Genomic DNA, 97,117 nt, shown 5'->3' with positions numbered 1-97,117 from the left:
CTGCTGCAGGCCATCAATCAACGCCTTGACTTCGGCGTTGCTGGGTGCCTCGGCACGAACGGACATGATGCCGCGGGGAACGGGACGTGCGGTGTGTTGCTTTGCCATGGTGTGGCCCTTTCAGAAATGACAAAGCCGCCTCAAGGGCGGCCGATTGGGTTGGTGGTTGCTGCGGTCTACACGCGCATCGTGTCCAGCAGCGATTGCAGCGAGGCTGCGACTTCAGGGCCAGCGCGCGGCGTGGCCCCAGGATCGGCAGCGCCCGGCGTGCCGTTGGAAAACAGGGCTTTGAACGCATCTCTGCGCGCATTGCGCGAGTAGCCGGCCTTGGCCATTGAGGCCTCGATCAGCGCCAGCGGCTTGCGCGCGCCAGATGCTTGGGCCGTGCGGGTTATCTCCGAGCTGGGCAGCAGGCCAGTGGCGAAGCCGTCATCGACTGCTTGTTGCGCACCGATCCAGGTTTCGCGATCCATCAGCATCGCGGCCTCAGCCTCGGTGATCCCGGAGCGGTGGGCATACAGCGCAGCCATCGCGGCATCGAACGGCGCCAGCACGGCGGCTGTGTCGGTCATGTCGTGGCGGTTTCCGACGGCCACGGCCCAGGCGTTGTGGATCATCAGGAACGAGCCATCACCCATCAGGATCTCGTCGCCGGCCATGGCAATCACCGAAGCCACCGAGGCGGCCACGCCCAGCACGCGGATGGTCACCTTGGCCTTGTGCTCGCGCAGCAGGTTGTAGATGGCCATGCCCTCGAAGAAGTCGCCACCCGGGGAGTTGAGGTTGACCGTCACGTCGCGCGCACCGATGTTGCGCAGTGCGGCGCCGATGCGCTTGGCCGTGACGCCCGTGCCCTCCCAGTTCTCCCCGATGGAGTCGTAGATGGAGATGCTCGTTTCCGCGTCGCTGGCCGAGGCTCGCACCTCGGGCTCCCATCGGTCCACCGCATCAGGGCGCAGGTCGAATCCAGCCTTGGACAGCCGGTGATCCGCGCGGATCTCAGGTAGTTGTTTGAGGCTCATTGCTTGCTTTCTTCCCCGAGGGATCGCCCAGGGTGTTGAACTTCGGGTTCGGGTCTGCCGGGTACTCAGCCAGGTCGCGGACCTCGTTGGCCGTGTGCCATGGCTGGTGGCCACCGGCGCCCAGCGCCTTGGCGAAGTAGTCCGCCTGGTCCTTGAGCGTGCCGCGCAGCAGCGCGCGCTCGTTGAACTTGAAGTAGTAGTGGCCCCGCTCTGCATCCGTCAGCAGCGAGCGCTCCAGGGCCTGCTCCCATGCCGTGAAGCGCGGCGTCATCGTGAATTGCACGAAGAAGATGGCCAGTTGCTCAATGCCGGAGCCCCAACTTGTGTCATCCATCATCAGCAGCGGGCGGGGCACGCCGTACAGGCGGGCGACCTCCTCGATCTGGTGGTTGCGGCTTTCCAGCTGCTGGCCGTCCTTGGCCGTCGAGGTGAAGGGATTGGCCTTGGCCCCCTCCTCCGCGATCATCCATTTGTTGACGTTCTCGGAGCCGCTCAGTCCCTGGTCCAGCGAGGCCCGCATGCGGTTGTACGCCTGGTCTGAGAGAGCATTCGGCGTCTCTATCGCGCCCCCAGCCATCACGCCAGTCTTGAAGATGTTGCCGGCCGCGCGCTGCGCCTGCTCGGCCAGCTCGAAGACCTCGTTGGACAGCTGCCGCTTGGACAGTCCCAGCACGCCGTCGAACGAGATCTCGCGCACATGCAGGATCTCCTCCTGATCCAGAGTGATCTGCCCGCCGTTCTCGGTCATGCAGCGGTATTGCATGCGCCATCCGCTGCCCAGCTTGGCGTCCACCTTGCCCTTTTCGAAGGGGATCAGGTGGATCGGGCGCCCGGCGGCGCGGATGATGCGCGCGTATGCGTTGCCCTCGGTCTCCAGCAGCAGCTGCATCTGGCTCTTGAACTCCATCGGTGTTTGCCAGGGGTTCGGCTTGTAGCGCAGCAGCTTGTGCGCTGGGTGCTCCCTGGCGACCTCCTTGTCGTCTCCGGCCCGGTAAAGGCTGGTGGGCAGCATGCCCAGGCCATTGCCGATCAGCGAGAGACAGCGCAGCGCCGAGGTGTTGCGCAGCATCCGGTTCGATGCGCCCATCTGGCCGTTGCGGATGAACTCCAGCAGCGCCGGGTCGTCCAGCCCCTGGAAGGTAATTCCTTCCGAACTGGCTCGCGGGCGCGACTGAGCCTCCGGCCCATCCCGCCGGAACAGCTTGTCGAATATCTTCATGTGGTCGTGCCCTATAGAAAGCGCATGCCGCGCGTCTCGTAGACGGATGGCCCCTTGGCCTGCGGATTGGTGGCCATGAGCGTGACGGCGTTCAAGGAGGCCATCAGCGGATCAATCTTCCCTGTGCCGCTGGCCTGCTTCGTGATCAGCGAGGCATTGCCTGAGGGCACCACCTTCGCATTGCCCACACACCAGGCCATGAGAGGCTGTGCCGCGTGAGTAAGACTCCCATCCTCCAGGCCCCGCTCCGCGACAGCCATGGCGCCGGTGAGCTTCCAACCCTGCGAGATGCCGATGATCATTTCCTCCGGTATCCCGGCATCAATGAGCGCCTGGTACACAACCTTGTGCGTTCGCTCAGGGTCCAGACCGATGCGCGCCAGTAGGCCGGCGTCGTAGATCTCCTTGCAGACCGCCGCGAGCTCCTCCAGATCCTGCCCCGGGCGCTCCACCACGACTAGGTCGCCGTCGCGCTCGAAGTCTCGGTATCTCGGCTCCTCCGACTTACGCCGTTCGATGCCGATGGGATGGATCCATGCCTTGTTCCAGAGCGCGCAGCGAGTCACGCCTCGGTGACGCCCCTCAACAGCTAAGCCCAGCAAGTCATCCAGCCCGCCACCGTCAATCCCGACCACAACGACCTCGCACTCGCGCAGGATGTATTCGAGCGAAATGCGGCGGTTCCCACGAAGCTCCCAGAACTCTGCACCGGCCCAGCTGTTGGAACGTTGCTTCAGGCCGACCTCAACGTTGCCGTACTTGGCCAGCATGCCTTTGAGCGACTCCTTGCCCTCCTGCTGCGCCTTGCGAAACTCGCGCTCCAAGAACGGCCGGTCCACCGAGTACCCCAGATTGGGGTTCACCATGGCCAGGTTCTCCAGGAGCATGCAGCCCTCGTTCTTCACCAGCTCTGGCGGGTGCTCGAACAGTATGGGCAGGAACTCGGGATCAATGATGGTGCCGTCGCGCACACCCCTCGCGTACTCCAGCTTCTCCTTGAACACGCCCGCGGGCTCCTCGTCGCTCTGGGTGGTGATGTACAGGATGAAACCTTCGGGGCGTGCAGCCAACCCGCCGCCAGCTTCCCGCAGCATGTCCTTTGCCTTGGCGATCTTGCCGAACAGCCAAAGCTCCTCCACCAGCAGCACTGCAGACTTCTTGCCGGAAACGGTATTCGTGTCCGCCGCGATTACCTTCAGTTTCGCGCCCATGCTGCGATGGGTCAGGATCCGCTGGCTGTCCTGCACATGGATCAATTCCGCCAACTCGCTGTAGGGCTCCTCATCCTCGTCCTCGCTCTCTTCGAGGTACTGCACCATGTCTTTGGCCGGAGTGAAGCTGTTGTCAGCCACTTCCTTTGTTGGAGCCAGGATGGTGAACTCGGCCGACCGGCGCCAATTGCGCACCAAGCAGGTAAGCATGATGGATGCCGCCAAGCCGGACTTGAAGTTCTTCTTCGGCAGCATCACGAACCATTCCTTGATGAGCCGGCGGCCGCTTTGGGCGTCGTAGGCACCGAAGATGGAGCCAGCCAGATCAAAGATCCACTGCCCGCAGGCGTCAGCCATGCGTGGGCTTCCCGGGGCGTCCACGATGCGCAGATCCCGCATCACGGCCAGGCCCGCCTCGGCCTCCTCAGGAAAGATCGGCGGCGGGATGATCGAGCGTCCCTCCCGGATCCGCTCAGCCCAGTCAACGCATGCGGTAGACCATTCAGGCATTCGGCCCCTCCTACTGCAGGTTCGGCGGTGCGGCCGATGCGTACTTCCCACTCTTCGCTCGGGTGGCGGCAGCGCCAGCGCGTGCGGCCTTCTTGCCCCCGTTCTCGCCGCGGCGGACCTCTGCGGACAGCAGCGCTTTCGCAGCGTCAATCCGCAGCTTGGCTTCGGTGCCGCTGTCGTTCATCACCGCCTTGAGGAACTTGGCGGGCTCGTCGTAGGTGACGCTCAGGTTCAGGTATGCGGGCTCTTTCGGTGGACGGCCGGCGCCCGGACGCGCGCCGCCGCTGCGCCCTTTGACTCCGGACATAGCAACTCCATTTGAATTATTTGAATAGGGGGAAATTTCTCGCGCGTGCGGAACAGGGCGGTCTAGGCCGGCGAGGGCTCCAGACTTTGCCCCACCCCCTCCCCTGGCCGCCCCGGCAATGCCTCTGGATCGCGTCAGGCGGGCTCTGGCGCCGCTTCGAGCACCGCGCCCATACCCCGAGCCTCCTCGGCCGTCAGCGGCGTGTACTTCCACTGGCCGTTGTGCTCGACCTCTCCGACGCCGATCCAGCCGGTGCGCGGCGCCTTCAGGCACAGGAAGTCTGCATATCGGTCGTTGGCGTAGGTCACCAGCTGCACGTCCGTGCCGTCCCGGGTGGCGTAGTCACCAGCTTGGAACTGATGCTCGGCAGGTAGCTCTCTGGCGATCAGATCGAATTTCCCCGCCAGCTCTTCGAAGAACTTCAGATGCGCCGACGCGACAGCCTGCACCAAAGCGTCCAGCCTCCTCCTTGTGACCCAGCCGATGCGAAGCCTCGTCAACCGTTGGGCGCGCTTCTTCAGTGCTCTGACTTTCATTGCGTCTGCTCCTCGCGTTGCTTGTCCCTGCTGTGGTGCGTGGCACAAAGGCTTTGCCAGTTGCCTCGGTCCCAGAACAGCGCTTGATCGCCGCGGTGCGGGATCTTGTGGTCGACCACCGTGGCTGCGGTCACCACGCCCTCGGCCTGGCACATCACGCAAAGCGGATGCGAGCGCAAGAAGCCCGCGCGTGCCTGCTGCCACTTGTAGCCGTAGCCGCGCTGCGCTGCCGTCTGATCGCTGGTGCGCCAGCTGCCGGCCTGCATTGTCTGCACGCGGCGGGTGTCCAGTACGGGCAGCGTGCTCTTGAGCGTCTTGAGCATCTACCCTCCTTGACAGGCGCCGCCACGCAGACCTTACACCCCACGCAATGCATGCTGTGCCGGATGGGCCTGGTCGCGGCTGATATACGCCCCCTCAGGAACGAAAAACCCGGCAATGCCGGGTTGGTGAATGAGGCGCCGTGCGGCTCAGGAACTATTCAACCGAATTAGTTTCCCCAGCCTCGCGGATTAGCACACTCGTTGGGTCCAGGGCTCAGCTGCGCGGGGCCAAACAGCACAACTCGAGGCGATCCACTGATTTCGAGCAGCGATCCATTGCGACGCTCAAAGTACACACGAACGTTGTGGTAGCCCTCGGAGAAATCCTGTCCAGGAGTTGTATCCAGCTCTCCAGCAAAACCACGGTTGGAATTACCACCGCAGGCAGCACCCACGCCGGGCTCACGGGTGTGGTTGGCAGTCAGCTTGCGAATCAGTCGCCCATCGCTGTGGTACACCAGAACGCTACCGGTGTAGCTCGGATCGGCTTGGTCACACGCCCAGCCAGACACGACGCAAATATGCGCCTGTTCCAAATTGCCTGCGGCAAATGCGTTGGACGCCGCCCCCAATGCCGCCAAAACACCCACAGCAGCAAACAAAGACTTCTTCATGCAAAGCTCCCTATTCTCAATAAATGGTTATGGTGCTAACGATTATCATTAGCACGTACCAAGTCTAATTAGAGTATTTAATACTTCCTGACTATTTGTTGAATATTAGCAAGACAACTAATTAATTCATTTCCCCATCGGACTCACGGCGCAATGCCGCTGGGGATACGCCGTTCGCTTCGCAGCCAGCACCGCGGCAGCTCGCGGCAGAGAACCCCGCGCGCTCGGATCGCGGCGCGCGCCCTGACTGGCTCAAGGCGGAAACAGAAAAGCCCGTTGGCAGCGCCAGCGGGCTTGAGATAGTCCTAGCGCTCGGCTGTTAGGCAAGCGGAGCGGTCAAAACGTCGTAGGTGATCTCAACGCTGCCGCCTGTACCCGAACCGACAGCCCACAGGCCCAGACCAGGTGGCACATACAGCGAATACTGCAGCGCGATGGAAGGAATCGGGTTGCCGATCAGGATCACTCGTTTTGTGGCGTCCGCGAAGCCCGAGGGCGCCGAGCGATCTGCGTAGAGCTGCACACCCATGACGCCCGCAACGGCGCTCATGTAGCAGGTGCGGATCACGATGCCGTGGAGGTTCGAAGACGGGGAAACGATCTGCACGGGCGTAGTGCTGAACGCAAGGTTGGCGAACATCGCGCCGATAGGCGTGGGATTTGCGAGAGTGGTCATGGAGACTGCCTTTCAGTTGTTTTCACAGGCGCTCGATGGCACTCAGGTTTGGGGTTCTCGACCCTCAAGGAATTCAGCGTCCCGCAGCGCGGGCACTTGATGTTCAGGTGCTGGAACACTCCAACAGCCAGCTTGCGATTGCAACTGGCGCATCTCATTTCTTGCATCGTTGAAGTCTGCTTGTTACCTTGACTTCATTGTGCTGCTGGCAGCGTCGGCAATCCAGACGATTGCTGCGTAAGGGAGGCCCACACATCACGCCAGCAAAGGTACTAACCTTCGCCTCTGCGCATGACCTACGGCAAAGAGCCCGCGAGAGGCGCTGGACCAGCCGTTCCATGGACAGGGGACGTGCCGGGAGACCGGCGGCGCGGCTATCACCGCATCACATCGACTGGAACCCACCGCTCTTGGCCCAGATGAAAATAATCTTCCAGATCACCCAGACGAGCGCCAGGGTGCCCATGAGCACGCAGCCAGTCTTGGTAGCGCCGAACCTGGGCAGCCTCGTTTGTCGGGCAAGCCGCCTCAAGACAAAAAAGCACCCGACAAACCAGTAAATGAACGGAGACAAGACAAGCGTCGGGACCTTCCCCTCGAACTGCGTAGCGATCAGCCACATCCAGATGCAGAGCGCATTTATGGCGAGCGAAAAGGAGCCGATGCGCAGAATGATCTGGTCTGCGTTCATCTCCCCAATCCACTTTGTCCCAATATGAATCGCCATCAATGGGATCCATATCGCTACGGCTACCAGCAAATGCAGGAGCACGAAGCCTAGGGCTGCGATCAGGTACATGCCGGGATCCCTTCAGACGCGCTGGTATTTGAGATTCGGCATCTTAGGGAGCGACCGCGATTGGCACAACAAAGCCACAGACCGGCATCGCGAGATGGAAGCCCACAAAGAGTAAAGCCCGCTGGCGAACCGAGCGGGCTTTTGTTCAGCCTGACGATGATCACTTGCTCGCGTCTTTGATCGCTTCCTTCACGTCGCCAGCTTTCTTCTGGGCCTTGCCCTCGACCTGCTTGGCCACGCCCTTGGCTTGTTGCTCAGGGCTGTCAATCAGCTCGCCGGCCTTTTGCTGAACCTTGCCAGCAGCATCCTTGACCGCACCCTTAACTTGATCCTTGTTCATACAAACGTCCTTTGGGAGTTGAGCTTTGAAACGGTTGCTTTGCAGCACCGGAACCTAGGTTAATCAGCTCATCTCTTCCGGCATGACAGCCGGAGCAGCGTTCGGATGTGGGTTGGACAGCGCGGCCCTGTCGGAGCATTTCTCGCCAAAAAGAAAGCCCGCAGGCTTCAGAGCTGGCGGGCTTTTCATCTGAGCGCGACCTTCCATCGCTTTCATGTCTTGCCAGACTCACCGCCTGGGGACGTTGCCGATGGGAGGAAGGCGGTTTACTTGCGCCTGCGCTCTAGGCACGCAGTATACATCACCCTTTCCCGGCTGCAACCACCTTCAGCCCCTTCATGCGCTTGAGCGCGGCGATGGTGCCCGAGCGTGCGCGGTCCACATGGGTGGCGATGTGCTCGGAGATCAGCTGGCCCTCGGCTTCGTGCGGCACCTCACGGTCGCCGAAGCCCTTGCAGGTCTCGCAGATCGCTATCTCGCCCAGCTTGACGCCTCCGCAGCCTGGGCACTTGCGGTCGCACCACCACAGCAGCACGTCGGTCAGCTTGGCGCGGGCATTCTTGATGCCCTGCGCCAGCACCCAGGGCAGGAACCCGGCGTGCGCGTCCACCAGGCGGGCGTACTGCGGCAGGCTGGTCAGGATCTGCATGCGGCGCTCCATGTGCCACCGGCCTTCGGCCACGCGGGCTCCCACCATGTCGAGACGCCCCCGGCTCTTGCGGGGCAGCTGCTCGGCCACGCGCTGCAACTGCTCCTCGGTCAGCGGGCGCGGCTTCTCGCGGCGGTCCCATTCGCAGATCAGCTGCTGGACCAGCCGGCCCAGGCCTGCGCGCTGGATGCCAGCGGCGATCAGGTAGTCCGCGTCGCCGCGTTTCTCCAGGTCCACGGAAAGATCGCTGCTGGTGCTCGCGCTCGTCAGGCGCTCGATGACATTGGGCCGCTCAGCGGCGAGTGTGGTTGGTGCTTCTGTTGTCATACGGTCTTCTGGATCAATGGGATGGGGTGCCGCTGCGGCGTTCGTTGAGGACTGGCCGGAGCCGACTTGCTGCGGCGTCGCACTCCTCGCGTGTGCCGATGGTCAGAGGCACGTAGTCCATGCAATGGTCAGCTGCGCACGCCCTGCGGTTTTTGGTCAGCATGTCCATGAGGGGCTCGATATGCAGCGCGCACTGGCTCTGGCTCCACAGCAGGACATGGCCAGCCGCAAGGTTCGGGACAGCGCGATCAGGGTTGGTCAGCGAATTCATCTTTTGGCTCCTGGGTTGAGAAAGGGACGTAGTTGATGGCGCGACGCCGGCTGTTCGTGGCGAACTGCTGGGCGGCCTTGTTGAACCAGAGGTATTGGCTGTAGTGCTGCACGTCGCCGTTGCGCTGCTTCTGCAGTTCCAGCTTGGCGTCGGGCTTGTCGGGGTCGTGGCCGGCGTCGTTCTCGTCCTTGCGCGCGCTCCATACCGTGAACACGTTGTCAGCTCCGTCGGTGATCTTGGAAGACCCGGCAACATCCAGCTTTCCAGGGCCCTTGGACTCGTCAGCACCCTTGCGCGGGTGGGCGACCAGGTGGACATGCACGCCATTGCGGCGCGCGAAGTCGCAGATCTTGCGGACGGCTTCCTTTTGGGCGGTCATGCTGCCTGGGCCGTCTTCGGGCACGTCCGTCATCATCAAGCTGTCGATCACGAAGTGACGCATGCCGTAACGCTTGGAGCCGTACAGGAACACGGCCAGGAGACGGTCGATGCCTGCGCTACCCACCACGTTGAAGAACCATTGCTTGTCGTGCAGCCAGGCCCCAATGGCATCGATGTAAGCCATGCTCGGACGGTCCAGGCCCGCCGCCTGCTTGACGGTGCGCTTGAGCTGGCGTTCGGGTGTCATCTCTCCGGAGAAAACCATCACGCGGTCGCCCTGCTGCATCAGCCCCAGCAGCACCTGAGACAGCATCAGGCTCTTGCCATGGCCGTTGTAGCCAGTCCAGACGGTGACCTCGCCGGAGCGGAACTCGAACCAGTCCAGATCCTTGTCCAGGCGCAGCACCGGGTCGCCCTCGTCATCGTGGGCCGGATAGAACATGGACTTCACGCGGTTGATGAAGTCGCTGGCTTGGCGCATCTCCTCGGGGTCCAGGGTCTTGGCTTCCTTGGTGGCGTGCCAGAAGTCCTCGCCGCAAGCGCCCTTCTGCAGGAACTCGTTCGCGTCCTTCTCGGGCAGCGTGACCAGCTTGCAGCGCTCCAGCCCCAGGCGGCGAACGATCTCCTGCGCCCCGGCCTTGCCAGCCTCGTCGCTGTCGAAAAAGATCAGGATCTCGCTGAAGCAGTCCAGTCGCTCCCAGTCGTTCTCCAGCCATTGGTGATTGCCAGCGCCAGCATTGACCGACAGCGCGGGGATCCCAACCTGGTGCAGCGTCATGGCATCGATCTCGCCTTCCGTAATCGCCACGGTGCGGGCCTTGGGGTCGATCAGGTGCCAGCCGAAAAGGCAAGGCTCTGCCCCGCCCTCCTGCCGCATGTCGCGCTTCTCCGCAATGTTGCGGTACTTCACGTTGACCAACTCACCGTTGCGCAGGTACGGGAACACGGCGTAGGTCTTGCCGCCGCGGATCTGCTCGGCCACCCGGAAGGCAGCAATGGTCTCGTCGGTGATGCCACGGCCATTGAGCCACTCCTTCACGCCGGCCTTGGCGGGCTGGCACTGCGGCTTTGCCGGGCGCTTGAAGGTCTTCTTCTCGCGCTCGGGCATCACGTCGCGGATGCCCAGGTACTGCTTCGCCTCGCGGATGGCTTCGCCGATGGACTGGCTGCGGCAGGCGGCCCACAGGTCCAGCAGATCGCCTGCCTCACCCGATGCGAAGTCCTTCCACACGCCGGCCTTGGCGCCCGTCAGGCGGACGGAAAGCGACTGGCCCTCCTCGCCGTTGATGCTGCCAGCCACCCACTCGCCGGCCTTGCGCTTGCCGTTGGGCAGCAGGTACTGCGCAATCGCCGCGGCGTCAGAGGCCATGCGCTGGCTGAGTTCGGCGGCGTTCAAGCGGTCACCTCCGCGCGCTGGCCATCGCGGAATTGGTGGGCGTTGTGCTCACGACAACCCGCGTTTTCCGCCTCCCAGCGGTTCTCGAAACCGGCCTGCAGAGCCCAGCGGGGACGGCTCTCGCTGTCGCCCTGCCCCGCTTGCCCCACGCCCTCTTCGTCGTCCCAACGACCCGCGTTGAGCCACGTCGAGGGGTGCGGAATGAACTGGCCATCGTCACGCAGCCACTGCGTTGACCTTGCCTGGATCGTGATGGCCGCCAGCATCTTCGCCAACAGCGCTGCGTCTGGCCGGCGCTTGGCGAAAGCCTTGCGAGCAGCGTCCTTGCCGACCTTTCGGGGGTATGCCGACCAGAACTCGACAAAGCCGTCAGGCTCCTCGGCAGCATTGCGACGACGCTGCCGGCCCCCGGTGGGGGATTGGGGGGTATTCTCTTTCTCTTCTCTATTCTTCTCTTCTCTAGGCGTCACAGTGACGTTATCCGTTACGTCACCCGTGACGCCGCTAAAACCGTCACTTTGGCCGTCACTTTTTTGCCCTTGGCGCTCCCTGTAACGGCGCTGGCGTTCAGCACCCTGTGAGCGGGTTTTCTCCTCTGGGGAGACGTTGTATTCGTCGAAAAATCGGGGGAACTCAAGGCCCTCAGAGGTCTGCAAAACCCAGCCCGAAAGCGCGAGTGCAGCACCAAATCCAGGCAGATCAGCGATGTCATCGAGCACCATCAGCGTCACGCCGTGACACACCAAATCGTCACCGTTACGCTTTCCACGCTGTCGCATCACACCCCAAACAGACACCAGCGCTCCGACCGTGACGTTACGCATAACGTTACGGGTGACGGTCATTTCACGCTGGCAGTTGTTCGTGACGTAACGCGAAAGCTCGCTGCCAGGAGCCATCAGCGCATCAGCAATGAGCGAGACCTTGGGGTCTCGGTAGAGGTCAGTCCGCATCTTGATCCAGTCCCCGGCCATACCTACTCCTTCGCGCCCTGCGCTTCGTTCATCTCACGGGGTTTGCCTGCGGCGTTGACGGCACGCGCGGCCTGGCGCAGCTTGCGAAGCACCTCCTCGGCCTCGGCGATCTCGCGCTCGATCTGCGCCAGCTCGTTGTCTGAGATCACGCCGTCTTGCATGGCCTCGATCACCGCGCTGGTGATGTGCGAGGTCTCCAGCACCAGCTTTGACACCTTGTCCACGGGGCTCGCCACCACCACGCGGCAAGCCTCCATCAGCTCAAAGCGCCCCCCAGCCTCGCCCGCGACATAGGCCGCGTAGTCGTAGCAGTGGGGCATGGCTGCCTCGCGCAGCAGGCTGGTGATGGCCAGCGCATCGACAGCGCCGAGCTTGTGCGACGAAGCGCCAGACAGCTCCTTGCGCAGAACCTCGTCCGTCTTGCCGAGACGAACAGCCACGACAGCGCGGCCACCCGGGAAGTGATCAACGCCGCGGCGCAGCGCATCGAGAGCGCTCATATCCGGCTCCTGAAAAATTGGACGTGGACGGGGAAGAAGGGAACGCCGAACATCGCGGCAATGCAAACAAACACCACACCAAAGGGAGCCGCCATGAACCTCAAAACACAGCCCTTCCACGCCAGCACAAGGACTAGCGTCAGCACCAACGTGAACCCCGACACCAGCGCGCGGGAGCAGACGTTGACCACCAGCCAGCTGGAGTTGTCATGGATGGCGGGAGAGCTGCACATCCGCTGCCGGGCGAGCCGGGTCGTGATGTGCGTGGAGCGCGAGCTGGAGACAGCGCGCGGCGGGCGGAGGATGTCCTGACGCGGCGGCATGAGTCATGCTTCCGCAGCTTCGTCAGTGGACTGCACGAGTTCTGGCCAGATTTCCTGCCAGTCATCAGGGCGTGATCGCGAACGATGGATGCCCAGGAGCTTTTCCAGCTTCGCACAGTGCTTTTCGCCCAAAGGCTTGGAGCTGTTGAGCCACTTGTGAACAAGTACCTGCGAGTGCCCCATGAGCCGGCCCAGCGCTGCTTGAGAGCCGGCAAGGGAAATAGCTTCACGAAGGGCCGGGACAGATGGGTTTTTTTCGTGCATAACCCATTTTATAACCCAGGTTCTCAATGTCAATAACCAAGACTCTTTGACCACCCACAACGGCGGTTATAGGATCACTAGATGTCAGTGAGTACTTTTGGTGAGCGCATGAAGGCGCTAAGAGAACAGCGGGGGTGGAGCCAAGCTCAACTCGCTGAGGCCGTAGGCATTTCTCAGGTATCGATCGCGAAGATCGAAAAGGGCGGGGATACGAAGCACGGGGCCAAGATCGCTGCTGCGCTTGGCACTACAGCAGAGGAACTCGCAGGCATGAAGCCACTGCGCATACATCAGGTGATGATGCCGATGACAGGCCACTTTTCAGACCGCCCCACACCTAAGCTTGTACCCTTGATTTCGTCGGTGCAAGCAGGAAATTGGTCTGAGATAGTGGACACGTTTCGCCCAGGTGACGCGGAGGACTGGCTGCCATGCCCTGTGCGGCATGGAGAAACCACGTTTTGTCTCCGCGTTGAAGGTGAAAGCATGAGCAACCCCGGCGCACGCCCTACCTACGAGCCTGGGGACATCATCTTTGTGGATCCGGGCCGGATGGCTCAACCAGGCGACCGTGTTGTGGTCCGCCTTGAGAGCCAAGAGCAAGCCACGTTCAAGCAGTACTTAGAAGAGGATGGCCGCAAGTTCCTGCGCGCCTTGAACCCGGACTGGAAGCCCAGGCTCACACCAATCGACGGCGAGGCGACCATCTGTGGTGTAGTTATTGGGAAGTGGGTGCCCGAATAAAGGAGAATAGGGTGCACCTGGAAATTTCTTTGTCAGCAGTATTGACCCTGATGGCCTAACTCTAAAGTTTAATCTGCAAACGCGCATGTCCGATTGACAGGAAAACGAATTGCAGATTCAATCTATGGTATGCAGATCATGATGTGAGAAAGACATGCCAAGAAATCATCTATTCGCTCTTCTTGCATTACTGCCCACGGCGGGATGGTGCTCCACAAGCGATCTAGAAAGGCAGCTTGCAGAGTACATGTCTGGAACGCTGTTCGTGAAAAGTCATCGTGAAACGGCAGACGGACAGTTAAGTGCATGTGGCTTTGAGTTCGCCGCCATTGGCCGTGATTTTGCTACTAAGGCTAGCGCTCCTGTATTGGTAAATGGCTCCTACTATATTAGGACATACCAGAATACTTTTGGCTATGCGCTGAAGGTTGGCGTGAGAGATGGTATGGACGGAAGTGCCAAAGCGTGGGCTCCAGCAAACGCTTTCCTGAGAGACACCAATGGGATTGCTCCAAAAAATATCATCAGAACAGAGGCAGAAACCCCAGGCTACGCTTTGTTCATCGGAGCACTTGATGACTCACAGAGGCAGGTTTTCGAGGGAATCATGAAAAATCAAAAGACTGTGCTTGGCTTCAATAGGAAGAAAGGTCAACAAGATGTGCACATTGAGATTGACCTAACCGTAAAAGACTCTAAAGCTGGAGAGAGCCAATTGATACGAGAAAGGTCAAACGAGATGGTTGAGCAATTCGCCAAATGCATAGTTGATCTTTCCAAGTGAGCTGCTGTTGACTGGCTGCTTAAAGGGGGCCGAGCTATGGATGAGAAACCGATCGTCTGGATGACGTTGTCAGGCGTTGTAGACAACGGCACGATTACAAGATCTATTCCGGCTTTGTATCAGGCGAATAGTTCTTTTTCCCAGATCAACCTTCTGATCTCTTCGCCAGGCGGACACATTGCATCCGCCGTGACGATCGCAAACGTTATCAAGAGTCTACAAATACCTGTCAGCACCTTCAACATGGGTGCCATCGAGTCTTGCGCAACGCTCATCTACTTGGCTGGTAGCAAGCGGCACACATGCGATACGGCCTCCTTCATGTTCCATCAACCTTACTCCGCCGGACTGCAGGGTAGCGGGAGCCCTGAGGCACTCAAAGGAGCGCATGATTCTTTGGTACTCGATATCATTAGGCATCGAGACATAGTAGTTGCCGCAGGCGCCACATTTGACGAGCAGATGTGGAACATCATTGAACGGGGCAATCTGCACATGAATGCCACCGACGCAATACGTACAGGTGTCGCTCATGGTTTTGGCCTGTTCAGTCCAACTCCAGGCGCGCCGCTGCATCACGTCTAGCATCGCTGCAGCCACGCATCAAGGCAGCGCGTTGCCTCGCAGACAGCGGCAGTCTGAGTGCGCCACTTCACATTAGTCAGCGGGATTTCTTATGATGCGATGACACTATCGCCCTGACTCCAGTCCGCCAGCGCCGACGCGCCGCCAACGGCAAAGCCCTCAAAAGACTCAAGTACAGGCCAAAACATCAGCCTTCCTGCCGGTCAAGACGGCTTGGTTGGGGATACCGATCGAAGTAGTGGATCGGCTGATCAGGATGCGGCAGGGCACGCAGGCCGAGCTTGGCCGCGACGGTAGAGTGACTTGCAATCTTTCTCATTGCAAAGCTCAACGGTTACGGCCTACACTCTCCGTACTTTTTGATACAACACCACAATAGGGAAAGCTATGCGCACGAAAATTCTTTGCTCAATTCTTTTGTGCGCCTCTATGACGGGCTGTGCAACTTGGTCAACCAGTTCAGTGGACAACAGTGCAGCCGACATCACTGCAGGTCAGGGGCCGAAGAAGCAACCATCGCAGATCCAGGTCACAGAAAGCGACATCACAGACCGCAAGTACAGGATGCTTGGCGACATCTCTGTCATGGTCAACAAAACCACCGTCTTCCACCCGGACCCTACCCGCGAGATGGTGACTGAAAAGCTCAAAGAGAAGGCGTCTGAGATGGGGGCCGATGCTGTCGTTTTGGCTCGCTACGGAAAGGGCGGAATATCGCTGATGAGCTGGGGTAGCCTTGAGGGCAAGGGCCGCGCAATCAAGTTCGACGAGTGACTATGCGCTCGCCGCTCTTCCTTGCATTGTTGGCTGCCACGTTAGCTGGCTGCGCCACTTCAGCGCCAGAGATGCCTCGATATACCGCAAGGACCACTGACCCAGGGTATACGGCAGTCCCGCAGGTCGAAGTCCCTGCGCTTGGCGCCTGGAAGCTGACAACCCCGAGCACTCAAGAAGCTGCGCCAACACCCACCAAAACGATTGCGCACCTGTCAAAGGACAACTGGGATGCACTGTCTCCCGACGAGCAAGCAAAGCTCCAAGATACCCACGCTGTCCGAACTCACCAGCCTGATCGATATGGCGTGATAACTGACGTCCAGACTGTTGACCAATCCACACCAGGCACTTCTGGCGGCGCAGCTCTCGGCGGGGCTGTGGCAAGCGCCGCGTACATTGATCGATCCTTGCGCGGCAACAGCTACTCAGTTGGAGCGAACTTGGCAGTAGGAATCTTGGGGGCGATGCTTGGATCAGCGGCCGACTCGGCCCCAGTACAGCAGTACAAGACGCGCTACACCGTCAAACTCGCCGACGGCGAAGTGCAGTACTTCGACGAAGTGAAGGCTGATTCTTTTCGGCATTCGCCAGGGGTCTGCATCCACGTCCCCGAGATCACTCTTGCGACGCAGAATCTGTGCAACCAGACGGTTGATGGCGTGCGGAAGAGGTACTTCTCACAAAGGTAACCATCGCCACTGTGGATGCCAAAGCCCCGAATGCCGGGGCTTTTTGTTGGGGCTCTACGCCCGCCAAAGGGCAGCATCAATGCTCGTGTCGCCTGCCGCGATGGACGTGCGCCACAGTGTCGCCCCAACGAGTACCAAGCCAGCCACCCGCTCCTTGTAGTGGGCCTCCTGGGGATCCATGTCGCTGATGATCCTAGCCAGTACGTTGAGCGCCTCGCCTGGCTCAACGCCAGGGCCTGTCTCCGCGAGCGCAATGATTCCATCGATGGTGTCGAGATGGTGCATGGGTGTCTCCCGAGTGATCCCCCAATGTATCCATCGACCTTGGGAAGCAAAGGTCGGACGCTGCGCCGTCATTTCTAACTCCTATCGCTAGACGTTCTAGCGCCCTTCACATCGCCATGTTGCAGAGGGCTTGAGGGGTAGAGCATCTTTTTGGAACATCACATAACCAAGAGTATTGACGAATAAATAACTTAAGTTATAAGATGTATCCATCGCACACGCAAAGCGAACAGACCTCGGCAAGCGATACGAAGCCGGTAAGCCCACCAGGATGCAGAGGGCAGGTCCAGGGATGAAGTCCCGGCAGCGAGGTGTTGCGAAGGGATGCCGCAGGCATCCATTCCTCAACCTGTTGGAGTGATTGATGCAGCCCTTCTCCCGCTATCTCTTGGAAGAGATCACGCTCAACAAGACGGACGCGCTCTTGCAGGTCCGCCAAGACGCGCGCCACGGGCACAACAGCCTCACTGAAGGCTGGATCCGTCGCATCTGCCGCGCCAACGGCCTGCAGCCCCATCAAGTCCGCGCCGCCGAGCGCCAGGGCCGTGAGCTTAGAGCCAAGGGCGTGCCCTGCATGTGCTCGCATTGCGGCTTCGGCGGCAACGGCCAGATCGAAGACCGCGAGCGCATCCGCATTGACTACGCCGCCGCCCGGCGCGAGCAACTGGCAGCAGCCGGCATGCCCTACGACGAGCGCGAACAAACCATCCAGACCGAGATCGACGCGGGCGCCGCGTTCCAGGCCCTCCCCATCTCCATCAAAAGGAGCGCCTCATGAACCAGGCCGCATGCCTGTTCCGTCTTGTCGCCATGCGCTGTCGCGCTGGTGGAACCCTGCTGCAGTCAATGGCCTGGGCTGTGGGCCTGCTCTGGCGCAACCACCGCGCATCCCAGATGCCAGCACCCGTAACCTCGCAGCAAGTTCGAGGCCCTGGCGGTGTTCGAGCACCTGGAGGAACGCGACGCCACCAACCGCGCCGAAAGCCCAGACATCATTCGCAATCTGTTCGCCGGGGGTTGGGCATGATTTCCGATCTAACAGGGCCATGGCTCAGAACTGAATCAGCAAATGAGGGGTCAGGACTTGAAAGCCGTGCGCCGATCATGCTGCCGTTTCAACTCGTCCAGCCGGCCAAGCGCATTGACCATGTGAATATCCAAATCTCTTTTCCGGATTTTCAAGGAGCTAAGCACAAACCTACAACGCTGGACTCATCCAGCCCTGAGAGCAACGTTCAAAAAAGGGGCTTTGAAGCCGCGCTTGATAGCGCAACGGAACTACAAGGATTGATTTTTTTGGCTACGACATCCGCTTCGAACCCATGCAGAAAGAATACATGACTAACACAAGATGAAGGTCAACAAACCATTCATCGCATACCGGAAATAACCAAAAAGTACATCGTAGTTAGCCAATTAAAAGTCGCCTCAGCAACTTTTGAGTTACTCAAAAGTGCTTTATGAGTAGCTTTATCGTGACGCGCAATTTTTTCAAAAATTTGGCATAGTTAATCACCGCAAAGGAACCGTAACCAATGGGCAACATCATCAAAGTCAACGCTATCCCCAGCAAGATGGACACCAAGGAAATCGCCAGCATCGCGGACAAGAATCACGGCCATGTGCTCCGTGACACCCGCGTGATGCTTCTGACCTTGTTTGGGGGAGCGCACGTCGATAGCGTCATCCCGGCCAACAAGGCCAGCCAGCGCGGGCAGTTCATCCGCGACAACGTGGAAGCGTTGTTCAAAGGGGCATTTGAAGATGATCCCGTTCTGGATCATGAACAAAATCAATGCTTTACGCTGCACTACGAGAGCCGCGGCTATCTGTCTTCGGTGGAGCTGAACCGCAATCTGACCCTGACCCTCGCATCTGGCTATGACATCCACCTGCGCAACCGCATCATCTCCCGCCTGGAGGAGCTGGAACAGGCCGCCGCGCTGCCTAAGCCGGCCCCCAGCAAGCCCGCCCGCGCCTCAATGCGCTACCGCGAAGCCGCGGCGATCACTGGCGCACAGCTCAAGATCTGCAAACTGCTGGGCGTGGATGACGGCATGGCAAAGGTCATCGCAGCGAAGGAAGTGAAGGCCGTCACGGGCCTGGATTACACGAACCTACTGACCACTACGGCCGCCACGGACAACCCGCGCACGACGCCGAAGGAACTGGCAGTGCTCATCGGTGCCGGAGCGACCTCAGAACAGGTCAACAACGCGCTGGAGCAGCTGAGCTTCCAGACGAAAGAGCGCTGGACGAACGGCAAGGGCCAGCCTCGCAGCAAATGGGTGGTGACGGAACTGGGCAAAGAGTACGGCGCGCTGGTCCCCTATCAGGCTGTAGAGCATCAGCACTCTGGCTACCGCCCCGCTTGGTATGCCAGCGTGGTCGAGCTGATCCGCCCCTTGGTCGAGGTAGCGATGGCCCAGCGCACCGCGCCGAAACCGAAGCGCGACAAGAAGCCCGCTGGCGTACCCCTGCAGCCAGCTTCGCAACCCCAGGCAGCCCTGGCGTGAGCAACGCTCCAATCTCATTGAAGAGTGTTGCAAATCTGCAAATCTCAAGCTGCCAGTTAAATGAACCGGGATCACGGGCATCGTTGACACCCACAAACCAAGCCATCAACCCTATGCAGTATCAACAAGCACCTCCCGCCCAAAAAGCAAAGGGCCAGCAGCTCCAACTGCTAGCCCTCGCCCGAAACCTGCACAGCTCCAACTGCGCAGAGCTCTTGATCAAAAACCCTTAGCCAGGAATTTAGACCATGACGAATGATGCCACGCCTCGCGCGGCAGGGAAAACCCACGCCGGAATCAACCCCAAGACCGGCCGCAACCCCCGCCCCACTCCTCCGAACCGCCGCGCAGCGCCAGCCCTGCCTGAGCCTGTCGATGCGCTGGACCTGTTGGATCGCATCAAGGAGATCGCATCTCACTGGGAATGCCTCATTCTCGGTGTGTTGGAGACGAACAGCTACTGCGCCAGTATCGTCCCTGATCCACTTCCGCCCCTGCCTGATTGGGCTGTGGGCCGGCTGAAGGATCAAGGCCGGATGGCCGCCATTGAACGGGAGTTCCAGGACAAGATCCGGACGCTGGAAGACTGGCTGCAACTGGCCTCGGGAAATGGCTCAGATCATCGATTCGAGGTCTGGACGTCTCGCGGATCCCGCCTCGCGTTTCGTCACGAATCCTGGCAAGACGCTGCCAAGGTCTTGGACACATTGAAGTCGCAATTCCCAGATGCGTTCATTGCCAAGATCAATGTGATGGACGCCAAGCCTCTGGCCCGCTCCGAGCCTGAGCTGCTCGATACGATGATTGGCCGAATTCAACACATCGGCACTTGGTTTGGAGAGGGCGATAAGGCTGAAATGCTGGCAGTGCAGGATGAGACTGGCCGCCAGGTGATGACGCCCGCCGACACTCTGCACCAACACCCGGTTTATGCGAGCCTCGACAGGAAAGGCCAGGAATATGTTGAGTTCCACATGCAGCGCATTGCCAGGAAAAAAGCAAAGCCATGAGCGCCGTCGCAGTTCGCAAGGCGCCAGCTCGCCAGCAGCGCATAAGGCCCGTCATGCCGGCGACGGCTGTGGGCCAACTGGAGCACCCTGCCCAGGCTGCAGGAATGTTCGGGCGGCACATCTTGCTCACCCATCACAGCCTGTTCGGCCACGTCATCGAAGCCGGAGACGTGATCAGCGTGGATTTCGATGCGCGCCGCATTACCTGCGACTCGGACTACCTGATCGCCTTCTACTACGGCCAGGGCCATCAATGGTTCGGCGTGAGGCGATTCCATCACCGTCTGGACGGCTCCCTTGAAATCGCTGATCCCCACGGGCTTGATGCGCTGCAGTGGGGCAAATGCACGCCCGAGATACTCAACTCCATCACCGTCTTCGGCCGCGTGCTGGAGGTGTTCAAGCCAGTCAGCAAAACGAGGTGCCGCCATGGTTGAAGCGCCATGCATTGATGTCGCGAAGCCCGACATCCTCCAAGAGCATGAAGCTTTGGCTCGCCACGTGGCTCGGCGCGTGCACAACTTGATCTTGCCTCTTGCGGACCTGCTGCCACGCATCCCCGGCCATGAAGCCATCGACACGGCTGATGCTCTGCTGATGGACGTGAACAGGACCGACGGAACGTGGATGGGGGACGGCCCGAGGCCAGCCATGGGTGAGCTTCTCGCCATGGTCGCCGACAGCTTGGACACAGCAACAAAGGCGCTGAGCGCTGCAAAGACCGATGGCAGTGACCCCATCAACGCCGCGCGCTGCCTGCTTCGAGAAGCTCTGCCGCTGGCAGTCGACCTGTCTGGTGTCTTCCGATCTTCTCGACTTGTGGGAGATTCATCGGCTCTCTGGGCGCTGCAGGCGGGACAGCAGGCTGTCTATGCGCCTGCATTCGATCCGGCACCAGCCTCCGCTCAGGGGGAAACCAAAGAGCACCACGTTCTTGACGCTATCGCCTTGCAGGCCAGCATCCTGCTGGATGTAGTGGATGGTGCAGGCCGCAGCGCAGACATCAAAGAAATCAGGGAAGCGCTTGACGCAGCCCGTGTGCTGACGGCCACCATCGGCAGCCTGGCAGATGGCATGACAGGAGAGAACAAGCGCGGCGATCAATACGGCTGGCACAACGCCTGCCCAAACTAGCAATCAACATGGCAGAGCAAAATGAAAAACGCCCCCGCTTCACGCGCCAAGACGGGTCATCGCACAACGTACGCGCCCTCCTCGTGAATGCTTGGGAACCCCTTCGTCGTCAGACCACACAGCAAGGAGTTTTCTCATGAACGCTAAGCAAGCTGCAGCCATCCTCGGCATATCCTCTCGGGGGCTCTACGCTTTGGCCGCTCCTTATGGACCAATCCCCTGCTATCGCATCGGGCGCCGGATCGTGTTCAACGAAGCCGATGTTGTGGCGTTCAAGGAATCGCAAAGAGTTACCCAAGTCAAGCTCGAGTCCAGAATCCCTGGCCCGATGCCGACCATCCGGCTGAAAGTCTCGGACCCTGATCCCAGATCCAATCTGGACAAGGCACTCCTGAACATGGGCATAGTCCCCAAGTGGATGCGTGATGCCGGCATGGATGTGAAGGCCCTTAAGGCAAAGGCAGCCGCCAAAAAGAAGGCTAGCGCGGCCTCTACCCCGCGCAAGAGAAGCACAGGAGGGCCAGCTACATGACAGCTGAATCACCAGCCTTAAGTCCTTTCCTGACCGAAGACGAGATAAATGGTCTGTGCAAGCCACTGAAGCAGCGCTTCGCCCAGCGCCGCTACATCGAGCGAGTACTCGGCATCGCCGTGGCCGGTGTCCGTCCCGACGGCCTTCCGCTGGTTGGTCGCACCATCGTGGAAGAGAGGCTGAACAACAAGGCGCCCTCACCGGCTCGGCGCGGCTTCAACTGGAGTAAATGATGGGTCGCAGAAGAGAGCGAGCATCAGGCTTCGGCCTTCTGCCCCGGATGGAGGCTCGGCCGCGCAAGAACGGGCTTGTCACCTACCGATATCACCCGGTGGGTGGCAAGCCCATCAACCTGGGCACCGACCGCACCGCGGCCATACAGGCCGTGCTGGAGATGAATCACGTTCCAAACGTGCAGGGCACGATCCGCGAGCTATGGGACCTGTACCAAAAGACAGCCCGCTGGACGGCCCTGGCGGAGCGCACGAAGAAGGACTACGAGTCGTACAGCGTGAAGCTCATTGAGGTCATGGGCGAGGTGCCAGCCGCCGCGGTGCGTCCTACAGACATCGCCAGGTTCCTGCGCGTAGAGCGTGCAGACGCGCCCGTGCGGGGCAATCGAGAAATCGCCCTGCTCTCCAACCTGATGAACGTGGCCATCGAGCGTGGACTGATCGACGCCAACCCGTGCAAGCAGGTCAAGAAGAACAGCGAGCGAGCCCGGACGGAGGCGCCGGAGCCGGCCGAGCTACGCGCTTTCCTGGACTGGCTGGAGGCCGGTAGCCCTGCACGCAAAACCCTGGCCCTGATGGCCGAGTTCGCCGCCCTGGCTGGCTCGCGCCGCGTGGAGTTCCTGGCCCTGCAGGTGCCGCAGATCGACATGCAGGCCGGCGAGATCCGGCTGATGCGCGCAAAGCAACACGGCGGCACCAAGCGGGCGGAGAACATCGCCATGGGCCCGGCCATGCTGGACCTGGCCAAGAGGCTGCTGCAGCTGCCACGCCCTGAGACATCGCTGCATGTCTTCATCAATCAGCACGGCAGCCCACTCACGGAATCGGGATTCACCACGGGCTGGCAGCGGGCCATGGTCGAAGCCCTGGAGACCAAGGTGATCAGCAGGCGCTTCACCTTCCACGACCTGCGGGCGTACTACACGACCCAGCACAAGGCACGGTATGGTGCCCTGCCCGAGCTTCACGCCAGCTCAGCCACCACGGCCCGCGTCTACGACCGCTCGAAGGTCTCGAAACGGCAGTCCCTGGGCTGACCTCTATTCCCAAATTGGGAATAAAACAAAAGCCGCGCTACCTTTACGATAGCGCGGCTTCCGCGTATTTGTTGGTGGGTCCTGCGAGATTCGAACTCGCGACCAACGGATTAAAAGTCCGCTGCTCTACCGACTGAGCTAAAGACCCGAACCACGCTTTGCATGCATCAGATGCTGCTTAGCGAAGACATAGATTCTAGCACCAAAATTTACGCTTCAATTCTTGATGCGGCTCAGTTGATCGATGACCCAGCCTGCGGCGCACTGGCCGAAGGTGGCGGTGACGGCCACTACCGAGCCGTAGCCGTGGCAGTTGAGCGTGCCGTCGCCTTCGATGGCGCAAGAGGCATCGGGCGGGGCGACAGCCTCGCGGCTGAAGACGCAGGCGATGCCGATGCGCTTGCCTTCCTTGGGTGCGCCGTGCTCGCGGCGCAGGCGGTAGCGCAGTTGGGCCAGCAGCGGGTCGTGCGTGGTGGCGCTGAGGTCGTCGATATCGACCTTGTGAGCCAGGCGCTTGCCCCCCGCTGCACCCACGGAGATGAAGCATTGCTGCGTGGCGCGCGCATGGGCGGCCATGGCGGTCTTGGCCTTGACCTGGTCGCAGGCGTCGATGACGGCGTCGGCGCCCGGGGGCAGCAGGCGCAGCCAGTTGTCCGGGTCAACGAAGTCGTCGATGCAGTGCACGCGGCAGGCGGGGTTGATCTGGGCGATGCGCTCGCGCATGGCTTCGATCTTGGCCTGGCCCACGGTGGTGGTGAGTGCATGGATCTGGCGGTTGATGTTGGACTCGGCGACATGGTCCATGTCGATGAGCGTGAGCTCGCCCACACCGCTGCGCGCCAACGCCTCGGCGGTCCAGGAGCCCACGCCGCCGATGCCCACCACGACGACGTGCGCGGCGCGGATGCGCGCGGCGCCCGGCACGCCATACAGGCGCTCCAGGCCGCCGAAGCGGCGCTGCAGGTCGGCATCAGAAAAAACAGCGCCTGCTTCAGGCGCTGTCTTGTCTTCTTCCGGGAGGGATGAAGAGCCCGTGTCGTTCATCACTTGAGGCTGGCGAGACGGTTCTTGGCCGCAGCCGTGGCTTCGGCGTTGGGATAGGCCTTGATCAGGTCTTCCAGCGTCTTGCGCGCGCCCTTGGTGTCCTTCATCTCGATCTGGCAGTTGGCGATGGACAGTGCCGCCTCCGGCGCCCGGCCGTGCATGGGGGCTGCTGCCAGCAGCGCGCGGAAGTTGGTGATCGCGTCCTTGTAGTTGCGATTAGCGTACTGCGCGTTGCCCAGCCAAAAGCGTGCCGAGGGCACATAGCCGCTCTTGGGCCACTGGTTCAGGAAGGACGAGAACGCCGTGCCGGCTTCGGCAAAGCTGCCTGCGCGGAACTGCGCCAGCGCGGCTTCAAAGTCGCGTTTCTCTGCCGGGTCGGCTGCGAATTCCTGGCCGTCCACCGTCACCGTGACGGGCTCGAACTGGCGCAGGCGCTCGTCCACGCCCTTGGCGATGTCGCGCTGGCCGCGCTGCAGCTCGGCTACATCGCGCAGCAGCTGCTCGTTCTGGCCGCGCAGCTTGGCTTGCTCGGACTTGAGCTGCTCGATCTGCGACTGCAGTTCGAGCAGGCCACGGCGCGTTTGCGAGCTTTCCTCGGTCATGCGCTGCTGCGACTGCTGCATGCTGTCGACGCGCTGGCGCATTTCCAGGATGGCGCGGCGCGCCTCGTCATCGCCGAACAGTGCGGCATGGCCGCTGGCGGCGTAGCCGGCCATCAGGCCAGCAGCCAGCAGCGTGCGCAGCGCGGTGCGATGCAGGATCGGGGAGCGCTGCATGTTCATCAACGGTAGGACAGTTCAGCGCGGCGGTTTTGCGCGTAGGCGTCTTCGGAATGGCCTTCGGAGGCAGGCTTTTCCTTGCCATAGCTCACGGCTTCCATTTGCGCGTCGCTGACACCCAGCAGGCCCAGCGAGCGGCGCACAGCTTCGGCGCGCTTTTGGCCCAGGGCCAGGTTGTATTCGCGGCCGCCGCGCTCGTCGGTGTGTCCTTCGATCTGGACCTTGCGAGCGGAAGATGCCTTCAGGAAGCGTGCGTGGGCTTCGATCTGGGGCTGGGCATCGGCCTTGACGACGTAGCTGTCGAAGTCGAAGTAGACGACGCGGCTGACGCCCTGGGGACCTGCCTTGTCGGCGGCCGAGCCGGTCAGGTCCACGCCCGAGATGCCGCTTTGCGAGGTGCTGCCGGTGCCGGCACCGCTGCCCTGGCCCGTGCTGGTGGCGCCCGCGTCGGTGACCGGGGTTTCGTCAAGCTTGACGCCCGAGCTGCAACCTGCCATGAGTGCGGTGACTGCAAGTGCCAGGGAAAGTCGTTTGATGGTGATCATGAAAAATCTCCGTATGTCCGGGTGGACTTCGTGCTGAGTTGACTGGTTGACTGAAAAGAAATCGAGGAAGCCGGATATCACTGGCGCTGGAACGGACCCCAGTCGGGCTCGCGGATGTCACCGCCCTGCCCTGCCAGCCGCGCCTTGATCTTGCCGTCGAGCGTGGTGGTCATCAGGGATTCGCGGCCCTGCTGCAGGGTGGCGTAGACGATCAGGCGGCTGTTCGGGGCGAAGCTGGGGCTTTCGTCGGCCGTGGTGTCGGTGATGGCATTCACTGTGCCGGTGCCCAGGTCCATGACGTGGAGCTTGAAGCCGCCGCCCACGCGCGAGATGTAGGCAAGCCACTTTCCATCGGGGCTGACGCTGGGCGAGATGTTGTAGTTGCCGGTGAAGGTGACGCGTTCCGCACTGCCGCCCGAGGCCGGCACCTTGTAGATCTGCGGAGCACCGCCACGGTCGCTGACGAAGTAGATGGAGCGGCCATCGCTGGAGAAGTTCGGCTCGGTGTCGATGCCGCTGCTTTGCATCAGTCGGCGCGGCTCGCCGCCCTGGGCGCTGATCAGGTACAGCTGCGAGCCGCCATCGCGGCTGAGCGTGACGGCCAGGGAGTTGCCGTCAGGCGACCAGGCCGGTGCGCTGTTGGAACCCCGGAAGTTGGCAACCAGGCGGCGGCGGCCACTGGCCACATCGTGCACATAGACGACGGGCTTGCGCGACTCGAAGGACACGTAGGCCAGCTGGGTGCCGGTGGGCGACCAGGCGGGCGAGATGATGGGTTCCGGGCTGGACAGGGCCGACTGGGCGTTCTCGCCATCGGCATCGGCCACCCACAGGCGGTAGTTGCTGCCCGCCTTGGTCACGTAGGCGATGCGCGTGGAGAACACGCCCTTCTCGCCCGTGAGTTTTTCGTAGATGTAGTCGGAGATGCGGTGGGCCACCAGGCGCAGGTCGCCGGTGGTGACGGCAAAGCCCTGGCCGCCCAGGTCCTGGCCCTTGACCACGTCCCAAAGGCGAAAGCGCACGTCGTAGCGGCCATCGGCCAGGCGCGTGATGCTGCCCACGGCCAGCGAGTCAGCGCTCTTTTGGCGCCACATGGCAACGTCGGGGCGCGAGGTTTCGTCCAGCTGGACGCCGGCCGTGTCCACGGCGCGGAATTGACCGCTGCGCTCCAGGTCAGCCTGGATGATGGCCGAGATCTTCTGGGGCGCCTGCCCTTCTCCCTTGAATGCTGCAATGGCGATGGGCAACTGGGTCAGGCCCACGCCCGTCACTTCGACGCGGAACTGGGCCAGCGCGGGAATTGCGGGGGTTGAAGCGAGAGCGGCCAGCAGGGTTCGGCGCGAAGTGCGCGGCACGGCCGCCAGGGAGGAGGGAGAAAGGAGTCGGTCAATAGTCATTGGCATTCATCAATATCTACGGGAAGACCCCGGTACTTGCACAGGTGCGAATGTTACACACACTGGATGCGTCTCGATGTAAGAACGTGCACTGTAGGGTCTGTCGGCCCAGGCTTTCTCGATCCCCGCCAGCCGCATCAGTTCCCCATGAGGCAGCCCCAGGCAAGCCCGCCGTAAAATCCGCGCTTCATGCAAGCACCATCCTCACCGCCGCCGGCCCCTGCGCCGTCCGCCGCACCGGCGGCCCTTGATCTCGCCAGCACCCTGACCCTGTCGCAGCGCCTCAAGCGCCTGTCACCCTACTTTGGTGGCCAGCGCCTGGCCTGGACGCTGGCCGTGGCTGCCACGCTGGTGGGCGCGGTCACCGAGCCATTGATCCCTGCCCTGCTGCAGCCGCTGCTGGACAGCGGCTTCACCGACGGCACGCTGCCGCTGTGGTCGGTGCCGCTGGCCATCATCGGCGTGTTCCTGGTGCGGGGCCTGTCGCAGTTCGTGGGCCAGTACGCGCTGGCGCGCATTGCCAACGAGGGCATGCTGGCGCTGCGCAAGCGCCTGTTCGAGCGGCTGCTGGCGGCCGATATGGCGCTGTTCTCGCGCCAGTCGGCCTCATCGCTGTCCAATACCGTGGTCTATGAGGTGCAGACCGGCTCCACGCTGCTGGTGCAGGCCATGCTGGGCATCTCGCGCGACGGTTTCACGCTGGTGGCGCTGCTGGGCTACCTGCTGTATCTGAACTGGCAGCTGACGCTGGTGGTGGCGGCCGTGGTGCCGGGCGTGGCCTGGATCATGAAGACGCTGTCGCGCCGCCTGTACCGCATCACCAAGATCAGCCAGGAGGCCACCGATTCCCTGGCCTATGTGGTGGAAGAGAACGTTCTGGCCCACCGCATGGTGCGCCTGCATGGCGCGCAACAGGGCCAGCAAAAGCGCTTTGGCGGCCTGAGCGGGCAGCTGCGCAAGCTGGCCATCAAGGCCACCATCGCCTCGGCGGCCATGACGCCGCTGACCCAGTTGCTGGCCGCCGCCGCACTGTCGGCCGTGATCTGCATTGCGCTGTGGCAAAGCCGGGGCACGGGCGCTGCTGCGGCCAATGTGCAGGATGTGACGGTGGGCAGCTTTGCGGCCTTCATCACGGCCATGCTGATGCTGATTGCCCCTATCCGACGCCTGGCCGATGTGGCCAACCCCATCACGCGTGGCGTGGCTGCGCTGGAGCGGGGCCTGCATCTGCTGGAGGGCTCGGGCGACGAGACCGGCGGCACGCAGGTGCCCGGCAAGGCGCGTGGCGAGATCGAGTTGCGCGACGTGTCCGTGCAGTTTGGCGAGGACAAGGCACCCGCCCTGAGCCATGTGGACCTGCGCGTGCGCCCGGGCGAGGTGGTGGCCCTGGTCGGCCCCTCTGGCGCGGGCAAGACCACGCTGGTGAACCTGCTGCCACGCTTTTTGCAGCCCACGGGCGGCCAGTTGCTGCTGGACGGCACGCCCCTGCCCGAATGGGATCTGGCCGCGTTGCGCCAGCAGTTCGCCATGGTCAGCCAGGATGTGGTGATGTTCAACGACACCATTGCCGCCAACGTGGCGCTGGGCGGGGTGGAAGACGAGGCCCAGCTGTGGGCCGCGCTGGATGCCGCCAATCTGGGCACCCACGTGCGCGGCCTGTCCAACGGTCTGCAGACGGTGGTGGGCCACAACGCCAGCCAGCTGTCGGGGGGCCAGCGCCAGCGGCTGGCGATTGCACGGGCGCTGTACAAGGATGCGCCCATCCTGATCCTGGACGAGGCCACCTCGGCCCTGGACAACGAATCCGAGCGCCTGGTGCAGGAGGCGCTGACGCGGCTGATGCAGGGCCGCACGACCCTGGTCATCGCACACAGGCTCTCGACCATCGAGCATGCCGACCGCGTGGTGGTGATGGAGCGCGGCCGCATTGCCGAGCAGGGAACACATGCCGAGCTGCTGGCGCGGGACGGCCTGTACGCCCGATTGAGCAGGAATCACACAACCTGAGCTGGACAGCGGCGGCACCGGCAGTGCCACTCGCCTGGCTTGCTGCTACCAGCTTCCGCGCGAAGGCTGGGTCTTGCGTTCGGCCTTGATGGCCTTGGTGAGCTTGTCCACCATGTACTGGCGGTCCACCTGCCGGGCAAAGTCGGCGGCGGTGAAGCCGCGCTGGTTGCGAAGGATGACGTCGGCGCCCTCCTTGATCAGCAGGTCCACCACGGCTTCGCTGCTGTATTGGGCGGCCAGCATCAGCGGCGTGGTGCCGTTGGGCGAGTCGGCGTCGATGTAGGCGCTGTTGTCCAGCAGCAGCTTGACGATGTCCAGCGTCTTGGGCAGGTCGGCCGAGGTGGCGTAGTGCAGCGGTGTCCAGCCGGGGCGGTTGACATCGGCGCCCCGGCGTATGAGTTCCTTTGCCAGGTCAAGGTGGCCCTTGATGCAGGCCATCATCAGCGGCGTTTCGCCCTGCTGGGAGGCTTCGTTGACCTTGATGCCCGGGGATTTGAGCAGCACGTCGAAGACACCCAGCGAGCCTTGGTGCAAGGCGGCCACCAGGCCCGGGCGGCCACGCGTGTCGCGGGTGTTGGGGTCGAAGCCGCGAAAGATCAGGTTGACCATGGCGCGCTCGTTGTCGCTGATGATGGCGCGCACGTAATCGTCGTACTGGCTGGCATGCGCCAGCCCGCCGCTGGCTGCGGCCAGGGCCACCACGGCCTGGCCGGCCTGGGCCAGCCAGTGGCGCCGGTCCACGCCCACGCGGCCACTGGCCGCAGCATTCAGTCGCATGCGACAACCCCCTTGAACAGCTGGTCGAAGTTGGCACTGGTCAGGGCCGCCACGTCCTCCACGGCCATGCCGCGCACCTGCGCAATCTGCTGTGCCACGTAAGGCACGTAGGACGGATTATTGGTCTTGCCGCGATAGGGAACGGGCGCCAGGTAGGGGCTGTCGGTCTCGATCAGCAGGCGGTCGGCCGGCACGAAGGCGGCCACGTCGCGCAGGTGCTGGGCGTTCTTGAAGGTAACGATGCCCGACATGGAGATGTAGTAGCCCAGGTCCAGCGCCGCACGCGCGACCTCCATGGTCTCGGTGAAGCAGTGGAACACGCCGCCAGCCTGGCCTGCCGAGCCGTCCTCGCCTTCTTCGCGCAGGATGGCCAGCGTGTCATCAGAGGCGCTGCGCGTGTGGATGACCAGGGGCTTTTGTGTCTGGCGTGCCGCGCGGATGTGCACGCGAAAGCGCTCGCGCTGCCATTCCAGGTCGGCAATGGTGCGCCCGCCCTTGCGGTCTTCCATGCCGTAGTAGTCCAGGCCCGTTTCGCCGATGGCCACCACGCGCGCCAGGGCGGCGCGCTCGACCAGGTCGGCCACGCTGGGCTCGGTCATGTGTTCCGTATCGGGGTGCACGCCCACCGTGGCCCAGAAATTGTCGTGGTCCAGTGCCAGCTGGTGCACATCGCCGAATTCCTCCATCGTGGTGCAGATGCACAGCGCACGCGTGACGCGCGCGGCCGCCATGGCCTCGCGGATCTCGGGCAGGCGGCTTTGCAGCTCGGGGAAATTCAGATGGCAGTGGGAATCGGTAAACATGGAATCTCGTGGTTCAGAAACAGGCATGCCGACCGGAGAGCATTTCCTCCGTGTCGGCATGCGGGCAGAGGCAGGTGCAGGACTCAGACCGTCTGCGTGGCCTTGTCCGAGGCCAGGGCCGAGCCCAGGATGTTCTCGATCTTGGCCTTGAGCTCGGCGGACTTCTCGTCCTTGGGGAACTGTATGCCTATGCCCTGCGTGCGGTTGCCCGAGGCGCGCGCGGGCGTGATCCACGCCACGCGGCCGGCCACGGGATAGCGCTGCGGCTCGTCGGGCAGGGTCAGCAGCACGTAGACATCATCGCCAAGACGGTACTCACGCTGCGTGGGCACGAAAACGCCCCCTTCGGCGAACATGGGAATGTAGGCGGCGTACAGCGCGGCCTTTTCCTTGATCGCCAGTTGCATCACGCTGGGACGGGGTGTGGTGGGTGCGGTGCTCATGGATGGTTTGCAGACATTGGTTCGGTGAGCGGCCGGCGCGATCGGCACCGGGCCCAGGGCCGTAGGTTAACAGGACGGGCTTTCATGTGGCGAAAAGCACCCCGCCGCGCTGCTGCGCTGCCGCCACGCCCCGCTCCCCGCGCCTCATCCCCGGCGTTGGCGGGCAGGCTGGCCGGACATGAGCACGCGCCGGGCCTCGGCGGCCAGGGCCTCGGTCATGAGTCCGGCGTTGAAGGGGTGGTCCGCCGTGCGCGCAGCCTGGGCCAGGGCGCGTGACCATTCGGCCAGCAGGCCCATGTCCAGCGGCCGCGACGGCAGGTCGGCCGGCGTGAAGTAGCGCGGCGCGGCGCCTGCGGCCAGGGCCATCAGGTCGTGGCAGATCTTCTGCAAGGCCTCCACGGCATGGGGCGGAGCATAGGCGGCCAGGGCCGCCACATCGCCCTTGGCCAGCGCGCGCGGCAACTGGGACCATGCGGCCATGTCCTTGCCGCCACCGCTGTGCGCCAATGCCAGCGCGTCGCCGGGCCGCCCGCCTGCGGCGCGCAGCGCCACGTCGGCCGCTTCCGGGGCCACGCCCTGCCCCTGCAGCCAGTCCAGGGCCTCTTGCTGATCGGGCCAGGCCATGGTGTGGGTCAGGCAACGGCTGCGGATGGTGGGCAGCAGCTGGTGGGCCGCCTCGCTGGCCAGCACGAAGCGGGCATCGCCCGGCGGCTCCTCCAGCGTCTTGAGCAGCGCATTGGCCGTGATGGCGTTCATCTGCTCGGCCGGGTAGACCAGCACGGCCTTGCCGCGCCCGCGCGCGCTGGTGCGCTGGCAGAACTCCACGGCGTCGCGCATGGCCTCGACACGGATTTCCTTGCTGGGCTTGCGTTTCTTGTCGTCGATATCGGCCTGGGCCTTCTCGGGCAGCGGCCAGCCCAGCGCCATCATCTGCACCTCGGGCATGAGCACGCACAGGTCGGCATGGGCGCGCACGTCGATGGCGTGGCAGCTGCCGCAGTGGCCGCAGGCCCCCTGGGGCGACGGCGATTCGCACAGCCAGGCGCGCACCAGCGACAGCGACAGCGCGTACTGGCCCAGGCCGGAAGGCCCCTGCAGCAGCCAGGCGTGGCCGCGCTGGGCCAGCAGGCGCGTGCGTTGCCCGGCGATCCAGGCGGTGTCGGTCTCGGCCGGTTGTGGCAGGGACTCGCTCATGCCGCACCTGCCTGTCCGCCGACCATGATGGCCAGCCAGCCCCGGCGCACCATGACCTGGGTGATCTGCTGCCAGACCGCATGCCGGCTGGCGTTGGAGTCGATGCGCGCAAAGCGCTGGGGCGCGGCGGCAGCGCGCGCCGCATAGCCCTGGGCCACGCGTGCGAAAAAGCTGCCGGGCTCGGACTCGAAGCGGTCCGGGACACGGGCCGAGGCCAGGCGCTCGGCGGCCACCTCGGCGGGCAGGTCGAACCAGAGCGTCAGGTGGGGCTCGCGCAGCAGATCGGGCTGGGGGGCGGTGCCCGTCTGCACCATGCGCTCCAGCGTGGCCAGCGGCTGCAGGTCGAAGCCCCGGCCCGCGCCCTGGTAGGCAAAGGTGGCATCGGTGAAGCGGTCGCAGAGCACGACTTCGCCGCGCGCCAGCGCGGGCTCGATCACCTGCACCAGGTGGTCGCGTCGCGCGGCAAAGGCGATCAGGGCCTCGGTCAGCGGGTCCATGGCGTCGTGCAGCATCAGCGCGCGCAGCTTTTCGGCCAGCGGCGTGCCGCCGGGCTCGCGGGTGAGCGTCACCGTGCGGCCCTGGTCACGGAAAGCCTGGGCCAGCGACGCGATATGCGAGGACTTGCCGGCGCCATCGATGCCTTCGAAGCTGATGAACAGGCCGGCGGGAGTTGCAGTGGTCATATGGAAAGAGAGGATACGCAAGCGCTGCGCAAAGCGCAGCAGCCCTGGGGTAATATCTCAGGGCTTTTGCCCAGGGCTTTGCTGGCCGCGCTGGTAGCGGTTCACGGCGCGGTTGTGCTCGTCCAGCGAGGCACTGAAATGGCTGGTGCCGTCGCCACGCGCCACAAAGTACAGCGCCTTGGTCTGTCCGGGCTGCACGGCGGCCATGAGGGCGGCCTTGCCGGGCATGGCGATGGGCGTGGGCGGCAGGCCCGCGCGGGTGTAGGTGTTCCAGGGAGTATCGGTCTGCAGGTCGCGGCGGCGCAGGTTGCCGTCGAATTTCTCGCCCAGGCCGTAGATCACGGTGGGATCGGTCTGCAGCAGCATGCCGATGCGCAGGCGGTTGCTGAAGACACCGGCAATCTGTGCGCGGTCGGCCGCGCGGCCGGTTTCCTTCTCGACGATGCTGGCCAGGATCAGCGCTTCGTCGGGCGTCTTGAGCGGCGTGTCGGCCGAGCGCAGCGCCCAGACATCGGCCAGGCGCCGGTCCATGGCGTGCAGGGCGCGGCGCAGCACGGCCAGGTCGGAGCTGCCCTTAGCATAGGTATAGGTATCGGGGAAGAAGCGGCCCTCGGGCGCCACGCCCGCGCGGCCCAGGGCCTGCATGAGGGCAGCGTCGTCCATGCCTGCGCTTTCCTGGCGCAGGAATTCCTCGCGGGCCAGGGCGGCGCGCACCTGGCGCCAGTTCCAGCCTTCCACCAGGGTCAGGGCCTTGAGCGATTCCTCGCCGCGCGCGAGTTTTTGCAGCAGCACATAGGGAGTCAGGCCCGTGGTCAGCTCATAGTTGCCGGCCTTGATCTGCCGATCCTGCCCCGAGACGCGGAACCAGGCGTACAGCAGCCGCGCATCGGTCTGCACGCCGGCCTTGACCACTTCGCGGGCCACGCCACGCGGCGTGGTGCCGGGCTCGACCTCCAGCTCCAGCGTGGGCTGGGCCAGCGGCAGCGGCTGGTTCAGCCACCACCAGCCGGCACCGGCCAGCACGGCGGCCAGCACCAGCAACATCATCAAAGCGCGAAAGATAAAGCGCACAACCTCGGTCCAAGCAAGCAATAGAGCGGCTGATCATAATTCAGCCATGACCCAGCCTTTACTGAACGGCATTGCTTCCGTTTCCCATCTCGGCGTGATACGCGCCCTCGGCGAAGACGCCGCCCAGTTCCTGCATGGACAGCTGACCAACGACTTCGCGCTGCTGGATCTGCAGCATGCGCGTCTGTCAGCGTTCTGCACGGCCAAGGGCCGCATGCTGGCCAGCTTCATCGGCTTCAAGCGCAGCAAGGACGAGATCCTGCTGCTGTGCGACCGCAGCCTGCTGGCGCCCACGCTCAAGCGCCTGTCCATGTTCGTGCTGCGCGCCAAGTGCAAGCTCAGCGACGCCACGGCCGAATTCACGCTGCACGGGCTGGCTGGCGATGCCGCCGCGCAGGCCCTGGGCCCGGCAGCCGTGCCCTGGACCAAGACCGATGACGGCGACGCCAGCCTGATCGCCCTGTACCCGGCCGCCGGCCAGCCGCGCGCCCTGCGCGTGGCGCCCGTGGGCGCGCCCCTGCCCGAAGGCCCTGCACTCAGCGAGGCCGACTGGCTCTGGAGCGAAGTCGCCAGCGGCATTGCCACGCTGTCGGCGCCTGTGGTGGATGCCTTTGTGCCGCAGATGCTCAACTACGAATCGGTGGAAGGCGTGAATTTCAAGAAGGGCTGCTACCCAGGCCAGGAAGTGGTGGCCCGCAGCCAGTTCCGGGGCACGCTCAAGCGCCGCGCCTACCTTGCCCATGCACAGCAGCCGCTGGCCACCGGCATGGAGGTCTTCACGCCCGAGGACCTGGAGCAGGCCACCGGCACCGTGGTCCAGGCCGCCCCGGCGCCTGGTGGCGGCTGGGACGCCATCGTCTCCATGCAGACCAGCTCGGCCGACCAGCCCCTGCTGGCCCACGCCGCACTGGGCGAAGGCCAGCGCGCCGATGCCGCACAGGCCGTGGCGCTGCAGCTCAAGCCCCTGCCCTACGCGTTGCGCGAGGACATCTGAGATTTGAGCCTTGCACCGCCTGAGCTGCCTGCAGCTCAGGCGGTGAGAGCTTTCCTCATGGTGATGTGGGGAATGCCGGCCTCTTCATAGGGCTCGCCTTCCGGCGTGAAGCCCGCGCGCAGGTAGAACGACTCGGCATGGCGCTGCGCATGCAGCACGACTTCGCGGTCACCGCGCTGGCGCGAGGCTTCGACCAGGCTGTCCAGCACGATGCGGCCCCAGCGGCCGCCGCGCACGCTGCGGTCCACGGCCATGCGGCCGATCCTGCCCGCGCCGGGGCTGTCGCTGACCAGGCGGCCGGTGGCTATCGGCTGGCCCAGGCCGTTGTAGACCACGGCGTGGCGGGCCACGGGGTCGAATTCGTCGATCTCGATCTCGCGCGGCACGCCCTGCTCGTGCACGAACACGGCCAGGCGCAGGCGCTCGGCGTCGCGGCCCAGGTCGTTCCAACTGCCCGATGCCACGCGCACCACGCTCTGGCCGGCCTCATAGGCAGTGAGCACGTCGCGCAGCTGCTGCGGCACGGGCAGCGGCTGGCGCGTGGTGGCATCGGCGAACACATAGACCAGCTCCACGGTATTGAGCAGTTCCATGCCCCGGAAGATGCCGGCCTCGAACAACAGCGAGGTATTGCCCTGCCTGGCACAGCGTATGCCCACATGCAGCACGTCGCCCAGCGTGGCCGATGCGTGGTAGGTGGTGGTGGCCTTCTTGACGAACAGCTCGCCACCCAGGGCCGCGAAGGACGACTCATAGGGCATGCCCAGCTGGCGCCAGTAGTCGGTGACGGCCACGTCGGCGTACATCAGGTAGTGGGCGTTGAAGACGATCTTCTGGGCGTCCACTTCGGACCAGCGCACTTCGATGCGTTGCAGCGTGCGGAAATCTTGGCGTTGCATGGGGGTGTTTCTCTCCTGTTGTCTTGGGGTGTCTTGGTGTGTTTTGGTGTGTTTTGGTGCGCCTTGGCCTTCAGGCCGCGAAGGCGTCGCTCAAGGCGCGCGCCATGTCGGCATGTGCACGGCGCGCTTCGGCAATGGCACGGCCCATCTTGACGAATTCATGGGTCACGCCCCGGTAGATCTCCAGGTCCACGGGCACGCCGGACATGCGCAGCTTGTCGGCGTATTCCACGCCCTCGTCCACCAGCGGGTCGCATTCGGCCAGGCCTATCCAGGCCGGGGCCACGCCGTCCACGTCAGGCGCCAGCAGCGGGGCAAAGCGCCAGTCCTCGCGGTCGGCGGGGCTGTTGAGGTACTGGGCGAAGAACCAGGTGATGGCCGGCTCGTCGATCACCAGCCCGTGGGCGAAGCGGCGGTGCGAGTCGGTGTCCTGGTTCGCCGTCGTGCCCGGGTAGATCAGCAGTTGCAGGGCCAGCTTGAGGCCGGTGTCGCGCGCATGGATGGCGCAGGCTGCGGCCAGCGTGCCGCCCGCGCTGTCGCCGCCCACGGCCAGGCGCGCAGGGTCGGCGCCCAGCGAGGCCGCCTGCGCGGCCAGCCACTGCAGCGCGTCCCAGGCGTCGTTGTGGGCGGTGGGAAACTTGTGCTCTGGCGCGCGCCGGTAGTCCAGCGAGACCACCATGGCGCCCGACAGATGGGCCAGTTGGCGGCACAGCACGTCGTGCGTGGCCACGCTGCCTACGGTGAAGCCGCCGCCGTGCAGGTACAGCAGCACGGGCAGGCCCGTGGCCGGCGCCTGGCTGCGCTCCACGGGCGCATAGAGCCGCGCAGGCAGCAAGGCGCCATCGCGCGCGGGAATCTGCAGATCCTCCACACGCGGCAGAACCGGCTTGGGAATTTCGAGCACGCCGGCCCCCGCCTCGTAGGCAGCACGTGCGCCCTCGGCGCCCAGCTGGTGCAGGGGCGTGCGTGCGGCGCGCTCCATGCGGCGCAGCACATCGCGCATCTGGTGGGTCAGGGACGCCGGCAGCGGCGTGGCATGGGAGGAGGATTCAGTCTGGGGCACGTTCAGGGACAGGTTCGGTAGCGACTATCTGGCAAGGCAATTCGGTGCGGCCGGCGAGGTGCGGCCGACCAGGCACGGCGCAGCAGGCATTGTGCCGCGAGCACAAGGCCCTGGCAGCCATGCGATGGCAGCGCATGCCCGCGCTGTCGCCCCCGTGACCGCCGCAGCGCCCTCTCAGGGTTTGCTTTGTTTGCAGTGCAGCACGCGCGGTCTAGATTCGGCGCACTCCCCCTGATCCCCACCACGGGCCGCAACGGCCCGCAACGAGTCACCGACCATGGCCTTCATCAACTACGTCACCCAGATCCAGTTTGACTTCGGCGCCGTGCGCCTGTTGCGCCAGGAGTGCGAGCGCGTGGGCATCACGCGGCCGCTGATCGTCACCGACCAGGGCGTCAAGGCCGCTGGCGTGCTGCAAAAGGCGCTGGATGCGCTGGGCGGCATGCCGCATGCGGTGTTCGACCAGACGCCCTCCAACCCCACCGAGGCCGCCGTGCGCGCGGCCGCTGCCATCTACCAGGAGCAGCGCTGCGACGGCCTGATCGCCGTGGGCGGAGGCAGCGCCATCGACTGCGCCAAGGGCGTGGCGATTGCAGCCACGCACGAAGGGCCGCTGTCGCACTACGCCACCATCGAGGGAGGCTCGCCGCGCATCAGCGAGCGCGTGGCCCCGCTGATCGCCGTGCCCACCACCAGCGGCACGGGCAGCGAGGTGGCGCGCGGAGCCATCATCATCGTGGACGACCACCGCAAGCTGGGCTTTCACAGCTGGCACCTGGTGCCCCGTGCCGCCATCTGCGACCCGGAACTGACCTACGGCCTGCCCGCCATGCTGACGGCCGCCACGGGCATGGACGCCATCGCCCATTGCATGGAGACCTTCATGGCGGCGGCCTTCAACCCGCCTGCCGACGGCATTGCGCTCGATGGCCTCACGCGCGGCTGGGCCCACATCGAGCGCGCCACGCGCAACGGCCAGGACGCCGAGGCGCGCCGCCAGCTGATGAGCGCCAGCATGCAGGGCGCCATGGCCTTCCAGAAGGGTCTGGGCTGCGTGCACAGCCTCAGCCACAGCCTGGGCGGCGTGAACCCGCGCCTGCACCATGGCACGCTGAACGCCATGTTCCTGCCCGCCGTGGTGCGCTTCAATGCCGAGGCCGAGAGCGTGCGCGCCGAACAGCGCCTGCAGCGCATGGCCCACGCCATGGGCCTGGACTCGGGCAGCGACATTCCCGAAGCCATACGCGACATGAACGCCCGCCTGGGCCTGCCCACGGGCCTGGCGGCCATGGGTGTGGAGCGCGCGCAGTTCGCGGCCGTGATCGGCGGCGCGCTCAAGGACCATTGCCACGGCACGAACCCGCGCCTGGCCAGCGCCGACGACTACGAGCAGATGCTGGCCACCTCGCTGTAAGCGGGACTCAGCCGCCAGCACTCGGTTGGGGTGTTGTCGATGGTGACGACGATGGTGGCTGGGGTGTCGTTTGGGATGCCACTTGCGCCGGAGTTTGTGCCGAAGTCTGCACCGGAGCCGGTGCAGCGCCAGCTTCCATCATCCGGCGCACCTCCACGTTCTGCATCAACTGCTCGGCCATGACGCCCAGCAGCTCCAGATCTGCCGCCGAGACCTCGCGCGGCGCGTCGTCCATGATGCAAAAGCTGCCCAGCACCGTGCCGTGGCGGTTCTTGAGCGGCACGCCCGCGTAAAAGCGCAGCCGCATCGCCTGCAACGCGGGGTTGCCGGCAAATCGGGGGTCGCGCGCGGCGTCATGCACCACCAGGGCGTCACCGCCATGGACCACGTAGGAGCAGATGGACTGCGCACGCGGCATGCCGGCGGAAGCCGGGTCGCCCTGGTCCGCCACCAGCAGGCTGCCGGGCGTGTGCACGCGGTCGGCATCGACCCATGAGACCTGGGCCCATTTCACATCGAAGGCATTGGCGGCCTGCTGGGCTGCCTCGTGGTACAGCGGCGGCAGGCCGGGCCCGAGCACGCCGCTGTCGTGCAGTTGGCGCACGCGCTGCTCATCGTCATCGGGAATGGGCGCGGCCAGGCCCTGGCCTGCCGCGTCAGGCAGGCGCAAGGCGTCCACCCACAACTGCAGCTCGCGCAGGCCGGACACGCAGGCGGCGGCGCCGCAGCGGCGCGCGAACTCGGGGTCGGACACCACGGCCGGCGCATTCCACAGCGCCAGCACCACGCGCAGGTGCGGCCAATGGCGGCGCACGCGGCGCATCAGTTGGCGCACCACGGTCTGGGGCTGGGTGCTGAAGACGGACAGCACCAGCAATTGCGCCTCGGCCAGGGCCTGCGCTCCTGCGTGGCCTTGCGGCAGGCCGCCCTGCCCCGGTCCCAGCTGGCGCCATTGCGGGTCGGCGGCCAGGGCCCAGTCCGAGCAGCTGACCACGTGGCCGCGCAGCGCCTCGCTGTGCGCCACCATGGCGGCGGCCAGGGCATCGACCTCCCAGCGCGCGCCCACGCAATGGATGCGCAGGGCGCGTGTGGCCAGGGCCGAAGCGGGCGGCGGATGGCTTTCGCGCAGTTCCTCGATCAGGGCATCCATGCCGCTGGACAGGCGCAGCCGGTGTTCGGCCGTGGCCGATTCCAGGTGCTGCTGCGTGGCCAGGCGCAGTGCGGGGATGGCCACCTCGTCATAGAAACCGGCCACTGCGGCCGAGCGTTCGTCCGCCGAGGCGCGCGCCGGCAGCCTTGCGTCCACCAGTTCATGCGCCAGCGTGACCGCGTCTTCCACGTCGTCGGCCAGCAGGCGCTGGTACAGGCGCTGGGCCGGCCCCAGCACGGGCGAGCTGCCCAGCAGCACTTCCATGAATTGCAGCGCCGGGATGTAGCGCCCCAGCACCAGCAGGCAGACCGTGAGCGGCGTGGACAGGATCAGCCCTATCGGCCCCCACAGCGCCGTCCAGAAGGTGGCCGACACGATGATGGACAGCGTGGACAGGCCCGTGCTGCTGCCATACAGCCAGGGCTCGATGAGGTTGTTGCTGATCAGCTCCAGCGCCATGATCAGGCCCAGCGTCATCAGCAGCATCTGCCAGCCCGGGTCCACGGCAAAGGCCAGCGCCAGCGGGAAGGCGGCCGAGATCATGGCCCCCACATATGGCACGAAACGCATGATGGCCGCCAGCACGCCCCAGAGAATGGCGCCCGGCACGCCAATGAACCACAGCCCCGCCGCCATGGGCAGTCCGTAGGTGATGTTGACGACGAACTGCATGCGCAGGTACTTGCCTATGCGCTGCGAGGCCTCGTCCAGCGCGTCGGTGGCCACGTGCAGGTTGCCGCCCATCAGGCGCAGCAGCCGGTCGCGCAGGTCATCGCGGTCCAGCAGGATGAGGATCACGAACAGCAGCACGATGCCGGCCATGGTCACGGGCTCGGCCACGCGGCCCAGCCACTGCAGCATGCGCGCCGTGGGCTTTTGCTCTGGCGACTGGATCTCCACCTTCTGCACGCGGGGCGTGGTGGCGCCGCGCGATATCTCGCGTTCCACGGTGTCATAGGTGCGCAGCGCGCCGTCCCAGGCACTGGGCATGTTGGCGTTCCTGCGCAGGCTGCGCAGCTTGTCGCGGATGGTGTTCTGGTAGGTGGGCAGATCGGCGCTGAGCTGCTGCACCTGGCTGCCCAGATAGGTACCCATTCCCGCCAGCGTCGCCAGCGCCATGACCACCACCAGCAGCGTGGCCGCCATGCGCGGCATGCCCCAGCGCTTGAGCCGGGAGACGGCCGGATCCAGCAAAAAACCGAACAACAGCGCCAGCGCCAGCGGAATCAGCAGGCCCTGGCCGAAATACAGGCCGGCGATGACGATGCTGGCCACCAGCAGCCCGGTGAGCAGGCGCAGCGCGGGCACCATGTCGGCCAGCTGTGCCAGGCCCGGCAGGGCCGAACGCACGCTGCGCGCGAAATCGGCATGGGTGGCGGCATGGGTAGCGGAATTCGCGGCTGCATTGGCCGCATTGCCGCCTTCGGCGGCGGCAGGAAGGGCCTGCCGTGAAGGCGACGGCGCAGGGTCGGAATGTGGGTTCATGGAAACGGGATGTCAGGGCTTGGATGCAGGTATGGATACTGCCTCACATCCGCATATCGGGGGATTGCACAGCGCGCCGCGGGCCTGCCCTGTCAGCGGGCACCGCAATTGCCGGAACGCCGTTGCCGCCGGCGCATCGGCCCGATCACCAGCGCACACGCACCACGGTACCCCCACCGGCCCGCGGCAGGATGTCCAGCACAGCCCCGATGGCATGGGCGCGGCGATGCATGCCTGCCAGGCCCATGCCCTGCAGGCCAGGCGGGATGGCACCCTGCGCAGGGCCAGGGCCAGGGCCAGGGTCGGACGGCAGGCCGCAGCCGTCATCTTCCACGCGCAGTTCCCAGTGCAATGCACGCCGGGCATCGCGGCCAGGGCTTGCAGCATCTGCACGATCCACCGGCTCCAGCACCAGCCACAGCGTGGTGGCGCGCGCATGCTGCAGCGCATTGCTCACGGCCTCCTGGGCGATGGCCAGCAACTGCTGGGACGGCTGGCCACGCGGCAGGTCTGGCAGGTCTTGCAAGACTGGCAGGTCCGGCACCCCGCGCAGCCCGGCGGCGGCATGCGGATCGGCCACGCTCCAGCAGATGCGCATGCCGCGCCGGTCCAGCACGGGCTGCAGCCGGTGGCGCAGGCGCGCCAGCCGCACGGGCAAGGCGTCTTCCATGGCGTCCATGGCATCCACCATGAGCCGCAGGTCCAGCAAGCCCTGCTCCAGCAATTCCTGCGCCTGGCGCTGGCGGGTCTCGCGCGGGTCCAGCAAGGCCATGGCATGCACCAGCAGCCCGCCCACGCCGTCATGCAGGTCGGCGGCAATGCGCCGGCGCTCGGCCTGCACTTCGCGCGAGGGCCGGGGACTGCGCCGGCGCCGCCACAGCAGCAGCCTGTGCAGTCGCCGGGCGCCCATGGCGCACAGCAGCGCCGTGGATACCAGCAGCGCCAGGCTGGCCAGGCTCAGCCACGGCGGGGCCTGGGCGCCCGCCTGCCAGAGCCAGGCGCACAGGCCCAGCATCTGCAGCAGGCCCAGGGCCAGGCAGATGGCCAGCGTGCGAAGGGGATCTTTCATGGCCAAGCCGTGCCAGGCGCGGCCGCCATGGCCCGGGCGGCGGCAGGCCGCTGCGGGCAGGACGCCGCCCCAGGATCAGAACAGGCCGCGCAGCGATGCAAAGCGTACCGCCTGGGCGCGTGTGCGCACCTGCAGCTTGCGGTAGATGTTCTTGATGTGCGTGTTGACCGTCATGGCGCTGATCATCAGGCGCGAGCCGATCTCGGCGCTGGTATAGCCGCTGGCGACCATGCGCAGCACCTCGCGCTCGCGGGTGGACAGGCGGTCTGCCTCGTCGGGCGTGCGGCGCTTGGGCTCGGCGCCCTGGGTCTTGTCGAAGCGCTGCAGCAACCTGCGCGCCAGGCTGGGGGTGACGGATGCGCCGCCATTGGCCACCTGCAGCACGGCCTGCGGATAGTTGCCGAACCAGGAGTTCTTGACGAGGTAGCCCGTGGCGCCCAGCTCGAAGGCGCGCAGCACCTGTTCGTCGTTTTCCATCACGGAGATGATGACGGCCTCGGCCGTGGGCCGCACGGTCTTCATCATGTCCAGCAGCTCGAAGCCCTCGCCGTCACCCAGGTTCAGGTCCACCAGCATCACGTCGAATTCATGCTGGCGGATGGCCTTGCGCCCGTCGCGCACGCTGCCGGCCTGGGCCACGACCAGGGTGCGCGGGTCGTTCATGATTTCCTGCGCAATGACCATGCGGATATGGGCATCGTCGTCCACCAGCAGCACCCGCACGGGCTTGTCGGGCTGGCCCGCCAGGTAGTCAGGCCACATGGCAGAACTCAGCCCTGTGCCCAGCATGCCCTGGGCGCGAGGGGACTCGGCGATCAGGGGACGGGCATCGGCGGGAACGTCGGATGGATTCATGCTGCTCTCCTCAAATGTCACGCCATGTGTATGACGCAACCGATCACAGACTTGCCTTTCCACATTAAGAGAAATCGCAACCGATATCCACAATCTTTGACGAAGTTTGTGAAAGATTGCGTAGATTACAAATTAACACCTTTGTGTGAGGAATCGACTACGGAGTTTCCTGAGCGCCGGTCCGGCAGATCTTGCGGATCCAGACACCGCGCACCGCGCCTTCAATCCCGCCCTGTGACAAAGGCCGATCCCGCCTTTGTTGCGGTCGCCGGCCTCAGGTGCGTGCACTTCGATACACCAGGTTGCCCAAAAGCCCCCGCACCCGCCGAGACGGCGACCCCAAGCAAAGCTGCAACCGTAAATTTTCTGTCGTTACACCTTGAAACTACCCAGATCCATTCATTGCGCACGGCTGCCGCTTTAACGCGATGCAGCCTGCCTGCAAACGGCTTGGGTGGGTAAGTACCCGGCAAGTGGATCAGCGCTCATGGCTACCCCGGACAAGAGATGGAATGGACGGATCTCCCCGAGCACATTGGAGTCCAGACAACGAGCAGGGGTCCAGGGAGACAAAGCCGGAAACCTCCGCAAAGTGTCTGCAAAACGGGTGCTTACACACCTCTTCCTGATAGTCCGATTCTTCATCAAGGAGCCATCATGAAATCGCTTGCAATTCTTTCCCTGAGCTTGATCGCAACAGCTGCCATGGCAGGCCCCATGGGTGGTGGCGGTGGCGGCGGTGGCGGCGGCGGCAGCAGCAGCTCCCAGATCGAAATCAATGGCCCCAGCGTTCAGGTCACCCTGCTGAACAGGAGCGGCGTGCTGAACGTGGCAACGGGTGGTGGCAAGGCCTCCCAGAACCTGGCCAGCAATGCAGGCAACGTGACCATCGATCGCAGTGGCAGCTCGCTGCAAGTCGTCGCAGCCACCGGCAGCGGCATCCTGAACAAGGCCGATGGCTATAGCGCAGTGGCCGTCAACAACCTGGCCTCCAACTATGGCGAAGTGGACGTGAAGAGCACTTCGATCCAGGTGGTGGCTGCCAAGAACTCCGGCATCATCAACTACGCCGGCAACGGTTCCACGGCAGTGCAGAACATCTCCAGCAACAACGGCTGCGTGACCTGCTACAACAACCACTGAGCCTGGCTGCCGGACGAAGGAAACTGCCGGGCGGCCCCAGGCCACCCGGCGGCACCTTCCCGGCGAAGACCCAGCTCACCGCACCAGGAGAGCCCACCATGCACACCGCCGCCCATCTCTGTTCGGCTACCCTATTGGCCTGGCTCGCCCTCGGAGCGACCCCCCTTCATGCAGCGGCCCCCGGCGAAGACCCGGTGGTGCTGAACAAGCCCGTCGACTACCTCAGGCTGCCCACGGCCAAGCAGCCGACATCGTCGGGGCTGGACACCGTCACCGACATCCCCATCAATGTCAAGGCCAAGATCGCGCGCTACGAAGCCATGTCCATGACCAATGCGCCCGGTATCTCCACCGAAGCGAACGTGGTGACCACGACCACGACGAGCAGCACGGGCATGCAGCGCACCTGCACCCAGGACCTGGCCAGCAACACCAACGCCAGCGCATTCAACCGCTATGGGCCCCAGACCAAGGACCAGATCGTGGTCCTCAAGGGCGACCTGGTCAACGTCTGCCGCTAGCGCGACACAGGGCGGCCAGCCTTCGGGCCGCCCACCATTTATCGATCCCCCCATTTCCGGCGCCGACGCCCGTGCGCGCCTGTGCCCTGGCTCGCCGTTTTCCAGCAGAGGTCCATCATGCGCAACCGCCTTCCATCGCCAGGACTTCCCCGCCCCGATGCCGCGCTGCAGCCGGCACTCGGCGGCCATGCGGACGACCGTGGGACTTTCCGCCAGCGATGGTCCGGCAGACAGGGTTGCATGCGGGCCATTGCCTGCGCCGTCTCGGCCTCCATCGTGCTGCTGTCGGGCTGCGCGCCGCTGGATGCGCGCAAGGACGCCAAGTACCTTGACAAGGTCTATGCGGCCGACCGCCCCGTGGTGCGGCCGGTGCGCTCGATATCGAGCTTTTCCGACTCGCTGATGTGCATGGACAGGATGTTCCGCAACAGCCACATGCCCACGGTGCTGATCACCAGCAAGCAGCTGCCCGACTACTCGGGCCGCGTGGCCGTGGCCGCCAAGGAGATGGTGGTCACCGCCCTGTCCCAGATGTCGCGCGTCAGCAGTGCCTTCCGCTACGTGGACTATGAGGTGGACATCGCCCGCCAGGATACGGTGCAGAACCTCACCACCATCTTGCTCAACAACAACCAGATCCAGCTGCAGCGCCCTGCCCTGTATGTGTCGGGCGCCGTGTCCTTCATGGACCAGAACGTGCTGCGCAACAACGTGGACATAGGCACCAGCGCCTCGCGCCTGGAAACCGGCTACAGCGCCAACCGCAGCGGCGCCGTGCTGGGCATGGAGCTGCACCTGGGCGACTTCCGCACGCGCACCATCATCCCGGGCCTGGATTCGGCCAACGAGGTCGTCATCGGCAACGGCAGCCAGGGGCTGGACCTGTCCGGCCGCATCGGCACCTACGGCGTGCAGTTCAGCGTGGGCCGCGACTATGCCCAGGGCTCGGGCCCGGCCGTGCGCACCCTGGTCGAGCTGGGCATGATCGAGCTGCTGGGCAAATGGTCGCGCCTGCCCTACTGGCAGTGCCTGACGCTGGACCAGACCCACCCCGACTTCCAGCGCCAGCTGCGCGACTGGTACGAAGAAGGCGAAGCCGGCATCCACCAGGAACTGGTGCGCCAGTCGCTGATCAGCAAGGGCTATCTGCCGCCGGACGCCCCGGCCTTCACCGCAGGCAACCCGCAGTGGCGCGAGGCCATAGGGCGCTTCCAGGCCGACAGCGGCATGGTGGTCAGCGGCGTGGTGGACTTCAACACCTACGAACGCGCACTGCGCGACTTCGTGGCCGTGGGCGCCGATGGGCACATCACGCGCATTGGCTGGAACACCAAGAGCGCAGCGCCGGTCACCACCGCCTCCGAGAACGTGGCCGTGGGCACGGGCGACTACCGCTACGGCGCCCCCGCGCCCGACCGCAAGCTGGACCTGTGGGTGGAGAACATCACGCCCACCCGCACCTCCTTCGAGACGGGTGAGCAGCTCTTCCTGTCCACCACCGTGTCGCGTGCCTCCTACCTGTCGTGCTTCATGGCGGGCGCCGATGGCGAGGTCACCCGGCTGGTGCCCAACGACGTGAACCGCTCGGGCTGGATCACCGCCGCCCAGTCCGTGCGCCTGCCCGACTGGATGAGCCCCAACCCCGGCTATGTGATCAACGCCGGCCCTCCCGGCAAGGAAGGCGTGGCCTGCTTCGCTACCGAGCAGAACATGACCGACAAGCTGCCCACCCTGCTGCAGGGCAAGGCCTTCATCGCCATCCCGGGCATGCGCTCCCTGGAGGATGTCAACCAGTACATGGCCAGCTCGCTGGGCGCAGATGGGTACACCGGCTCGGCCCGCTTCTGGCAGGTGGTGCCGGCCCAGGCCAAGCGCTGATGCACGGTGCGGACCACAAGCCAACCAGAGGCACCTGCCATGCCCTCCAGCGCTCATGAAACCTCGCCGCGGCGGCGCCGCGGGCTGCGCCTGACCGCCAGGCTTGTGCTGCCCGGGCTGCTGGTGGTGCTGCCCGGTCTGGCGCCCGCCGTGCTGCCGCATGTGCAGGCGGCAGCCCGCTTCACGCCGGTCATGCCCATCCGGGTGGCGACGGCCAGCGTGTACGGCTCCCAGCCGGGCACCAGCAACATCAATTCGACCTCGGATACCGCCCAGCAACGGGCCCTGTCCCAACTGCGCAGCCGCGCCGAAGGCAAGGGCGTGAGCCCAGCCACGCAGCGCGAGGCGCAATGGGTCATGGGCCTGCTGGCACTGCATGGCATTGCCATGGCCCAGGACGGGCCACAGGCCAGGAACTGGTTCGAGCGTGCCCAGCGCGCCGGCCATCCGCTGGCCAGCGCGGGACTGGCCTGGTGCGCCATGGACGGCTGCGGCCAGCCCCCCGATCCACCGGCCGCAAGGCCCTGGATCGCCCAGCTGGCCAAGACCGACCCGGCCCGTGCGCAATACCTGGAATGGCTGCTGGCACGGCGCCTGGCGCCGCTGTCCACGGCCGAGCCCGTGGGCGAGGCCTTGACCGTGGCAGGCACGCCCGACCAGGAACTGCTGCAGCGCGCGGCGCGTTCGGGCAGCCCCGGCGCCCAGCTGGAATGGGGCCTGGCCCTGCTCGCGCAGGACGAGCCCGAGGCCGCCCTGCGCCAGTTCCGCGCGGCGGCGCCACGCTCATCCAGCGCGGCGACCAATGCACAGATGCTGGGCGACCGCATGCGGCCCGCGGGCCAGCTCGTGTCGGCCCAGGGCACGTCTGCCCCGCCTGCGGCGCAGGGGCCGCAACGGCTGCAGCGCACGCCGGAGTTGCGGGGCTCGCCCAGCGAGCAGGACATCCAGGTGCGCCAGCCCGTCACGGCCCAGCAGCAGTGGGAGCAGGCCCAGCGCTATCACCGTGGCGAAGGCGTGCCGGCCAACTACACCGAGGCCCTGCGCCTGTACCAGCAGGCGGCGTCCCACGGCCATGTGGCATCGCGGCGCATGCTGGAGTTGATCTATTCGCGCCCCGCACAGGGCGGCGGTGTGGACATTGGCTGGATGCAGCAGCTGGCACGCATCGACCCCATGACCATGCAGCCCATGGCGCCCATCAGCCCTGCGCCCTACCGGCGCGACCCCACGCCGCTTTTCGACATGGTGCCGGCGCCCTGGCACCGGAACTGACGCAGGCCCTGGGTCCTGCCCTAAAGCAGCACATCCAGGCCCGTGTCGGCCATCCAGTCCACCGGGTCCTGGCGCAGCACCATGTCGATGTCCAGGCCCAGGGCCACCCCCACTTCGCCGGGAAAGCTCACGGCCAGCGCGCGCTCGCCCCATTGCGCCTCGCGCGATCGGGCGCGCCAGGCGGCGATGTGCAGCACGCAGGCCAGGGGATCGAAGCCGGGCTGGGCCAGCGGCGTGTGCAGGTGCTGCAGCGCGTCGGCCAGCAGCGGCGGAAGATTCCAGCGCCGGGCCAGGCCTGCGCTGACATGGCTGTATGCGTAGCCGCACAGCCGCATCTCCAGTTCGGCACGGCGCGGGTCCAGCGGGCCGACCAGCTCGGAGATGGTGGCCGCGCGGCCGGGATCGATCATGTGCATGGCCAGCTCGCCCAGCCCGTGCAGCAGGCCTGCCGCATAGGCCGCCGTGGGGCTGGCCTGCACCGTGCCGGCCAGCGCGCGGGCCACGCGTGCGGCATCCACGCTGTAGCGCCAGAAGGCCGGCATGGCCACGCCCGGCACGGCATGCGTGCCCACGCCCAGCGGCATGCCCCGCACGATCTGGCGCAACTGCGCGGGCGCCAGCAGGGCCAGCGCCTCCGGAATGCCGGTGACACGGCCCGCCATGCCGAAGACCGGGCCGTTGGCCTGCGCCAACAGCCCGGCAGCCAGCGCGGGATCGGCCGCGAACAGCTGGCTCAGCCGGCGCAGGCTGGGCTGCTCGGGCACCAGCTCGCGCAGCAGCAGCGCAACAATGCGCGGCTGCGCCGGCAGGGCCAGCGTCTGGGTCAACAGCGTCTGCAGATCCAGTGCGTGCGCAGCCATCGCGTTTCCTGCCTTGCCCTGCCCGGCCTTACTTGCGGGTCTGCAGCTTGGCGAAGGCCGAGGCCATGGCCGACTGCTGCGCCGGCTCGGGCGCGCGGCGCTGGCCGCCCTGATGGCCCTGGCTGCCCCGGCCTGCGCTCTCGAAGCGGTTGTCACGGGGGCCGTCGCGCCGCGCGGGCGCCGCATCCAGCTTCATGGTCAGGCTGATGCGCTTGCGCGCCACATCGACCTCCAGCACCTTGACCTTGACGATCTGGCCGGTCTTGACGACCTCACGCGCGTCCTCGATGAACTTGTGGCTCATCTGGCTGACGTGGACCAGGCCATCCTGGTGCACACCCAGGTCCACGAAGGCGCCGAACTGGGCCACGTTGCTGACCGTGCCCTCCAGCGTCATGCCTTCCTTGAGGTCCTTGATGTCTTCCACGCCGTCATTGAAGCGGGCGACGACGAAGTCCGGGCGCGGATCGCGGCCGGGCTTTTCCAGCTCGCCCAGGATGTCCTTGATGGTGATGGCGCCGAACTGCTCGTTCACGAACTGCTCGGCCTTCAGGCCCTTGAGCACCTCGGAGCGGCCCATGAGCTGGTCCACGCTCTTGCCCGTGGTGGCAATGATGCGTTCGACCACGGGATAGGTTTCCGGGTGCACGCCCGTCATGTCCAGCGGGTTGTCGCCGCCGCGGATACGCAGAAAGCCGGCGGCCTGCTCGAAGGTCTTGGCGCCCAGGCCAGCCACGTCCATCAGCTGCTTGCGGCTCTTGAAGGAGCCGTTGGCATCGCGCCAGCGCACCACCGACTTGGCCACGCTGCCCGACAGGCCCGAGACGCGCGACAGCAGCGGCGCTGAGGCCGTGTTCAGGTCCACGCCCACGGAGTTCACGCAGTCCTCGACCACGGCGTCGAGCTGGCGCGCCAGCTCGCTTTGGTTCACGTCGTGCTGGTACTGGCCCACGCCAATGCTCTTGGGGTCGATCTTGACCAGCTCGGCCAGCGGGTCCTGCAGGCGGCGCGCAATGCTGGCGGCGCCGCGCAGGCTCACGTCCACGTCGGGCATTTCCTGCGAGGCGAACTCGCTGGCGGAATACACGGAAGCGCCGGCCTCGCTGACCACGACCTTCTCGATCTGGCGGTCGGCCTTGCTGGCGATCTTGATCAGGTCGGCCGCCAGCTTGTCCGTCTCGCGGCTGGCCGTGCCGTTGCCGATGGCAATCAGGTTGATCTGGTGCTTTTCGACCAGGCGGGCCAGCACGGCCAGGGAGCCGTCCCAGTCGCGGCGCGGCTCATGCGGGTAGATGGTGGTGGTGTCCACCAGCTTGCCCGTGCTGTCCACCACGGCCACCTTGACACCCGTGCGGATGCCCGGGTCCAGGCCGATGACGGCGCGCTGGCCCGCAGGCGCGGCCAGCAGCAGGTCGCGCAGGTTGTCGCCAAAGACCTTGATGGCCACCTTCTCGGCGTCTTCGCGCAGGCGCGAGAACAGGTCGCGCTCGGTGGACAGGCTCAGCTTGACGCGCCAGGTCCAGGCCACGCACTTGCGGATCAGGTCGTCGCTGGCGCGCTTGGCGTGGCTCCAGCCCAGGTGCAGGGCGATCTTGCCTTCGGCCAGGCTGGGCTGGCCGGGCTCGGGCTCCACGGGAAGAACCAGCTTGGCTTCGAGGATCTCCAGCGCGCGGCCGCGGAACACGGCCAGGGCGCGGTGCGAGGGCACGCGGCCAATCGGTTCGTCGTACTCGAAATAGTCGCGGAACTTGGCGACCTCGGGGTCGTTCTCGTTCTTGGCCTCGATCTTCTTGGAGCGCAGCAGGCCGTCTTCCCACAGCCATTCGCGCAGCTTCTGCACCAGCGCCGGGTCTTCGGCCCAGCGCTCGGACAGGATGTCGCGCACGCCATCGAGCACGGCGAAGGTGGTGGAGAAATCGGGACCCGGCTTGCCGTCGTCCAGGGTGGTGGCGGGCTTGCAGAAGGCCTCGGCCTCCTTGTGCGGGTCCAGCGTGGGGTCGGCAAACAGCTTGTCGGCCAGCGGCTCGATGCCGAATTCCTTGGCAATCTGGCCCTTGGTGCGGCGCTTTTGCTTGAAGGGCAGGTAGATGTCCTCCAGCTCCTGCTTGGTCGGCGCATTGGCAATGGCCAGGCGCAGCGCATCGGTCAGCTTGCCCTGCTCGTCGATGGCCTTGAGCACCGTACCCCGGCGGTCTTCCAGCTCGCGCAGATAGCCCAGGCGTTCGTCGAGCTGGCGCAATTGCGCGTCGTCCAGGCCGCCGGTCACTTCCTTGCGGTAGCGGGCGACGAACGGAACCGTGGCTCCGCCATCAAGCAATTCGACCGCAGCACCCACTTGCTGCGGCTTGACATTCAGTTCTGCGGCGATTTGGCCAATGATTTTTTGCATTCGAGAGGCGCCCCGTGGCGTGGAATCCGGAAAGCGGCCAAGTGTGCCACACGCGATTCGGGCCGGGCCGCTCACGGCCCGCCCGCAAATGCAAGCATTTCTTGCAGGCCAATGAATTCAAGGGCTTGCAGCATGAAGCCGGAAGGGCACGGGAATGGCCGATAGGACAAGCCCGGCTTTCAGGGCCGCACATCCACGATCTGCATCATTCCCAGGTCCTCATGGTCCAGCGCATGGCAATGCCAGACGAACTTGCCGTGGAAATCCGCAAACCGCATGCGAAAGGTGATGCTGCCCTTGGTGACCCCAGCCGCTCCGCTGCTGCCCGTGCCCGGCGGCACGGGCAGGGTGTCGGCCCAGAAGGGCGTCACCGGAGCGCCGTTGACCCTGACCACATAGCAATCGTTGACGTGGATGTGAAAGGGATGCGGGTAGCCGTTGTAGTTGTAGATCGTCCACTCCTCCACCGCATTGAAGGGCACGGTCTGCACAGGCGTGAGGCTGGAATGGATGGGCGACATGCCCAGCGGCATGGCCTCGGTGCCCACCGCAAACACCGATCGGTTGCCGCCCACCTTCAGCACCCAGCTCTCGCCGGCCGGCATGGGCGCCAGGGCCGGGTCGCGCACGCCCTTGTCCTCGTCGTCGGCCAGCACGGCCAGGCGCAGGACGCGCTGCACGCCACCATGGCTGGCCAGTTCGGCATCGGTGATGGGCGTGTAGTCGCCGGGCCGGCGCAGCAGGGCCGGGTCGGGCACGCGGGCCTGCACGGGCTCGCCCTGCACCACCACCCGGGCCAGCACCTCCTCAAAGGGCTCGTTGCCGCTTGGCCGGTGAAAGGACGGGCACGCGGCCGCGCGCAGGAAATACTCGCCCGGCGCCATCGATGCCTGCACCACCATGGACAGGCGCCCGCCCGGGTAGATGTAGTTGCCGGGCCAGTCGCGCATGTCCAGCGGCTGCCCGGCCGTCTGCCGGCTCAGCGGCCGGTAGATACCGCCGTAATGGTTGCCGTCGCGGCCATAGACATTCATCACATGCCCGTCCAGCACGGGATGCAGCGGGTAGAACGACGAAGGATTGACGATGTGCCAATGCTGCACCTCGCCGGGCCGCATCACGATGGTGGGCTGGTAGGCGCCGTTGAGCAAAAAGGCGCCGGCCGGATTCTGCATCGAGTCTTCCAGCGTATCGGTGCGGCCCTTGGCATTGACGGTGAGCTTGTGGGCGAACAGCACGCGCTCGCGCATGTTCACGCTGGCACGGAACGGGTCCTGCGCATCGGCCACGATGATGGCGCCGAACATGCCGCTGGAGACCTGGGCATTGGTGGCGCCGTGCAGATGCGGGTGGTACCAGTAGATGCCGCAACTGTGGTCGTCTGGCAGATGGATCTCGTGGTAGCGCGTGGCGCCTGGCGCGATGCCGGCATCCGGCCCGTCCACCACGTAGTCGCCAAACACGCCGGGCCGTATCTCGCGCGGGTCCACGTGCAGGCCGTGGAAATGCATGTTGGTGCTGTTCTGGTGGTTGAGCAGCGCCCAGTCCGAGCCCTGGGGCGAGGCCGGCAGCTGGTTGTGCACCCACATCTTCAGCGTGTCGCCGGGGCGCAGCCACAGCGTGGGCGCCGTGTATCGCCCATTGAAGCTGCGCAGCTCCAGACGCCGCCCGGGCTGCCGATCGGCCGGATAGCGGGCCCAGCGCGCGATGTCGCTGTCCGGCAGGTCCATGTCCATGGACGCATAGCCCACGTTCAGGTGCAGCTCCAGCACGCCGTTGACGGAGCGCAGCGCCTGCGGCTCGGGCAGATCGTCGCGCGGCCCGCCTCCACCGCCGCAGCCGGGCAGCACGGCGCCCGCCGTCAGCAAGGCGCCCCATTGCAGCAGCGCCCTGCGGTTCAGGCCCGGGGCTGGCATTGACTGTTCCTGTTGCAGGTGCTTCACAGGGCCTCCTTTGCCGTGCCGGCGATTGCGTTGGTTTCGGTCAGGTCATTGAGGGCGTGCAAGGCCAGCGCATGGGGGCGGGACTGGGCCTGGGCCCCGTCCTGGCCCTGGCAGGCGCCATGGCGGTTGTCGCCCCAGGCCCAGCAGCGCCCGCCGCGCTCCAGGGCCAGCACATGCGTGCCTCCCACGCTGATCTGCTGCACCGCCGCCAGGCCGGGCACAGTGTGAAAGCCCGCGCGGGGTGCCGCATCGCCCTGGCCCAGCTGGCCCAGGCCATTCCAGCCCCAGGCCAGCACCTGCCCGCCCTGCGTGGTCGCCGCCGAAAAGTGCAGGCCCGCCGCCAGACTGCTGAGGCGCTCAGGCACGGCAATGCGCACGGGGCCGGGACTGTAGGCCGCCTGCAGCGCCTGGTCCAGCTGGCCCTGGTGGTTGGAGCCCCAGCCCCACAGCCGCCCCTTCTCATCCAGCGCCAGGCTGTGCGTGGCCCCTGCCGCCACCGCCACCACGGCCGCAGCGCCCTGCGGCAGCACCACGCGCTGCGCACGGCTGCGCCGCACCAGATCGCCCTGCCCCAGTTGGCCCGCAGCATTGGCGCCCCAGGACCAGACCTGCCCCCTGGCATCCAGCGCCAGCGCATGGCCCATGCCCACGGACACGCTGCGCACGGAGGGCAGGCCCTGCACGCGCTGCGCACCGGGCATGGCATCCGACCATCCCCAGAGTGCGCCTTCGCGGTCCTGCACATAGGCCTGCTGCTCACCCGCCCAGATGCGCCGCACCCCGGCATCCTGCCGGCCCAAGGCCAAAGGCCTGGGCACGGCGCCCGCGGCATCGCGGACCTGGGGCGCAACGGCATAGGCCTGGCCATCCGCCCAGGCCAGCAGCGAATGGCCCGCGTCCACCAGCCCCTCCCAGCGCGTGCCACGGGGGCTCAGGCGCTGGGGCACGGGCTGGGAAAAGCTGCGGTGGCCGATGCGCGTGGCATCGGGCGCACAGACCTCGGCAGCGTCCACGCCTTCGGGCAGGGTGCGCAACACCTCCAGATTGCCCCAGGCGAATACGCCCTCCGATGTGATGAGCACGGACCGCTGCGGGCCCGCCACTACCTCTTCTATGGTCAGCATCACCCTCTCCTTTGCGTGTTTTGCGTGTTTCGCGTGTCTTGGGGCACCCCGACACGGCGGTACAGCTGCCCGTGAGGTGTCAGTGCGGATTGTTCAAAGGAAGCGGGTGGGTGGCAATCACTGAAAACTGTGATTCCTCAAGAGCGCCTTAGGCTCTGTCAATCGATCCCGCCCCAGGCCTGCGACGCGGCATTGGCCTGCAGGCACATCGCCAGTGCGGCCGGGGCCTGCGTGGCCTGAGTGCCTACGCGGGCTGCGCTGGCGCAGCGGCATCATGGACAATCCATGCTCCAGCCCATGCAAGACGATCTGTTTGGCGCGCCGCCCTCACCGCCGCCGTCCCCACCCTCTTCAGCCCCGGTCCCGCCTGCCGCCAGCGCGGCGCCTGGCGGCCGCAAGCCGGCATCCCGCAAGGCCGTCGGCGCCGTGCAGCTGGCGCCCCAGGCCCTGCAATGGCAGGCGCTGGCGGACCAGCTTCCGCAGGGCTTGCGCATGGGGGTCTCCACCTGGTCCTACCCGGGCTGGGAAGGTTTGATCTGGGATGGCGCCTATGACAAAAGCGTGCTCGCCAAGAAGGGACTGGAGGCCTATGGCCGGCATCCGCTGATGCGAACGGTGTGCGTGGACCGCAGCTTCTGGAGGCCGTTGACGGCCAGCCAGTACCTGGCCTTCGCGGGCCAGGTGCCGGCCGATTTCCGCTTCGTGGTCAAGTGCCCATCCGTGGTTACCGACGCGCAGGTGCGTGACGAGGACGGCAAGGGCATGTCGCTGAACCCCGTGTTCCTTCAACCCGATCTGGCCGTGACCAGCTTCGTCGAGCCCACGCTCGAAGGGCTGGGCGAGCAGCTCGGCGTGCTGGTGTTCCAGCTCAGTCCCATGACCTGGGGCCTGTTGAGCCGCCCCACCGAACTGCTGGCGCGGCTGCAGGCCATGCTGGAGGCGGTGCGAGCGGCGCTGGCCGCCCATCCGTTGGGCGCACAGATCATCGTGGCGGTGGAAGTGCGCGACCCGGAGCTTTTGACGCCCGAGCTGGCGGACACGCTGCGCGCTGCGGGCGCCACCTTCTGCCTGGGGCTGCACGGCAAGATGCCGCCCATCGAAGAGCAATTGGTTTTTCTGCGGCGGCTGTGGCCCAGCCCCCTGGTCTGCCGCTGGAACCTGAACCGCGAGTTCGGGGCCTACGGCTACCCCGATGCGCAAACCAAGCACGATCCCTTTGACGAGATCCGCACGCCCGATGTGCACACGCGCGCCATCCTCGCCAAGACCATCGATGGCATCACCAGCCGCGGGCTGCCCGCCTTCGTGACGGTGAGCAACGATGCCGAAGGCTGCGCGCCGCGCTCCATCGCGCTGCTGGCCGAGGCCGTGGTGCAAGCGGAGGTGGCCCGGATTCAGCGCTTGCCGTAGGCGCGCTCCACGCGGGCCACGCGCAATTCATAGTGCTCGTACCAGGCGTCCTTGCCCAGTTGCTGGGCGACCAGGTGCTCGGCATCCTGCTTCCAGCGCGCAATGGATTCGGCCGTGGACCAGTACGACACGGTGATGCCGAAACCGTCCTCGCCGCGCGTGCTTTCCGCGCCCAGGAAGCCTTGCTGCTGCGCGGCCAGGTCCACCATGCGCTGGGCCATGAGGCCGTAGCCATCATCGTCGTCACGCGTCCTGCGCGACGAGAAGATGACGGCGTAGTAAGGCGGCTCGGGGGTGTTGGCAAAGGGGCTCATCGTGGTCGGGGCGGCATGTTCTGCGGGACCGCGCAATACACCGCCCGCGCTCAGGAATTCGCCGGTGCCGAGGCGGACGACGCCTGCACCTGCTCGCCGCCCAGCACCTTCCACAGCGTGACGCGGTTGAGCTGCTCGGACAGGCGCAGGCCGATCAGGGTCTGCTGGGCCGTGTAGAGGCTGCGCTGCGCATCCAGCACGGTCAGGTAGTTGTCCACGCCGGCCTTGAAGCGGGCCTCCGACAGGTCGAAGGCCTTTTGCGTGGCGGCGACCATGCTGGTCTGGGCGGCCAGGCGCTCGTCCCACTGCGCGCGGTCGGCCAGCACGTCGGCGGTTTCGCGGAAGGCCGTCTGCACGGCCTTCTCGTACTGGGCGATGGCGATGCGCTGGTTGGCCTCGGCCACCTGCACGCCCGCACGGTTGCGGCCACCGTCGAAGATGGGCAGGCGCACCAGGGGGATGAAGCTCCAGGTGCTGCTGCTGCCGCCAAAGAGGCCATCGAGTTCGCGGCTGCCCGATCCCACGCTGGCCGTGAGGCTGATGGTGGGGAACATGGCGGCGCGGGCGGCGCCGATGTTGGCCTCCATGGCGCGCAGGTTGTTCTCGGCGGCCTGGATGTCGGGGCGCACCAGCAGCACGCTGGAGGGCAGCGGTGCAGGCACGGGCTGCAGCGCGGCCGCGGGCCGGGCATCGGCGCGCAGCGTGGCGGCGCCGGGCAGCAGGGCATCGGGCAGCGGGCCGCCCACCAGCAATTGCAGGGCGTTGCGGTCACGCTCCACCTGGGAGGTGAAGCTGGCCACGTCGCCGCGCGCCGTGTCTACCGTGGTCTGGTTCTGGGCCAGCACCAGGCCCGATGTGGAGCCAATCTCGTGCATGCGCCGCGTCAGCTCATAGGCCTTCTCGCGGCTGGCCAGGGTGTCGCGCGCCAGCTGCAGGCGGGCCTGGTCGGCCGCCAGCGTGAGCCAGCCGTTGGCCACATCGGCCACCAGGCCGATCTGCACATTGCGCCGGTTCTGCTCGCTTTGCAGGAACTGCTGCAGCGCGGCCTCGCTGAGGTTGCGCACGCGGCCCCACAGGTCGATCTCATAGCTGGCAAAGCCCAGCTGGGCCGTGTACTGGGTGCTGACCGATGCCGCCTGCGTGGCGCTGGTCATGCCGGCGGCCGTGCGCGCACGGCTGGCCTGGGCCTGGGCGGTGACGCTGGGCAGCAGGTCTGCGCGCGTGATGCCGTACTGGGCACGCGCGCGCTCGATGCTTTCCACGGCCACGCGCAGGTCGCGGTTGTTGGACAGGGCCAGCGCAATGACCTCGCGCAGCTGCTGGGACTGCACCCAGCCCAGCGCGGCGGCGGTCTGCAGGCTGGCCTCGTCGGCCTGGGCAGGCGTTGCGGCCGTGCTGCCGACAGTGTCGGGCACGGGCATGTCGGGCGTGCGGTGCTGCGGCGCGAGGTTGCAGCCGGTCAGCAGCGCCGTCAGCGCCGCCGCTGCAGCCAGTGCGGAGACATTCGTTGGGCGCCTCATGCTGCGCTCTCCTTTGCGGTATGCGGTGAATCAGGTGATCCGGCAGTGGGCTGGGCCGCGTCGTCCTCGGTGCGCGAGTGGCTCTTGAACCAGCTGCGGATCAGCAGGAAGAACACGGGCACCAGGAAGATGCCCAGCACCGTGGAGGCCAGCATGCCGCCGAGCACGGCCGTGCCGATGGCATTGCGCCCGCCCGCGCCGGCGCCGGTGCCGATGGCCAGCGGGATGACGCCGAAGCCGAAGGCCAGCGAGGTCATCAAGATGGGACGCAGGCGCAGGCGCACGGCCGAGACCACGGCGTCGAAGATGCTCTTGCCCTGCTCCTGCAGCTGCACCGCAAATTCCACGATCAGGATGGCGTTCTTGGACGCCAGGCCCACCGTGGTCAGCAGGCCCACCTGGAAGTACACGTCGTTGGTCAGCCCGCGCGTGTAGGTGGCGGCCAGCGCGCCCACCACGCCCAGCGGCACGGCCAGCATCACCGACAGCGGCACGGTCCAGCTCTCGTACAGCGCCGCCAGGCACAGGAACACGAAGAGGATGGAGATGGCGTACAGCAGCGGCGCCTGCGCGCCCGACTGGCGCTCCTGCAGCGAGGCGCCGGTCCACTCGTAGCCTATGCCGGCCGGCAGCGTGCGCAGGATGTCCTCCACGATCTGCATGGCCGTGCCCGAGCTGACGCCCGGCGCGGCGCGGCCTTCCATTTCATAGGCCGGGTTGCCGTTGTAGCGCATGAGCTGGGGCGAACCGTAGGCCCAGTAGCTGCTGGAGAACGAACTGAACGGCACCATCTCGCCCTTGGCGTTGCGCACCGTCCATTTGGCGATGTCCTGGGGCAGCATGCGGTGCGGCGCATCGCCCTGGATGTAGACGCGCTTGACGCGCTCGTTGTTCAGGAAGTCGTTGACATAGGTGCCGCCCATGGCGCTGGACAGCACGCTGTTGATGTCGGTGTACGACAGGCCCAGTGCGGCGGCCTTGCGGTCGTCGATGTCCAGGCGCAGCTCGCTGGCGTCTTCCAGGTTGGTCATGCGCAGATTGGTCAACTCGGGGCGCTTGCGGGCCTCGGTCAGGAATTTCTCCTTGGCCTCCAGCAGCGCCTGGTGGCCCAGGCCGTTCATGTCCTTGATCATGAAGTTGAAGCCCGAGCTGGAGCCCAGGCCGCGCACGGCCGGCGGCAGCATGACCAGCACGCGCGCATCGCGGATGGAGGACAGGTCCCTGGTCGCGCGGTGCGCGATCTCGGAGGCCGACTGGCCGGGCAGCGGCCGCTCCTCCCAGGTCTTCAGGCGCACGAAGGCGCGTGCCGAGGCCTGGTCGCCGTTCAGGCCCGAGACCTGGTAGAAGCTCACCACGTCGGGCTGCTTGGCAAAGTAGTCGCGCACCTCGTCGAGCACGCCCTGCAGCCGCGTATCGGCCGCGCCCGAAGGCAGGTTGATGTTGACGAAGACGAAGCCCTGGTCCTCGTCCGGCAGGAAGGAAGTGGGCAGGCGCGCCATCAGCAGCCAGACCACGCCGCAGACAGCCAGGAAGATCAGCATCATGCGCTTGGCGCGGCGCAGCGAGTAGGCCACCGTGCCCTGGTAGCGCGCAGCCGTGGCGTCGAAATGGTGGTTGAACCAGCGAAAGAATCGGTCATTCACCCCCAGGATGCCGCTGCGGATGGGCCGGTCATGCCCTGCCCCGCCCGCTGCGGGCGGCTTGAGCAGCGTGGCGCACAGCGCAGGCGTCAGCGTCAGCGCCACGAACACCGACAGCACCATGGCCGCGACGATGGTGATGGAGAACTGCCGGTAGATCACGCCCGTGGAGCCGCCAAAGAAGGCCATGGGCACGAACACGGCCGACAGCGTCACGCCGATGCCCACCAGGGCTGGCGTGATCTCGCGCATGGACTGGCGCGTGGCCTGCTTGGGCGACATGCCCGTCTCGTGCATCACGCGCTCGACGTTCTCCACCACGACGATGGCATCGTCCACCAGCAGGCCGATGGCCAGCACCATGGCGAACATGGTCAGCGTATTGATCGAGTACCCGGCCAGCGACAGCACGCCGAAGGTGCCCAGCAGCACCACGGGCACGGCGATGGCGGGGATCATCGTGGCGCGGAAGTTCTGCAGGAAGATGAACATCACGATGACCACGAGGATCATGGCCTCGCCCAGCGCGCTGACCACTTCCTTGATGGAGGCGCGCACGAAGGGCGTGGAGTCCGAGCTGACGAAGTAGTCGATCTCGTTGGGGAAGAACGGCTTGAGCTCGGCCAGCTTGGCGGCGATGGTGTCGGCCACGTTCATGGCGTTGGCGCCATCGGCCAGCACGATGCCCATGCCCGCGCCCGGCAGGCCGTTGAGCTTGGCCTTGATGGTCAGGTTGTCGGCGCCCAGCTCCACACGGGCCACGTCCTTCATGAGCACCACCGAGCCGTCCACGGACGACTTCAGGACGATGTCCTCGAACTGCTCCACCGTCTTGAGCTTGGTGCGCGCCGTGATGGTGGCGTTCAGTTGCTGGTCCGCCACGGCGGGCAGCGCGCCCAGCTGGCCGGCCGAGACCTGGGCGTTCTGCGAGTTCAGCGCACTGACCAGGTCCGACGGCATCAGCGCGTACTTCTCCATCTTGGCCGGGTCCATCCAGATGCGCATCGCATAGTTGGTACCGAAGACGTTGACATCGCCCACGCCGTCGAGGCGGCCGATCACATCGACCAGGTTGCTGGTCAGGTAGTCGCCGATATCGACCGCGGTCATGGCCGGGTCCTTGGAGAAGAAGCTGTAGGTGACCAGGAAGTCCTGGCCGCCCTTGTTCACGAACACGCCCCGGCTCTTGACGGCGTCGGGCAGACGGTTCACGGCGGACTGCAGCTTGTTTTGCACCTGCACCTGGGCCACGTCGATGTTGGTGCCCGGCGCAAAGGTCAGCGTGGTGCGCGCACGGCCCGAGGCGTCGGACGTGGAGCTCATGTAGAGCATGTTGTCGATGCCCTTGAGCTGCTGCTCGATGATCTGGGTCACCGAGTTCTCGACCGTCTCGGCAGAGGCGCCCGTGTACTGCGCGCCGATGGTCACGCGCGGCGGCGCGATGTCGGGGTATTGCTCCAGCGGCAGCGTGAAGATGGACAGCGCGCCGCCCAGCATGATGACGATGGCGATGACCCACGCGAAGATGGGCCGGTTGATGAAGAACTGAGCCATGTGACGGGTTCCTGCGGCTTAGCCGGCGGCCGGGGCAGGAGCCGCTGCCGGTGCAGGAGCTGGGGCTGGAGCAGGCGCCTTGTCCGCAGCGCCAGGTGCTGCCGGCCCGTCGGCCGGCTTGCCCTTGCGGGCCTGGGCCTTGGCGCGCAGGTCCACCTCCACGGCGCGCACCTTGTCGCCGGGCTTGATGCGCTGGAAGCCATCGACCACCACGCGTTCGCCGGCCGACAGGCCGTCCTGCAGCAGCCACATATTGCCCACGGCGCGGTCGATGTTCACGGGCCGGCGCTCGATCACGTCGTCGGCCTTGGCCACCAGCACGCTGGCCTTGCCGGTCAGGTCGCGCGTCACCGACTGCTGGGGCACCAGCAGCGCCTCGGGCGCCAGGCCCGTGGGCAGCAGCGCCTGCACATACATGCCCGGCATGAGAACGCCCTGCGGGTTGGGCACCACGGCGCGCAGCGTCACGCTGCCCGTGGTGGCATTGACGATCACGCCGGCAAACTGCAGCTTGCCCTGGTGGCTGTAGTCCGTGCCATCGTCCAGGCGGATGCGCACGGCCACCTTGTCGCCCTCCACCTTCTGGAAGCGCCCGGCATCCCAGTCGCGCTTGAGCTGCAGCAGCTCGCTGGTGGACTGGGTGAAGTCCACATACATGGGGTCCAGCTGCACGATGGAGGTCAGCGCCTCGGTCTGGTTGGCCGTCACCAGCGCGCCCGGCGTCACGGTGGACAGGCTGATGCGCCCGCTGATGGGCGCCTCGATGCGGCTGTACTTGAGGTTGATGCGCGCGGTCTCCAGATTGGCCTTGGCCACAGCCACGTCAGAGCGCGACTGGGCGGCAGCGGCCTGGCTTTCTTCAAAGGCCTGCTGGCTGATGGCATCGATCTTGACCAGCTCGGCGTTGCGCCGCGCCGTGGCCTCCAGCGTGCGGGCGCTGGCCTCGGACTTGGCCAGCGCCGCCTGGGCGCTGGCCTCGGTGGCGCGCAGCGAGGCCGCGTCGATCTGGTAGAGCTGCTGGCCCTGGCGCACCAGGGCGCCCTCGGTGAACAAACGCTTTTGCACGATGCCCGATACCTGGGGCCGCACTTCGGCGGTCAGCGAGGCGCGCGTGCGGCCCGGCAGCGTGGCGTCCAGCTGCTGGCTTTGCTTTTGCAGCGTGACCACGCCCACCTCGGTCGCGGCCTTGGCCGTGGCGGCAGGTGCGGCATCCTTCTTGGAGCAGGCCGCAAGGCTTGCGGCCAGCGCCAGTGCGCACAGCACGGCGGTGCCGATGCGCCGGCCGCCGGCCGGCGAGGCGAAAGCTTGTACGTGCCCTGCGCCGGGCTGGGAATCGGAAGGCGCCGCAAGGCGCGGGCTCGGCGAAAAGGGCACGTCAGAAATCATGGGAGCAGCGAAGTCGTTGGGGGCATCGCACGATTGTGCAGTGCCCATATTTCTTGTTTGTAAAGCGGATGGCATGCCACCGAAATCTCCTGGCAAGTCCATCCAGGATGATGCATGTGTCGGAGCGCGCCGACACATGCAAGTTCAATGCCATTTAGGGGCCTGTTCAGTGCTTAGGCACGGGTGCCGTGCGCACGCGCAGCAGGCTGAACACGCCCGCCATGGCCGCAAAGCAGCCCGCCACGGCCAGGGCCACGATTTCGGCATGGCCGCCATGCCCGCCCGCGAAGGTGAAGATGGTGGCCAGCACCACGGCGCCCAGGGTCTGCCCCGTGAGCCGCGCCGAACTCAGCATGCCGCCGGCCGCGCCGCTGCGCGCCAGGGGCGCCGTGGTCACGATGGTGTGGTTGTTGGGCGACTGGTACAGCGCAAAGCCGCTGCCCGCCAGCAGCATGCGCCAGACCATGTCCACGGTCGAAGGCGCATCGGGCATGGCCGCCAGCGCCCACAGCCCGCAGGCGAACATGGCCATGCCGATGCCGCCCAGCAGCCCGTCCGCATAGCGGCCGATGAGCCGGCCCGCGATGGGCGCCGTCAGCACCGTGGCCAGCGGCCAGGCCGTGATCAGCAGCCCGGCCTCGATGGGCGACATGCCGTGCGACTCCAGCAGCAGGAACGGCAGCGCCAGGTAGGCCAGCATCTGCGCGCAAAAGGCGCTGACCGATCCGCACATGGACAGCGCAAACACCGGAATGCGCAGCAGGTCCACCGGCAGCAGCGGCGCGGGCAGGCGCCACTGGCGGCGCACATACCAGGCACCCACCAGCAGGCCCGCGCCCAGCAGCCACCAGCCCGAAGGCAGGGAAGAATCGGCACCGCCGGCGCGCACGCCCAGCTGCTCGCCGCCCAGGAAGATCAGGCTGAACATGAGGATGTTGAGCAGCACATCCAGCGGCGACAGCCGCGCCCCTGCATGGCCGGCCACGGCATTGGCCGGCAGCGCGCGGCGCCCCAGCCACAGCGTGAACAGGCCCAGCGGCAGATTGGCCGCAAACAGCCAGGGCCAGCTGGCCACCGACAGAATCGCCGCCGCCACCGAGGGCCCGGCCATGGATGCCGTGGCCACCACCAGCGAATTCACGGCCATGCCCCGCCCCAGCAGGGCACGCGGATAGATCAGCCGCACCAGGGCGGCGTTGACGCTCATCACGCCCGCAGCACCCAGGCCCTGCAGCGCCCGCGCCGCCACCAGCGTGGGCAGCGACGTGGCCAGCATGGCCGCCAGCGAGGCCACGGAAAACACCAGCATGCCCACCAGATACACGCGGCGGTAGCCCAGGCGTTCGCCCAGGGCCGCCAGCGGCAGCAGCAGCACCAAGCTGGCAAGCTGGTAGGAATTGACCACCCACAGCGTATGGGCCGAGCTGGCCTGCAGCTCGCGCGCCATGGCAGGCAGTGCCAGATTGACCAGGGTGCTGTCCAGCACCGACAGCGTCAGCCCCAGGATGATGACCAGCATCGCCTGGCCGCGAGGGCCTGACGGAAGTCCATCGTGGACAGGCGCAGCCTCTGCCGCGGGTGCCAGGCTCATGAATGGCCCTTTGCGCCCACGCGATGGGCACGCGCACCGCCCAACGTGATCCAGGCCAGGGCCACACCGATCAGCGCGCCCGTGGCCATGCCCACCACCATGGGCAGGGGCTTGCCCGTGGAGAACAGGCCAACGATCTGCATGGCCGCAGCGCCCGACAGCATCTGCAGCGTGCCCAGCAGCGCCGAGGCCGTGCCGGCAATGGCGCCGTGTTCCTCCAGCGCCAGCACCGAGGTCGTCGGAATCACCAGCCCCATAAGCGCGCTGGCCACGAAGTACAGGCCGATCAGCACGGCCAGCCGCTCACCACCCAGCAGGTAGTACGACAGCAGCGACAGCATCACCAGCCCCGAGCCGGTGGCCGCCACCTTGACCACGCGTACCAGGCCGAAACGCTGGCCCAGCCAGCCCGTGAACTGCGCCGCGCCGATGAAGGCGATGGCGTTCAGCCCGAAGGCCAGGCTGTACTGGGTGGAGCTCAGTCCGTAGTAGTTGATCAGCACAAAGGGGGAGCCAGCCAGGTAGACGAAAAAGCCCGCCATGGCGCAGCCGCCGATAAAGACCAGGCCCAGGTAATGCCAGTCGCGCAGCAGCACGCCGTAGGCGCGCAGTGCGCCGGCCACGCTGCTGTCCAGCCGCGCGGCGGCCCCGCGCGTTTCCTTCAGGCCCATGAACACGGCCACCAGGCCGATCACGGCCGCCACGGCCACGGCCCAGAACACGCCGCGCCAGCTGCTCACGGCAATCACGCCGCTGCCGGCCAGTGGCGCCAGGATGGGAGAGACGCTGAACACCAGCATCAGCAGCGACATCATGCGGGCCGCCGCGTGGCCGGTGTGCAGGTCGCGCACCACGGCGCGCGGCACGGCCATTCCGGCGGCCGCGCCCAGGCCCTGGATGAAGCGCAGCACCACCAGCGTCTCGATGCTGGTGGCCATGGCGCAGCCCACGCTGGCCAGCGCGAACACGGTCAGGCCGAAGTAAAGCGGCGGCTTGCGCCCCACCATGTCCGAGACCGGCCCGTACAGCAGCTGGCCCACGCCCAGCGAGAGGAAGAAGGCCGTCAGGCTGGCCTGCACCGCGCCCACCTGGGCACCCAGGCTGCTGCCGATCTGGGGCAGCGCGGGCAGGTACATGTCGATGGCAAACGGGCCGATGGCCGAGAGCAGGCCCAGGATCAGCACCAGGCGCAGTGTGTGGGAATCAGGGGAAGCGGGAGAAGAAGAGGGAGAAGACATAGACGCGCCATTGTGGCGGCAAGCGCTGAGGGCTGCAGGGCGGTGCTCACATTTCCTGGTCAGGCAGGCCGGCGTGCGCGGCGCTGGCGGCTTGCCGTGGCACAAGTTTGCGGGGCTGCAACCCTGTTACGCTCGGATACGAGATTGCCACCACAGCAGCATAGACACCCCATGCACTCATCCACGCCCCTCTTCCTGCCGACCCTCACCGCATTGCCAAGGCCCCTGCTCGCCGCCCTGCTGCTGGGCGCGTGCATGCAGGGCCCGGCCCATGCGGCGCCGCCGCAGGCCCGCGGTGACGCCAAGGCCAGCGCCACTGCCATGCTGGAAGTATCCGAAGACGGCCGCGACGTGATCGACCGGCGCGCCCGCCTGCTGTGGCCGCGCTGCGTGGAAGGCATGCAGTGGAATGGCAAGACCTGCACGGGCCTGCCTGAGCTATTCACGCACAAGCAGGCGCAGGCCCTGGCCGCCGAACGGGCCAAGCAGGACGGCTTGCGCTGGCGGCTGCCGCGCGTCAACGAGATGCGCCGGCTGATCTCGCGCGATATACGGCCGCAAGGCCTGTCGCCCGAGCTGTTTCCGGGCGCACCGCGTGGCTGGCACTGGACGGGCACGGCAGCGGTGAACGCGCGGCCCGTCAATCCCTACAACTACAGCAACATCTCGGGCAGTGCCGGTACGCAGCTGTCGGCCCAGCAGGCCTGGGCGATTGACCTCGACAGCCTGGAGACGCGGCCCGACATGGGGCGCGGCAACCAGCTCATGGTGCGGCTGGTGCGGCCCCTGCCCTCCGCGCCGCCCGATGAAAAGGCCGAGGCTCCCGCCAGGCCGGCCGCCCACAGGCCGGACCCGGACGAAGAGGACTGACGCTCAGGCCGCGCGCAGCGAGGCCTTGAGGCTCGCGCCCAGTTCGGGCTTGTGCGCGAACGGATCGGTGGGGTTGCGGCCCTGCACCACATCTTCCATGCGGGTCTGGACCGAGCCCAGCGCCTGCGGATGGCTGTAGATGTAGAACTGGTTGGCCGCAATGGCGTCGAAGACCTTCTGCGCCACATCGGGGGCCGTGACCTTGCCCGAGCCCACGGCCTTCTCGCTCATGGCCTGGCCGATCTTCTGGCTGGCCGTCAGCGGCTGGGCGGCCAGATGGCTGGGCCGGTTGCGCTCGCTGTGGCTGATGCCCGTGGGAACGAAGAAGGGGCACAGCACGCTGGCGCTGATCTGGTCGGAGACCAGGGCCAGATCCTGGTACAGCGTCTCGGTCAGGCTCACCACGGCATGCTTGCTGACGTTGTAGATGCCCATATTGGGCGGCGCCAGCAGGCCGGCCATGCTGGCCGTGTTGACGATGTGGCCCTCGAAGGACGGGTCGGCCTTGGCCGCCTCCAGCATCATGGGCGTGAACAGCCGCACGCCGTGGATCACGCCCCAGAGGTTGACGCCCAGCACCCACTGCCAATCTTCCAGCGTGTTCTCCCAGACCAGCCCGCCCGCGCCCACGCCTGCGTTGTTGAACACGAAGTGCGGCGCGCCGAACTGCTGGCGCACCTCATCGGCCAGGGCCTGCATCTGGGCTGCGTCGGACACATCCACGCGGCGTGCCAGCACGCGCACGCCCTGCCCTTCGAACTCGGCGGCGGCCCTGTCCAGCGCTTCCTGCTGCACATCGACCAGCACCAGGTTCATGCCCAGCTTCGCGCCAATGCGCGCGCACTCCAGGCCGAAACCCGAGCCCGCGCCCGTCAGCACGGCCGTCTTGCCCTTGAAGTTCTTGATCATTCCCTTGTCTCCTGGTGTTGTTGTGGGGTCAGATCAGTTTCACCAACTGCTTTCCGAAGTTCTTGCCCTTGAGCAAGCCCAGGAAGGCCGAGGGTGCGGAGGCAATGCCTTCGGCAATGCTCTCGCGCGGGCGCAGCTTGCCGGTGCCCACCAGGCGGCCCAGCTCCTGCAGCGCCTCGGGCCAGACTTCCATGTGCTCGCTGACGATGAAGCCTTCGATGCGGATGCGGTTGATCAGGATGAGCGCGGGATTGGTCATGGGCAGCGGCGTGCCGTCGTAGCCGGCGATCATTCCGCACAGCGCGATGCGCGCAAAGGCATTGGTGCGCAGCAGCACGGCGTCGAGGATGTAGCCGCCCACGTTCTCGAAGTAGCCGTCGATGCCCTGCGGGCAGGCGTCCTTGAGCGCCTTGGCCATGGCCTTGGTGTCGGGGTGCTCGCGGTAGTCGATGCAGGCGTCGAAGCCCAGCTCCTCGGTGGCGTAGCGGCACTTCTCGGGGCCGCCCGCAATGCCCACCACGCGGCAGCCGCGCGCCTTGGCCAGGGCCGCGAAGGCGCTGCCCACGGCGCCCGTGGCGGCGCTGACCACCACGGTCTCACCAGCCTTGGGGGCGATGATCTTGACCAGGCCGTACCAGGCCGTCACGCCGGGCATGCCCACGGCGCCCAGGTAGTGCGACAGCGGCACATGGGTGGTGTCCACCTTGCGCAGCATGCCGGGCGCATCGCCATCGACCACGCTGTATTCCTGCCAGCCACCCATGCCCACGACCTTGTCGCCAACCGCAAACTTGGGATGATGGCTTTCCACCACCTCGCCCACGGTGCCGCCGATCATGACCTCGCCCAGCGGCTGCGGCTGGGCGTAGCTCTTGCTGTCATTCATGCGGCCGCGCATGTAGGGGTCCAGGCTCAGGTAGTGGTGGCGCACCAGCACCTGGCCTTCGGCCAGCGCGGGGGTCTCGGTCTTGGCAAGGCGGAAATTGCTTTCCACGGCTTCGCCCTCGGGGCGGTTGTCGAGCAGGATCTGCTGGTTCACGGGCATGGGAAAACCTCCGGTGGCATCACAAACAATGGAACCAGTTCCCGGTGCTACCGGGGCTGGCGTGTGGCATTGGGTATCTGGCAAATTCGCCGTGCGGATCAGTCCGTGGCGAGGGTTGTCTCGGCGGCGGCCGGCTTGGCCACGCGCGGCATGTACTTGAACGTTCCGGTCGCATGGCTGCACAGCCGGCCCGAGGCATCGAACACGCGCGCCTCGGTATAGGCCATGGAACGCGTGCGGTGCAGCACCACGCCCTTGGCCACCAGGGGGCCGCGCGCCGGCTGCATGAAGCTGGTCTTCATCTCGATGGTCACGCAGCCCATGTCGCGCTGCAGGCTGCGTGCGGCAACGGCCATGGTCACGTCCAGCAGGGTCATGGTGGCGCCGCCGTGGGTCACGTCAAAGGTGTTCAGGTGCTCGGGACGCGCCTCGAAGCGCAGTTCGGACTCCCCGTCCTCCATGCGGTGCAGGGTGAAACCCAGGTGGTCGACGAAGGGGATGGGGTGGCCAAAATCCAGCACGAAATTCTCCAGTTCAGATCGCAATGCAGGCGAGCATAAGGGCGCCCGAAGGCACCATGGCGCGCGGCGGCCCGATCTGCGGGAAAAACTGTCACCTCGGCAGCAGCGCCGCTGCGGCTCAACCGCCCACCAGGGCGCTGACGCCGCCGTCCACGGCCATCCACTGGCCCGTGATGTGCTTGCCCGCATCACTGGCGTACAGCAGGGTCAGGCCCTTGAGGTCCTCGTCGTCGCCCAGGCGGCGCAGCGGAGCGTGGGATTTCATTTCATCCTCGCCCAGGGTCTCGATCAGCACGCTGGCCATCTTGGTCTTGAAGAAGCCCGGGCAGATGGCATTGACGTTGATGCCGTGCACGCCCCACTCGCCGGCCAGCGCGCGCGTGAAGTTGATGACCGCGCCCTTGGAGGTGTTGTAGGCAATGGTCTTCATGCCCAGCGGGTTGCCGCCCAGCCCAGCGATGGAGGCCAGGTTGATGATGCGACCGGTCTTGCGCGGGATCATGCTGCGCCGCGCGATCTGCTGGCTCAGCAGGAAGTAGCCGCGCACGTTGAGGTTCATCACCTTGTCCCAGGCGGCCACCGGGTGCTCCTCGGCCGGCGCGCCCCAGCTGGCGCCTGCGTTGTTGATGAGGATGTCCACCTGGCCCAGACGCTCCAGGGTCTCGGCGGCCAGGCGCTCGATGTCGGCCTCGTTGGCGCAGTCGGCGGCGATCCAGCGGGCGTCAATGCCTGCGGCCTGCAGCTCGGCAGCGGCTTCCTCCAGGTCGGCGGCCTTGCGCGAACTCAGCATGATCCTGGCGCCCGCCTCGCCCAGCGCATGGGCCATCTGCAGGCCCAGGCCGCGCGAGCCGCCGGTCACCAGGGCCGTCTTGCCGGTGAGGTCGAAAAGTTGCTGCACATTGCGAGTCATTCGTCTGTCTCCTGCGCCGGGTCTTGTGTTCCGGTCATGGTTGGAATGGAGGGCGGCCATCCCCAAGCGGAACAGCCTGCAGCGGCGATTGTGCAAGCCGCCCTGCTGTGCCGCATGTCACATGCGTGTCCGGCCCGTCAATCCCCGAACAGCGAGCGCGTGCCGCCCCAGGCCGCACCCTCGATCTCCAGCATGCGCAGCTTGGTCAGCGCGCCGCCGCCGCCCGAAAAACCGCCCGGCTGGGCGCCGGCAGCCAGCACGCGGTGGCAGGGAATCACGGGCGCAAAAGGGTTGAGGCCCAGCGCCTGCCCCACGGCGCGCGAAAGGCCCACCTCGCCCAACTCGCGTGCAATCTCGCCATAGGTGCGCGTATGGCCGGGCGCAATGGCGCGCGTCAGGTCATAGACGCGGCGGTGAAAGTCCGACACGCCGTGCCAGTCCAGGGCCAGCCCGGCCAGATCCGGCAGTGCCTCGCCTGCGGGCAGCATGCGCCGTGATCGCAGATCGGGCAGCACCCGGCCGTCACGCAACTGCCGCGCGCTGGGCGCGGAAGGCTCCACAGTCCATTCGCCATGGCCCGCCATGAGCACCTGCACACCGGCGATGGCCTGTGCCACGCTCACCGGCAGGTCCTCGGCCCGCGCCGCTGCGGCGTAGCTGCCCGGTCTGCGCAATTGCACGCCGCGCAGCATGCGCGTGCGCGTGGCGGCCGGGCCGTCCACCTCGGGCAACTGAAAAGCCACCAGGCCGCAGGCGCCCCAGGCCACGCCGCAGGGCCCCACGCGCGTGGCAAACAGCGCATGGCCCGTGGCTTCGGGGTCCCAGGCCGGGCAGCCCGTGGTCGATTCGTTCGTCATGGCGATGGTTTTCTCCTTGCAGGCGATTGTGGCCGCATGGCTGCAGCCGCTGCCCGGCAGCGACCCCACCGGGATAACACTGTAAAAAAACACCGGAAAAATACTGGATGTGCAGCCAGTTAATACTGTATATTTCGCCAGTCATCATCCTCACCTCGTGAACCATGGACATGCAAGAAGCCGCCTTCACCGTCACCTTGTGTGACTACCCCAACCTGCCCGAGCAGGAACGCAACAAGGCCGAGGCACGCTATGCCCGCGTGCTCGAACGCCAGCTCGGCAGCGCCGAGCAGGTCAGTGAAACCCTGTACTTGGTAGAGGGCCTGGAAGACACGCCCCCTGAAGAAATCAGCGACGACGCCAAGCTCGCCTTCGCCCGCTGGATGAAGGCTGCGCGCGCCGCCACCGAGGCCGGCATGCAGGGCCTGGGCGACGGCGAATGCAGTTTCTTCGAGGTGCGGCGCGGCTGGCGGCATTGAGCCTGCCCGCAGCACGGCTGAATGGGGCCTGAGCCCGGGTTTGCCTGGGCTGGGCCCCAAACTGCATACACTGGCAGACCTTTTCGTCGACCCCTGCCTGGTTCCATACGGTTCCACCCGGCGCCCCTGCCAGATCCAGCCTCTCCCATGCAAGCCCTGCTCGACGCCATCGCCCGGATGGCCCTGCCCTCCGACGTCCAACGCATCTTCCACGGCCGTGGCGGCCTGTACCCGGGCTGCGAGCATCTGGTGCTCGACGCCTTCCCGCCCGTGCTGGTGCTCACCAGCTTCCAGCCGCTGGACGATGACGCCCTGGCCTCCATCGGCACAGCGCTGTCACTGCGCTGGAGCGAACTGGCACCGGACCAGCCCCTGAACTGGGTCTACCAGCTGCGCCAGCCCGCCGCGCCCGCCGAAACGCGGCTCATGGCCGGCGAGGTGCCGGACCCCCACATCGTCACCGAGGCCGGCACGCGCTACCGCGTGCAGGTGCTGCGCGGCCAGAACCACGGCTTGTTCCTGGACATGGCCGAAGGCCGGCACTGGGTGCACGCGCATGTCGCCAACCATCCCGAGCACCGCCACGGCATCAAGGTGCTCAACCTGTTCGCCTATACCTGCGCCTTTTCGGTGGTGGCCCTGCAGGCCGGGGCGCGCCATGTGATGAACATGGACATGGCCCAGGGCGCGCTGGCCACGGGCCAGCAGAACCACCGGCTCAACGATCTGTCGGGCGCCAGCTTCCTGGCCCACGACATCTTCAGCAGCTGGGGCAAGATCACGCGCGGCGGGCCCTACCACCTGATCGTGGTGGACCCGCCCAGCTACCAGAAGGGCAGCTTCGTCGCCACCAAGGACTATGCCCGCCTGATGCGCCGCCTGCCCGACCTGCTGCGCCCCGGCGGCCATGTGCTGCTGTGCCTGAACGCGCCGGAGATGGGCACGCAGTTCCTGACATCGCAGATGCAGGAAGTGGCGCCCGAGCTGGAGTTCGTCGAGCGCCTGGCCAACCCGGCCACCTTCGCCGACATCGACGCCGAGCGCAGCCTCAAGGTGCTGGTCTACAGGGCGCCCGCAACACCCGCAGCGGCCGACACGGCTTCCTGACCCGCCCGGCCCTTGAGCGCGCGGCGCCCCGCATAGACGGCGGCCGGGCCCAGTTCGCGCTCGATGCGCAGCAGCCGGTTGTACTTGGCCGTGCGGTCGGCGCGCGACAGCGAGCCGGTCTTGATCATGGCGCACTGGGCCGCCACGGCCAGGTCGGCAATGCTGGTGTCCTCGGTCTCGCCCGAGCGGTGCGACATCACCACGCCGTAGCCTGCGCCATGCGCCAGGCGCAGCACGTCCCAGGTCTCGGTCAGCGTGCCGATCTGATTGATCTTGACCAGGATGGCGTTGCCCACACCCCGGGCAATGCCGCCCTCGAACAGGCCGGGGTTCGTGCAGAACACATCGTCACCCACCAGCTGGCAGCGTCCGCCCAGGCGCCGGCCCAGGGCCTGCCAGCCCTCGATATCGTCCTCGGCCATGCCGTCCTCGATGGAGACGATGGGGTAGTGCTCCACCAGCTGCGCCAGGTAGTCCACCTGCTGCTGGCGGCTGCGCACCAGGCCCTCGCCCGCGTAGCGGTAGCCGTCCTCGCCATGGAACTCGCTGGCCGCAGGGTCCAGCGCCAGGGCGATGTCCGCGCCGGGGCGCAGGCCGGCGCGCTCGATGGCGGCCATCAGGTGGTCCAGCGCCTCGGGCGCGCTGCGCAGGGCGGGCGCAAAGCCGCCCTCGTCGCCCACGTTGACGCTGTGGCCTGCGGCCTTGAGCGCATGGCGCAGCGTGTGAAAGACCTCGGCGCCCATGCGCAGCGCCTCTCCGAAGCTGTCCGCCCCCACCGGCAGCAGCATGAACTCCTGGAAGTCCAGCGGATTGTCGGCATGGGCGCCGCCGTTGATGACATTGATCATGGGCACGGGCAGCACGCGCGCCTGGGCGCCGCCCATGTGCCGCCACAGCGGCATGCGCTGGCTGGCCGCCGCCGCGCGGGCCACGGCCAGCGACACGCCCAGCAGCGCGTTGGCGCCCAGCCGGCTTTTGCCGGGCGTGCCGTCCAGCGCCATCATGGCCGTGTCGATGCGGCCCTGGGCGTCGGCCTGCATGCCGCGCAGCAGATCGCGCAGCTCGGTGTTGACGGCCTGCACCGCCCCCAGCACGCCCTTGCCCAGGTGGCGCGAGGCATCGCCGTCGCGCCGCTCCAGCGCCTCATGCCGCCCCGTGGAGGCGCCCGAGGGCACCAGGGCCAGGCCGCGCGCGCCGTCCTCCAGCTCGACCTCGACCTCCACGGTGGGGTGGCCCCGGCTGTCCAGCGCCTCATGGGCCGCGATATCGGTGATCTGCATGGAAACTCCTTTTCGTCAAGAAATTGAACTGTGCAAAGGAGCTGGCAAGCCTGCACAACTCCAATGAACAGGCTTCCATGCTAGAAATCACGGCGATGCGGGACAATGCAGTTTTTCTGCCCATGCGTCAGCTTTTCTGACGAATTGATTGCCATGAGACAACTGCCACCGCTGGCCGCCCTGCGCGCCTTCGAGGCCATTGCCCGCACCGGCTCGGTGACACGCGCGGCCGAGGAACTGTGCCGCAGCCACGGTGCCATCAGCCGCCACCTGCGCCTGCTGCAGGAGCACGCAGGCGCGGCGCTGTTCGAGAAAGAAGGCACGGGCCTGCGCCTGACCGAGGCGGGTGCCGCCTTCCATGCCTCGGTGCGCACGGCCTTCGACCAGCTGGAGGCCGCCTATGCCCAGCTGGCGCGCGACGCCCAGGCGCCGGGGCTGCATGTGGCCTGCAGCGCCACCTTTGCCATGCGCTGGCTGGTGCCGCAGCTGGCGGTGTTCTACCGCAGCCACCCGCATATCCGCATCCGCCTGTCCATGACCTCGGCGCGCGAGATGCGCAATGAAGGCGCCGACCTGATCATTGCCTGGGATCTGTCCACCTACGCCGAGGCCGACCGCCGCCGCGCCATCGAACTGGCGCCCGTGCACTTCGGCGCCGTCTGCACGCCGGCCTATGCCCGGCGCCGGCCCGCCAACCGCGCGCGCATTGCAAATGAGTACACGGCCAGCGCATGGAACCAGTGGGAAGCCCTCACGGGCCAGCCCGTGGCCCTGGGCGAGACGCTGGCGTTCCCCCACACCCACCTGTGCATAGAGGCGGCACTGTCGGGCCTGGGCGTTGCCCTGGTGGAGCAGCGGCTGATCGCACGCGAGCTCAAGGAGGGGCTGCTGGTGGCGCCCCATGGCTTCGTGCCCTTCGAGGGCGGCCTGCGCGCCGTGCCAGCTGCAGGGCGTGCGCTGCCGGCCCAGGCAGGGGTCTTCATCGAATGGATGCGCGGCGCGCTGGCCGCCGTGCCGGCATAGGCCAGACGGCCTAAGCCCTGCCCCACTCGCGCAGGCGCCGGTACAGCAGCCCGCGCGAGACGCCCAGCATGCGGGCGGCCTGCGAGATATTGCCCTGGCAGCGGGCCAGGGCCTGCTCGATCAGCTCGCGGCTGGCCTCGCCCAGGGAAGACGGTGCCTCGGACGGCGCCTCGGCGGGCGGTGGCAGGGCCTCGATGGCCGGCAGCACCTCCTCGACCTGGGAAGATGCCTCATCCAGCCTCGCCTCCATCCACAGCGTCAGCCCCGTAGGCAGCATCTGCGGGCGCGCCTGGCCGTGGTGGGCCAGCTCCAGCAACTGGTTCAGGCCCAGGCCGAAGACTTCCTCTGCCGCCAGCCCCTCGGCGGGCCGGCGCGGGCTGTCGAACAACTGGGCGCCCACGCCGTTGAACCAGCGCACCATGCCGTCGCCATCCACGGCAGCCAGCCCTTCCAGCGGCGTGCCGAACATGCTGCGGCTGGACTGGAAGCGCAGCAGCAGGTGCATGCGGGCAGCGCCCACCAGCAGCCGGTTCTCGATGCAGGTGGCGTACATATGGGCCATGGCGCCCGCATCAAAGCGAAAGGGGCCCGCCTCGCTGCTCAGGTCCAGCATGGCCACGGTGCGCCCGCTGGCGTCGCGCACGGGCGCGGCCGCGCAGTGCAGCGAGGCCAGGCAGCGAAAGAAATGCTCGCCGCCACGCACATGGCAGACCTCGCCCGTGCGCACGGCCACGCCGGGTGCGCCCGTGCCCACGGCATCCTCGGCAATGTTCACGCCCACGCGTGCGGCCGTCAGCAGCAGCGGGCCGTCGCCCGGCGTGGGGCGCGAGGCGATCAGCACCACGCCCTCGCTGCAGGTCAGCATGGCGCGCGCCTGGCTGCCCGCGATCACGGTCTCGAGTTCGGCGATGGGGTCGCGCGCCGCCTCGATCAGCGCGCGGTTGTGGGTCAGCAAGGTGGCCGTGCGGATCTTGCTGACCGGGTCGAAGCTGATCTTCTCGTCGGGGCTGCGGCTGGCGCCCAGGCAGCGCGTCCAGGACTGCAGCACGGGCTCGGACACCAGGCCCGAGGGGCGCTCGCCGCGCTCGAAATAGCGCTCGCGCGCCAGCGCCACCCGGTCCTGGCGCGTGGCATAGAAGGGGTTGGATGGCAGTGGGGCGGGAGGCGGCTGTTGCATGACGGACATCAAAACTGCCGCGATTGTTGTTCCGCCACGGCACAGGACAGCACTAGGGAAATCACCCGTGTTGGAACGGATTGCCGGGCTCGGTAACCTCGGGCATCGCCACAGGCCCGCCCGCAATGACACGCTCCCCACACAGCACAAGACACACTTGGCCCGCCCTGCTCACCCTGGGCGCCGCACTGGCCTGTACGCTGCACGCCCTGCCCGCCCACGCGGCGGACGCAGCGCAGGACTCCAGCGAGGCCCTGCTCGCCCCCGTGGTCATCACGGCCAGCCAGCCCGGCGCCGGCCCCGACCTGTGGCGCGCCACTGCCGCCATCGACAGCGTGGAAGGCGCCGTGCTGCGAGACGGGCAGATGCAGATCAACCTGTCCGAGAGCCTGGCGCGCGTGCCGGGCCTGGTGGTGCTGAACCGCCAGAACTTCGCACAGGACCTGCAGATCTCGGTGCGCGGCTTCGGTGCGCGCTCCACCTTTGGCGTGCGCGGCCTGCGCTTGTACGTGGACGGCATTCCGGCAGGCGCGCCCGACGGCCAGGGCCAGGCCGCCAACTTCACGCTGGGCAACGCCGCGCGCCTGGACGTGGTGCGCGGCCCGGCCGCCGTGCTCTACGGCAACAGCGCAGGCGGCGCACTGCTGCTGTACACCGAAGACGGCGAGGAACCGGGCCTGTGGCGCAGCGGCATGGCCGTGGGGCCGGACGGGCTGTGGCGCCTGTCCACCCAGCTGCGCGGCACGATCGATGGCGGAAAACCGGACCAGGCGGATGGCGGCTCCGCCCCATGGCGCTATGCCATCCACATCGAGCGCTTCGCCACCGACGGCATGCGCCCCCAGTCGGCCGCCGACCGCAGCACGGCCCACATGAAGCTGTCACGCAAGCAGGGCGACGACCAGTGGCTGCTGCAGTACCAGGAGCAGCGCGCCAGCGCCCAGGACCCGCTGGGCCTGACACGCGCCGAGTTCGAAGCCGACCCCGGCCAGACCACGGCCAGCGCGCTGCGCTTCAATACGCGCAAAAGCGTGCGCCAGCGCCAGCTGGGCGCCGCCTGGCAGCACCAGTTCGGCGCGGGCCAGCGCCTGGAACTCATGGCCTATGCGGGTACGCGCTCCGTGCTGCAGTACCAGTCCATTCCCGTGGCCACGCAGGCACCGCCCTCGCATTCAGGCGGCGTGATCGACCTGGACCGCGACTACGCAGGCATGAACCTGCGCTGGCGCAGCACCCATGAGGACGTGGCTGGCGGCCGGCTGGACTGGTCGGCAGGCCTGGCCTACGACTGGCAGGGCGAAACCCGGCGCGGCTACGAGAACTTCATCGGCAGCCAGCTCGGCGTGCAGGGCCGGCTGCGCCGCGACGAACGCAACCAGGCACGCTCCGCCGACCCCTACCTGCAGGCCGAGTGGAGCACGCAGAGCCTGGCCCTGAGCGCCGGCCTGCGCCAGGCGCGCGTGCGCTACCGCTCCGAGGACCACTACATCGCAGCCGGCAATGGCGATGACAGCGGCAGCATGGCCTGGCGCGGCTGGCTGCCCTCGCTGGGCCTGCGCGTGAACCTGCTGCCGGACCTGGTGGCGCACGCATCGGTGGGCCGGGGCATGGAAACGCCCACGCTCAACGAAGTGGCCTACCGGCCCGGTGGCCAAAATGGCATGAACACCGGCCTGGCCGCCAGCGCCCACAACACCGTCGAGGTCGGCCTGCGCGGGCGCCACGGCAACGCGGGCTGGAACCTCACGCTGTTCGAGACCCATACCCAGCGCGAGCTCACCGTGCTGTCCAACACGGGCGGGCGCGCCACCTACCAGAACGCAGGCCGCACGCTGCGCCGGGGGCTGGAATTCTCGGGCAACGCGCAATGGGGACCGCTCACGGCCAGCACCGCCCTGACCCTGCTGCAGGCCCGCTACCGCGACAGCTTCCTGACCTGCGAGGCCACGCCCTGCACCACGCCCACCGCCCCGGTGGACGCCGGCGCGCGCCTGGCCGGCACCGCGCCGCGCCGCCTGTGGAGCGAACTGGCCTGGCAGCTGTCACCGCAATGGACCTGGACCGTGGACATGCTGCACAGCGGCCCCGTGGCCGTGAACGACCGCAACACCGACCGCGCGGCCGGCTACACCGTCTGGGGCTCCAGCCTGCGCTGGTCACGGCAATGGCAGCAGTGGAGCGCCCAGACCTTTGTGCGGCTGGACAACCTGTTCGACCGGCGCTTTGCAGGGTCGGTCATCGTCAACGAGGGCAACCAGCGGTTCTTTGAGCCGGGTGCGGGACGCGGGCTGTCGGCCGGGGTGACGGTCAGCCGGACGTTCTGAGCTGTTCCACGGCGGTACACATCCGCCCCCGGGAAAGTCCGAATGTTGTGACCCGAGGCCGCTTTTTTTATCGTCTCCCACATGGTGCCCTTGCCCCCCAGCGCCATGCACGCAAAAACAAACCACACAGGAGACGAGACAACATGAAGACCCACGTGCTTTCCTCCACGCTGCTGGCCGCCGGCCTGGCGCTGGCCCTGCCGGGCGCCACGCTGGCACAGGCCGGCCTGCCAAGCAAAGGCTCGCCCGAGCACATACGCGCCGTCACCTCGCGCATCGACTCTCAGAGCATCCGCGACAACGCGCGCAGCTCCAAGGACTGGCCCAGCTACGGCATGGACTACAGCGAGACGCGCTTTTCCAAACTCAGGCAGCTGGACACGGCCAATGTGAAGCGGCTGGGCCTGGTCTGGTCGTATGACCTGGAATCCACGCGCGGCGTGGAGTCCACGCCCGTGGTGGTCGATGGAATCATGTACGTCACGGCCAGCTGGAGCGTGGTGCATGCGGTGGACGTGCGCACCGGCAAGCGCCTGTGGAGCTACGACCCCGGCGTGGACCGCGCCAACGGCTTCAAGGGCTGCTGCGACGTGGTCAACCGCGGCGTGGCGGTCTACAAGGGCAAGGTGTATGTGGGCGCCTTCGATGGCCGCCTGGTGGCGCTGGACGCGGCCACGGGCCAGAAGGTCTGGGAGCAGGACACCATCATCGACCGCGCCTACTCTTACACCATCACGGGCGCGCCGCGCGTCATCAAGGGCAAGGTGCTGATCGGCAACGGCGGCGCCGAGTACGGGGTGCGCGGCTATGTCACGGCCTATGACGCCGAGACCGGTGCCCAGCAATGGCGCTGGTTCACCGTGCCAGGCGATCCGTCCAAGCCCTTCGAGAACGAGGCCATGGCCCGCGCTGCCAAGACCTGGGACCCGGCCGGCAAGTGGTGGGAGGCCGGTGGCGGCGGCACGGCCTGGGACACCATGGCCTATGACCCCGAGCTCAACCTCATGTACATCGGCACGGGCAACGGCTCGCCCTGGGCGCAAGCCAAGCGCAGCCCGGCCGGTGGCGACAACCTGTACCTGGCCAGCATCGTGGCGCTGAACCCCGATACGGGCGAGTACGTCTGGCATTACCAGGAAACGCCGGGCGACAGCTGGGACTTCACCTCCACCCAGCCCATGGTGCTGGCCGACATCAAGGTGGGCGGCAAGCCGCGCAAGGTCATCCTGCATGCGCCCAAGAACGGCTTCTTCTTCGTCATCGACCGCACCAACGGCCAGTTCATCTCGGCCAAGAACTTCGTCGACGTGAACTGGGCCAGCGGCTACGACGCCAAGGGCCGGCCCATCGAGACGCCGATTGCGCGCAGCGGCGACCGCGCGCGCGACGTGATCCCCAGCCCCTTCGGTGCGCACAACTGGCATTCCATGTCCTACAGCCCCGACACGGGCCTGGCCTACCTGCCGGCCCAGCATGTGCCGCTGACCCTGCAGGACAACAAGAACTGGAAGTTCAACGGCGGCTCCCTGCCCGAGCCGCACAGCAACATCGGCTGGAACACGGCCACGCTGGTCAACATGGAGCCGCCCAAGAGCACGCCCTTCGGCCGCCTGATCGCCTGGGACCCGGTGGCGCAAAAGGAGCGCTGGCGCGTGGAGCATGCCTCGCCCTGGAACGGCGGCACGCTGGCCACGGCAGGCAACCTGGTGTTCCAGGGCACGGCCGACGGCCGCTTCGTGGCCTATGACGCGCGCAACGGCAAGAAGCTCTGGGAAAAGCCCACGGGCACGGGCGTGGTGGCCGCCCCCATCACCTATGAGGTCGATGGCCGCCAGTACGTCTCCATCGCCGTGGGCTGGGGCGGCGTCTACGGCCTGGCCGCGCGCCACACCGAGCGCAAGGGCCCGGGCACGGTCTACACCTTCGCGCTGGACGGCAAGGCCGAGGCGCCTGCCTTCGTCGCCTACCAGCAGGGCAAGCTGCTGCAGGGCGTGCCCTACGACAAGAGCCTGGTGGCCGAGGGCACGGCCCTGTACGTCAGCAACTGCGCCTTCTGCCACGGCGTGCCCGGCGTGGACCGGGGCGGCAACCTGCCCAACCTGGGCTACCTGGACCCGGCCTATATCGAGCACCTGGACAAGTTCATCTTCAAGGGCCCGGCCATGTCGCGCGGCATGCCGGACTTCACGGGCAAGCTGAGCATGGACGACGTGGAAAAGATCAAGGCCTTCATCCAGGGCACGGCCGACGCGGTGCGGCCCAAGTAGCCAGCGCGAGCCGCCCTCCTCCCCTCCCCCAACCTCCCAATCCCCTCCCCGGCCCTGCTGTCCTGCAGCAGGCCTGGGCAGGGCTTTGCCTGAAAACACCGGACCGGACTCTTCGCCATGCCATCCAAGCCCTTCACCCGCGCATCCCTGGCCCTGGCAGCCATGGCCGCATGCGCCACCTTCAATGCCCACGCCGTCGATATCGACGCGGGCGACTACACCGCCCTGCCGCCGGGCACCACGCTGGGCATGGTCTATTACCAGCACGCCACGCGCGACAGCCTCTATGCCAATGGCGACCAGGCGCCGATACGGCCGAGGCTGACCTCGGACATCGGCATAGCGCGCGGCGTGCACTTCATGAAGCTGGGCGACTATGTGATCGACCCGCAGTTCCTGCTGCCCTTCGGGCGCCTGTCGGCCTCGCGCGATATCGCGGCCATGGGCAGCAATACCGGCGTGGGCGACCTGATGCTGGCCGCTACCCTGTGGCTGACGAAGCCCGGCGACAAGGAGCACTTCGGCATCACCCCCTTTGTCTGGCTGCCCACGGGCCAGTACAACCGCAACGACCCGCTGAGCCTGGGCGAGAACCGCTGGAAGGCCGCCCTGCAGGCCGGCTGGATCAAGCCGCTGGGCAAGAGCGTGACCATGGACCTGGCGGCCGATGTCACCGTCTTCGGCAAGAACGACGACTTCGGCGCCAATAGCGCCACGCTCAAGCAAAAGGCGCAGTTCCAGTTCCAGGGCCTGCTGCGCTACCACCTGTCGGACACATCGGACCTGCGCCTGGGCCTGTCGCACCTGACGGGCGGCGAGACCCACGTCAACGGCGTGTCGCAAGGCGACCGCCAGTCCACCACCAAGGTCTCTTTCGGCGGCGCGGTGTTTGTCGCGCCCAAGACGCAGTTGCTGGCCACCGTGGGCCGCGATCTGCATGTGCGCCAGGGCTTCAAGGAGAACGCCCGCATCAACCTGCGCCTGCTGCAGGTTTTCTGAATCCACACCCCCTGTCCCCTGTCCACCACCAAGGAGCACACCATGAACCTCAGCGACATCCAGCACCAGATCACCGAGCGCGCCAGCGCCTTCCTCAACCGGGGCACGCATGACCTCTTCATCGACGGCCAATGGGTGGCAGCCCAGACCGGCCAGCGCCTGTCCACCGTCAACCCGGCCACCGAGGCCGTGATCGCCGAAGTCGCCAGCGCAGGCCCGGCCGACGTGGACCTGGCCGTGCGCGCCGCGCACCGCGCGCTGCACCTGGGCCCCTGGGGCCGCATGCGCCCCGTGGAGCGCGAGCGCCTGATGCTGCGCCTGGCCGATCTCATGGAGACCCATGCCCAGGCCCTGGCCGAGGTCGAATCGCTGGACAACGGCAAGTCCGCCGCCATTGCGCGCGCCGTGGACATCGCCATGGCCATCGACTCCATCCGCTACATGGCCGGCTGGGCCACCAAGATCGAGGGCATGACGCACGAGCACTCCGTGCCCTTCGCGCCCGAGGCGCAGATGTTCACCTACACCCGGCGCGAGCCCGTGGGCGTGGTTGCCGCCGTCGTGCCCTGGAACTTCCCCCTGCTCATGGCCACCTGGAAGCTGGCGCCCGCGCTGGCCGCCGGCTGCACCCTCGTGCTCAAGCCCGCCGAGCAGACGCCGCTGACCGCGCTGATGCTGGCCGAGCTGATCCAGGAAGCGGGCTTTCCGCCCGGCGTGTTCAACGTGGTCACGGGCGACGGCCCCGGCACGGGCGCGCCCCTGGTCTCGCACCCGCTGGTCAACAAGGTCAGCTTCACGGGCTCGACCGAGGTGGGCAAGCTCATCGGCCATGCCTGCATGGACAACATGACGCGCATCACGCTGGAGCTGGGCGGCAAGTCCCCCGTCATCGTGCTGGACGACTGCGATCCCGCCACGGCTGCGGCGGGTGCGGCCAATGCCATCTTCTTCAACCATGGCCAGGTCTGCTGCGCGGGCTCGCGCCTGTACGTGCACAAGAGCATGTTCGACCGCGTGGTGGCCGACGTGGCCGACCAAGCCGCCCAGCTCACCCTGGGCCATGGCCTGGACCCCAGCGCGCAGATGGGCCCGCTGGTCTCGCAGGAGCAGATGGAGCGCGTCTGCAGCTACATCGACATAGGCCGCAGCCAGGGCGCCGAGGTGGTGACGGGCGGCGCCCGCGCAGGCCAGCGCGGCTACTTCGTGCAGCCCACGGTGATGACCGGCGTGCAGCACGACCACCGCGTGGCCCGCGAGGAAATCTTCGGCCCCGTGCTCGTGGCCATGCCCTATGACGACCTGGACGAAGTCGCCGCCTGGGCCAACGACACGCCCTACGGCCTGGGCGCCAGCATCTGGTCCAACAACCTGTCCAAGGTCCACCGGCTGATCCCCAAGATCCAGTCCGGCACGGTCTGGGTCAACTGCCACAGCACCCTGGACCCGGGCATGCCCTTCGGCGGCTACAAGCAGTCCGGCATGGGCCGCGACATGGGCCGCACCGCGCTGGATGCCTACCTGGAGACCAAGTCGGTGTTCATCAATCTGTGAGTCGGATACGGCGGGCCGCTCCCTGGCCCGCCTGCACCTGGCTTCAGGAGGCCTCCGAGTACCCCTTGGGCCATCCCCCCGGCCGGTCGCAGCACTCCTCCCAGCCCAGCTTGCGCGAGGTGTGGCCTATGCCGGGGTTGAAGGTGTTGGTCGGGTCCAGTTCGCGGTAGAAGCCCGCCAGGGCAGGCTTGGCCACGTACAGGTGGCCCACGTTGTGCTCGGCCGGGTACTCGGCGCGGCGCGCGTCCAGCAGTTCCCACATGCGGTGCTCCATGGCCAGCGGGTCCACGCCCTTCTTGACGATGTAGTCCTGGTGGAAGACATGGCAGAAGAAGTGGCCGTAGTAGAGCTTGTGGACCATGTCGCGCTCGACCTCGGCGGGCAGCTGCTCCACCCATTCGCGGTCGTTGCGGCGCAGGGCCACGTCCAGGGCCACGATGTCCTCGACCTGGGCGCGGTGCACCTCGCGGTAGCGGATGGCCGCGCCCGCGATGGCGAAGCGGTGCAGGAAGGCCTTGCGCCCCTCGTCGGCATCGCACTCGAACCAGCCGCCCGTGGTGCTGCCGCTGAAGTGCCGCGTGAGGAATTCACGCGTGGCCTCGGCCGTGTCGTTGGACACGCGCACCAGCAGGTGGTGCTCGTAGCGGTCGCGCCACTGGCGCATGCGCGCGGGCAGGTGGCTGGGCAGCAGGTTGGTCAGCGCCTGGATCACGCGGTCGGTGACGCCGCGCAGGCCGAAGCGCTCGAAGAAGCCGTCCACGCGGCTCTTGAGGGCGAAGGCGGCCGGCACCCTGGCCGTGCCGAAGCGGTCGATCAGCAGGAAGGTGTCCTTGCCGTATTTCTCGCCGATGTCGTAGGCCGTGCGGTGGATGTACTCGCCCGCGATCGGCAGGCGCGGCAGCGCGGTCAGCAGCTCGCGGCGCACGGCCGTGAGGTCGTCGGGCGCATTGCTGCCTATATAGAAGACGGTGCTGGGCTCCTTGGGAAAGGTGTCCAGCCGCACGGCGAACAGGCACAGCTTGCCGGCCGAGCCCGAGGCCTCGAACAGGCGCGAAGGGTCGGCGTTGAAGCGCGCGGGCGTGTCCTCGTCCACGGCGCGCACGGCCTCGGCGTAGCGCGGGTCGGAGGCGGCGCGCTGCGCATCGTGTGCGATGTCGGCTTCGGTGTAGTCGCCGTTTTGCAGCCGCGTGAGGATTTCCTCGGGCGTGCGGCCCAGGGCGATGCCCAGGTGGTTGACGAGTTCCAGCGAGCCGTCGTCGCAGACGCGCGCGTACAGCGCCAGCTCGGTGTAAGCCGGGCCGCGCCGCACCAGGGCGCCGCCCGAGTTGTTGCAGATGCCGCCCAGCACCGAGGCGCCGATGCACGACGAGCCGATCACCGAATGCGGCTCGCGCCCCAGCGGTGCCAGCGCCTGCTCCAGCCGGTCCAGCGTGGCGCCGGGCAGGCAGACCACCTGGGCGCCGCCGCCAATGACCTGCACGCCGGTGATGCGCAAGGTGTTGATGAGCACGATCTCGCGGTCGTAGTCCGCGCCGTCGGGCGTGGAGCCGCCCGTCAGGCCCGTGTTGGCGGCCTGCATGATGACGATGCGCCCGGCCGCCACGGCGGCCTGCACCACCTTCCACTGCTCCAGCAGCGTCGCGGGCCGCACCACGGCCAGCACCGGCCCTTCGCCCGTGCGGTGGCCCTTGCGAAAGCGGCGCGTGGCCTGGTCGTCGGTGAGCACATGGGCGGTGCCCACGGCTTCGCGCAACTGCAGCAGCAGGGCCTCGCGGGAGACGACCGGAGTCTGCAGCGCGCTCATGGCTGGCGCACCAGCAGGTCGCCGGTGATGTCGGATACCTTGCTCACGCTGGTCAGCGTCATGGCCACGCGCATTTCCTTTTCCAATAGTTCCAGCAGGTGCTTGACGCCTGCCTCGCCGGAGGTGGCCAGGGCGTAGATGAAGGCGCGGCCGATCATGGCGCAGTCGGCGCCCAGGGCGATGGCGCGCACCACGTCCAGGCCGTTGCGGATGCCGGAGTCGGCCAGGATCTTGATCTGGCCCTTGACCGCATCGGCAATGGCCGGCAGCGCGCGGGCCGAGGACAGCACGCCGTCGAGCTGGCGGCCGCCATGGTTGGAGACGATGATGCCGTCGGCGCCAAAGCGCACGGCGTCCTTGGCGTCCTCGGGGTCCAGGATGCCCTTGATGACCATGGGGCCCTTCCAGAAGGCACGTATCCATTCGAGATCCTTCCAGGAGATGGAGGGATCGAAGTTGGCGCCCAGCCAGCCGATGTAGTCGGCCAAGCCCGTGGGGCTGCCCCGGTAGGCCGAGATGTTGCCCAGGTCATGCGGGCGGCCCAGCAGGCCCACGTCCATGGACCAGGCCGGATGCGTGACCGACTGCCAGTAGCGGCGCATGGCGGCATTCGGGCCGCTCATGCCCGAATGCGCATCGCGGTAGCGCGCGCCGGGCACGGGCATGTCCACGGTGAAGACCAGGGTGGAGCAGCCGGCCGCCTGGGCGCGCTCCAGCGCGTTCTGCATGAAGCCCCGGTCCTTGAGCACATAGAGCTGGAACCACATGGGGCGCTTGATCTTGGGCGCCACCTCTTCGATGGGGCAGACCGAGACCGTGGACATGGTGAAAGGAATGCCATGGGCGTCGGCCGCGCGTGCGGCCTGCACCTCGCCACGGCGGCGGTACATGCCCGTCAGGCCCACGGGCGACAGCGCCACGGGGATAGACAGCTTCTCGCCGAACAGCTCGATGCTGGTGTCCAGCCGGCTCATGTCCTTGAGCACGCGCTGGCGCAGCGCCACGGCGGCCAGGTCTTCCACATTGCGGCGCAGCGTCTGCTCGGCATAGGCGCCGCCGTCGATGTAGTGGAACAGGAAAGGCGGCAGGCGCTTTTGCGCCGCCGCACGGTAGTCGGAGGTGGAGGAGATGATCATGATGGGTGTCTCATGTCTTTCGTATCAGGTCTGAAGTGGGCAGCAGCGCGGGCGCAGCGTCCAGAGGCAGCCGCATGGAGCGCTCGCGCCGCGCGCGGTCCTCGTCCAGGCGCTGGATGGTGGTGCGCACATGCTCCAGGTGCTCACCGATGCATTCGCGGGCGCGCTGCGGGTCGCCGTCCAGGATGGCCTGCATGAGGCTCTGGTGCTGCACGGTCAGCTCCTGCAGGGTCTGGGGCGCGCTCAGGCGGAACATGTCGTGGCGGTTGCGCTCCACCGTGGACAGCACCACGGTGAACAGGCTGTGCATGACCTGCACCAGCACCAGGTTGTGCGAGGCCTCGGCAATGGCCAGGTGGAACTGCGCATCGGCACGCGCCGCCAGCTCGGCGTGGCCGCTTTGCTGGTGCTGGATCATCACCTCGAAGCAGCGCTGGATATGGTCCTTGTCGCGCTCCGTGGCGCGCTGGGCGGCCAGCCAGGCCGTGCTGGTCTCCAGCGCATGGCGGGTTTCCAGCACGTCGTAGCGGTAGTGGGAGTCGGACTCCATCAGGCCGGCCAGCGGCCGCATGGCGTCCTTGAGCCAGTCCGCAGGCTCGGCAGCCGGCGCCGGCTCCTGCAGGTAAGTGCCATCGCCGCGCCGCGCCACCAGCACGCCCTGGCTGGTGAGTTTCTGTATGGCCTCCCGCACCGAGGTGCGCGAGACACCCAGCTCGGCCGCCAGTTGCCGTTCCGCGGGCAGCCGCTGTCCGGGCTGCACTCCGCTGGCCTGCACCAGGGCAAGCAATTTCTCGACAACTTGATCGGCAACGCGCATGGGGGAACTCTCTGGTGTTTTCAGTGACCAGGAATCATCCACGTAAACACATAGGCTTGCAGCGTCGTGATCACCCCGATGATCACGGCGAACATCAGGCTGTGCTTGACCGTGAAGCGGAACAGGTCCGACTCGCGGCCTGCCAGGCCCACGGCCGCGCAGGCAATGGCGATGGACTGGGGCGAGATCATCTTGCCCGTCACGCCGCCCGTGGTGTTGGCCGCCACCGTGAGCACCTGGGGCAGGCCCAGCTGCTGCGCCGTGGTGGCCTGCAGCGCGGCGAACAGCGCGTTGGCCGAGGTGTCCGAGCCCGTCAGGAACACGCCGATCCAGCCCAGGAAGGGCGAGAAGAACGTGAACGCCTGCCCCGTGTGCGCCAGCGCCAGGGCCAGCGTGGCCGACAGGCCCGAGTAGTTGGCCACGAAGGCGAAGGCCAGCACCATGCCGATGGAGTAGATCGGCACGGCCAGTTCCCTGAAGGTCTCGCCCAGCGTGGCCACGGCCTTGGCGGGAGACAGACGCGTGAAGGTGATGGTGATCAGCGCCGCGATCAGGATGGCCGTGCCGGTGGCCAGCAGCCAGTTGAAGGTGTAGACCGCGCCGTAGGGCGCAGCGGCGGCCACGACGGGCGGCGTCTTCTCCACCAGGTTGTGCAGGAAGGGCACGGGGATGTTGATGACGGTGGAGGCCAGCGGGCCGCCTGCGGCGAACAGCGCCTTGAAGGGCTTGATGCTCCAGATCGTCACCATGGCCGTGAGGATGATGAAGGGCGACCAGGCCTTGATGACGGCGCCTGCTGTCAGCGGTGCGCCGGAGGTGATGGCCGGTGCTGCAACTGCCGCAGCCTTGCCGCCCTCGCCTTCCGTGTCGAAACGGAAGATGCGCTTGGGCTGCCAGACCTTGAGGAACAGCGTCAGCGCCACCAGCGAGACGATGGCCGAGGTGATGTCCGGCAGCTCGGGGCCGATGTAGTTGGCCGTGAGGAACTGCACCACGGCGAAGGAGCCGCCGCCCACCAGCACGGCGGGCCAGGTTTCCTTGACGCCGCGCCAGCCGTCCATGATGGCCATCAGCCAGAACAGCACGAGCACGGTCATGAAGGGCAGCTGGCGGCCGGCCATCTGGCCGATGGCGAATGCATCCACGCCCGAGACCTGCCCGGCCACGATGATGGGAATGCCCATGGCGCCGAAGGCCACGGGCGCCGTGTTGGCGATCAGGCACAGCCCGGCCGCATAAAGCGGCTTGAAGCCCAGGCCCACCAGCAGCGCGGCCGTGATGGCCACGGGCGCGCCGAAGCCGGCCGCACCCTCCAGGAAGGCGCCGAAGCAAAAGCCCACCAGGATGAGCTGCAGCCGCTGGTCGGGCGTGACCGACAGGATGGACGAGCGGATCACGTCGAACTGCCCCGTCTTGACCGAAATCTTGTAGAGGAACACGGCCGCCACGATGATCCAGGCAATGGGCCACAGGCCGTAGAAGAAGCCGTACACGGCCGAGGCCAGCGCCGCGCTCACTGGCATCTTGTAGAACAGCAGCGCCACGCCCAGCGCCAGCGCCACGGTGACGGTGCCGGCCTGGTAGCCCTTGAGACGGAACCTGGTCAGCGCCAGGAAGAAAAAGATGATGGGAATCAGCGCGATCAGCGCCGAGATCCAGATGTTCCCGGCGGGATCGTAGTTCTGCTGCCAGATGGTTTGCATGACCGTGTCTCTAGATGATGGGGAGGGCGCGGTAAGCGCCCCTTGTCGGCCACTCCCTCTCGTTACAGCGTTGGCATGCGGTGCGATCCGCACTGGATGTCTGCTGGCTGGCTGCAACGGTGACCGGGAGTGTTCCCCGCGCTGGCGCCTTGTGGGCCATTGGCAAATTGGTCCAACCAATTAAACCAAAATTCAGACCATTGCGCGAAGTGGTGCGATTCTCAGAGCTTTCAAGTGGGCAGATGAACAGGGTAAACACCTAAAAGAGTGCAGATAATGCACCACGATGTTTATTGGTCAGACCAATCATGGATGTTTTGGTGCAACGCATGCTCAAGTCCCCGGCCAGGCAAGGCCCCAGGCGGTGCACAAACGCAGCGCACGCGGGAAAAAGATCGGCGGCAGCGCTGTGCCCGCAGGTCCGGCGCTCATGCCTGACGTCCCCAACGGAAAAGCCCGCTCCCTACAATGCAGCCTCAGCGGTCGGTGTACCGCCCTTGTACCTTCGGCGCCCGGTCATCCCGGGCGCCCATTAAACCGCCGTGTATCCGGACGGCGGTGGCTGATTGAACGGAGCTCATCCATGAACCACATTCCTGCGCGCCGCTCGGCGCTGCGCCAGGCGGCTGCCTGCGTGCTGGCCGCCTCCACCCTGTCCAGCCTGCCTGCGCTGGCCGCCGAACCCGCCGTGCTGCGCGTCTCGGCCATCCCGGATGAAGCCCCCACCGAGCTGCAGCGCAAGTTCGAGCCGCTGGGCAAGTACCTCTCGGCCCAGACCGGCATGAAGGTGGTGTTCACGCCCGTGACCGACTACGCCGCCGTGGTCGAGTCGCTGGCCACGCGCAAGCTGGACCTGGCCTGGCTGGGCGGCTTCACCTTCGTGCAGGCCAAGATCCGCACCAACGGCACGGCCATCCCCATCGTGCAGCGCGAGGAAGACGCCAAGTTCACCTCCAAGTTCATCACGGCCAACCCCGCCATCAAGACCCTGGCCGACCTCAAGGGCAAGAGCTTCGCCTTTGGCGCGCCCTCGTCCACCTCAGGCAGCCTGATGCCGCGCTTTTTCCTGCAGCAGGACGGCATCAACCCCGAGAAGGACTTCAAGACCGTGGCCTTCTCCGGCGCGCATGACGCCACCGTGGCCTTCGTGGCCGCAGGCAAGGCCGAGGCCGGCGTGCTCAACGCATCGGTCTGGGACAAGCTGGTGGAGACCAAGAAGGTCGATACCAGCAAGGTGCGCGTGTTCGCCACCACGCCGCCCTACTTCGACTACAACTGGACCGTGCGCGGCGACCTGGACCCGGCCCTGGTCAAGAAGCTGACCGACGCCTTCCTGGCGCTGGACCCGGCCAAGCCCGAGCACAAGGCCATCCTGGAGCTGCAGCGCGCCGCGCGCTTCGTGCCCACCCAGGCCTCGAACTACGAAGGCATCGAGGCTGCCGCCAGGTCGGCCGGCCTGCTCAAGTAGGCCGCAGCAGGCGCAATCCATGAGCTTTGAACTGGAAGGCGTGGGCCTGACCCACGCCGGCGGCGGCATTGCGCTGCGCGGCGTGACGCTGGCCGCACGCCAGGGCGAGGCCATTGCGCTGATCGGCCCCTCGGGCGCGGGCAAGACCACGCTGCTGTCCGTCATCGGCACGGCGCTGGCGCCCAGCCAGGGCCGGCGCAGCGTGCTGGGCGACGAGGTGCCTGCGTCCAGCGCAGGTGCTCCCCGGCTGCTGCGCGCGCGCATCGGCACGGTGCACCAGGCGCCGCCCATACCGCCGCGCCAGCGCGTGGTCACGGCCGTGCTGGCCGGGCGGCTGGGCCGGTGGCCGGCCTGGAAGGCGCTGGCTTCGCTGCTGTACCCACAGGACACCGCTGGCGCATGCGAGGCCCTGGCCCGCGTGCAGCTGGCAGACAAGCTGTTCGCGCGCTGCGACCAGCTCTCTGGCGGGCAGCTGCAGCGCGTGGGCATCGCCCGCGTGCTCTACCAGCAGGCCGAGCTCATCCTGGCCGACGAGCCCGTGGCCGCGCTGGACCCGGCCCTGGCCCTGTCCACCGTGCAACTGCTGGTGCACGAAGCGGCCGCGCGCGGCGCCACCCTGGTCGCCAGCCTGCATGCCGTGGACCTGGCGCTGGCCTGCTTTGCGCGCATCGTGGGCATCCGCGATGGCGCCATCGCCTTCGACCTGCCGGCGGCTGAAGTCACGCAGGAACATCTGTGTGCGCTGTATGGGTCCGAGCATCCTGGCGATGATCCCTCCCGCCCTGCGTGGACACCCGCGCCCGCCGCCTTTGCCGCACCGCTGTCCGCATCCGCATGCCGTTGAGTTCCGATCTGCACGCGCTGCGTGACCCCGCCGCGCCCCGCCGCCTCGGCGCCCTGGTACTGGCCGCCGTCGTACTGTGGCCGCTGTTCCAGGGTGCGGGCTTCAGCCTGGGCGCGCTGTTCGATCCCGGCAACCTGCAGGTCATAGGCCGCTTTCTGGCCACGTTTCTTCCGCCCGAAACCGGGCGCGACTTCCTGGGCTACCTGGGCCGCGCCACGCTGGAGACCCTGGCCATTGCCACGGCCGGCATGGCCCTGGCCTTTGTGCTGGCCGTGCCGCTGGCCTACCTGGTCACGGGCGCCGCGCGCGAGCGGCGGGCGCTCAATCCCGTCACGCGCGGCCTGCTCACCATCCTGCGCGGCGTGCCCGAGCTGGTCTGGGCCCTGGTCTTCGTGCGCGTCTTCGGCCTGGGGCCGGCGGCCGGCGTGCTGGCCCTGGGCCTGACCTATGGCGGCATGCTGGCCAAGGTCTATGCGGAAATCCTGGAATCGGCCGACCCCGCGCCCGCGCGTGCCCTGGCGCAGGCGGGCGCGCGCCGGCCGCTGGCCATGCTCTACGGCCTGCTGCCCCAGGCAGCGCGCGAGCTGACCTCGTACACCGTCTACCGCTGGGAGTGCGCCATACGCGCCTCGGTGGTCATGGGCTTTGTGGGTGCGGGCGGCCTGGGCCAGCTCATGGACCAGGCCATGAAGATGCTCAACGGCGGCGAGGCCAGCACCATCTTGCTGACCTTCATGCTGCTGGTCTGGGGTGCAGACCTGCTCTCGCGCGGCCTGCGCCGCGCGCTGGACACGCCACCCGCCGCGCGTGCCAGCGCCTGGGGCTGGCGCAGCGCCCTCACCTGCGCCGCCCTGGCGCTGGGCGTGGTCGCCAGCTTTGCCATGCTGGAGATGGACCTGCCCTCGCTGTTCACCGGCGCGGCGGGCCGGTCCATGCTGGAATTCGTCATCAGCTTCTTCCCGCCCGACACCAGCGCCGAATGGCTGCGCAAGGTGGCCGTGGGCGTGTGGGAGACGCTGGCCATCTCCGTGGTCGGCACCTTGCTGGCGGCCGTGCTGGGCCTGCTGCTGGCGTTGCCGCGCTGGCGCGCTCCCTGGAGCCTGGTGCTCAACGTGCTGCGCTCCGTGCCCGAGCTGGTCTGGGCCACCATCACCGCCCTGGCCGTGGGCCTGGGCCCGTTCGCAGGCGCGCTGGCGCTGGCGCTGCACACGGCCGGCGTGCTGGGGCGCCTCTATGCCGAGGCCCTGCAGAACCAGCCCGCCGCCCCCACCCAAGCGTTGCGCCTGTCCGGCAGCGGCCGCGCCATGGCCTTCCTCTACGCGACGCTGCCCGGCGCCGCGCCGCAGTTGCTGGCCTATACGCTGTACCGCTGGGAGATGAACATCCGCATGGCCGCCATCCTGGGCTTCGTGGGCGCGGGCGGGCTGGGGCAGCTGCTGTACTTCGAGCTGTCGCTGTTCCACTACGCCCAGGCCAGCACCGTCATCATCGCCATGCTGGCACTGTCCGTGGCCGTGGACTGGGCCAGCGCGGCGCTGCGAAGGCGCATGGGTTAGGTGGTGGGGGCCGCGGCGCCCTCACCCTCCACCTCGACCAGGTAGTCGATCAGCGCCCGCAGCTTCAGCGGCACATGGCGCGTGGGCGCATAGACCGCATGCACCACGCGCGGCGCGTACTTGCCGCACAGCGCCCAGCCCGGCAGCACGGGCGCCAGCTGCCCGGCCTGCAGCGCCGCCTGCGCGGCAAAGTCGGCCACCACGCCAATGCCCGGCCCCTGCTGCAGCGCCTGGATGATGCCCAGGCTGCTGGCAATGGTGATGGGCGTATTCACCAGCAGACGCGTGGCGGGCGCGGCCGCAGGGTGGAGCGGGCGCAATTCCACCTCGTTCTGGAACTGCCCGTAGCCCAGGCTGATGAAGGGATGCGCCAGCAGTTGTCCGGGCTCCGTGATCTGCGCATGCCGCGCCAGATAGCCGGGCGTGGCCACCAGCACATAGCGGATGGTCTTGAGCGGCCGCGCCACCAGCCCCGGCGCGATCTGGCCGCGCACGCTGATGCGCAGGCCCAGGTCCAGCCCCTCGGCCACCAGGTCCACCATGCGGTCCGTCATGTCCACCTGCACCTGTACCTCAGGCCAGCGCGCGCAAAAGCCCGGCAGCAGTGGCGACAGCCAGAGATCGCCCAGCACGGCCGGCGCGCTGATCTTCAGCAGCCCGCGCGGCTGCTGGCGCAGTTGGCCGGCCAGCGCCTGCACGGCCTGGGCATCCGCCACCAGCCGAAGGCAGGCCTGGTGGATCTCGGCCCCCGCCTCGGTCAGCGACAGCGAGCGCGTGGTGCGCTGCAGCAGCCGCAGCCCGAAATGCGCCTCCAGCCGCCCCACGCTGCGGCTCACGGCCGAGGTCGTCAGCCCCAGCTGCCGGGCCGCTCCCGCAAAGCTCTGGTGCTCCACCACACGGGCGAAGACCAGCATTTCATCCAGGGGCATGGCGGTATCGAGCAAGGCGCTACTCCGGTATTTGTTGCATGGCAGGCAATATTAATTTGAATGACTGGTGGATTGTTGATTGATTGAAGGGTCCGCAAGATACGGCCATGCGCTCCATACCGAAGCGCGCCCAGGAATCGACACCATGTCCCACAGCCCCAGCCTCACCTCTGCAACCTCACCCACACGGCCCCGAACCAGCCAGGGCGGCACCTGGCGCATGCTGCTGGCCATGGCGCTGTCGGGCACCATCGGCCTGCTCGTCGTGGAAAGCGCGCTGCCGCCGCTGCTGGTCGTATTCGCCCGCTGCGTGCTGGGCGCACTGGGCCTGGGCCTGTGGCTGGCCTGGCGGCGCGAATGGGTCAAACCCCAAGGCCGGGAATGGCTGTGGCTGGCCGGGGGCGGCATCGCCCTGGTATTGAACTGGGTCGCCCTCTTCAGCGCCTACCACTACAGCTCCATCGCCGTGGCCACCGTGGTCTACCACGTGCAGCCCTTCATGCTGCTGGCTCTTTCGGCGCTGCAGGGCGAGCCCGTCGAACGCCGCAAGCTGCCCTGGCTGCTGCTGGCCCTGCTGGGGGTGGCGCTGAGCAGCGGCCTGGTCGGGCTGGACGGCATGGATGCATCGCATGCTGGAACAGGCGCGTGGGTCGGCGTCGCCCTGGCCCTGCTGGCCGCCGCTCTCTACGCAGGCACCACGGTGGCCACGCGCCGCCTGGGCCACATGCCCTCGGCCCAGATCGCCATGCTGCAGATGCTGGCGGGCGGACTGGTACTGAGCCTGTGGGCCCTGCCCCTGCTCACCCATATCGCCGCAGCCAGCCCGCAGTTGCTGTCAACGCGGGCCGCCTCCATGGTGCTGACCCTGGGACTGGTCCATACGGCCTTCATGTACACGGTGATGTATGCCGCATTCCAGCGGCTGCCGGCGCCCGCCATTGCGGCACTGTCTTTCGTCTACCCCGCCATGGCCTTGCTGGTGGACCTGGTCTGGTTTGGCGCTGTGCCGTCGGCGGCGCAGTGGGCGGGGATGGGCTGCATTGTGGTGGCGGTGCTGGGGCACCGGCTATCTGGCCAGTCCTGAATTGCCGGTCCAAGCCACTTCTCACTGACTTCACAGAGGGCAAATACGATGGCCACTCCTTTCAGCCATTTCCAACTGTGAATCCACCACTCCATCATGGAAAAAATGATTCCGCAACGGATGAATTCCGTCAGGCCAGACGCCCATGAGTTGCAGACTCAATCATTTATCTGCATTACGCCCAGAATGCTTGCCGCATGCTTGGCTGCGCCATTTTTCCCCGCGGTGATATTGGCAATTCTTGCCACAGCAAGAATCAGCGGGGACAGCTGGATCGGCTTGCTGATCTTCCCGATTTGGGCCTGCAGCTATACAGGCTTCGTCATTCTGGGTCTGCCTGGCATATTCATGCTGAATAAACACAACCTTTTGACACTATTGAATCTTTCGATTTATGGAGCCATCGCAGGCTCCATTCCATATCTTGGCATTTCTCTGATTTTTTCCATGAATGGTCCGTTTTCTACGGATCTTGAATATATTTTCCTGAATTCTCTTGGCACTATTTTTGGGTTGGGGATTGCGTTTATCTTCGGAATGATCATCGAAATCAAAACCCATTAGACAGGTGTACAAGGCCATGAGGTACTTCATGGCCGATGCAAAGACATGAACACATGCGCTCACCATTCATCAAGACTTCATAAATCCCCTTAATTGTTTCAAGATATTTCCAATCAGGCATGAATTGTACATTTTGAATCATTCATATCCCTCTGCCACGTATGCTCTCCCGGCTTTCCGCCATTCGCATTCATTCAGCCGGAATACAGAGGGAGAAATAATTGGCCACTATCGAAAAAGGATTGATGGTAGACAAAAGCGTCGAAGTCAAGACCTATCCATCCATAGAGCACGGCGCCTTGCTGTCCGTCACATCCATCGTGCTACACCGCACTGACTCGTCCACGGCAGCCAGCGTGCTCAATGCCTACAAGAGCGGCCAGAAGACGGGGGCGCACTTTCTGATCGAGAAGGACGGGAAGATCTAACAAACCGCCAGTCTGGAAAAGATCTGCTGGCATGTGGGAATTCTTCAGCCACGCTGCGTCAACGAGAGCACCTGCGATCCCACGGAACTCAAGAACATCAATGCCCTGCTGCACCAAAAGGGCCTGAGCTTCAGCAAGCGAGCCAAGAATGTGTCATCGCACGAGAACACAAAGGCCTATCCGTTGCGTTATCCGGCCAACAGCGACTCCGTGGGCATCGAGGTGGTGGGCCGTTTCCTGCCATCGACCAAGGATTACGAGGCGCCCACCCAATCGCAGCTGTTCCAGACCAAATGGCTGACCCAGCAATTGGTGGACCACTACAAGCTCAAGCTTCTGTCCGATGTCTACTCCCACGGCGCCATTGCCCGCAAGGAAGCGACCGAAGGCGCCCAATTGCTGCGCTACATCTTCACGGGAGCCTGAGCCATGCCATCCAGCCAGCTTTTCAACAATCCCTCTCGCAGCCTGCGCATTGCCGCCTGGGCTGCCGTGATGCTGTGCCTGCATGCGCCGCTGCAGGCCTCATCTACTTCCACATCCACGCCCAAACACGCTGCCAAGGCGGTACCCATTTCCGTCATCGGCCCGGTCACCCGTTCCGTGGGCACGGGCGAGACCATGGGATGCGAGAAAGTCAGCCTGGACGCCGCCGACGTGGCCCGCTATTTCGCGACGGCAAAGCAAGTTTCGGCTGGCAGCTTCCACGAGGAATCCATCATCCTGCCCTGCAGTTTCAGCGGACGGCTGCTGCGCTCGGGCAAGGTCTATGAATGGAACATCAACGCCGCCGGTGCCGGCTACCTGCGCAGTGAAGATGGTGAACAGGACCTGCGCTACCTGTGCCGCAAGGCCTGCGAGAAGGCATTGCCGCAGTTGACGGGGCTTTGACCTGTTGTTCAGACATTTTCTACAAAGGCGTCTAATCACTCCGATTGAGTGATGCCCCATCCTCCTGTCAAACACAGCGGATACGATGGCGCCTCCCACAATATTCCCAACAGACCATGGACCGACTGATTTCCCAAGGAATGCATTCCTTCAGCCAGGGCGACCACGCGCGCATGCATGCGCTATGGGCCGGCACCACGGTTTTCAGCCATCTGGACAACGAAGCGATTGCCAGCCTCTTGACCAGCATTCAGGCCACTGCCGAATCAGGCCAGGGTAGCGAATGGTCATGGCTGATGCTGTGCCTGGTGTATCTCGATTCCAGTGACCAATTCACCGAGGACCGCAGTGCGGCATTGCGCCAAGTCGGCGAATGGGCGCAGCGCGCACTGGCAATGTCACCAGGCAATGCCTATGGACACCGCTATTTGGGCAGTGCCCACTATTGGCTGGACGAACCCGAGCCCGCGCTGGCCGCCTACCGCAAGTCTCATGCCTTGCAGCCCCAGGTGGACTTGCAAGCCCGCATTTTCGAGATGGAGCATGCCGTGCCCTGGCGCAGCATCTTTTCCTATCCCGAGTTGGCTGATAGCCCGGCGGCACCCGACTACTACACGGCCGGCGTGACCGTGGGCAAGTGGAAGCGCCCCGACACGGATGCAGCGGCCCTGCAGGAAATCGAGCGCCTGCAGACCACACTCTACGAACGCTGTCTGGAGCGCTTCGCCAGCGCCGGCACGCCGGCAAACGGCCAGGAGGCCGCGCCCGCCGCGCTGGACATCCACACCTATGCCATGTGCTGCAACAACCTGGGCGTGCTGTACAACGCACATGAACAGTACGAGCAGGCGGCAGCCGTCCTCGAAGCCGGGCTGCAGCAGACCTGTTTCCAGGCCCTGCTGGAAAACCTGCGCCATGCCTATCGGCAACTGGGGAACCGCAAGCAAGCCACCGACCTGTCACTGCTGCTGATGGAGGACTACGCGCTTGACACCGGCCTGCATCTGGACTGCGCGCAGACCGCATGCGCCTATCTCAACGAGACCGGCCACCACCAGGACGTCCTCGACATCGTGGCCGAAGCCGAGCGCCGCTATGCGCAGCTTTCGCCGCAGCAACAGCAGGCGCAATGGGAAGTTCGCAGCATGAGCTTCGTTCATGCGCACAAGGTCACCGCCCTCAGGGCCCTGGGCCAGCTCAAGGCCTCGCACCTTCAGCCTGAACTGGTCGAGATCGCCCTGCGCCACGATCCGGGCGATGCCCAATTGCTCGGCATACGCGCCCACATGCAGGGAGCCCGGCAGCAGGTGGGTGGAAAAGGCGGATTCTGGTCGCGCCTGTTCGGCTGAGCCACACCGGGCGACCGGGCCACCAAGAAATGTAGGGCACCCAAGATGCTGGCAACCCTCAAAAGACCCCCAGCGCCAGCCCGGCCCCCATCGCCTCCCCCAACGCCCGGCACTGCTCCAGCTCAGCTGCGGCAATCTGCTTGGGCGCCAGGATGGCTTCGGTGGTCTGGGCGTGGGTGCAGATGATCAGGGGCTCGGCCACGGGCTTGAGGCGCCAGCCGGTGGCGATGCGGGCGATCTGGCGGGCCGCATTCTGGCCGTCGCTGCCGGCGCAGATGAGGCTGGCATAGGGCCGGCCGTTGATGCGGTCCAGCGCCGCGTAGTAGCTGCGGTCGAAGAAGTCCTTGAGCTGGCCGCTGATGGCGGCCAGGTTTTCCGGGGTGGCGAAGAGGTAGCCGTCGGCGGACAGCACATCGTCCGGGCCGGCCTCGCAGGCGTGCAGCAGGCGCACCTGCACGCCCTGGCCTTCGGCCGCTGCGCCGTCGCGCGCGGCCTCGGCCATCTGGCGGGTGCCGCCGGTCATGGAGTGGTAGACGATCAGCAGGGTCTTGCTTGCGTTCATGCCTCAAGCATAGAGCGCGGCCCGCCCAGCCACCGCGCCGACCTCAGAAATCCACCGAAGCCGACACCACGAAGGTGCGCGGAATCATCGGCGAGACCGCGCCCCAGGACGTGACACCGGCCCAGGCCTTGCGGTCGGCCACGTTCTGCACCGTGGCGCGCAGCGTGGTCTTGCGGCCTGCGATGCGGGTGGCATAGCGCAGGCCCAGGTCGGTGCGTGTCCAGCCCGGGATGCGCAGGC

General features: G+C 66.4%; 96 protein-coding genes and 1 tRNA gene (1 of these 97 cut by a window edge). 39 read left to right on the top strand and 58 right to left on the bottom strand.

Annotated features, from left to right (window positions below):
* Positions 1 to 176: 176 nt before the first annotated feature.
* From DA1_RS17490 to DA1_RS17430, 16 genes are all read right to left on the bottom strand, one after another.
* Positions 177 to 1,022 carry a head maturation protease, ClpP-related gene (locus DA1_RS17490; protein WP_034392898.1) on the bottom strand — a complete coding sequence of 282 codons (846 nt, stop codon included), beginning with the start codon at positions 1,020 to 1,022 and terminating at the stop codon, positions 177 to 179.
* On the bottom strand, positions 1,000 to 2,241 hold the full coding sequence (locus tag DA1_RS17485) for a phage portal protein (RefSeq protein WP_034392895.1): 1,242 nt from the start codon (positions 2,239 to 2,241) through the stop codon (positions 1,000 to 1,002). The genes DA1_RS17490 and DA1_RS17485 overlap by 23 nt, the downstream gene beginning before the upstream one ends.
* Before the next feature lie 11 nt (positions 2,242 to 2,252).
* Positions 2,253 to 3,962, bottom strand: coding sequence for a terminase large subunit (locus tag DA1_RS17480; protein WP_034392892.1), 1,710 nt, complete (start codon positions 3,960 to 3,962; stop codon positions 2,253 to 2,255).
* 10 nt (positions 3,963 to 3,972) lie between these two features.
* Positions 3,973 to 4,269 (bottom strand): hypothetical protein, encoded by a 297-nt coding sequence (locus tag DA1_RS17475; protein ID WP_034392891.1) that lies wholly within the window; start codon positions 4,267 to 4,269, stop codon positions 3,973 to 3,975.
* Between the two features lie 134 nt (positions 4,270 to 4,403).
* Positions 4,404 to 4,805 carry a hypothetical protein gene (locus DA1_RS17470; protein WP_034392889.1) on the bottom strand — a complete coding sequence of 134 codons (402 nt, stop codon included), beginning with the start codon at positions 4,803 to 4,805 and terminating at the stop codon, positions 4,404 to 4,406.
* Positions 4,802 to 5,128, bottom strand: coding sequence for an HNH endonuclease (locus tag DA1_RS17465; protein ID WP_034392887.1), 327 nt, complete (start codon positions 5,126 to 5,128; stop codon positions 4,802 to 4,804). The genes DA1_RS17470 and DA1_RS17465 overlap by 4 nt, the downstream gene beginning before the upstream one ends.
* 167 nt (positions 5,129 to 5,295) lie before the next feature.
* Positions 5,296 to 5,742, bottom strand: coding sequence for a hypothetical protein (locus tag DA1_RS30505; protein ID WP_155294226.1), 447 nt, complete (start codon positions 5,740 to 5,742; stop codon positions 5,296 to 5,298).
* A gap of 319 nt (positions 5,743 to 6,061) precedes the next feature.
* Entirely contained in the window at positions 6,062 to 6,418 is a 357-nt protein-coding gene (locus DA1_RS17460; protein ID WP_051940694.1) for a hypothetical protein, read from the bottom strand.
* The gene (locus tag DA1_RS29815) at positions 6,415 to 6,576 is read right to left on the bottom strand and encodes a Com family DNA-binding transcriptional regulator (protein WP_230590969.1); all 162 of its coding nucleotides are present in this window, start codon (positions 6,574 to 6,576) and stop codon (positions 6,415 to 6,417) included. The genes DA1_RS17460 and DA1_RS29815 overlap by 4 nt, the downstream gene beginning before the upstream one ends.
* 227 nt (positions 6,577 to 6,803) lie before the next feature.
* Positions 6,804 to 7,217: a hypothetical protein gene (locus tag DA1_RS17455; RefSeq protein WP_034392884.1), complete on the bottom strand. Its 414-nt coding sequence runs from the start codon at positions 7,215 to 7,217 to the stop codon at positions 6,804 to 6,806.
* A gap of 160 nt (positions 7,218 to 7,377) precedes the next feature.
* Complete coding sequence (locus tag DA1_RS17450) at positions 7,378 to 7,557, bottom strand: CsbD family protein (protein WP_034392881.1); 180 nt, start codon at positions 7,555 to 7,557, stop codon at positions 7,378 to 7,380.
* A 301-nt stretch (positions 7,558 to 7,858) separates the two neighbouring features.
* Positions 7,859 to 8,533 (bottom strand): hypothetical protein, encoded by a 675-nt coding sequence (locus DA1_RS17445; RefSeq protein ID WP_034392877.1) that lies wholly within the window; start codon positions 8,531 to 8,533, stop codon positions 7,859 to 7,861.
* A 13-nt stretch (positions 8,534 to 8,546) separates the two neighbouring features.
* Positions 8,547 to 8,804 (bottom strand): hypothetical protein, encoded by a 258-nt coding sequence (locus DA1_RS29810; protein ID WP_080736850.1) that lies wholly within the window; start codon positions 8,802 to 8,804, stop codon positions 8,547 to 8,549.
* The gene (locus DA1_RS17440) at positions 8,782 to 10,581 is read right to left on the bottom strand and encodes a toprim domain-containing protein (protein WP_051940690.1); all 1,800 of its coding nucleotides are present in this window, start codon (positions 10,579 to 10,581) and stop codon (positions 8,782 to 8,784) included. Before DA1_RS17440 ends, DA1_RS29810 begins: the two co-directional genes overlap by 23 nt.
* Complete coding sequence (locus DA1_RS17435; RefSeq protein WP_051940688.1) at positions 10,578 to 11,555, bottom strand: LvrA C-terminal domain-related protein; 978 nt, start codon at positions 11,553 to 11,555, stop codon at positions 10,578 to 10,580. The genes DA1_RS17440 and DA1_RS17435 overlap by 4 nt, the downstream gene beginning before the upstream one ends.
* Before the next feature lie 2 nt (positions 11,556 to 11,557).
* A complete protein-coding gene (locus tag DA1_RS17430; RefSeq protein ID WP_034392874.1) occupies positions 11,558 to 12,055 on the bottom strand; it encodes a phage regulatory CII family protein in 498 nt (165 codons plus the stop codon).
* Between the two features lie 93 nt (positions 12,056 to 12,148).
* On the opposite strand from DA1_RS17430, the gene DA1_RS30495 reads away from it, so the two are divergent.
* A complete protein-coding gene (locus DA1_RS30495) occupies positions 12,149 to 12,367 on the top strand; it encodes a hypothetical protein (RefSeq protein ID WP_148078889.1) in 219 nt (72 codons plus the stop codon).
* 14 nt (positions 12,368 to 12,381) lie between these two features.
* Here the strand turns inward: DA1_RS30495 and DA1_RS29805 are convergent, their stop codons facing one another.
* Positions 12,382 to 12,642, bottom strand: a complete 261-nt coding sequence (locus DA1_RS29805) for a transcriptional regulator (protein ID WP_080736849.1) — start codon at positions 12,640 to 12,642, stop codon at positions 12,382 to 12,384.
* Between the two features lie 81 nt (positions 12,643 to 12,723).
* Here DA1_RS29805 and DA1_RS17420 point away from each other — a divergent pair, with 81 nt between their 5' ends.
* The 4 genes from DA1_RS17420 (at position 12,724) to DA1_RS17415 (ending at position 15,529) form a co-directional block, all read left to right on the top strand.
* The gene (locus DA1_RS17420) at positions 12,724 to 13,386 is read left to right on the top strand and encodes a LexA family protein (RefSeq protein ID WP_230590776.1); all 663 of its coding nucleotides are present in this window, start codon (positions 12,724 to 12,726) and stop codon (positions 13,384 to 13,386) included.
* Positions 13,387 to 13,633: 247 nt separating this feature from the next.
* Positions 13,634 to 14,170, top strand: coding sequence for a hypothetical protein (locus DA1_RS30490; protein ID WP_155294224.1), 537 nt, complete (start codon positions 13,634 to 13,636; stop codon positions 14,168 to 14,170).
* A gap of 36 nt (positions 14,171 to 14,206) precedes the next feature.
* Positions 14,207 to 14,755 carry an ATP-dependent Clp protease proteolytic subunit gene (locus DA1_RS29800; protein ID WP_080736848.1) on the top strand — a complete coding sequence of 183 codons (549 nt, stop codon included), beginning with the start codon at positions 14,207 to 14,209 and terminating at the stop codon, positions 14,753 to 14,755.
* A gap of 387 nt (positions 14,756 to 15,142) precedes the next feature.
* Positions 15,143 to 15,529, top strand: coding sequence for a hypothetical protein (locus tag DA1_RS17415; RefSeq protein ID WP_155294223.1), 387 nt, complete (start codon positions 15,143 to 15,145; stop codon positions 15,527 to 15,529).
* 746 nt (positions 15,530 to 16,275) lie between these two features.
* On the opposite strand, the gene DA1_RS17405 is transcribed toward DA1_RS17415, so the two are convergent.
* Entirely contained in the window at positions 16,276 to 16,506 is a 231-nt protein-coding gene (locus tag DA1_RS17405) for a hypothetical protein (protein WP_034392866.1), read from the bottom strand.
* Positions 16,507 to 16,870: 364 nt separating this feature from the next.
* Here DA1_RS17405 and DA1_RS17400 point away from each other — a divergent pair, with 364 nt between their 5' ends.
* The 9 genes from DA1_RS17400 (at position 16,871) to DA1_RS17370 (ending at position 22,968) form a co-directional block, all read left to right on the top strand.
* On the top strand, positions 16,871 to 17,284 hold the full coding sequence (locus DA1_RS17400) for a hypothetical protein (RefSeq protein ID WP_230590775.1): 414 nt from the start codon (positions 16,871 to 16,873) through the stop codon (positions 17,282 to 17,284).
* A 245-nt stretch (positions 17,285 to 17,529) separates the two neighbouring features.
* The gene (locus DA1_RS30485) at positions 17,530 to 17,847 is read left to right on the top strand and encodes a hypothetical protein (protein ID WP_155294222.1); all 318 of its coding nucleotides are present in this window, start codon (positions 17,530 to 17,532) and stop codon (positions 17,845 to 17,847) included.
* Between the two features lie 194 nt (positions 17,848 to 18,041).
* Complete coding sequence (locus tag DA1_RS17395) at positions 18,042 to 19,022, top strand: hypothetical protein (RefSeq protein WP_034392864.1); 981 nt, start codon at positions 18,042 to 18,044, stop codon at positions 19,020 to 19,022.
* 248 nt (positions 19,023 to 19,270) lie between these two features.
* Positions 19,271 to 20,032 carry a hypothetical protein gene (locus tag DA1_RS17390; protein ID WP_155294221.1) on the top strand — a complete coding sequence of 254 codons (762 nt, stop codon included), beginning with the start codon at positions 19,271 to 19,273 and terminating at the stop codon, positions 20,030 to 20,032.
* Complete coding sequence (locus DA1_RS17385; protein ID WP_034392860.1) at positions 20,029 to 20,469, top strand: hypothetical protein; 441 nt, start codon at positions 20,029 to 20,031, stop codon at positions 20,467 to 20,469. Before DA1_RS17390 ends, DA1_RS17385 begins: the two co-directional genes overlap by 4 nt.
* A complete protein-coding gene (locus tag DA1_RS17380; RefSeq protein WP_034392857.1) occupies positions 20,462 to 21,166 on the top strand; it encodes a hypothetical protein in 705 nt (234 codons plus the stop codon). The genes DA1_RS17385 and DA1_RS17380 overlap by 8 nt, the downstream gene beginning before the upstream one ends.
* 136 nt (positions 21,167 to 21,302) lie before the next feature.
* Positions 21,303 to 21,698 (top strand): helix-turn-helix domain-containing protein, encoded by a 396-nt coding sequence (locus tag DA1_RS17375; RefSeq protein WP_062794137.1) that lies wholly within the window; start codon positions 21,303 to 21,305, stop codon positions 21,696 to 21,698.
* Entirely contained in the window at positions 21,695 to 21,931 is a 237-nt protein-coding gene (locus DA1_RS30480; RefSeq protein ID WP_155294220.1) for a hypothetical protein, read from the top strand. Before DA1_RS17375 ends, DA1_RS30480 begins: the two co-directional genes overlap by 4 nt.
* A 98-nt stretch (positions 21,932 to 22,029) precedes the next feature.
* Positions 22,030 to 22,968, top strand: a complete 939-nt coding sequence (locus tag DA1_RS17370) for a tyrosine-type recombinase/integrase (protein ID WP_373861119.1) — start codon at positions 22,030 to 22,032, stop codon at positions 22,966 to 22,968.
* Positions 22,969 to 23,040: 72 nt separating this feature from the next.
* Here the strand turns inward: DA1_RS17370 and DA1_RS17365 are convergent.
* The 5 genes from DA1_RS17365 to tolB form a co-directional block, all read right to left on the bottom strand.
* Positions 23,041 to 23,116: transfer RNA gene (locus DA1_RS17365), tRNA-Lys, on the bottom strand.
* 68 nt (positions 23,117 to 23,184) lie between these two features.
* Complete coding sequence (locus tag DA1_RS17360; RefSeq protein WP_034392851.1) at positions 23,185 to 24,012, bottom strand: tRNA threonylcarbamoyladenosine dehydratase; 828 nt, start codon at positions 24,010 to 24,012, stop codon at positions 23,185 to 23,187.
* Complete coding sequence (ybgF, locus tag DA1_RS17355; RefSeq protein ID WP_012205234.1) at positions 24,012 to 24,794, bottom strand: tol-pal system protein YbgF; 783 nt, start codon at positions 24,792 to 24,794, stop codon at positions 24,012 to 24,014. Before ybgF ends, DA1_RS17360 begins: the two co-directional genes overlap by 1 nt.
* Entirely contained in the window at positions 24,794 to 25,336 is a 543-nt protein-coding gene (gene pal / locus DA1_RS17350) for a peptidoglycan-associated lipoprotein Pal (protein WP_013802696.1), read from the bottom strand. Before pal ends, ybgF begins: the two co-directional genes overlap by 1 nt.
* Before the next feature lie 77 nt (positions 25,337 to 25,413).
* The gene (gene tolB, locus DA1_RS17345; RefSeq protein WP_034392848.1) at positions 25,414 to 26,733 is read right to left on the bottom strand and encodes a Tol-Pal system beta propeller repeat protein TolB; all 1,320 of its coding nucleotides are present in this window, start codon (positions 26,731 to 26,733) and stop codon (positions 25,414 to 25,416) included.
* Between the two features lie 189 nt (positions 26,734 to 26,922).
* On the opposite strand from tolB, the gene msbA reads away from it, so the two are divergent.
* Positions 26,923 to 28,740, top strand: a complete 1,818-nt coding sequence (msbA, locus tag DA1_RS17340) for a lipid A export permease/ATP-binding protein MsbA (protein ID WP_034392846.1) — start codon at positions 26,923 to 26,925, stop codon at positions 28,738 to 28,740.
* A 45-nt stretch (positions 28,741 to 28,785) separates the two neighbouring features.
* Here msbA and DA1_RS17335 read toward each other — a convergent pair whose 3' ends face one another.
* From DA1_RS17335 to mltG, 6 genes are all read right to left on the bottom strand, one after another.
* Positions 28,786 to 29,517, bottom strand: coding sequence for an ankyrin repeat domain-containing protein (locus tag DA1_RS17335; RefSeq protein ID WP_013802699.1), 732 nt, complete (start codon positions 29,515 to 29,517; stop codon positions 28,786 to 28,788).
* On the bottom strand, positions 29,508 to 30,320 hold the full coding sequence (locus tag DA1_RS17330) for a TatD family hydrolase (RefSeq protein WP_034392844.1): 813 nt from the start codon (positions 30,318 to 30,320) through the stop codon (positions 29,508 to 29,510). The genes DA1_RS17335 and DA1_RS17330 overlap by 10 nt, the downstream gene beginning before the upstream one ends.
* Before the next feature lie 83 nt (positions 30,321 to 30,403).
* A complete protein-coding gene (locus tag DA1_RS17325; RefSeq protein ID WP_012205228.1) occupies positions 30,404 to 30,763 on the bottom strand; it encodes a PilZ domain-containing protein in 360 nt (119 codons plus the stop codon).
* A gap of 144 nt (positions 30,764 to 30,907) precedes the next feature.
* On the bottom strand, positions 30,908 to 31,957 hold the full coding sequence (locus DA1_RS17320) for a DNA polymerase III delta subunit-related protein (protein WP_034392839.1): 1,050 nt from the start codon (positions 31,955 to 31,957) through the stop codon (positions 30,908 to 30,910).
* Positions 31,954 to 32,640, bottom strand: coding sequence for a dTMP kinase (gene tmk, locus DA1_RS17315; RefSeq protein ID WP_012205226.1), 687 nt, complete (start codon positions 32,638 to 32,640; stop codon positions 31,954 to 31,956). The genes DA1_RS17320 and tmk overlap by 4 nt, the downstream gene beginning before the upstream one ends.
* Positions 32,641 to 32,697: 57 nt before the next feature.
* On the bottom strand, positions 32,698 to 33,711 hold the full coding sequence (gene mltG, locus DA1_RS17310; protein ID WP_080736847.1) for an endolytic transglycosylase MltG: 1,014 nt from the start codon (positions 33,709 to 33,711) through the stop codon (positions 32,698 to 32,700).
* A gap of 46 nt (positions 33,712 to 33,757) precedes the next feature.
* On the opposite strand from mltG, the gene ygfZ reads away from it, so the two are divergent.
* Entirely contained in the window at positions 33,758 to 34,705 is a 948-nt protein-coding gene (ygfZ, locus tag DA1_RS17305) for a CAF17-like 4Fe-4S cluster assembly/insertion protein YgfZ (RefSeq protein ID WP_034392833.1), read from the top strand.
* A 35-nt stretch (positions 34,706 to 34,740) separates the two neighbouring features.
* Here the strand turns inward: ygfZ and DA1_RS17300 are convergent, their stop codons facing one another.
* On the bottom strand, positions 34,741 to 35,604 hold the full coding sequence (locus DA1_RS17300; RefSeq protein ID WP_034392830.1) for a YbgC/FadM family acyl-CoA thioesterase: 864 nt from the start codon (positions 35,602 to 35,604) through the stop codon (positions 34,741 to 34,743).
* A gap of 70 nt (positions 35,605 to 35,674) precedes the next feature.
* Positions 35,675 to 36,679, bottom strand: a complete 1,005-nt coding sequence (locus tag DA1_RS17295) for an alpha/beta hydrolase (protein WP_034392826.1) — start codon at positions 36,677 to 36,679, stop codon at positions 35,675 to 35,677.
* Positions 36,680 to 36,944: 265 nt separating this feature from the next.
* On the opposite strand from DA1_RS17295, the gene gbd reads away from it, so the two are divergent.
* Positions 36,945 to 38,081 (top strand): 4-hydroxybutyrate dehydrogenase, encoded by a 1,137-nt coding sequence (gene gbd, locus DA1_RS17290; protein ID WP_012205221.1) that lies wholly within the window; start codon positions 36,945 to 36,947, stop codon positions 38,079 to 38,081.
* A 7-nt stretch (positions 38,082 to 38,088) separates the two neighbouring features.
* Here the strand turns inward: gbd and DA1_RS17285 are convergent, their stop codons facing one another.
* The 3 genes from DA1_RS17285 to DA1_RS17275 form a co-directional block, all read right to left on the bottom strand.
* Complete coding sequence (locus DA1_RS17285) at positions 38,089 to 40,716, bottom strand: AI-2E family transporter (RefSeq protein ID WP_034392824.1); 2,628 nt, start codon at positions 40,714 to 40,716, stop codon at positions 38,089 to 38,091.
* Between the two features lie 145 nt (positions 40,717 to 40,861).
* Positions 40,862 to 41,785, bottom strand: a complete 924-nt coding sequence (locus DA1_RS17280; RefSeq protein ID WP_230590774.1) for a sensor histidine kinase — start codon at positions 41,783 to 41,785, stop codon at positions 40,862 to 40,864.
* 75 nt (positions 41,786 to 41,860) lie between these two features.
* Entirely contained in the window at positions 41,861 to 42,640 is a 780-nt protein-coding gene (locus DA1_RS17275) for a LuxR C-terminal-related transcriptional regulator (protein ID WP_012205218.1), read from the bottom strand.
* A 657-nt stretch (positions 42,641 to 43,297) separates the two neighbouring features.
* On the opposite strand from DA1_RS17275, the gene DA1_RS17270 reads away from it, so the two are divergent.
* The 4 genes from DA1_RS17270 (at position 43,298) to DA1_RS17255 (ending at position 47,454) form a co-directional block, all read left to right on the top strand.
* Positions 43,298 to 43,783, top strand: coding sequence for a hypothetical protein (locus DA1_RS17270; RefSeq protein WP_034392818.1), 486 nt, complete (start codon positions 43,298 to 43,300; stop codon positions 43,781 to 43,783).
* A gap of 197 nt (positions 43,784 to 43,980) precedes the next feature.
* The gene (locus tag DA1_RS17265; RefSeq protein WP_224985943.1) at positions 43,981 to 44,304 is read left to right on the top strand and encodes a hypothetical protein; all 324 of its coding nucleotides are present in this window, start codon (positions 43,981 to 43,983) and stop codon (positions 44,302 to 44,304) included.
* A 240-nt stretch (positions 44,305 to 44,544) separates the two neighbouring features.
* Complete coding sequence (locus tag DA1_RS17260; RefSeq protein ID WP_034392811.1) at positions 44,545 to 46,182, top strand: DUF4384 domain-containing protein; 1,638 nt, start codon at positions 44,545 to 44,547, stop codon at positions 46,180 to 46,182.
* A 39-nt stretch (positions 46,183 to 46,221) separates the two neighbouring features.
* Positions 46,222 to 47,454 carry an SEL1-like repeat protein gene (locus DA1_RS17255; protein ID WP_034392808.1) on the top strand — a complete coding sequence of 411 codons (1,233 nt, stop codon included), beginning with the start codon at positions 46,222 to 46,224 and terminating at the stop codon, positions 47,452 to 47,454.
* Positions 47,455 to 47,474: 20 nt separating this feature from the next.
* Here DA1_RS17255 and DA1_RS17250 read toward each other — a convergent pair whose 3' ends face one another.
* The 4 genes from DA1_RS17250 to DA1_RS17235 form a co-directional block, all read right to left on the bottom strand.
* A complete protein-coding gene (locus tag DA1_RS17250; RefSeq protein WP_034392804.1) occupies positions 47,475 to 48,314 on the bottom strand; it encodes an HDOD domain-containing protein in 840 nt (279 codons plus the stop codon).
* A gap of 28 nt (positions 48,315 to 48,342) precedes the next feature.
* Entirely contained in the window at positions 48,343 to 50,703 is a 2,361-nt protein-coding gene (locus DA1_RS17245) for a Tex family protein (protein ID WP_034392802.1), read from the bottom strand.
* A gap of 179 nt (positions 50,704 to 50,882) precedes the next feature.
* Positions 50,883 to 52,619: a multicopper oxidase family protein gene (locus DA1_RS17240; protein WP_034398439.1), complete on the bottom strand. Its 1,737-nt coding sequence runs from the start codon at positions 52,617 to 52,619 to the stop codon at positions 50,883 to 50,885.
* 23 nt (positions 52,620 to 52,642) lie between these two features.
* Positions 52,643 to 53,770, bottom strand: a complete 1,128-nt coding sequence (locus tag DA1_RS17235; protein WP_034392800.1) for an RCC1 domain-containing protein — start codon at positions 53,768 to 53,770, stop codon at positions 52,643 to 52,645.
* A 297-nt stretch (positions 53,771 to 54,067) separates the two neighbouring features.
* On the opposite strand from DA1_RS17235, the gene DA1_RS17230 reads away from it, so the two are divergent.
* Complete coding sequence (locus tag DA1_RS17230) at positions 54,068 to 55,180, top strand: DUF72 domain-containing protein (protein ID WP_034398438.1); 1,113 nt, start codon at positions 54,068 to 54,070, stop codon at positions 55,178 to 55,180.
* Here DA1_RS17230 and DA1_RS17225 read toward each other — a convergent pair.
* From DA1_RS17225 to DA1_RS17200, 6 genes are all read right to left on the bottom strand, one after another.
* A complete protein-coding gene (locus DA1_RS17225; RefSeq protein ID WP_034392796.1) occupies positions 55,165 to 55,494 on the bottom strand; it encodes an antibiotic biosynthesis monooxygenase family protein in 330 nt (109 codons plus the stop codon). The genes DA1_RS17230 and DA1_RS17225 overlap by 16 nt on opposite strands.
* 50 nt (positions 55,495 to 55,544) lie before the next feature.
* Positions 55,545 to 57,014, bottom strand: a complete 1,470-nt coding sequence (locus DA1_RS17220) for an efflux transporter outer membrane subunit (protein ID WP_034392793.1) — start codon at positions 57,012 to 57,014, stop codon at positions 55,545 to 55,547.
* The gene (locus DA1_RS17215; RefSeq protein ID WP_034392790.1) at positions 57,011 to 60,208 is read right to left on the bottom strand and encodes an efflux RND transporter permease subunit; all 3,198 of its coding nucleotides are present in this window, start codon (positions 60,206 to 60,208) and stop codon (positions 57,011 to 57,013) included. The genes DA1_RS17220 and DA1_RS17215 overlap by 4 nt, the downstream gene beginning before the upstream one ends.
* A gap of 18 nt (positions 60,209 to 60,226) precedes the next feature.
* Positions 60,227 to 61,594, bottom strand: a complete 1,368-nt coding sequence (locus DA1_RS17210) for an efflux RND transporter periplasmic adaptor subunit (RefSeq protein ID WP_034398436.1) — start codon at positions 61,592 to 61,594, stop codon at positions 60,227 to 60,229.
* A gap of 166 nt (positions 61,595 to 61,760) precedes the next feature.
* Positions 61,761 to 63,185, bottom strand: coding sequence for an MFS transporter (locus tag DA1_RS17205; protein ID WP_034392786.1), 1,425 nt, complete (start codon positions 63,183 to 63,185; stop codon positions 61,761 to 61,763).
* Positions 63,182 to 64,423 (bottom strand): multidrug effflux MFS transporter, encoded by a 1,242-nt coding sequence (locus tag DA1_RS17200; RefSeq protein WP_034392783.1) that lies wholly within the window; start codon positions 64,421 to 64,423, stop codon positions 63,182 to 63,184. Before DA1_RS17200 ends, DA1_RS17205 begins: the two co-directional genes overlap by 4 nt.
* 171 nt (positions 64,424 to 64,594) lie before the next feature.
* On the opposite strand from DA1_RS17200, the gene DA1_RS17195 reads away from it, so the two are divergent.
* Positions 64,595 to 65,293: an Lcl C-terminal domain-containing protein gene (locus tag DA1_RS17195; protein ID WP_034392780.1), complete on the top strand. Its 699-nt coding sequence runs from the start codon at positions 64,595 to 64,597 to the stop codon at positions 65,291 to 65,293.
* 3 nt (positions 65,294 to 65,296) lie between these two features.
* Here DA1_RS17195 and DA1_RS17190 read toward each other — a convergent pair whose 3' ends face one another.
* The 5 genes from DA1_RS17190 to DA1_RS17170 all read right to left on the bottom strand — a co-directional run bounded on the left by DA1_RS17190 (position 65,297) and on the right by DA1_RS17170 (position 69,535).
* Positions 65,297 to 66,202 carry an SDR family oxidoreductase gene (locus DA1_RS17190; RefSeq protein ID WP_013802724.1) on the bottom strand — a complete coding sequence of 302 codons (906 nt, stop codon included), beginning with the start codon at positions 66,200 to 66,202 and terminating at the stop codon, positions 65,297 to 65,299.
* A 28-nt stretch (positions 66,203 to 66,230) separates the two neighbouring features.
* Entirely contained in the window at positions 66,231 to 67,247 is a 1,017-nt protein-coding gene (locus DA1_RS17185; RefSeq protein ID WP_034392777.1) for an NADP-dependent oxidoreductase, read from the bottom strand.
* A gap of 98 nt (positions 67,248 to 67,345) precedes the next feature.
* Positions 67,346 to 67,768, bottom strand: a complete 423-nt coding sequence (locus DA1_RS17180) for a PaaI family thioesterase (protein WP_016446794.1) — start codon at positions 67,766 to 67,768, stop codon at positions 67,346 to 67,348.
* Between the two features lie 118 nt (positions 67,769 to 67,886).
* Entirely contained in the window at positions 67,887 to 68,678 is a 792-nt protein-coding gene (locus DA1_RS17175) for an SDR family oxidoreductase (RefSeq protein ID WP_034392775.1), read from the bottom strand.
* 137 nt (positions 68,679 to 68,815) lie between these two features.
* Positions 68,816 to 69,535 (bottom strand): methylated-DNA--[protein]-cysteine S-methyltransferase, encoded by a 720-nt coding sequence (locus tag DA1_RS17170; RefSeq protein WP_034398435.1) that lies wholly within the window; start codon positions 69,533 to 69,535, stop codon positions 68,816 to 68,818.
* Positions 69,536 to 69,699: 164 nt separating this feature from the next.
* On the opposite strand from DA1_RS17170, the gene DA1_RS17165 reads away from it, so the two are divergent.
* Positions 69,700 to 70,014: a hypothetical protein gene (locus DA1_RS17165; RefSeq protein WP_013802728.1), complete on the top strand. Its 315-nt coding sequence runs from the start codon at positions 69,700 to 69,702 to the stop codon at positions 70,012 to 70,014.
* Positions 70,015 to 70,161: 147 nt separating this feature from the next.
* On the top strand, positions 70,162 to 71,121 hold the full coding sequence (locus DA1_RS17160; RefSeq protein WP_034392772.1) for a class I SAM-dependent methyltransferase: 960 nt from the start codon (positions 70,162 to 70,164) through the stop codon (positions 71,119 to 71,121).
* Here the strand turns inward: DA1_RS17160 and eno are convergent.
* Entirely contained in the window at positions 71,076 to 72,401 is a 1,326-nt protein-coding gene (eno, locus tag DA1_RS17155; RefSeq protein ID WP_034392769.1) for a phosphopyruvate hydratase, read from the bottom strand. The two genes, DA1_RS17160 and eno, sit on opposite strands and share 46 nt — an antisense overlap.
* Positions 72,402 to 72,506: 105 nt before the next feature.
* Here eno and DA1_RS17150 point away from each other — a divergent pair, with 105 nt between their 5' ends.
* On the top strand, positions 72,507 to 73,424 hold the full coding sequence (locus tag DA1_RS17150) for a LysR substrate-binding domain-containing protein (RefSeq protein ID WP_034392767.1): 918 nt from the start codon (positions 72,507 to 72,509) through the stop codon (positions 73,422 to 73,424).
* A 10-nt stretch (positions 73,425 to 73,434) separates the two neighbouring features.
* On the opposite strand, the gene DA1_RS17145 is transcribed toward DA1_RS17150, so the two are convergent.
* Complete coding sequence (locus DA1_RS17145) at positions 73,435 to 74,601, bottom strand: helix-turn-helix domain-containing protein (RefSeq protein ID WP_230590773.1); 1,167 nt, start codon at positions 74,599 to 74,601, stop codon at positions 73,435 to 73,437.
* A gap of 125 nt (positions 74,602 to 74,726) precedes the next feature.
* On the opposite strand from DA1_RS17145, the gene DA1_RS17140 reads away from it, so the two are divergent.
* The 4 genes from DA1_RS17140 (at position 74,727) to DA1_RS17125 (ending at position 81,742) form a co-directional block, all read left to right on the top strand.
* Positions 74,727 to 76,925, top strand: coding sequence for a TonB-dependent receptor domain-containing protein (locus DA1_RS17140; protein WP_034392761.1), 2,199 nt, complete (start codon positions 74,727 to 74,729; stop codon positions 76,923 to 76,925).
* Between the two features lie 143 nt (positions 76,926 to 77,068).
* Positions 77,069 to 79,192 (top strand): PQQ-dependent dehydrogenase, methanol/ethanol family, encoded by a 2,124-nt coding sequence (locus DA1_RS17135; protein ID WP_034392758.1) that lies wholly within the window; start codon positions 77,069 to 77,071, stop codon positions 79,190 to 79,192.
* Between the two features lie 117 nt (positions 79,193 to 79,309).
* Entirely contained in the window at positions 79,310 to 80,191 is an 882-nt protein-coding gene (locus tag DA1_RS17130) for a transporter (protein ID WP_034392756.1), read from the top strand.
* A 42-nt stretch (positions 80,192 to 80,233) separates the two neighbouring features.
* A complete protein-coding gene (locus DA1_RS17125; protein WP_034392754.1) occupies positions 80,234 to 81,742 on the top strand; it encodes an aldehyde dehydrogenase family protein in 1,509 nt (502 codons plus the stop codon).
* 43 nt (positions 81,743 to 81,785) lie between these two features.
* On the opposite strand, the gene dld is transcribed toward DA1_RS17125, so the two are convergent.
* From dld to lldP, 4 genes are read right to left on the bottom strand one after another with little or no spacing between them, the layout of a single operon-like run.
* A complete protein-coding gene (dld, locus tag DA1_RS17120; protein WP_034392751.1) occupies positions 81,786 to 83,546 on the bottom strand; it encodes a D-lactate dehydrogenase in 1,761 nt (586 codons plus the stop codon).
* On the bottom strand, positions 83,543 to 84,682 hold the full coding sequence (gene lldD, locus DA1_RS17115) for an FMN-dependent L-lactate dehydrogenase LldD (protein WP_012205184.1): 1,140 nt from the start codon (positions 84,680 to 84,682) through the stop codon (positions 83,543 to 83,545). Before lldD ends, dld begins: the two co-directional genes overlap by 4 nt.
* A 10-nt stretch (positions 84,683 to 84,692) precedes the next feature.
* The gene (lldR, locus tag DA1_RS17110) at positions 84,693 to 85,499 is read right to left on the bottom strand and encodes a transcriptional regulator LldR (protein ID WP_012205183.1); all 807 of its coding nucleotides are present in this window, start codon (positions 85,497 to 85,499) and stop codon (positions 84,693 to 84,695) included.
* Between the two features lie 20 nt (positions 85,500 to 85,519).
* The gene (lldP, locus tag DA1_RS17105) at positions 85,520 to 87,202 is read right to left on the bottom strand and encodes an L-lactate permease (RefSeq protein WP_034392749.1); all 1,683 of its coding nucleotides are present in this window, start codon (positions 87,200 to 87,202) and stop codon (positions 85,520 to 85,522) included.
* Positions 87,203 to 87,785: 583 nt separating this feature from the next.
* On the opposite strand from lldP, the gene DA1_RS17100 reads away from it, so the two are divergent.
* From DA1_RS17100 to DA1_RS17090, 3 genes are read left to right on the top strand one after another with little or no spacing between them, the layout of a single operon-like run.
* Positions 87,786 to 88,670, top strand: coding sequence for a putative selenate ABC transporter substrate-binding protein (locus tag DA1_RS17100; protein WP_034392747.1), 885 nt, complete (start codon positions 87,786 to 87,788; stop codon positions 88,668 to 88,670).
* 19 nt (positions 88,671 to 88,689) lie between these two features.
* Positions 88,690 to 89,514 carry a phosphonate ABC transporter ATP-binding protein gene (locus DA1_RS17095; RefSeq protein ID WP_034392744.1) on the top strand — a complete coding sequence of 275 codons (825 nt, stop codon included), beginning with the start codon at positions 88,690 to 88,692 and terminating at the stop codon, positions 89,512 to 89,514.
* Complete coding sequence (locus DA1_RS17090) at positions 89,505 to 91,070, top strand: PhnE/PtxC family ABC transporter permease (RefSeq protein ID WP_034392742.1); 1,566 nt, start codon at positions 89,505 to 89,507, stop codon at positions 91,068 to 91,070. The genes DA1_RS17095 and DA1_RS17090 overlap by 10 nt, the downstream gene beginning before the upstream one ends.
* On the opposite strand, the gene DA1_RS17085 is transcribed toward DA1_RS17090, so the two are convergent.
* Positions 91,067 to 91,999, bottom strand: a complete 933-nt coding sequence (locus DA1_RS17085; RefSeq protein ID WP_034392739.1) for a LysR family transcriptional regulator — start codon at positions 91,997 to 91,999, stop codon at positions 91,067 to 91,069. The genes DA1_RS17090 and DA1_RS17085 overlap by 4 nt on opposite strands.
* Before the next feature lie 145 nt (positions 92,000 to 92,144).
* On the opposite strand from DA1_RS17085, the gene DA1_RS17080 reads away from it, so the two are divergent.
* The 6 genes from DA1_RS17080 to DA1_RS17060 all read left to right on the top strand — a co-directional run bounded on the left by DA1_RS17080 (position 92,145) and on the right by DA1_RS17060 (position 96,315).
* Positions 92,145 to 93,083: a DMT family transporter gene (locus tag DA1_RS17080; RefSeq protein ID WP_034392736.1), complete on the top strand. Its 939-nt coding sequence runs from the start codon at positions 92,145 to 92,147 to the stop codon at positions 93,081 to 93,083.
* 96 nt (positions 93,084 to 93,179) lie between these two features.
* Complete coding sequence (locus tag DA1_RS17075; RefSeq protein WP_034392733.1) at positions 93,180 to 93,647, top strand: hypothetical protein; 468 nt, start codon at positions 93,180 to 93,182, stop codon at positions 93,645 to 93,647.
* Between the two features lie 245 nt (positions 93,648 to 93,892).
* On the top strand, positions 93,893 to 94,075 hold the full coding sequence (locus DA1_RS31500; protein ID WP_307186968.1) for a peptidoglycan recognition protein family protein: 183 nt from the start codon (positions 93,893 to 93,895) through the stop codon (positions 94,073 to 94,075).
* Between the two features lie 12 nt (positions 94,076 to 94,087).
* Positions 94,088 to 94,501, top strand: coding sequence for a peptidoglycan recognition protein family protein (locus tag DA1_RS17070; protein WP_307187011.1), 414 nt, complete (start codon positions 94,088 to 94,090; stop codon positions 94,499 to 94,501).
* Positions 94,502 to 94,504: 3 nt separating this feature from the next.
* Positions 94,505 to 94,966: a hypothetical protein gene (locus DA1_RS17065; RefSeq protein WP_034392730.1), complete on the top strand. Its 462-nt coding sequence runs from the start codon at positions 94,505 to 94,507 to the stop codon at positions 94,964 to 94,966.
* A gap of 140 nt (positions 94,967 to 95,106) precedes the next feature.
* On the top strand, positions 95,107 to 96,315 hold the full coding sequence (locus DA1_RS17060; RefSeq protein ID WP_230590772.1) for a tetratricopeptide repeat protein: 1,209 nt from the start codon (positions 95,107 to 95,109) through the stop codon (positions 96,313 to 96,315).
* Between the two features lie 58 nt (positions 96,316 to 96,373).
* On the opposite strand, the gene DA1_RS17055 is transcribed toward DA1_RS17060, so the two are convergent.
* Complete coding sequence (locus tag DA1_RS17055; RefSeq protein WP_017405227.1) at positions 96,374 to 96,877, bottom strand: flavodoxin family protein; 504 nt, start codon at positions 96,875 to 96,877, stop codon at positions 96,374 to 96,376.
* A gap of 43 nt (positions 96,878 to 96,920) precedes the next feature.
* On the bottom strand, positions 96,921 to 97,117 hold the 3' portion of the coding sequence (locus DA1_RS17050; protein WP_230590771.1) for a TonB-dependent receptor. The gene runs 2,149 nt beyond the window's last position; 197 of the gene's 2,346 nt are visible here — the last part of the coding sequence; its start codon lies beyond the right edge, outside the window; its stop codon occupies positions 96,921 to 96,923.

It is taken from the genome of Delftia acidovorans NBRC 14950 (assembly GCF_001598795.1).
In the GTDB taxonomy this organism is placed as follows: domain Bacteria; phylum Pseudomonadota; class Gammaproteobacteria; order Burkholderiales; family Burkholderiaceae_C; genus Comamonas; species Comamonas acidovorans.
This window is presented reverse-complemented; position numbering and strand designations above follow the sequence as displayed.

Bases quoted from the DNA above. Each gene is read 5' to 3' on its own strand.
- DA1_RS17320 (WP_034392839.1), bottom strand. From the start codon at position 31,957: ATGAGCGAGTCCCTGCCACAACCGGCCGAGACCGACACCGCCTGGATC.
- DA1_RS17420 (WP_230590776.1), top strand. From the start codon at position 12,724: ATGTCAGTGAGTACTTTTGGTGAGCGCATGAAGGCGCTAAGAGAACAG.
- DA1_RS17270 (WP_034392818.1), top strand. From the start codon at position 43,298: ATGAAATCGCTTGCAATTCTTTCCCTGAGCTTGATCGCAACAGCTGCC.
- DA1_RS17245 (WP_034392802.1), bottom strand. From the start codon at position 50,703: ATGCAAAAAATCATTGGCCAAATCGCCGCAGAACTGAATGTCAAGCCG.
- DA1_RS17390 (WP_155294221.1), top strand. From the start codon at position 19,271: ATGACGAATGATGCCACGCCTCGCGCGGCAGGGAAAACCCACGCCGGA.
- DA1_RS17330 (WP_034392844.1), bottom strand. From the start codon at position 30,320: ATGTTTACCGATTCCCACTGCCATCTGAATTTCCCCGAGCTGCAAAGC.
- DA1_RS17375 (WP_062794137.1), top strand. From the start codon at position 21,303: ATGAACGCTAAGCAAGCTGCAGCCATCCTCGGCATATCCTCTCGGGGG.
- DA1_RS17465 (WP_034392887.1), bottom strand. From the start codon at position 5,128: ATGCTCAAGACGCTCAAGAGCACGCTGCCCGTACTGGACACCCGCCGC.
- ybgF (WP_012205234.1), bottom strand. From the start codon at position 24,794: ATGAACATGCAGCGCTCCCCGATCCTGCATCGCACCGCGCTGCGCACG.
- dld (WP_034392751.1), bottom strand. From the start codon at position 83,546: ATGAGCGCGCTGCAGACTCCGGTCGTCTCCCGCGAGGCCCTGCTGCTG.
- DA1_RS17250 (WP_034392804.1), bottom strand. From the start codon at position 48,314: ATGGCTGCGCACGCACTGGATCTGCAGACGCTGTTGACCCAGACGCTG.
- DA1_RS17055 (WP_017405227.1), bottom strand. From the start codon at position 96,877: ATGAACGCAAGCAAGACCCTGCTGATCGTCTACCACTCCATGACCGGC.
- DA1_RS29810 (WP_080736850.1), bottom strand. From the start codon at position 8,804: ATGAATTCGCTGACCAACCCTGATCGCGCTGTCCCGAACCTTGCGGCT.
- eno (WP_034392769.1), bottom strand. From the start codon at position 72,401: ATGCAGATCACCGATATCGCGGCCCATGAGGCGCTGGACAGCCGGGGC.
- DA1_RS30490 (WP_155294224.1), top strand. From the start codon at position 13,634: ATGTCTGGAACGCTGTTCGTGAAAAGTCATCGTGAAACGGCAGACGGA.
- DA1_RS17360 (WP_034392851.1), bottom strand. From the start codon at position 24,012: ATGAACGACACGGGCTCTTCATCCCTCCCGGAAGAAGACAAGACAGCG.
- DA1_RS30505 (WP_155294226.1), bottom strand. From the start codon at position 5,742: ATGAAGAAGTCTTTGTTTGCTGCTGTGGGTGTTTTGGCGGCATTGGGG.
- DA1_RS17195 (WP_034392780.1), top strand. From the start codon at position 64,595: ATGCACTCATCCACGCCCCTCTTCCTGCCGACCCTCACCGCATTGCCA.
- DA1_RS30485 (WP_155294222.1), top strand. From the start codon at position 17,530: ATGATTTCCGATCTAACAGGGCCATGGCTCAGAACTGAATCAGCAAAT.
- DA1_RS17415 (WP_155294223.1), top strand. From the start codon at position 15,143: ATGCGCACGAAAATTCTTTGCTCAATTCTTTTGTGCGCCTCTATGACG.
- DA1_RS17065 (WP_034392730.1), top strand. From the start codon at position 94,505: ATGCCATCCAGCCAGCTTTTCAACAATCCCTCTCGCAGCCTGCGCATT.
- DA1_RS17260 (WP_034392811.1), top strand. From the start codon at position 44,545: ATGCGGGCCATTGCCTGCGCCGTCTCGGCCTCCATCGTGCTGCTGTCG.
- DA1_RS17220 (WP_034392793.1), bottom strand. From the start codon at position 57,014: ATGAGGCGCCCAACGAATGTCTCCGCACTGGCTGCAGCGGCGGCGCTG.
- pal (WP_013802696.1), bottom strand. From the start codon at position 25,336: ATGATCACCATCAAACGACTTTCCCTGGCACTTGCAGTCACCGCACTC.
- gbd (WP_012205221.1), top strand. From the start codon at position 36,945: ATGGCCTTCATCAACTACGTCACCCAGATCCAGTTTGACTTCGGCGCC.
- DA1_RS17395 (WP_034392864.1), top strand. From the start codon at position 18,042: ATGGGCAACATCATCAAAGTCAACGCTATCCCCAGCAAGATGGACACC.
- DA1_RS17275 (WP_012205218.1), bottom strand. From the start codon at position 42,640: ATGAATCCATCCGACGTTCCCGCCGATGCCCGTCCCCTGATCGCCGAG.
- DA1_RS17170 (WP_034398435.1), bottom strand. From the start codon at position 69,535: ATGACGAACGAATCGACCACGGGCTGCCCGGCCTGGGACCCCGAAGCC.
- DA1_RS17210 (WP_034398436.1), bottom strand. From the start codon at position 61,594: ATGATTTCTGACGTGCCCTTTTCGCCGAGCCCGCGCCTTGCGGCGCCT.
- DA1_RS17080 (WP_034392736.1), top strand. From the start codon at position 92,145: ATGTCCCACAGCCCCAGCCTCACCTCTGCAACCTCACCCACACGGCCC.
- DA1_RS17300 (WP_034392830.1), bottom strand. From the start codon at position 35,604: ATGCAACGCCAAGATTTCCGCACGCTGCAACGCATCGAAGTGCGCTGG.
- DA1_RS17450 (WP_034392881.1), bottom strand. From the start codon at position 7,557: ATGAACAAGGATCAAGTTAAGGGTGCGGTCAAGGATGCTGCTGGCAAG.
- DA1_RS17385 (WP_034392860.1), top strand. From the start codon at position 20,029: ATGAGCGCCGTCGCAGTTCGCAAGGCGCCAGCTCGCCAGCAGCGCATA.
- DA1_RS17255 (WP_034392808.1), top strand. From the start codon at position 46,222: ATGCCCTCCAGCGCTCATGAAACCTCGCCGCGGCGGCGCCGCGGGCTG.
- DA1_RS17240 (WP_034398439.1), bottom strand. From the start codon at position 52,619: ATGCCAGCCCCGGGCCTGAACCGCAGGGCGCTGCTGCAATGGGGCGCC.
- DA1_RS17405 (WP_034392866.1), bottom strand. From the start codon at position 16,506: ATGCACCATCTCGACACCATCGATGGAATCATTGCGCTCGCGGAGACA.
- DA1_RS17400 (WP_230590775.1), top strand. From the start codon at position 16,871: ATGCAGCCCTTCTCCCGCTATCTCTTGGAAGAGATCACGCTCAACAAG.
- DA1_RS17135 (WP_034392758.1), top strand. From the start codon at position 77,069: ATGAAGACCCACGTGCTTTCCTCCACGCTGCTGGCCGCCGGCCTGGCG.
- DA1_RS30480 (WP_155294220.1), top strand. From the start codon at position 21,695: ATGACAGCTGAATCACCAGCCTTAAGTCCTTTCCTGACCGAAGACGAG.
- DA1_RS29805 (WP_080736849.1), bottom strand. From the start codon at position 12,642: ATGCACGAAAAAAACCCATCTGTCCCGGCCCTTCGTGAAGCTATTTCC.
- DA1_RS17485 (WP_034392895.1), bottom strand. From the start codon at position 2,241: ATGAAGATATTCGACAAGCTGTTCCGGCGGGATGGGCCGGAGGCTCAG.
- DA1_RS17130 (WP_034392756.1), top strand. From the start codon at position 79,310: ATGCCATCCAAGCCCTTCACCCGCGCATCCCTGGCCCTGGCAGCCATG.
- DA1_RS17470 (WP_034392889.1), bottom strand. From the start codon at position 4,805: ATGAAAGTCAGAGCACTGAAGAAGCGCGCCCAACGGTTGACGAGGCTT.
- DA1_RS17215 (WP_034392790.1), bottom strand. From the start codon at position 60,208: ATGGCTCAGTTCTTCATCAACCGGCCCATCTTCGCGTGGGTCATCGCC.
- DA1_RS17185 (WP_034392777.1), bottom strand. From the start codon at position 67,247: ATGCCCGTGAACCAGCAGATCCTGCTCGACAACCGCCCCGAGGGCGAA.
- DA1_RS17190 (WP_013802724.1), bottom strand. From the start codon at position 66,202: ATGATCAAGAACTTCAAGGGCAAGACGGCCGTGCTGACGGGCGCGGGC.
- DA1_RS17430 (WP_034392874.1), bottom strand. From the start codon at position 12,055: ATGAGCGCTCTCGATGCGCTGCGCCGCGGCGTTGATCACTTCCCGGGT.
- DA1_RS17075 (WP_034392733.1), top strand. From the start codon at position 93,180: ATGGAAAAAATGATTCCGCAACGGATGAATTCCGTCAGGCCAGACGCC.
- DA1_RS17325 (WP_012205228.1), bottom strand. From the start codon at position 30,763: ATGAGCACCGCACCCACCACACCCCGTCCCAGCGTGATGCAACTGGCG.
- lldR (WP_012205183.1), bottom strand. From the start codon at position 85,499: ATGCGCGTTGCCGATCAAGTTGTCGAGAAATTGCTTGCCCTGGTGCAG.
- DA1_RS29800 (WP_080736848.1), top strand. From the start codon at position 14,207: ATGGATGAGAAACCGATCGTCTGGATGACGTTGTCAGGCGTTGTAGAC.
- DA1_RS17060 (WP_230590772.1), top strand. From the start codon at position 95,107: ATGCATTCCTTCAGCCAGGGCGACCACGCGCGCATGCATGCGCTATGG.
- DA1_RS17150 (WP_034392767.1), top strand. From the start codon at position 72,507: ATGCAGTTTTTCTGCCCATGCGTCAGCTTTTCTGACGAATTGATTGCC.
- DA1_RS17475 (WP_034392891.1), bottom strand. From the start codon at position 4,269: ATGTCCGGAGTCAAAGGGCGCAGCGGCGGCGCGCGTCCGGGCGCCGGC.
- lldP (WP_034392749.1), bottom strand. From the start codon at position 87,202: ATGCAAACCATCTGGCAGCAGAACTACGATCCCGCCGGGAACATCTGG.
- DA1_RS17175 (WP_034392775.1), bottom strand. From the start codon at position 68,678: ATGACTCGCAATGTGCAGCAACTTTTCGACCTCACCGGCAAGACGGCC.
- DA1_RS17460 (WP_051940694.1), bottom strand. From the start codon at position 6,418: ATGACCACTCTCGCAAATCCCACGCCTATCGGCGCGATGTTCGCCAAC.
- tmk (WP_012205226.1), bottom strand. From the start codon at position 32,640: ATGACCACTGCAACTCCCGCCGGCCTGTTCATCAGCTTCGAAGGCATC.
- lldD (WP_012205184.1), bottom strand. From the start codon at position 84,682: ATGATCATCTCCTCCACCTCCGACTACCGTGCGGCGGCGCAAAAGCGC.
- DA1_RS17335 (WP_013802699.1), bottom strand. From the start codon at position 29,517: ATGCGACTGAATGCTGCGGCCAGTGGCCGCGTGGGCGTGGACCGGCGC.
- DA1_RS17140 (WP_034392761.1), top strand. From the start codon at position 74,727: ATGACACGCTCCCCACACAGCACAAGACACACTTGGCCCGCCCTGCTC.
- DA1_RS17205 (WP_034392786.1), bottom strand. From the start codon at position 63,185: ATGAGCCTGGCACCCGCGGCAGAGGCTGCGCCTGTCCACGATGGACTT.
- DA1_RS17235 (WP_034392800.1), bottom strand. From the start codon at position 53,770: ATGCTGACCATAGAAGAGGTAGTGGCGGGCCCGCAGCGGTCCGTGCTC.
- DA1_RS17230 (WP_034398438.1), top strand. From the start codon at position 54,068: ATGCAAGACGATCTGTTTGGCGCGCCGCCCTCACCGCCGCCGTCCCCA.
- DA1_RS17145 (WP_230590773.1), bottom strand. From the start codon at position 74,601: ATGCAACAGCCGCCTCCCGCCCCACTGCCATCCAACCCCTTCTATGCC.
- DA1_RS17125 (WP_034392754.1), top strand. From the start codon at position 80,234: ATGAACCTCAGCGACATCCAGCACCAGATCACCGAGCGCGCCAGCGCC.
- DA1_RS17160 (WP_034392772.1), top strand. From the start codon at position 70,162: ATGCAAGCCCTGCTCGACGCCATCGCCCGGATGGCCCTGCCCTCCGAC.
- DA1_RS17445 (WP_034392877.1), bottom strand. From the start codon at position 8,533: ATGACAACAGAAGCACCAACCACACTCGCCGCTGAGCGGCCCAATGTC.
- DA1_RS17380 (WP_034392857.1), top strand. From the start codon at position 20,462: ATGGTTGAAGCGCCATGCATTGATGTCGCGAAGCCCGACATCCTCCAA.
- DA1_RS17480 (WP_034392892.1), bottom strand. From the start codon at position 3,962: ATGCCTGAATGGTCTACCGCATGCGTTGACTGGGCTGAGCGGATCCGG.
- DA1_RS17455 (WP_034392884.1), bottom strand. From the start codon at position 7,217: ATGTACCTGATCGCAGCCCTAGGCTTCGTGCTCCTGCATTTGCTGGTA.
- DA1_RS17090 (WP_034392742.1), top strand. From the start codon at position 89,505: ATGCCGTTGAGTTCCGATCTGCACGCGCTGCGTGACCCCGCCGCGCCC.
- DA1_RS17280 (WP_230590774.1), bottom strand. From the start codon at position 41,785: ATGAAAGATCCCCTTCGCACGCTGGCCATCTGCCTGGCCCTGGGCCTG.
- DA1_RS29815 (WP_230590969.1), bottom strand. From the start codon at position 6,576: ATGAGATGCGCCAGTTGCAATCGCAAGCTGGCTGTTGGAGTGTTCCAG.
- ygfZ (WP_034392833.1), top strand. From the start codon at position 33,758: ATGACCCAGCCTTTACTGAACGGCATTGCTTCCGTTTCCCATCTCGGC.
- DA1_RS17100 (WP_034392747.1), top strand. From the start codon at position 87,786: ATGAACCACATTCCTGCGCGCCGCTCGGCGCTGCGCCAGGCGGCTGCC.
- DA1_RS17095 (WP_034392744.1), top strand. From the start codon at position 88,690: ATGAGCTTTGAACTGGAAGGCGTGGGCCTGACCCACGCCGGCGGCGGC.
- DA1_RS17225 (WP_034392796.1), bottom strand. From the start codon at position 55,494: ATGAGCCCCTTTGCCAACACCCCCGAGCCGCCTTACTACGCCGTCATC.
- DA1_RS17285 (WP_034392824.1), bottom strand. From the start codon at position 40,716: ATGAACCCACATTCCGACCCTGCGCCGTCGCCTTCACGGCAGGCCCTT.
- DA1_RS17165 (WP_013802728.1), top strand. From the start codon at position 69,700: ATGGACATGCAAGAAGCCGCCTTCACCGTCACCTTGTGTGACTACCCC.
- DA1_RS31500 (WP_307186968.1), top strand. From the start codon at position 93,893: ATGGTAGACAAAAGCGTCGAAGTCAAGACCTATCCATCCATAGAGCAC.
- DA1_RS17085 (WP_034392739.1), bottom strand. From the start codon at position 91,999: ATGCCCCTGGATGAAATGCTGGTCTTCGCCCGTGTGGTGGAGCACCAG.
- DA1_RS17490 (WP_034392898.1), bottom strand. From the start codon at position 1,022: ATGAGCCTCAAACAACTACCTGAGATCCGCGCGGATCACCGGCTGTCC.
- DA1_RS30495 (WP_148078889.1), top strand. From the start codon at position 12,149: ATGAACCTCAAAACACAGCCCTTCCACGCCAGCACAAGGACTAGCGTC.
- DA1_RS17435 (WP_051940688.1), bottom strand. From the start codon at position 11,555: ATGGCCGGGGACTGGATCAAGATGCGGACTGACCTCTACCGAGACCCC.
- DA1_RS17200 (WP_034392783.1), bottom strand. From the start codon at position 64,423: ATGTCTTCTCCCTCTTCTTCTCCCGCTTCCCCTGATTCCCACACACTG.
- tolB (WP_034392848.1), bottom strand. From the start codon at position 26,733: ATGACTATTGACCGACTCCTTTCTCCCTCCTCCCTGGCGGCCGTGCCG.
- msbA (WP_034392846.1), top strand. From the start codon at position 26,923: ATGCAAGCACCATCCTCACCGCCGCCGGCCCCTGCGCCGTCCGCCGCA.